This window comes from Brevundimonas sp. KM4, assembly GCF_000964075.1.
Lineage (GTDB): Bacteria > Pseudomonadota > Alphaproteobacteria > Caulobacterales > Caulobacteraceae > Brevundimonas > Brevundimonas huaxiensis.
The window spans coordinates 114,421-226,164 of record NZ_JZRG01000018.1 but is presented as its reverse complement, the minus strand read 5'-3'; the positions used below and the strand labels follow the sequence as shown (position 1 = coordinate 226,164).

Here is a 111,744-nt window from a genome sequence, read left to right as displayed (position 1 = left end):
TTGTCGCCACGCATCATCGGGCGCTGCGCACTGGACGAAGCCCTGATCGCTTATCCGCTGGCGGCGCGTCTGGGACCGCGAGCGGTGATCCAGGCCGATGCCGCGATCCCGCCAGGGCGCGGACGAATAGAAGAGGGTTGAGCCGTGGCTTCCTGTCCCATCTGCCGCAAGGCCGACGCCGATCCCAAGTACAAGCCCTTCTGCTCACGCCGCTGTTCCGACGTCGATCTGCAGCGCTGGTTCACAGGCGGCTACGCCATTCCGGTCGCCTTGGACGAGGGCGCGGAAGATGATGACGAAAAGGACGGATTGGGCGCTGGACAGGCGGAAAAGCCTCCCCTATAGACCCGCCTCTCGCGACGCCGCGTCGGCGCCTGGATAGCTCAGCTGGTAGAGCAGCGGATTGAAAATCCGCGTGTCGGTGGTTCGAACCCGCCTCCAGGCACCATCTTTTCCCACACCGTGAAAATCGATTGTTTTGAGCGCATGATCCTGCGCTGCGGCCTTCGCGCCGCCCTCGGGATTCAGCTGGCTTGCAGCGATCAGCCCTACAACTCGCCATATCGGGAAATGATCGCGCTCAGGATGGCCGTTTTGAACAAACTTGCTCCATCTGACGTCGGATCATCATCAAAATGTCGCGCGGCTGCACTCTAATGCACCGGTTGGTGGAACTTTTCTCCATGTCTCTCGACGGGTTAAAAGCCCCTCTTGTCCCTTGACGCTCCGGTAAGGGTTCGTCAAAGGGTTGAGGCGCCTTCGCAAGAAGACGTTAATGCGGATCGCCGGAGACGTGTCTCCGAAGGTTCGACCAGCGGAGACGAGGCGGGCGACCGGTTCGATCTCCACCGAAGATTTCAGCGGGCTCTGATCCTCGAAAGGACGGGCGCGTTGAAGGAAACATTTCAGGTTGGGGGGCGGTCGCTGACTATGGCCGCACCTTTGGTTCCACGAGTCAGACCAAGCAGGAACTGGCGAATTATGCTGAACAGCAAAAAGACGAATATCCTTCTCGCCATGGCCGGCGCCGCCGCGCTGATGGCGAGCTCGCCGGTCCTGGCCCAGGCCCCGGCCGAGCCCACCCCGGCCGCCTCGACTGCGGCTCCCGCAGCCGCCGCTCCGGCTGCCGGCGAAGCTGACCCCGCAACGGTGAACGACGCCGTCGGCGGCGGTCACGGCGACATCACCCCGATCTCCATGTTCATGGAAGCCACGGTCGTCGTTAAGGTCGTCATGGCCGGCCTGCTGCTGGCCTCGATCCTGTCGTGGACCCTGCTGCTCATCAAGCTGTTCGAGTTCGGCGCTCTGAACCGCAAGACCGACAACTTCCTTGAGAACTTCCGCGGCGCCCGCACCATCGCTGACATGCGCGCCATCTCGACTCAGGAAGAGTTCGACGGCAACCCGCTGGCCGACATGGCCGCCGCCGCCACCGAGGAAATCGAACTGTCGCGTCAATCGGGTCTGTCGGTCACCGGCGATCACCTCGACTCGGCCATGGCCCGCGCTCAGTCGGCTGTCGCCGCCGTGCAATCCGGTCTGGCCCTGCGCCTGTCGGGCGGCCAGCAGTTCCTGGCGTCGGTCGGCTCGATCGGTCCGTTCGTCGGTCTGTTCGGCACCGTTTACGGCATCATGAACTCCTTCATCGGCATCGCCCAGTCGAACACGACCAACCTGGCCGTCGTGGCTCCGGGTATCGCTGAGGCTCTGCTGGCCACCGGCATCGGTCTGTTCGCCGCTATCCCGGCCGTTGTGTTCTACAACTACTTCAACACTCGCATCGCTGCTTACGGCACGCGCGCCGACGGCTTCGCCGCTGAGCTGCTGAACGGCATCTCGCGTCAGCTCGACAAGGGGGCGTAAGACGGATGGCCGCCAAGATTAAATCGGGCGGCGCTGGCAACCTGCCTCAGGCCAACAGTGATATCAACGTTACGCCTTTCGTTGATATCATGCTGGTCCTGCTCATCATCTTCATGGTGGCGGCTCCGCTAGCCTCCGTGTCGGTGCCTGTTGAGTTGCCAATCGCCGTCGCCAAGGCGGCCCCGAACCCGCCCAAGCCGGTCTATATTTCGATCCAGAATGACGGCGACGTCTATGTGGGCGATTTCCGGACCGACGTCGGAGCCCTGGGTGAAGATCTGAAAAAACAGATCGGATCCCGGAACCCGGCCGATGAGCGGATCTTCATTCGGGGCGACCAGAACACCCGTTACGGCGACTTCATGCAGGTGATGAATGCGCTGCAGGATAACGGCTTCTATAGCGTTGCGCTGGTCGGCGAAGACCAGGCGACGAGTTAGGATGCGGAGATAGTATGACAGACGTCGAATATCATCGCAGTCGCTACGACGTACCCAAGAAGAAGGGCTTCATGGGGGTGTCCTACCCCGTGCTGATCGTCTGCCTGATGGTGGTCAGCATCTTGTTTGCGTTGCTGATTTTCTTTGTTCAGCAGTCCAAGTTCAAGCTGAAGGAGTTCAACTACGTCGACGAGTCCGTCGAGGTCGAGTTGGTCGAGCCGGTTCCGCCGCCTCCGCCGCCTCCGCCCCCGCCGCCTCCGCCGACGGATACGCCTCCGCCGCCGAAGCTTCAGGTGCGCGTGCCGGCTCCGGTCCCGAACATCGTTCCCCCTCCGCCGGTCAACATCACGCCGACGAAGAAGGAAGATCGGGTTGAATACACGGGTCCGCCCGTCAATATTCCTGGACCGCCGCCTCCGCCCGCACCGCCGGCTCCGCCGCGTCCGTCGACGATCACGAACGTTCAGTGGTCGCGCCAACCGCGTCCGACGGCTGATGACTTCCCGGCGCGTGCGCTGGAGCGTGAAATCAGCGGTTCGGCTACGGTCGAGTGCACGGCGCGCTCCAACGGATCTCCGGCGAACTGCCGCGTGGTGTCCGAAGAGCCTGCCGGAATGGGCTTCGGCCGCGCCGCCATTCGGGTGGTTCAGCGTGGACAACTGTCTCCGCGGACCGTCGACGGCGCCGCTCAAGACGCGACCTTCCGCGTCCGGGTGCCCTTCACCCTCGGGTGATCGTCACGGCAACAGACAAGACGCCTCGGAGAGCAATCTCCGGGGCGTTTTTGTTTGGGCGGTCACCCGCGAAATCTCCTGACGAAATATGAGGAAGGCGCTTGATCGCCTGCCGCAGGCCCGGTAGAGAACGCGCCTCGCGATGCGCGGGCCGCCTTAGCTCAGTTGGTTAGAGCGCCGGTTTGTGGAACCGGAGGTCCTCAGTTCAAGCCTGAGAGGCGGTACCATCGCAAAGCACGGCCGGGCTTGCAGCCCGCCGTCGCCGCGACCATCTCCTGATCGTCGGCCGTCCTATCTGTTTTTAGGCCGATCCCCACATCGACAGGAGAAGGCCCCATGAAGACGCGTAAGCTGGGTGCGAACGGCCCCGAGGTTTCGGCCATTGGCCTGGGCTGCATGGGGATGAGCGCCTTCTACGGCGGCGCCGACGAGGCCCAGTCCATTTCCGTCATTCATCGCGCGCTCGATCTGGGCATCACCCTGTTCGACACCGCAGAGATGTACGGCCCCCACACCAACGAGGTGCTGGTCGGCAAGGCGCTGAAGGACCGGCGCGATCAGGCCTTCATCGCCACCAAATTCGGCATCAACTACAATGCCGACCGCACAAAACTGATGACCGACGGCAGCCCGGCCAATGTGCGGCGCGCCATCGAGGGCAGCCTGAAACGCTTGGGCGTCGATCACGTCGATCTCTACTATCTGCACCGCGTCGATCCGGACACGCCGATCGAGGACACGGTCGGGGCGATGGCGGAACTGGTGAAGGAGGGCAAGGTCCGCTTCCTGGGCCTGTCCGAGGCCGCGCCCGACACCCTGCGCAAGGCGCATGCGACCCATCCGATCACGGCGCTGCAGACGGAATACTCGCTGTGGAGCCGCGAACCGGAGGACGAACTGTTCTCGGTCGTGCGCGAACTGGGAATTGGTTTCGTGCCTTACAGCCCGCTGGGCCGCGGCTTCCTGTCGGGCGACATCACCTCGATCGATGACCTGGACGCAGACGACTTCCGCCGCACCAATCCGCGCTTCATGGGCGAGAACTTCCAGAAGAACCTGGATCTGGTCGAGGCCGTGAAAGCCATTGCGTCGGATAAGGGCATAACCGCCGCGCAACTGGCGCTGGCCTGGGTGCTGGCGCAAGGCGAGGATCTGATCCCGATCCCCGGCACGCGCCGCATCGCGACCCTGGAGCAGAATGCGGCGGCCGTGGACGTCGTTCTGACGTCTGAGGATCTCGCCCGGATCGAGGACGTCTTCCCCAAGGGCGCGGCGACGGGGCATCGCTACGCCGAGGCGGCGCGGGCGGCGCTGAACCGTTAAACTAGGGCAGACATGAGAAAGGCCCGGTCGGATCACTCCGGCCGGGCCTTTCGTATGTGGGGGGTCCTGATCCTACTGGATGCGGGTCCAGGTCTGGGTCTTGCAGAGCGGAGCCACGATGCAGCCGCGCAGACGCAGGCTGTTGTCGTTTGTCATGGTAATGGTGCCGCGATAGGTGCCGCCGTCGGCCGGGTTATAGACCGAGCCGTTGCGCCATTCCGTCGGACCGCCGGTGAAGCCGGTCAGCATGGGCAGATTGCGCAGGGTGCGGTTCCGCAGCGAGGCGTCGCGATTGTTCGCGTCGCGCGCATTCGCGTCGCGGCGAATGTGGTCCGAGGTCACCAGCGTGCCGCACAGCGCCTGTCCGCAGCGCGCGATCCGCACCTGACCGCCATTGGTCGGCGTCTGCCACAGGCCCGTCGGGTCGCCCGCCAGGGCCGGAGAGGCGAGGGCGCCCGCCAGGGTCGCTGCGGCCAGCATGATCTTGTTCTTCATAGTCGTTCCCTTTCGTCGGGTCGGTCGCGCCGCCCGTTGAAGCGGACGTTGATCGCGGTTTCGGTTGAAAACAAGGCCAAAACCCCAGCGATCACCAACGAAAACCGACCCTTAGGTCAACTTCAGCCGCCGATCAGGGCCAGCCATTCGTCCTCGGTCAGCACCTGGACGCCATGTTTTTCGGCGTCCTTGAGCTTGGAGCCGGCGCCGGGGCCGGCGACAAGGTAGTCGGTCTTTTTCGACACCGAACCCGACACCTTGGCGCCCAGGCTTTCGGCGCGGGCCTTGGCCTCGTCGCGGGTGAAGCGCTCCAGGGCGCCGGTGAAGACGACGGTCTTGCCGGCGACCGGGGTGTCGGACTTGGGGCGTTCGGCGTCGAGGATCTGGGTCAGTTCGGCTTCCAGAGCCTCCACGACCCTTAGATTGTGCGGCTCGTGGAAGAAGTGGGCCAGGGCTTCAGCGGCGACGGGGCCGACGCCGGTGACGCCGGCGATCTGGTTCAGGATTTCGGACGGGCCGTCCTCGCGCGCGACTCGGGCCAGTTCGACCAGGCCGGACCAGTCGTGAACCATCGTCGCCAACGACCGGCGGGCGGGGGCGGCCATACCCGGAAAGGCCTGGCTGATCTTCATGTCCATCGTGGCCTCGGGCCAGGGATCAACGGCGGGCTGCTTCGCCTCGGCCATCAGGGTCAGGACGCGGGGCGATATGGCGTGGGCGGCGGCCAGAGCGGTCCAGGCGTCGGACGGCACACCCGAAGCGGCCTGGAGGCAGGCGGCCTTCAGCGCGGACCAGCTCTCGAAGGCGCGGGCCAGGACGATGGAGGTCTGTTCGCCGATGTCGCGGATGCCCAGGCCGAACAGGAACCGGTCCAGCGAAATGATGCGACGAGCGTCGATGCCGGCGACCAGGTTGCGGATGCTGGTCTCGCCATAACCATCGTCTCGCTCCAGTTCCTTCAGCCGCGTCTCGTCGCGCGCCAGTCGGAAGATGTCGGCCGGCTCCTTGATCCAGCCGCGCGCATGGAAGGCGACCAGCTGCTTTTCGCCCAATCCTTCGATGTCAAAGGCGCGGCGGCCCACGAAATGTTTCAGCCGTTCGACGATCTGGGCGTCGCAGATGAGGCCGCCGGTGCAGCGGCGCTTGACTTCGCCGCCTTCGCGCACGGCTTCCGAGCCGCAGACGGGGCAGTGTTCAGGGAAGACATAGGGCAAGGCGTCGGCGGGACGTAGCTCGGCGACCACGCCCAGGATCTGCGGGATGACGTCGCCGGCGCGTTGCAGGCGGACGGTGTCGCCGATGCGGACATCCAGACGTTCGATCTCGTCTTCATTGTGCAGGGTGGCGTTGCGCACCACGACACCGCCGACGGTGACCGGATGCAACCGGGCGACGGGGGTCAGGGAGCCGGTGCGGCCGACCTGGATGTCGATGCCCTCCAGCACAGTGGTGGCCTGCTGGGCCGGAAATTTGTGAGCGATGGCCCACCGGGGGCTGCGGGCGACGAAGCCCAGCCGGCGTTGCCAGTCGATGCGATCCACCTTGTAGACCACGCCGTCGATGTCATAGCCCAGGGTCGCGCGGTCACGTTCCAGTTCGCGATAGGCGGCGATCAGGCCTTCGGCGCCCTCGACCCGGCGCGAGCGGGCGTTCACGGGGAACCCCCAGGCCTTGAGCTTTTGCAGGGCGTCCCACTGGGTCTCGGCGAAGTCGCTGGAGTGTTCGCCCCAGGCGTAGGCGAAGAAGTTGAGCGGACGTTTGGCGGTGATCCGGGCGTCCTTCTGGCGCAGGGAGCCGGCGGCGAAGTTGCGAGGGTTGGCGTAGGTCCGGCGCCCTTCGGCCTCGGCGGCTGCGTTGAAGGCAGCGAAGGCGTCGTTGGGCGCATAGACTTCGCCACGCACCTCGATCCGGTCGGGCCAGTCGTCGCCGGCCAAAGTCTGTTGCACATCGGCGATCGTGTTCAGATTGGCGGTGACGTCCTCGCCTGCGCGGCCATCGCCCCGCGTGGCGCCGATCGTCAGTCTTCCATCGACATAGAGCAGATTGGCGGACAGGCCGTCGATCTTGGGCTCGGCGACAAAGGCGATCGGTTCGTCGGCGGGCAGTTTCAGGAAGCGGGCGATCCGGGCGACGAAGTCGCGCACCTCGCCCTCGTCGAAGGCGTTGTCCAGCGACAGCATGGGCACGCCGTGGCGCACCTCGGCGAACTGGGTTGAGGCGGCGGCTCCAACCTTGCTCGACGGCGAGTCGGGGCGGACCAGATCGGGAAAGGCGGTCTCGATCGCCAGGTTGCGCGCACGCAGGGCGTCGTAGTCGGCGTCGGAAATCTCGGGCGTCGCCTCGTTGTACAGCGCGTCGTGACGGGCCATTTCGGCGGCCAGCCAGGCCAGGGACTCGGCGGCTGTCTCGGCGGTGAGGTCTTCGACGGGGACTTCGAGAGGAATCGCGTTGGCCATGGCCGTCGTCATATCATCTGACGCGCCGCCCGTGCATCGCGCAAAGCCGATGATGACAGAACCGTAGGCTGACGCGCCGTCCGCTCTTCGCTAGGTTCGCGCGTCCCTATCGGAGCCTGTATGACTCGTTCGACCCTCTGCCTTTTCGTAGCTGGTGCCGCCCTGATCGTCAGCGGTTGCACCGCCGTTCCTCCGGCAGCGCCGATTGCGCCGAGCGCCGTCGCGACCGGTACGAGCCAACTGCTGGAGGACGTGCGCATCCTGTCGGCCGACGACATGCAGGGCCGCGACACGGGCTCGGAAGGCGGCGAGCGGGCGCGCGCCTATATCGTGTCGCGGCTGGAGGCTATGGGCGTCCAGGCGGCGCCGTTCGGGCGTTTGCAGCGGTTCGAGGCGCCGGGCCGCACGCGCGAGGGCGTGAAGACCTTCAGCGGCGTCAACATCGTCGGCCTGATTCCCGGAACGCGCGTCGCCGACCGCTATATCGTGGTGACTGCCCACTACGACCATGTCGGCGTCAATGACGGCCAGGTCTTCCACGGGGCCGACGACAACGCCTCGGGCGTGGCGACGATGCTGGAGTTGGCGGCGCGACTGAAGGCCCAACCGCCGGAACACAGCGTGCTGATCGTTGCGCTGGATGGCGAGGAGCGGGGGCTGTTGGGGGCTCGCGAGTTCGTCAAGGCGCCGCCGGTGCCCCTGTCGTCACTCAGCCTGAACCTGAACTTCGACATGACGGCGCGGGCGGAAACGGATGGCCATCTGTGGGTCACCGGGACCTATCAGCACCCCAATCTGCGCCCCGTGCTTGAGGCCGTGGTGCCGAACGGGGCCGTGTCCTTCGCCTTTGGCAAGGACACCCCGCAGGATACGGGCGAGAACAACTGGGTCGACGCCTCCGATCATGGCGCCTTCAACGAGGCGGGCGTGCCCTTCCTGTACATGGGCGTCGATTATCATCCCGATTACCATCGACCGAGCGACACCTTCGACCGGATCACGCCGTCGGTCTTCACTAGCGCGACCGAGATCGCCATCGCCGGGTTCCGCGCCTTGGATCAGGCGCTTGATCGATGAGATCTTCATGGGTGATCGTCGCGGTCATGGCCGTGCTGAGCTTGGCGGCATGCGAGCGGCGCGACGCCGCGACACCGACGTCGATGCCGGAAGCGACGTTCCAGCATCGTCTGAGCGGTGATATTTCGGGCGACTATCGCCCGACAGGTGAGGGGGAGATGCCGCTCGTGGCTTCCCTGTTTGTCGGTCAGGATGAGGCCTTCGCCGCCTGGGACGGCGGGGCCCGCGCTTCGCCGCCGCTGATCCTGTCGCTGACCGGCCCGCAAGGCGAGGCCAGGGTTCTGCCGGACGCCTATGTCGTCACCGACGATCGGATCCAGATGCGCGGCTCCGTACCCGGCATGGGCCCGTTGGAGTTGTCGGCGCGGATTGATCATGGCGCATTGGCGACAGCGCGGCGCAATCTCGGAGATCAGACGCCTGTCGTCACCGGGACGATTTCGGCCAACGGTCGTCGCACGCCGTTCACGCTAAGCTGGTGGGGCGGCGACTGATCTAAGCGATCTGTGCTGAAGACGCGCCAAGATTGCCAATCTCGCAATCCCAGGTCATGGTGACGCTTGGGGGCGCTGAATGTCGACATCGGAATTGGCCGGCTGCGATGTGACGTCGACACGCGGCGTCGTTGCGTCTCGACGCCGCATTCGTCTTGACCCGACCCGCGCCATGGATGTCCTCTTCGCCCTGACAGGTCTGCTTCTGACCTGGCCGCTCTTCCTTGTCATCGCTCTGGGCGTCAGGGCGCAGGACGGAGGGTCCGCGATCTTTCGCCAGCAGCGGATCGGGTGCGACGGCCGAATGTTCGACTGCCTCAAGTTTCGCTCGATGCATATAGGCGCGGAGCAAGCGCTGCCCTCAGCCTCTGATCCGGAATGGCAGGCGATGCGAAAGCTGACACACGATCCGCGCGTTACGTCGTTGGGCCGCCTGTTGCGACGGTTCAGCCTGGATGAACTGCCTCAGCTGATCAATGTGTTGAGGGGCGAGATGTCGCTGGTCGGCCCCCGACCGATCGTGATCGATGAGGCTGCACGATATGGCCGGCGACTGGCCGACTACTGCGCGGTCCGGCCGGGGCTGACGGGGCTGTGGCAGGTCTCGGGCCGAAACGCCGTGCCCTATCCGCGCCGTGTCGCGATGGATGTCTGGCTGGTCAGAAACCGCACCGTCGGCGTCTATCTGGCGATCCTGGCGCGCACGATCCCGGCGGTGCTGAGCCGACGGGGCGTGTCCTAGGGAAGACGCTCCTCAAAGCCGTCGTCCGTGCCGATGATGGCGAGGTCGGCGAGATCCAGGAACAGGCCGTGCTCCACCACGCCGGTGATCAGTTTCAGATCGTCGGCCAGACGGACCGGATCGTGGATCGCCTTGCAGACCGCGTCATAGATCAGATTGCCGCCGTCCGTGCGGACCAGGCCGCGATCCGCCTGACGCACGCGCGCCGGCTGGTTGATGTCGTGGTCGATCAGCACATCGGCGATGCGGTTGGCTGTCGTCTTGTGACCGAAGGCGACGACCTCGATCGGCAGGGGGAAGGTTCCCAGCACTGGCACCACCTTTGCCGCGTCGGCGATGACGATGCAGCGTGCCGAGGCCTCCCACACCAGCTTCTCGCGCAACAGGGCCGCTCCGCCCCCCTTGATCAGCGCCAGGCCCGGCCCGATCTCGTCGGCGCCGTCCACGGTCAGATCGATACGGGGCGTGTCCTCCAGCGTCGAGAGCGTCAGCCCGAGTTCGCGCGCGAGATCTGCGGTCTTCTCCGATGTCGGCACGCAGCGCAGGTCGGGCAGGTTGCGCGCCGCCAGCGCCTTGACGAACCAGGCGGCCGTCGAGCCGGTGCCCAACCCGACGATCATGCCCGCCTCGACGTGGGCGGCGGCGGCCTCGCCGGCGTTCTTCTTCTGGAGGTCGCTCATTTGGATTTCGCAGCCTTCCTGACCTTGGCTTCGGCACGGAAGGCCGCAGCCGCTTCGGGTTTGACAGTCTGGCGCGCGCGGCCGAAGGCCATGGCGTCGGCGGGCACGTCCTCGGTGATGACGGAGCCGGAGGCGATCAGGGCGCCGTCGCCGATGACCACCGGGGCCACCAGGCTGGAATTCGATCCGATGAAGGCGCCGGCGCCGACCTGGGTCTGAGCCTTGTTGAAGCCGTCATAGTTGCAGAAGATGGTCCCTGCGCCGACGTTGGCGCCGGCGCCGACCGATCCGTCGCCCAGATAGGCCAGATGATTGGCCTTGGCGCCTTCGGCCATCTTCACGTTCTTGACCTCGACGAAGTTGCCGACCTTGACCCCCTTCGCCAGGTCCGCGCCGGGACGCAGGCGCGCGTAAGGACCGACCTCGGCGCCGGCCGAGACCCGCGCGCCCTCGATATGGCTGAAGCTGCGAATGCGCGCGCCGGCATTGATCACCGCGCCGGGACCGAAGACCACGAAAGGTTCAATGACGGTTCCGGCGCCGATCTGGGTGTCCCAGGCGAAATGGACGGTTTCGGGCGCCGCCATCGTCACGCCGGCCGCCAGGAAGGTGTCGCGTTGCACGGTCTGAAACAGGGCCTCGGCCTGAGCCAGTTCGGCCTGGGAGTTGACGCCCATCACCGCGTCCTCTGCGGCGAAGACGGCGCGGGTCGGGTGGCCGCCCTTCCGCGCCAGAGCGACGACATCCGTCAGATAGTATTCGCCCTTGGCGTTTTCGTTCTTCACCTCGGCCAGCAGCGAGAAGAGCAGGGCCGCAGGCGCGGCCATGACGCCGGAGTTGCAGGCGGTGATGGCGAGAACGTCTGACGACGCCTCCTTGGCCTCGGTGATGGCGGTCAGGGTGTCGCCTTCGACGATCAGACGGCCATAGGCGCCCGGATCGCGAGCCTCGAACCCGATGACGGTCACGCCGTCCGCATTGAACACGGGCTCGATGTCGGCGGCTTTCAGCAAAGGGACGTCGCCATAGGTGACGACCACCTCGCCGTCGAAACCGGCCAGCGCCTGTTCGGCGGCGCGCACCGCGTGGCCGGTGCCGAGCGGCGGGTCCTGGACCGCAATGGCGGCCTCGCCCAGCCGTTTCACCACATGGGCCCGGACCTCGGGCGAGTGATTGCCGACCACGACGACGATGCGTTCGCACCCCAGGCCTTCCGCCGCATCGATGGCGTGGTCCAGCATGGCGCGGTGGGCGACGGGGTGCAGCACCTTGGGCAGCGGCGACTTCATCCGCGTGCCCTGGCCGGCGGCGAGAATGATGGCGGCGCGGGCGCGCGTCTGGCTGGTCATGAATCGTCTCGCAGTCTAGTCGTCCTGCGATCTAGCCCATCATGCGGGCCAGCGGGAGATGTGGATGAGCGATCGCGACCTGGAAGGCTGGACCATCGCCTTCGACCTTGACGGCACGCTGGTCGATTCCGCCCCGGACCTGATCGGCACGCTGAACCGGATGCTGGTCGAGGAGGGGCTGCCGCCCGTGCCGATGGAGTCCGCCTCGAGCCTGATCGGATCGGGCGCGCGGGCGCTGCTGGTGCACGGCTTCGAAGCCGCCGGCGCGCCGGTCGAGCGGGCCAAGTCCGACGAACTGTTCGAGCGGTTCCTGGTCGATTACGCCGCCCATATCGCCGACGGCTCGCAGCCTTTCGAGGGCGTAGTCGAGACGCTGGAGCGGCTCAGCGAGCGGGGCGCTATCCTGGTCGTGGCTACCAACAAGCGTTCGGACCTGTCGGAGTTGTTGTTGGGCAAACTGGACTTGACCCGACATTTCGCCGCCATCGTCGGCCCGGATCGGGTCAGCGCGCGCAAGCCCTCAGGCGCCCATTTGAAGGAGGCCGTCGTGATCGCAGGCGGCGATCCCGAACGAGCCATTATGGTGGGAGACGCTTCGCCGGACGCGGACGCCGCCAAAGACGCCAGCATGCCCTGCATTCTGACGACCTTCGGCTTTACGCCGACGCCTGTTGAAGACCTGGGCGGGGACGTGCTGATCGATGCCTTCGAAGACGTCGAAGAGGCGATCGACGGCATTCTCTCCGACTTCTACGTGCGGCGGGCGCTGAAATTCTGAAGCCAGCCGACAGGAAATCTGTTGGCTGAATGATCGCTGCTGCGGTTGCGGATCGCCATGGCGATGGACAGATTGGCGCACCCCAGTTGAAAGTGCCGTCATGCTCGCTCGCTTTTTCAAGATTCCGCTGTGGCAGCGGACCGCCGCCGGCTTCATCCTCGGCATCATCGCCGGGCTGATCCTGCGCGAGCGGGCCGAGACCTGGCTTCAGCCGATCGGCGACGTCTATCTGAACCTGATCCGCATGGTGGTGGCGCCGCTGGTGCTGTTCACCATCGCCAGTTCCATCGCCAAGCTGGGGGAAGGGGCGGGGGCTGTGCGGCTGGGGGTGCGAACCATCCTCTGGTTCGCCATCACGTCGCTGCTGGCGGTGCTGGTCGGTTTCGCCTTCGGTCACATCATCAATCCGGGCGTCGGCCTGTCCAACCTGCCGCTGGGCGAGGTTAAAGAGCGCGTAATCCCGACCCCGCTGGAAGTCTTGATCGGCGTCGTGCCGACCAATCCGTTCGCCGCCCTGGCCGAAGGCAAGGTGTTGCAGATCATCTTCTTCTCGGCCCTTGTCGGCATGGCCTTGGTGGCGCTGGGCGACCGGGCGCAGGGCGTTCGGCGTCTGGTGGATGAGGGGGCAGCCATCATTTTCCGCATCACCCGCTGGGTGATCCAGCTGACGCCCATCGGCGTGTTCGGCCTGATCGGATCGGTCGTCGGCGGCTACGGCTGGGAGGCGCTGCTGCCCCTGGTGAAGTTCATCCTGGCCATCTACGCCGCCTGCCTGTTCCACATCCTGATCGTCTATTCGGGCCTGCTGAAGGTCCATGGGCTGAAGGTGACCAGCTTCTTCCGCGGCGCCTTCGCGGCCCAACAGACTGCGTTCGCTACCTCTTCCTCGCTGGGGACTTTGCCGATCACCCTTCGCCAGACGGTCGAGCGTTTGGGCGTGCCGCAGGCCTACGCCGCCTTCGCCGTGCCCCTGGGGGCCAATGTGAAGATGGACGGGTGCGGGGCCATCTATCCGGCCATCGCCTCGATCTTCATCGCCCAGTATTTCAAGATCGATCTGACGCTGACCCAATACGTCCTCATCGGCCTGACGGCGGTGCTCGGATCACTGGGGACGGCCGGCGTGCCGGGCACCAGCATCGTCATGCTGACCCTGACCCTGTCGACCGCCGGCCTGCCGCTGGAAGGCATCGGCTATATCGTCGCCATCGACCGGATCATCGACATGATGCGCACCGCGACCAACGTCACCGGACAGATGCTGGTGCCGGTGCTGGTCGCCAAGGAAGAGGGCATCCTCAACCAAGACATCTACAACGGTCACGTCGCCTGGCTGCCGGGCGACCCGGAAGCCGATACGCCCGAAGGCGTTCGCGCCGCCGGAATCTGAAACAGGCGCTTGCGCGGGGCCGGCGACCGGGCTATGTCGCCGCCTCCGCAAGGCAAGGACGCGTAGCTCAGCGGGAGAGCACCTCGTTCACACCGAGGGGGTCACAGGTTCAATCCCTGTCGCGTCCACCATCTCCACTTCGATCTAATCCCGGCCTTGCGTGCGCCAGTCCTTGGGCCACGCGCCCGTGATGGAACGGTAGGCGAGGGCCAATGCGCCGATCAGGCCGGCGGACACGCCCGCGCTCGGCGCCGCGATGTAGGTCTGCATGTCCAGACCTTTCAGGCTGGCGTCATAGCCGCCGAGCTGTCTCACCAACGCCTGTCTGACCAGATCGTACATGTGCGGCTGCATCACGCCGCCGCCGATGATGATTCGCTCGGGCCGCAGCGTGTAGGTCAGGTTGGCGCACAGACCGGCGATATACTCCGCTGCCATCGGCCAGGCCGGATGATCGTGGGAAAACGTTTCGGCGGCCGCGCTCCAGCGCGCCTTCAGCGCCGGCCCGCTCGCCAGGCCTTCCAGGCAGTCGCCGTGGAAGGGACAAACGCCCGAGAACGTCTCGTCGCCCTTGGCGCGGGGCAGCCGGATATGACCGGCTTCGGGATGGTTCGCCCCGCCATGCGGTGCGCCGTCGATCATCACCCCGATACCCACGCCCGTGCCGACCGTGACGTAGCAGAAGCTCTCCAGTCCTTGCCCGCTGCCGAACAGGCGTTCGCCCACGGCCGCGCCGTTCACATCGGTGTCCAGCGTCATGGGAACATCGAGGCGCCGGCGCAGACGGGCCAACAGGTTGATGTCGCTCCAGCCGGGCTTGGGCGTGCTGGTGATGGCGCCGAAATCCGGCGCGTCGGGCTTCAACGACAGAGGGCCGAAACTGACGATCGCCAAAGCCGAAAGCCGGTCGTGTTTCGACTGTGCGTCGACGAAGAAGGCCGCGACCGCATCCAGCGTCTCGTCGGGCGACGTCGTCGGGATGCGGATCTGGTCGATGATCACGCCGTCGGCGGCGGCGACGCCGCAGATGAACTTGGTGCCGCCGGCTTCGACACCGCCGAGGAGGATGGATTGGGTCGACATGGGCGCCTGCCTTTCGGGTGCGACGAAGGTTCGCGGGACTGAACATCGAACAGGGCCAAGCGTTCAGAGCCCATGACCCTTCTAGCCCGTCTGTTCATCGCCTTCGACGCCGCCGCCAAGATTTTGACGCGCAAGGAAAGACTGCTGTGAGCCGATTTTGCAGAGTGCTGGATTTGGCGATTGCGTCCGGCTCCCTGCATCGCCACCTTTACCGCCAGGACACGAGATAAGACGAGGACGCCGATGGCTCGCAAACCCAACTACAGCTTCGAGCGTCAGGAACGCGAGCGCGCCGCGGCGCTGAAGGCGGCCGAGAAGGCGGCGGCCAAGGCTGAACGCAAGGCCGAAGCTGCGGCGGAAAAGTCGCCTTCTTCGGAAGACTGACATTTCGCGGCAAAATCCGCCTGTCTTTTCGTTGTTTGAATAGGCGTGAAGTCCTATTCTTGCGCGATGACACGCTGGACCCCCGAAAGCTGGAGAACAAAGACCGCCCTGCACATGCCGGCGGACTATCCGGATCCTGCCGCCCTCGCGCGGGTGGAAGACGAGTTGCGCGCCTTGCCGCCGCTGGTCTTCGCCGGCGAAGCGCGGCGCCTGACGTCGAAGCTGGCGCAGGTCGAGCGGGGCGACGCCTTCCTGCTCCAGGGCGGCGACTGCGCCGAAAGCTTCAAGGAGTTCTCGACCGACAATATCCGCGACACCTTCCGCCTGATCCTTCAAATGGCGGTCGTCCTGACCTTCGCCGGACGCAAGCCGGTGGTGAAGGTGGGACGGATCGCGGGCCAGTTCGCCAAGCCTCGCTCGTCGCCGCTGGAAGAGATCGACGGCGTCGAACTGCCCAGCTATCGCGGCGACATCATCAACGGCATGGGCTTCACGCCGGAAGAGCGCGCGCCTGATCCGCAGCGTCTGATCCGCGCCTACAACCAGTCGGCCTCGACGCTGAACCTGCTGCGCGCCTTTGCCGGCGGCGGCTATGCGGATCTGTACAACATCCATCGCTGGACCCTGGGCTTCGCGGGCGACAACGCCGCCGGCGCCCAGTACCGCGAGCTGGCCGACAAGATCACCGAGGCCCTAGCCTTCATGGAGGCGGTCGGCGTTACGCCCGAGACCCATCCGGACCTCAGCCGGGTCGAGGTCTTCACCAGCCACGAGGCCCTGCTGCTGAACGTCGAAAGCGCCCTGACGCGTCTGGACGGCGGTTCCGGCGAATGGTTCGACACCTCAGCCCATATGCTGTGGATCGGCGAGCGCACCCGTCAGCTGGACGGCGCCCACGTCGAGTTCATGAAGGGGATCAAGAATCCCATCGGCGTAAAGTGCGGGCCGACCATGACGGCCGACGATCTGCTGCCCCTGATCGACGCCCTGAACCCGGACAATGTCTCGGGTCGTCTGACGCTGATCGGACGCTTCGGTCACGACAAGGTCGGCGAGCGCCTGCCCAGGCTGATGCGCGAAGTGAAGGCCTCGGGCCGCAAGGTCATCTGGTCCATCGACCCGATGCACGGCAATACGCTGAAGGCCGGCAACGGCTACAAGACCCGGCCGTTCGACCGCATCCTTGGCGAAGTTCGGACCTTCATCGACGTGGCCGAGGCGGAAGGCGTCCACCCCGGCGGCGTCCATCTGGAAATGACCGGCCAGAACGTCACCGAATGCATCGGCGGCGCCCAGGCGGTTACAGAGGACGATCTGTCCAATCGCTACCACACCCACTGCGATCCGCGCCTAAACGCCGACCAGGCGCTGGAGCTGGCCTTCCTGGTCGCGGAGCGGCTGAAGGCCGGACGGGTGGCGCAGTCGGCGGCGGCCTAGCCGTCGTCAGCGCCCCAAATGCGGGCCGATCCGGTCATGGTGACGCCACCGAGGCAGCGCCAGATCGATCTGAGACCGAGGGAGTGATCGATGCAAGTAACGGCTCCAACTGAGGAAAAGCCCGGCCGGGTCGCCTATCAGGGCGCGCCCGGATCGTTCAGCCATGAGGCTTGTCTGGCCCTGCGTCCGTGGGACGAGGCTGTGGCGTTCGAAACCTTCGACCAGGCCCTGGATGCGCTGCGCGCCGGCGACTGCGGTTGCGCCCTGATCCCGGTCGAGAACTCCACCATCGGCGTGGTCGAGCCGGCGGCGACGCTGGTCGGTGCGCTTGGCGTGGAGCCGGTCGCTCAGGTCTGGCGGCCGATCCGTCATGCGCTGATGGCGATCGACGGCGCGCGTCTGTCCGATATCCGAACCGTCGAGAGCCATCCCATCGCCCTGGCCCAGTGCAAGGACACGCTGGCCGGTTTGAATGTCGAGGTGGTCGAGCATTTCGATACCGCAGGCGCGGCGCGCGATGTCGCCGAAGCGGGCGACCCGACACGGGCGGCCATCGCCCCAGTCGGCGCCGCCGAGGTGTACGGCCTGTCGATCCTGCGCAACGACTTGCAGGATTCCGGCGATAATCAGACGCGTTTTGTCCTGTTGAGCTTTCCAGAGGGTTGACGGCGCACGGTCTTTGCGTCCTTAAGACATCCACGGATCGCAACACGATCCGCATAAACCGGAACCGGACCATGTCCCGCCTGCGCGCTCTCTCTGTTTCTTTCGACCGTTCGCGCGCGGTTTCCGGCCTCTATTTCGGCTACGGCTTTTACGGCTTTCGATACGCCGGCTGAGGCGTCGGGCGCACTCCGTCCCTGACTGCTTCACCGGCGACCGCTCTGGATCAGAGCGGCTGTTCGCTCCTGCACATATCGAATCCCAGAATGCCGAAAGCCCTTTTCCATGCCCCATTCCAATCTTCAGCAAGTCTGGCCTGACGTGGCCGACCTGACCCCCGAACAGCAGGCGCTGGCCGCCCTTCGCGCCGAGATCGACGGCATCGACGACCAGATCCTGGCGCTCTTCGAGCAGCGCCTGGCCATCGCCGCCACCGTCGGCCGAGCCAAGGACGCGCCCACCGGCCCGCACACCAAGCTGCGTCCCGATCGCGAGCAGACCGTCCTCTCGCGCATGCTGAAGCAGGCCAAGCCTGAGAACGCCGAGGCGGTCGAACATCTGTGGCGCGAGATTGTCGGCTGGGGCTTGGCGCGCCAGGGCCGGCTTCAGGTCCAGGTCTGGGCTCCCATCGAACCGACCCGCGCCTATGACGGCGCGCGCCTTCGTTTCGGGGCCGCCGCCGACATCAAGATGGTGCGCGATCCGCAAAAGGCCCTGGCCTTCGCCGCCGAATGCCACGGGATCGCCGTGCTGGCGATCAATACAGAAGACGCCTGGTGGATGGGCCTGCGTCGCGAATGGTCGATGCTGAGCGTGTTCGACGGTTACGGCGGCGAGACGCCGACGTCCCTGGCGGTGGGCAAGATCGATCCGCCGGCTCTGCCCAAGGGCCGACGCGTGGTGGTCACCGCCGGTGGGGACGCGGGCGATGGCGGCGGCGCAAGGCGCTGGGGCCTGAACACGCATCACGGCTGGACCATCGCCCTGACCGACGCCGATCTGGCGCCTGGCGACGCAGAGGGTTGTGTGGGCGCGATCGGTTAGCTCCGTCCGCGTTTGAGGCAAAACCCGAGGTCTTGACTGGCGGCTGCTATGCAATCGCCGCCAGCCATGCATTTCGTCTGAGCGAAATCGCATCTTTTCAACGGCTTGACGGACGGTATCGGCTTTTTCCTGAGCCCGACGTCAAACGCGGTTATGATGCCGGCTCGGTCTTAGACAGCGCCATCCCTCGACGACACTCCGGCTCGTTCGACTGTAGTCCAGCTTTTAGGCCCGAACTGCACTTCGTTGCACTGTGCAATTCGGGCTCTGTTGTTTTCCTCAACGAAAACAACGATGCGCCGCGTCAGATTGCACGCCATTGCACCACTTGTCACACGTGCAATTCGCCGGCCTATGTCCAGAAACGGATGCGGCCCTTCTTTTCAGACCGCCATATTGTCGATCAGTCGCGTCTTGCCCAGCCAGGCGGCGGCCAGGATGCGGGCGGGGGCGTCGACGATGTCGTTGCGGAACGGCGTCAGGTCCTCGGCGTGGCGAATGGCGACGTAATCGACCCGATCAAACCCGGCTTTCAGCAGGGCGGCATAGGCTTCACGCTCGACACCGGGCAGGGGGCGGCCGCTCGAGGCATGGACGCCGGCCTCCGCCAGAATGCCGTTCAACCGGCGGGCGGTCTCAAGCTCAGCCTCCGACAGATAGGCGTTGCGTGACGACAGGGCCAGGCCCCAACCGTCCCGCTCCGTCGGCGCCCCGACGATCTCGACCGGCAGGTCCAGATCGCGCACGAACCGCCGTACGACCATCAGCTGCTGATAGTCCTTCTCGCCAAAGACCGCGACATCAGGCTGCACCTGGTTGAACAGCTTGGTGACGACCAGGGCGACTCCGCCGAACATCTGCGGCCGGAAGTCGCCTTCCAGACCCAGCGCCGGCCCGGCGACGGCGACGGTTGTCGCAAAGCCTTCCGGGTACATGGCGTCGGCTGAGGGCGCGAACATCAGATGGCAGCCGGCGCCGGACAGCAGACGGGCGTCTTCTTCCAGCTGGCGAGGGTATTTGCCCAGATCCTCGTGCGCCGCGAACTGGGTCGGATTGACGAAGTTGGAGGCGACGACGCGGTCGGCGCGGCGCGCGGCCTCGCGAACCAGGGTCAGGTGGCCTTCATGCAGGGCCCCCATGGTCGGAACCATGCCGACGCTCAGGCCTTGACGTTTCCAGTCCCGGACGACCGCGCGCAGATCGGCGACGGTGCGGACGACGTCCAAAGGGGTAAACGGGGGTGCGGCGTCTATCATGATGAAGCGATTAACCTTTCCGCTTAAGCCTGTTGATGCACCAGACCGCAAATTCTGGGCTCTAGGGTCGTGCTTATGACGCCCGCAGCAGCGACCCGTCCAGCTTTGATCGCCCTGGCCTTCGCCAGCAGCCTCGCCGTCGCCGGCTGCGGCGCAGTGGACAGCGATCCCCATCGATTCAGCACGATGGCCGAGAACGTCGCGGCGATCGACATTCCGCTCTCGGCGCGCGATCGCGAGACCCGGGATGCCGTTGCTGAAAAGGCCGGACTGCGGCCCGTGCGCTTCACGCCGGTCAAGGTGGCGGTCATGGATCCGCACGCCATGTGGGACGCCCGAGACGTCCAGGCAGGCCTTCGCCCCGTCGGTGAAGATGCAGGCCTGCGGGACGCGGTTGTCCGGGCTGCCTCGCCCGCGGTTGTCAAAGCCGTGGCGGATGAGGCGATCTCGCGGGTGCAGGCCCCCGTCTTGCGTCCCGCCAGTCTCACGGCGGCGCCGGAAACCGGGCGAACGATCCAACTGGGCGCCTATTCCAGTGCTGCCGGCGCGCGTCAGGCCTGGGATCGGATGAAGGCCACGTCAGACCTGTCGGGATTATCGCCGATCTATCAGGAGGTCGAGGTGGGCGGCCGTCGGCTGACGCGGCTGAAGGTCGGGCCGGTCTCCACCGAAACCTCCGCTGCGGTCTGCCGCTCCGCCGCTGTCGGCGACGCCTGGTGCGCGCGTAACAGCTGACCGACCCCGGTTCGCCGTCCACAGGTCTGCATTAAGGTTCCGTTGACGTTTGGCGCTTTGAGGCCGAGTCTCTGTGGACCTAGGACCGCGCAGCCTGAGTCGCGCGGTCGGCACAGAGGATTCCCTCGAATGACGCAGCCGCATGTGATCGTCCTCGGCAACGAAAAGGGCGGGGCGGGCAAGTCCACCCTGGCCATCCACATCGTGACCGGCCTGCTGCACGCGGGGCGCTCGGTGGCGATCATCGATCTGGACCTGCGCCAGCGCTCGATGCAGCGCTTCTTCCAGAACCGCGCCGCCTGGCTGGCCGCGAACGGTCACGAGCTTCCCCAACCCTTCGTGCCCGATATGGGCGACGGCAAGGCCCTGGCCAAGGCGGACGTGGCCGAACAGATCGCCACCTTCGAGCGCGCCTTCGATGAGGCGGCGGCGCGGGGCGTCGATTGCATCCTGATCGACACGCCCGGGGGGGACACGGCCGTTTCGAGCGCCGCCCACGCCCGCGCCGATCAGATCGTGACGCCGATGAACGACAGCTTCGTCGATTTCGACCTGCTGGGCGACGTCGATCCGGTCACCCTGGAGCTACTGAAGCCCTCCATCTATTCCGAGAGCGTCTGGGAGGCGCGCAAGCAGCGCGCCATCGCCCAGGGGCGTCACGCGACGATCGACTGGCTGGTGGTCACCAATCGCCTCGCCGTCGCGGAGGCGCGCAACCGCAAACGTCTGGAAGAACGGATGACCAAGCTGGCCAAACGCGTCGGCTTCCGCGTCGGCCCGGGCCTGCGCGACCGGGTCATCTATCGCGAGCTGTTCCCGTTCGGCCTGACGGTGGCGGACCTGTCGAACGACATCCGGCCGGTCGCGGTGTCACTGGCCCACGTCGCTGCGCGCCAGGAGATGCGCAATCTGATGATGGCCATGGGTCTGGAGCAGGTCCTCAGCCCTTTGGACGTGGCGGCCTGATCGCCTGATGGGTTTGATCTGGCTGGCCCTGGCGGCGATCGCCGTCTGGGCGCTGGTGCGGCTGGGCCGACAGACCGAGCGACGTGGGCGCGCTCACTGGCGCGTGACGGCGACCCTGCTGGGTGCGGTTCTGTTGGCCGGCGGTGCGCTGGCGGCGTTTCGGGGATCATGGCTGACGGCGGCGGCTCTGGCCGGGTCAGGGCTCTATCTGGCCTGGTCGTCCCGGCAGCGACCGATCATCCGATCCGAACCCATCAGCGAAGCGGACGCCCGCGCCGTGCTGGGTGTCGGGCCAGCCGCGACCCAGGCCGAAATCCGCGCAGCCTGGAAACGCGCCATGGCCCGCGCCCACCCCGATCAGGGCGGCACGGAGGGGCTGGCGACGCGCGTCAACGCCGCGCGCGATCGACTGCTGGGGAAATCCGGGCGCCGCTAGGCGCTCTCATCGCAGCATGCCTGCGGTCGTGGAGTTGGTCCGACGCACAGCACCCACCACCTCCGCTTGCCCTCGGGTAAGTCTGGGCTTACGGGTCGGCGCTCTTGATCAATGATTCAGGGAGCGGTCGATGACCCTCGCACTTCTGTTTCCGGGACAGGGCAGCCAGGCCGTCGGCATGGGCGCGCAACTGGCCGACGCCTTCCAATCCGCCCGCGACGTCTTCGCCGAGGTGGACGAGGCGCTGGGCCAGAAACTGTCGGTGCTGATGCGCGATGGCCCCGAGGACCAGCTGACCCTGACCGAGAACGCCCAGCCCGCGCTCATGGCGGTTTCCGTGGCGGCGATCCGGGCGTTGAAGGCCGAGTTCGGCTTTGATGTGGCGAGCGCGGCCTATGTGGCCGGTCACTCGCTGGGCGAATATTCGGCGCTGGCGGCGGCGGGCGCGATCTCGCTGTCGGATACGGCGCGGCTGCTGAAGCTGCGCGGCCAAGCCATGCAGCGCGCCGTGCCGGTGGGGCAGGGGGCGATGGCCTCGCTGATCGGACCCAAGACGGATCTCGCGCTGGCGGAAGCGGCTGCAGCGGCCGGTTCGGAAGTCGGCGTCTGCGTGGTCGCCAATGACAACAACAACGGCAACATCGTCATCTCGGGCGAGAAGGCCGCTGTGGACCGGGCCATCGAGAAGGCCAAGGAACTGGGCGCGCGAGCGATTCCGCTGAACGTCTCGGCGCCCTTCCACTGTCCGCTGATGCAGCCGGCCGCCGACGAGATGGCCGCCGCCCTGGCCGAGGCGAAGATCGTCGCGCCGGTCGTGCCGGTGGTGGCGAACGTCCTAGCGCGGCCGGAGAGCGATCCAGAGGTCATCCGCCGCCTGCTGGTCGAGCAACTCACCGGCCGGGTGCGCTGGCGTGAGAGCATGGAGTGGATGTCGACCGAAGGCGGCGTGACCCGCTTCGTCGAGATCGGCTCAGGCAAGGTGCTGACCGGCATGGCCAAGCGGATCGCGCCGGACGCCGAGGCCCTGCCGCTAAATACGCCGGAAGAGCTCGAAGCCTTCGCCAGGGGGTGACGCGGGGCGCGTGGCGACGGCTTCGTCACGCGACTTTGCTTTTCCTCGTCACTCGACACTCATCACTCGCCACTTCGGAGAGACACAAATGTTCAATCTTGCAGGCAAGACCGCGCTGGTGACCGGCGCGACGGGCGGGATCGGCGGGGCGGTGGCGCGGGCGCTGCATGCTCAGGGCGCGACCGTGGTGTTGTCAGGCACGCGCGAGGCGGTGCTGGCGGATCTGGCCAAGGAACTGGGAGAGCGGGCGCATTTCGCCACGGCGAACCTGTCGGATCCCGAGTCGGTCGACAATCTGGTCGCTGCCGCCGAGACGGCGGCGGGCGCGCCGTTGGACATCCTGGTCGCCAACGCCGGTATCACCAAGGACGGCCTGCTGATGCGGATGAAGGACGAGGACTTTCAGTCCGTCCTGACCGTCAATCTGGAAAGCTATTTCCGCCTGACCCGCGCGGCGGTGAAAGGCATGATGAAGCGCCGTTCGGGCCGAATCATCGGCGTCACCTCGGTCGTCGGCGTGACCGGCAATCCGGGCCAGACCAACTATTCGGCGTCCAAGGCCGGGATGATCGGCTTTTCCAAGTCGCTGGCCCAGGAGGTCGGCTCGCGCGGCATCACCGTCAACTGCATCGCGCCGGGCTTCATCGCCTCGCCCATGACCGACGTGCTGAACGATCAGCAGCGCGAGACCATTCTGACGAAGATTCCGGCGGGCCGGCTGGGCACGGGCGACGAGATCGCCGCCGCCGCCGTCTATCTGTCGTCCGACGAAGCCGCCTATGTGACGGGCCAGACCCTGCACGTGAACGGCGGCATGGCGATGATCTGATCGTCATCACGTCACGCAACAGACTATTTCCTGCCCGAAAGGCTGTGCTAAAGGGCAGGGATGCATTGTCGATCACAGCCTTCGGGCTTGCGTCGCCAACGCTGCCGTGAGACGGCGATTTCTGAGCTACCCCCGCCTCTACGGCGATTTCAAACAGGCAGAGAGACACTCATGTCCGACACCCTCGAGCGCGTTCGCAAGATCGTCATCGACCATCTGGACGCCGATCCGGACAAGGTCACCGAAAAGGCCAGCTTCATCGACGACCTAGGCGCCGACTCGCTCGACAACGTCGAGCTGGTGATGGCCTTCGAAGAAGAATTCGACATCGAGATCCCGGATGACGCCGCCGAGCACATCCAGACGGTCGGCGATGCGGTCAAGTTCATCGACGAAAAGTCGGCCGGCTGATCTCAGTCGCCGATATCGGCCGAACAGGCTGACGGTTCACAGGGCCGCCCGGCGCTCCTAGCGGAGACGCCCGGCGGCCTTTACTGTTTCTGACCCGCGCGAATCCGCGATGATTCCGAAGGGTCGGGCTGGAGATAAGGGAGCACGCACCATGCGCCGCGTCGTCGTTACGGGCATCGGTCTGCTGACCCCCCTGGGTTGGGGCGTCGAGAAGAGCTGGAAAGGCATTGTCGAGGGACGGTCGGGCATCGGTCCGATCACGGCCTTCGACACCGAGGGCTATGGCTGCACCATCGCCGGCGAAGTGCCGAGCGTGGATGGACGCGGCGGCGGCGGCGAGGGCGACTTCGACCCCGACAAGATCATGTCCGCCAAGGACAGGAAGCGTGTCGACGACTTCATCCTGTACGCCATCGCGGCGGCGGACGAGGCTCTTGCGGATGCGAACTGGAAGCCCGAAACGGACGAGGACAAGGAGCGCACCGGCGTGATGGTCGGCTCCGGCATCGGCGGCCTGGGCCCCATCGCTGACACGGCTATCGTGCTGAAGGAACAGGGCGTGCGTCGCGTCAGCCCCTTCTTCATCCCCAGCGCCCTGATCAATCTGGCCGGCGGGCAGATTTCGATCCGCCATGGCCTGAAGGGGCCGAACCATGCGGCGGTGACCGCCTGCGCCACCGGCGCCCACGCCATCGGCGATGCGGCGCGGATGATCGCGCTGGATGACGCGGACGTTATGGTGGCGGGCGGGGCCGAAAGCTCGATCGTGCCGATCGGTATCGCGGGCTTCCTGGCCTGCAAGGCCCTGTGCACCGCCTATAACGACACGCCTGAAAAGGCGTCGCGGCCCTATGACCGGGGCCATGCGGGCTTCGTCATGGGCGAGGGCGCCGGCATCCTGGTGCTGGAAGAATACGAGCACGCCAAGGCGCGCGGGGCCAAGATGTATGCCGAGGTCGTGGGCTACGGCATGAGCGGCGACGCCTATCACATCACCGCCCCGTCAGAGGACGGCGAGGGCGGGGTGCGGGCTATGAAGGCGGCGCTGAAGCGGGCCGGTCTGCAGCCGTCGGACCTGGACTATGTCAACGCCCACGGCACCTCGACCATGGCCGACTGGATCGAGTTGAAGGGGATCGAGGGGCTGGTCGGAGATCATGCGCAGAACCTGACGGTCAGCTCGACCAAGTCGATGACGGGCCACCTGCTGGGCGCCGCAGGCGCCATCGAGGCGGCCTTCTGCGTGCTGGCGATCCGCGATCAGATCGCGCCGCCGACGATCAATCTGGACGACCCCGAGATGGAAACGCCCATCGACCTGGTCCCCAACACCGCCAAGCCGATGAAGATCGATGTGGCCATGTCCAACAGCTTCGGCTTCGGGGGCACCAACGCCTCGGTGATCTTCAAGAAGGTCGACTGAGATGTTCGGGCGCGGGCGGGTCGAGAAATCCAGCGGGCGGTCGGGCTTTACGGTCTCGTTGCTGACCGCGTCTGCGACCTTCGGCCTGTTCTTGCTGGTGGCGCTGATCGCCGTCTGGGCGGTCTATTATGCGCCGGGACCGTCCGCGCGGCAGGGTCGGACGACGGTCGTCACCCTGCCCACCGGATCGGGCGTCTCGGCCATCGCCGCGCGGATGAAGGCGGCGGGGGTGATCCGTTCGACGGACCTGTTCCGTGCGGCGGCGACCTTGACGGGCGCGGATCGGCGGCTGAGGGCCGGCGAATATGAGGTGCCGTCCGGCACGTCGCTGGCCGGGGTGCTAAACCTGCTGGTCGAGGGGCGGGTGGTGCGCCATTTCGTGACCCTGCCTGAGGGCTGGTCGTCATTGCAGGCGGTGGACATCCTGAACAAGGAGGCCGTTCTAACCGGGACGGTCGCCGAAACGCCTGAGGAAGGCAGCCTGTGGCCTGATACCTATGAGGTTTCGCGCGGGGACACCCGCCAGTCGGTGATAGACCGGATGCAGCGCGCGGCGACCGAGAACCTACGTCTGCTGTGGAGCCAGAGGTCGCCCGCGACCGTGGCGCGCACGCCGGAAGAGGCGGTGATCCTGGCCTCTATCGTGGAGAAGGAGACCGCGCTGGCGGCGGAACGGCCCCGAGTCGCTGCGGTGTTCTCGAACCGTCTGCGGGCGGGGATGCGGTTGGAGAGTGATCCGACCATCGTCTACGGCGTGACCAAGGGTCGGCCGTTGGGACGGGGCATCCGGCGCTCGGAGCTGCTGGCCCCGACGCCGTGGAACACCTACCAGATCAACGGGCTCCCGCCGACGCCCATCGCCAATCCGGGCAAGGAGGCCGTCAAGGCGGTGTTGAACCCGCCGGCCGATCCGGCCCTGTTCTTCGTGGCCGATGGGTCCGGCGGACACGCCTTCGCCCTGACCTATGACGAGCATCTGCAAAACGTCGCGCGGTGGCGTCAGATCGAGCGCCAGAAGGCGGGCCTGCCGCCGGAAGCGACGCCGCCCGCCACGCCGGGAACCAGTGCGGCGCCGATGACGAGCGAGCCGGCCGCCACGTCGGTCGAGAACGGTCAGGCGACGATCACCCTTCCGGCCGGCGCGACGCAGGGGCCCCAATGAGCACCCTATCTGGCATGACCGGCTTTGGCCGGGCAGATGGGGCCGGCGAAGGCTGGGCCTGGTCGGTCGAGGCGCGTTCGGTCAACGGGCGCAATCTGGAGATCCGATTTCGCGGGCCGAACGGTTTCGACGGGCTGGAGCGCGCGGCCAAGGCCGCCGGCCAGGCGCGGTTCGCGCGGGGCCAGGTCACCATCGGCGTTCAGGCCAAGCGAGCCGAAGCCGGCGAGGCGGCGGTCACGATCAACGCCGCCGTGTTGGCGCGCTATCTGACGCTCGCGAACGAACTGGCCGAGGACGGCGCAACGCCGCCGTCCGCCGACGGCCTGCTGGCCCTGCGCGGCGTGATCGAGGCCCCCGAAGAGACGGACGATCCCGAGGCGCGGGCGGCGGTCGAGGGGGCCATGATCCGCACAGTCGAAGAGGCGCTGGATGCGCTGAAGGCGTCACGCCAGAATGAGGGCGCGCAGCTGACGCCGGTGCTGGACGAATTCATCGCTCGGATCGAGGCGCTGGTCGTCCAGGCGGAAGGCGAGGCGGCTGCGCAGGTCGAGGCCATCCGTGATCGCTTCACCCGCCGAATCTCCGAACTGGCGCCCGATGCGCCGGGGCTTGAGGATCGAATTTTCCTGGAAGCCGCCGCTCTGGCGACAAAGGCCGACGTGCGCGAGGAGCTGGATCGGCTGACCGCTCATGTCGCCTCGGCGCGTCAGCTTGTGGCCTCGGCGCCCGCCGGGCGGAAACTCGACTTTCGGATGCAAGAATTCATGCGTGAGGCCAACACGCTGTGCTCGAAATCCGCTACGACCGCGCTCACCGGAATCGGCCTGGAGCTCAAGGCCGTCATCGAACAGTTGCGTGAGCAGGTCCAGAATGTCGAATGAACGCAGCCCCCGCCGGGGCGTCCTCCTGATCGTCGCCAGTCCTTCGGGTGCCGGCAAGACCTCGCTTTGCCGCCGGTTGATGGCCGATCATGGCGGGCTGGAGCTGTCCGTCTCCATGACCACGCGCGGCATCCGGCCGGGCGAGGTGCATGGGCGCGACTACAACTTCGTCGGCCATGACGAGTTTCAGCGCCTGATCGACGAGGACGCCTTCCTGGAATGGGCGGACGTCCACGGCAATCGCTATGGCAGCCCGCGCGGCCCGGTGGACAAGGCGCTGGCCGAGGGACGCGACGTGCTGTTCGACATCGACTGGCAGGGCGCACGCGATGTCGCCGAGAAATGCCCGGAGGACGCCGTGCGCGTCTTCATCCTGCCGCCCAGCCTGGAAGAACTGCGTCGTCGTCTCGTCACCCGCTCACAGGATGCCGACGACGTGATCGAGCGCCGCGTGGCCAACGCCAAGGGCGAGATCGAACACTGCGACGCGTTCGACTATGTGCTGGTCAACGAGGATTTCGACCGATCCTACGCCGAACTGGCCCACATCTATCACGCCGAGCGTTCGCGCCGGTTCAGGAACCTGTGGGTCGGCGACTACAAGGCCGCCCTGCTGAACGAAGCCGTCTGAAAAAAACAGCGCCACAGGCCGTGGGGACCTGCGGCGCTGTGGGGTACTCAACGCTACGCAACTGACGCTGTTTTGCCGCCCAGAAGATTTCGGACGGTAAACGCGGCCATAGGGAATGTTCCGTAGCGGCGCGGTATCGCAGGTTTACGACCTGTTCGCCCTCTTGACCTAACGTCAGGCGGTGAACGGGGGTATCATGGGCTTTCTTCATTCGATCGCGCCTCTTCTGGCCAGCAGCGCCAAGGAGAGGGTCAAGCAGGTCCCGGTCAGGCTGCTGCTTGCCGCCCTGGTCGGTTGGGCGATGACCGAAGCCGGGATGCTGCGATGGGTCCCGCTGTGGCTGGCGGCTGCGGTTCTGGTTCAGGCGTTCGAACTGTGGGCGATGGCGCCGTTCAGACGCGCCGAGCCGCCAAAAAGCCCGCTGTCCGTGTTCGTCGCCCTGGCGTCCACCACCTTGATGGCGACGACCTATGCCGTCATGGCCTTGGTGATTTGGTCCACCAATCACCCAGCGCTTGTGACGCTTGCCGCCCTGACGATGGCGGGCGGTCTGTTGACCAACGTCGCATCCGGCATCGCTTCACGAACGATTTTCTTCATCGGCGGCAGTCCCTATCTGGCGGCGCTGGCCCTGATGCCGGCGATCAAGGTGATCCAGGGCGATACCCGCGGGGTCGTGGTCATGACCCTGTCCGCCATCCTGTTCGTCGGCATGGTGTTGAACATCTACTGGCGGGTGCACGGATCGCGCGAAGCCGAGGTAAAATCGCGGGCGGAGGCGGAAACACGCTTGGAACAGGCGCAGGCGGCCATGGCCGACCGCGCGGCGATGGCGGCGATCGTCAGTCACGAACTACGCACGCCCGTCAGCGCCATCCTGGCCGGCGCCCATGTCATCCGAGATGGAAAGTCGCGGGAACATCGCGAGGAAACCGCCGATCTGATCATCGATGCCGGACGATTGATGACCGGCATGCTGAACGACCTGCTGGATCATTCGAAGATGGAAGCGGGCGCGATGACGATGGAAAGCCGCGACTTCGAGATGGGCGATCTGATGCGCGACACGGTGCGGTTCTGGACCGCGCCAGCGGCGGACAAGGGACTGACGCTGGACATGTCGGGCGTGGACAGCGAGGCGGTGTGGCTGCGCGGAGACCCCTATCGTCTGCGCCAGATCATCAACAACCTTGTATCCAACGCGATCAAGTTCACGCCGACGGGCGCGATCCGGCTCGAAGCCTCGGCGCCGCGTAGCGTTGGAAAACATTGTCTTACCCTCACCGTCACTGACCAGGGCGCGGGCATCGCGCCGGAGGCCATGAGTCGGCTGTTCACACCTTTCGCCCAAGGGTCCGCCGAGGTGGCGCGCACCTATGGCGGGACAGGCCTGGGCCTGACCGTCAGTCGGGAACTGGCGCGGTTGATGGGTGGCGATCTGACAGTCGAGAGCACGCCGGGGCAGGGCGCCGCCTTCACCCTGTGCGTCGATCTGCCGTCGGGTCAGCCGACACAGGCTTTGGACGGGCAGGAAACGGCGGCGCCCGTTCTGGCCCGACGGCTTCGCGTCCTGGCCGTGGACGATCATGAGATCAATCGCCGCACGATCTCGCTTGTGCTTCAGCCGCTGGATGTCGATCTGACCACGGCCTCGGACGGCCATCTGGCGCTGGCGCTGTTGTCGGAGAAGGCGTTCGACGTGGTGCTGATGGATGTGAATATGCCCGGAATCGACGGCAATGAGACGACACGCCGCTTGCGCGCATCGGACGGGCCCAGTGCGGACGCCCCGGTGATCGGGTTCAGCGCGGGCACGGAGGCCGAACAGGTGCAGGCCTCCTATGCGGCCGGCATGACGGACTGGCTGGCCAAGCCGCTGGAGCCGAAGAAACTCTACGACGCCTTGCACCGGGCGACATCGGCTGCGGCGCGGGCCAAGGCGGCTTAGGCCAGGGCTGCGAACCAGGGCCGCAGGCGGCTCAAGGCGTCTTCGATCTCGGGGGTAGAGACGGCGAAGCTGAAGCGGATGAAGCGGCGGCCTTCGACGGGGTCGAAGTCTACGCCGGGCGCGGTGGCGACGCCGGTGTCGCGCAGCAGCTGTTCGCAGAAGGCCACGCTGTCGTTCGTCAGATGGCCGATGTCCGCCCAGATGTAGAAGGCGCCGTCGGGGGGCGCGATCTTGCGCAGACCCAGCGCGGGCAACGCCTCCAGCATCAGCTGGCGGTTGCGGGCGTAGGTCTGGATATGCCCTTCCAGCTCATCGATCGCGTCCATGGCGACCAGACCGGCATGCTGGCTGAGGCTGGGCGGGGTCAGGAACATGTTGCCGATATAGGCGCGGGCGGCGTCGATCCGGTCCTCCGGGACCAGCAGCCAGCCGAGGCGCCAGCCCGCCATGCTCCAGTATTTGGAGAAGCTGTTGATGACCACGGCGTCGGGCGCAAACTGCAGCATCGATGGCGTCGGGCCGACGTAGCTTAGGCCGTGGTAAATCTCGTCCGAGACGATGGCGATGTTGCGCGCGCGGCAGACCTCGGCGATGGCGGCCAGCTCGGCGTCCGGGATGATTGTGCCGGTCGGATTGGCGGGGCTGGCGATGATGACGCCGGCAGGGGCGGGATCCAGCGCCTGGAGTTGTGCGGCGGTGAGCTGGAACCGGGTGTCGGGACCGCAGGCGATCTCCACCGGCTCAAGATGCAGGGCGCGCAGAGTGTTGCGATAGGCGACATAGCCCGGCCGGGCAAGGGCGATCCGGTCGCCCGGCTTGAACAGGGTGCTGAGCGCCAGAACCAGGGCAGGAGAGGCTCCGCAGGTCAGCAGGATGCGATTGGGATCGACGGCGACGCCGTACCGCTCGTCGTACAGGCGCGCGATACGGCCGCGTAGGTCGGGACTTTCCCAATAGCCCATCGCGTCGGCGTCCAGCACCTGATGCGCTCGCGCAATCGCGGCGGCGGGCGCGCCGGTCGAGGGCTGGCCGAACTCCATATGGATGATCGACCGGCCTTCGCTCTTGAGCTGATGCGCCAGGCGGCTGACGGAGATGGCGCGGAACGGTTCGACGGTCATTGAAGGGCATCCGCCAGTCGCAGAAAGCCCGCGACATCGATGGTTTCGGCGCGGGCGTCGGGCTCAATGCCGGCGGCCTCGCACAGGGCGGCGCCGCCCAGCTGTTTCAGACTGGACCGCAGCATCTTGCGGCGCTGGCCGAAGGCAGCGGCGGTGACGCGTTCCAGCTTCTTCAGGCGTTCCGGCGACGGCCGCTCATCCAGCGGGACCAGATGGACGACGGCCGAGGCCACCTTGGGCGGCGGGGTGAAGGCGGCGGCAGGCAGATGCATGACGATGCGGGCGGTGCAGACGGCCTGGGCGATGACCGCCAGACGGCCGTAGGCGTCCTCGCCCGGCCCTGCGGCGACGCGCTCGGCGACCTCCTTCTGGAACATCAGGGTCAGGCTGTGCGGCAGCCACGGGCCGGTCAGCCATTTGATCAGCAGGGCGGTGCCGACGTTATAGGGCAGGTTGGATACCAGATGGGTCGGACCGGAGACCAGATCGGCCTCCTTCACCTTCAGCGCATCGGCTTGGACGATCGTCAGGCGGCCGGAGCCGTCGTCCAGTTCGGTCAGCAAGGGAATGAAGCGCGGATCCTTTTCCACCAGGACCACGGCGCCGGCGTCGGATTCCAGCAGGGCGCGCGTCAGGCCGCCGGGGCCGGGGCCGACCTCGATCACCGCGCGACCGTCGAACGGACCGGCCAGACGCACGATCTTGCGGGTGACGTTCAGGTCCAGCAGGAAATGCTGGCCGAAGCTCTTCTTGGCCGAAAGGCCGTGGGCGTCGAGGGTTTCGCGGAGAGAGGGAAGGTCGGTCACACGCCCTGTTAGCGCGCGGCGCGGGCCGCCGCCATCTCCGATGCCAGGCGAATGGCGGCGATCAGGCTGTCGGGACGCGCGACGCCCTTGCCGGCGATGTCGAAGCCGGTGCCGTGATCGGGCGAGGTGCGGATGATGGGCAGGCCCAGGGAGACGTTGACCCCGCCCCAGAAGTCCAGCGTCTTGACCGGGATCAGGGCCTGGTCGTGATACATGCAGATGGCGGCGTCATAGGTCGCGCGGGCTTCGTCATGGAACAGGGTGTCGGCCGGTCGGGGGTCGGTGATGTCGATCCCCTCGGCGCGAAGCTGTTCGGCGACGGGAATCAGGATGTCGCGTTCCTGCAGACCCAGGGCGCCGCCTTCACCCGCGTGGGGATTGAGGGCCGCCATGGCCAGATGAGGTCGGGCGATGGCGAAGTCGCGTTTCAGGCTTTCGTGGACGACGCGGGCGGTGCGGGCGACGCGCTCGGCCGTGACCAGTTCCGGCACCTGGTCCAGGGCGACGTGAATGGTGACGAGGCAGGCGCGCAGGTCTTGGGCCGTCAGCATCATCACCGGCCCGCGCGTGCCGGCATAGGGCGCATCGGCGGTCAGTTCGGCGATGAACTCGGTATGGCCGGGAAAGCGAAAACCAGAGGCGTACATCGGCGCCTTGGCGATCGGGGCGGTGACGACGCCGGATGCCTCGCCGGACAGGGCAAAGCTCACGGCCTCCTCGATCCCGTCCGCGACGGCCGAGGCATTGGTCGGATCGGGCGATCCGACCAGGACCGGCGCGAGCAGGGGGCGATGAAGGACGGGAAGGGCGGAGCCGAACAGATCGCGAGCGTCACCGGGAGTGCCGACCTCGGCCACGGGGACGCCTTGTCCGCGCAGCAACGCGGCGTCGCCGATAACGGCGAAGGCCCTCTGGTCGGCGCGCAACGCTTTCCAGGCGGCGGCCACGATCTCCGGCCCGACGCCGGCGGGTTCGCCCAGCGTCAGAACCAAAGGCGCGACCGCTGGGGTCATTTGAACTCGATCAGGGCGTCGCTGCGCAGATCGCGCAGATACCGGCGCTCCAGCACGGCCAGGTTCTGGGCGCGCAGGCGGTTTTCGACCTGCTGACGGTTCGGCGCTTCCGGCCCGCCGACGCGACGACCGCAGACGGCGACCAGGTGCAGACCCAGCGGGGTGCGGATCGGCGTCGAGACCGAACCGATTTCGCCGGTGCGCGCGAACTGCTGGAACTGGGGCGCCAGGTTGGCGACGTCGGATTCGCCGAGATCTGCGCCCAGGACGCCCTGAGTCGCGCGCGCCTGAGAGATGATGTTGTCGCACGTCAGGCCGTTACGCAGACCTTCCAGCTTGGCGGTCGCAGCGGCCACGTCAGCTTCCGACGCCGTCTCAGGCAGTTCGACCATGACCTGCTTCAGCGATACCAGGCTGGTGGAGGCGCCGTCACGCTTGTCGCGCAGGTAGAGGATGTAGACGCCGCCATCGACGACGATGGGATTCGACAGCTGTCCCGGTTGGAGCTGTTCCAGGACCGATTGCACCGCCGGCTGAAGCGAATCCTTGACGACCCAGCCTGCATCGCCCGGCACGCGGGCGCTGGCCGAGGGGGCGGCGGAGAACTGCTGGGCGACGGCCTGGAACGGCGCGCCCTGGATGATCTGCTGCACCAACTGACGGGCGCCGTTCAGGGCCGCCTGCGCGCCGCCAACGCGCGCGGCGTCGATGTAGATTTCACCGAGCAGGAACTGGGGCTTGGAGGCCGCCTCGTTCAGACGACGGACTTCCTGATCAACCTGAAGAGTGCTGGCGCGGGCGCGGCTGTTGAAGCGGCCCGGGATCAGCTGGCTCCAGCCGATCTGGGTGCGCAGGTTGTCGCGGAAGGCGGCGGGCTGGATGCCGCCCTGCTGCAGGAACTGCATATAGGCCTGCGGCGTCGTGCCGGCGGCGCGGGCCATTTCGGCGATCTCGCCGTCGACTTCCTCGTCCGTGACCTTCAGGCTCTCGAACTTGGCCATCTCCTGATCCTTGAGGCGATCCTCGATCAGGGCGTTCAGGGCGGCCTGCTGGATGGCGGGCAGGTTCTGCTCGGTCGGCTGAACCTGGGATGAGGCGATCAGCATCAGCATGCGCTGACGCAGATCAAAGCCGGTGATGATCTTGTCATTGACCGTGGCGACGATGCCGTCGGCCATTTCGAACTGAGGCTCGGTGCGCGCCGTAGTCGGCGCCTCTTCAGCCGCAGGATTCGGGGCGCCGGCCGCAGGGCCCTGCGCGGGCGTGGGGGTCTGTGCCGGAGCGGGCGCCGTCTGGGCATAGGCCGAACCGGCGAGGAGGACTGCCGCGAGCGCAGCCCCCGTCGAATAACGCATCAAACCCATTGGTCGTCCTGATTCCTCACAGCGGTCCGCCAGCCAGGCCGGCAGGCGGTCGCGCCCCGTAAAGCGTCATGCTCAACGCATATCGCCCTGTCCATAACCTGAACCTCCGAAAGTGGCGAGGTTTAGGCGCACATAGATGCCTTCCGACGGGCCGCCGGGCCGGGCGCGGGTGTTGTCGCGCCTATAACCCAGTTCGAACCGCAGGCAGTCGTCGTCGAACAGCACGCCGACTTCGGATCGCGTGATCTCGTTCTGGTCCAGATCAGCAATGCCGGCGACGGTGAAGCCCCAGTTCTGGAAGACAAACTGCTGGCCCGCCAGCTGGACGAACTCGTAGTTGCGGTTCAGCGGCCCGTCGACGGGGTTCGACTGATCCAGAATGTAGCTGACGGTCGCCAGGTTGCGGCGACCCCAGCGACCGTCCAGCGCCGCCTCGGCGCGGCGCACCTCGCCCGAACCGTCAACGGTGGCATGGAACCAACTGCGGATGCGATCCGACGGCGAGAAGTCGCCCTGCACGACCCAGTCGGAGGTTTCCGAGGCCAGACCCGTCGGATCATACAAACGCGCGGGATCATCGGGAATCGACGTTTTGAAGTCGTCCTGCTGGTCGAAACGATAGCTGCGTCCCACAAACAGGCTGGCCTTGCGCCCTTCAGCCCAGCGGATCGTGGCGCGACCGCCCGCCGTCACGCGCGCGCCGCCTTCCAGCAGATCGTAGCCGGAGAAGCGATCCATGCGGAACAGCGACGACTCGTCCAGTTCCAGAACCTGGGAGTCCTCGATGGGAATGCGGCGGTCCAGGCTGACCTTGTTGGAAACCGAGACCTGACCCACCGGCTCCAGGATGATGTCGGCGTTTGCGATGCGCTTGATCAACGGATAGGTGACGTCCACGCCCGCGCTGAATCTGGACCGACTGACCGTCTCGTCGCTGTCGATGCCCATCATCGGCGGCAGGTCGGACATGGAATAGAGATCGACCCGCGTGTCGACGAACGGCTCCACGCGCATGCCGACCGGCAGGATGATCGCCCGTCGCCATTCCACCTGACCCGTGATGCGGCGGCTGTCGACGCCGGCCAGACCGGTCGTGACGGGCGGAACGATCTCAGGGTTCAGGATCGGCGCGCCGACGAAAGCGTCGCGATAAAGAGACACGGCCGAGCCTTTCAGGCGCAGCCGGCCGCCGAAGACCAATTCTCGCGACTCCCAGCGGGCGTCGACCAGCGGAGCGACCAAGGGCAGGGTGTCGTCGTCCTCGAACACCTTGAAGCCGTTGGCGTCGCGGAAGTCCGTCGCGGCGAAGGCCGGGTTCAGGCGCAGGCTCTGGATCGAGAAGGCCGCGATCGAAACATAGGACCGATCGGTCTGATGTTCGGCGTAGATCTGGCTGATCAGACGACGGCGGTCGCCGTAATAGAGGCCGTTGTCCTGATACGGAGAGCGCACGTCATAGCGGTCGAACAGCGTCTTGTCCGAGGTGCGCTCGGCCGTGAAGCCGAACCGCCAGGGGCCATCCGGATCGAACTCGCCGTGCGACAACAGATAGCTGCGGTGTTCGCGATCGCCGAACTTGACGTTGCTTTCAAAGTCGCCGTCGCCGTCCCGATCGAAGTCGCCGAACTCGCGCTCGTAGGTATAGCCGCCGCGCGCCACGATCATGCCGTTGGCGAACCGTCGACGCCATTGTAGATTCAGCAGCGGCGCGACCCTGGTGTTGATCTGCGGGCTGATCAGCCAGTCCTCGGACGGCGATACGACTTGCAGATAGGGAATCTCGACGGAGACGCCGCGACCCTCGTCATAGTTGACGATGGGCACCAGGAAGCCCGACGCGCGCTCGACCGAGGGATCGGGGTGGGCGAAGAAGGGCGTGTAGAAGACGGGCACCGGCCCGACGTAGAAGACGGCGTTGCGATAAAGGATCGCGCGCAACTGCTCGTCCTGCGTCACCTTTTCCGCCTGGATCGAGATGGTCGGCGTCTTCGGACCGCCGTCGTCGCAGATGGGGCAGGGGGTGAAGCGGGCGTAGTTCAGTTCGCTGACGTTCTCGCTGCGGCGCACAGCCGTTGCGGCCATCAGACTGGCGCCGTTGGCCAGACGCGTGGCGAAATCCACGGCGACGCCGGTCTCCAGGTTTTTATCCAGCTCGAGACGGCTGGCGTAGACGACGGTGCCGTCGGGCGCGATGGCCTCGACGCGGCCTTCGGCCGTCGCCGAACCGGCGTTCAGATCATAGGACAGGTTCTCGCCGCGCAGCACATGGCCGCGCGTGCGGACATAGGCGCGGTTCTCGGGCGTGCCGCTGACGATGATGTTGTCGCCTTCGCGACGCGCATTGTCGGCATCGACATAGACCGCTTCGGGCGGCAGGCCGTCGGAAGGCGCGGCTGCGGCTGGCGGGGCCGTTTGCGCCCATGCAGGCGTCGCCAAGGGCGCGCAGGCGACCAGGGCCGCACCGGCGAGAAGCCTTGCTTTGAAAGCGTCGAAGCGCCGATCACCCTGCATAGGCCATCCGTAGTCTGAGAAGCGAGCGCCCGATTAGCCGTCTTCGGTATAGAACAGCAAGGTCAAGGCTGCGAGCGCCGTAAGAACAGGCGGCAGCCAGGCGGCGACGAAGGGCGCCACGACCTCGGCCGATCCCATCGCCGACGAAAACTGGTTCAGGAAGAAGAAGGCGAAGCCCAGCACCACGGCCGCCACGCTCATGCGCGCCAGGTCGCCCAATCGCATTAGCCGCAGCGAGAAGGCGGCGGCTAGGATGGACATGGCGGCGAACACCAGCGGCGTGGCCAGAAGTTGCTGGAAGCGCAGGCGATAGGCGGTCGATGTGAAGCCGGCGTTCTCGATTCGGCTGATCTGGTTCGGCAGCGACCAGAAGGGCGTGGCCTGCGGCCGGGCGAAACGATCGAAGGCCTCGTCGTCGGCCAGGCTGGAGACCAGGGTCAGGCTGGAATAGGTGACGGCGCGCTGGCCGATCTGGGCGCCGACGGCGTCGGTCAGGCGCCAGCTGCCGGCGTTCAGCGACGCCGACTTGGCGTCGATCCGCTCGGAGAAGGTGCGACCGCCGCCGGGCGCGGTCGTATAGATGAAGAAGCTAACGTTCAGCAGGCGCGCGTTGGCGCGGTCCTGCTGGCCGGCGCGGATGATCATCTGGCGCTGATCGTCGCCCTCGCGCAGCCAGATCGCCTCCTTGGGGTCGCCGCCGGGCGCCGTACCGGAAATCCGTGCGCGCTCGCGTTGCCACAGACCGTCGCCGGCCGAGGCCATCGGACCCAAGACCGTGACGGTGAGCACGCCCAGCACGAAGGCCATGCCAGCCGCCGGCAGGACGAAACGCCAGGCGGAGACGCCCGCCGCGCGCATGGCGATCAGTTCGCTGCGGCGGTTCAGGCTGATGAAGGCCGACAGGGTGCCGAACAGGAAAACGAACGGCATCAACTGCACGATGACCGAGGGCGACTTCAGCAGCACCAGGCCGAAGATGCGGACGGCCGACAAATCCTGAGCCGAGCCGACGCCGCGCGAGACCTCGACGAAGTCGATCAGCATGACGAGGGCCGAGATCACGGCCAGGGCCACGCCTAGCGACTTCAACTGCTGGACCAGCACATAGCGTTCGATGCCGCCGAGACGGGGGATATGTGGCGAGCGACGGGCGGAGGCGGCGGTCATGCGAACTTGGCCTTCAGATCGCGCAGGGCGGCGGTGGTCCGGCTGCGACGCGGCTTCAGTGCGCGGAACAGAACCCGAAGGGCGACGACGATGGCCACGATCGGCACGACGTACTGGAGCACGTTCATCCAGCCGTTCCAGGCGCTGGCGGCGACAAGGCCGTAGCCGATGACGCGCAGGACCAGGAACAGGCCCGCCGCTTTGGCGATGCGCAAGGTATAGCCGGTGCGGCTGAAGGCGCCGCCCAGGATGGCCGAAAGCGCCAGCGCCATGGCGACCATGGCGTAGAGGGGCGAGGCCAGCCGCGAATGCGCCTCGGCTAATAGCTCGCCGCGCGAGCCGGCGACCTCAAGCACCTTGGCCGTCGGGTTCATCAGCTGGCGCAGATAGAGGTCGGTCGGCTTGTAGCGAATGGTGTCGGTCACCCCGACGAAGGGCGCGAGAGAGAAATCGTATCGCCCAAACGACAGCGTCTCGAGCACGCCGCCCGACGAATAGCGCTGGGCCGAGCCGTCGATCATGGTCAGGATCGGAATGCCGCCGGCGTCGCGGCTGAAGCGCGCCTCGGAAGCGTTCCAGGTCGTGACCTTGTCCTTGTCGTCCAGATAGACGAACAGGTTCTTCAACAGACCGTTCTGTTCGATCTGCTGCACATAGACGGTCAGGCCGTCAGGCCCCTGAACGAACTGGCCTTCCTCGACCAGAAGGGCGGCGAGGTCGGTGCGGATGTCAAATGCCTGACGCCGCGCCTCCTGCTGCGCCCAGGGCAGAATGAAGACATTGACCAGCAGAGTGACCAGGGCGACCAGCACGGCGATACGGGCGGCCGGCGATATGACCTGCCACCGGGTCATGCCGCCCGCGAAGGCCGCCGTGAGCTCCTGCTCGCGTTGCAGACGGGTCAGGGCGATCAGGGCGCCGACGAAAAGGCCGATCGGCAGAATCACCGAAAGCAGTTGCGGCAGGGCGAGCAGGGTCAGCTTGACCATGATCCACACGCTCTGGCCCCGCTCCACGATGACCTGGAGTTGGTCGAGGCTCTGGCTCAGAATCCCGATTCCCGCCAGCGCTGCGCACGCGGCGATCACAGGGAACAGGATCTGGCGAAAAAGGTATCTTTGAATCAGGGTCATGGGCGGATGGACTTCGCCCGGTTGCAGGCGGCGACATTGAGGCGCATCTAGTAGCACATCAGGGCGCGTCCGCGACAAGCAGACGCGCCGTTGTCATTTTGCTGTTTGCAGACGCCGGGTGGGGCCTGGCTGGAGTTGATTGAATGAAGATCGAATTCGTCGCCGCCGTGGACGCCGCCGAAATCCTGGCCGTTCCGGTTTTTGAAGATCGCACCTTCACCGCCGCCGGGACCGCGCTGGACGGCAAGGCCAACGGCGCCCTGACCAAGGCGGCGGGCAAGGGGCGTTTCACGGGCAAGGCCGGCCAGAGCCTGAGCATCGCCGCGCCAGCGGGCGTTGAGGCGGACGCCGTGTTGCTGGTCGGCGCGGGCGCCAAGGACAAGCTGGACGATCTGGCGGTCGAGGCCTTCGGCGGCAACGCCTATGCGGCGGTCAAGCTGTCGGGCGCCGAGGTGCTGACGATCGACGCTTCGGACCTGTCGCCTGAGCAGGCCGCCCGCGTCGGTTTCGCTGCGCGTCTGGCCGCCTATCGCTTCGACAAGTATCGCACGACGCAAAAGGCCGACAAGATTCCGTCGATCACCACCATCCGCGTGGTCACGACCGACCTGCGGGGCGCCGAAGCCGCGCTGGAACCGCTGTCGGCGGTGGCCGACGGCGTGATTTTCGCGCGCGATCTGGTGTCCGAGCCCGCCAACGTCCTGTATCCGGCCGAGTTCGCCAAGCGGGTGAAGGCGCTGGAGAGCCTGGGCCTTGAAGTCGAAATCCTCGGCGAGGCCGAGATGGAGAAGTTGGGCATGCGCACCCTGTTGGGCGTGGGCCAGGGCAGCCGTCGCGAGAGCCAGCTGGCGATCATGAAGTGGAACGGCGGCGAAGCCGGCGCTCAGCCCCTGGCCTTCGTCGGCAAAGGCGTCTGCTTCGACACCGGCGGCATCTCGATCAAGCCGGCCGAAGGCATGGAAGACATGAAGTGGGACATGGGCGGCGCGGCCGCCGTGACCGGCGCCATGATCGCCCTGGCCAGCCGCAAGGCCAAGGTCAACGTCGTCGGCGTGCTGGGCCTGGTCGAAAACATGCCGGACGGCAACGCCCAGCGTCCGGGCGACGTGGTCGTGTCCATGTCGGGTCAGACGGTGGAGGTCATCAACACCGACGCCGAAGGTCGCCTCGTTCTGGCCGACGCCCTCTGGTACACTCAGGAGCGTTTCAAGCCGAAGTTCATGATCGACCTGGCCACCCTGACGGGCGCCATGATCGTGGCCCTTGGCTTGGATTACGCGGGCGTCTTCTCGAACTCCGACGATGTCGCCGATCCGATCCTGGCAGCGGCCAAGAAGGTCGGCGAGAACTTCTGGCGCATGCCGATCCCGGCCATCTACGAGCAGCACATCGATTCCAAGATCGCCGATGTGAAGAACACCGGCAACGGCCGCGCCGGCGGTTCGATCACCGCCGCCCTGTTCCTGCAACGCTTCACCAACGGCGTGCCGTGGGCGCACCTGGACATCGCCCCGACGGCCTGGGCCAACAAGAGCCCCAGCCCCACCGTGCCGGAAGGCGGCGTCGGCTTCGCTGTGCGGACGCTGGACCGGATGGTCGCGGATTCCTACGAAGGCTGATCGGTCGGGAGGTAGAGCCGGGTGAGCGAGAAGCCCGAAATCTGGTTCTATCACCTGGAGCGTTCATCGCTGGATCAGGTGCTGCCAACCCTGCTCGAAAAGACGATCGAGCGGGGTTGGCGGGCCATGATCAAATCGTCGCATTCGCATCGACTGGACGAGGTCGACGAGACGCTGTGGACGTTTCGCGATGACAGCTTCCTGCCGCACGGCCGGGCCGACCAGCCCCACGCCGAGCGCCAGCCTGTGCTGTTGAGCGAGACGGGCGAGAACCTGAACGGCGCTCAGGCGCTGTTCATAGTCGACGACGCAGAACTGGGCGGGACGGAAGGGTTCGAACGATGCTTCATTATTTTCGACGGTCGCGACGAGCCGGCTTTGCAACACGCGCGGGGACGTTGGAAGGCGCTGAAGGGGCAGGGCGCGAACCTGGCCTATTGGCGTCAAACGGACGAAGGGCGCTGGGAAAAGGCGGCCTGATCGGATTGGTTCTGCTGGCCGGCTGTTCGACGCCGGTCTCCGAGGCGCCCGCGCCGCGTGCGGTCGAGCAGGCTCAACTCAACCCGCCCGTCGGCAGCCGGATGCCGACCGCCCAGACCGAGGACGTCTGCAAGGCCGGCGAGATGCAGTATCTGGTCGGCAAGTCCCGGACGGAAATCCCGGTGCCGGTGGACGTCGTCAATCGGCGCGTGACCTGCACCACCTGCCCGGTGACGCAGGACTTCTCCGCCTATCGTCTGAACATCTTCTACAACGAACAAACCGGCATCATCGAACAGGTCCGCTGCGGCTGAGCCCGACGCAAGGAGACGACCATGAAGATCATCGTGAGCACCCTGTTGGCCGCCAGCGCATTGGCCGTGTCGGCCTGTGCGCCGGTCCAGACCGTCGAGCCTTCGCCCGGATCGGACACCGCCTTCAAGGCGTGCAAGGTTTCGGACTATCAGAGCTATGTCGGCCGCAACCGTTCGGCCATCCCGACCGCGCCTGCCGGCCAGACCTTCCGTGTGCTTTGCACCACCTGCGCCGCGACCATGGACTATCGCGAGAACCGGGTGAACTTCGTCTATGACGAGGCGACCGACATCGTGCGCGAAGTGAAGTGCGGCTGAAGGTTAGCGCCCCACCGTATCGCCCGGCCACAGCGGTCCGCTGAACTTCGCCGCCAGATAGTCCATGAAAGCCGTAACCCTGGCCGGGCGCGGTCCGCCGCTGGGCGCCACCAGATGCAGGGCGATGGGCGGCAGCCGCCAGTCGGTCATCACCGTTTCGAGATGGCCGTCGGCGACGTCCTTCCAGTAGATGAAGTCCGGCTGGGGAAAGAGCCCCAGACCCGCGCACAACGACGCCGTCAGGGCGTCGGAGTTGTTGGCCCGCAGCGGCCCGCGTGGATGCACGACCACTTCTTCGCCCGCCGCATTGCTGAACCGCCAGGTGTCCGGGCTGGGCATGTAGGCGTAGCCGAGGCAGGCGTGACGGGCCAGATCGTCGGGATGGTTGGGGCGACCCCGCTGATCCAGATAGGACGGCGAGGCCACCAGGGCGCGGGCCACAGGCCGCAGCTTGCGCGCCGTCAGCGAGGAATCGGCCAGGGCGGCGATCCTCAGCGCGCAATCGAAGCCGCCGCCGACCAGATCGATGACCTCATCCGACAGGTGCAAATCGACCGACACATCCGGGTGCGTGGCGAGGAACTCGGGCAGGGCCGGGGCCACATAGGCCATGCCGAACGACATGGGCGCCGCCAGTCGCACCAGGCCGCGCGGCGTAACGGACATATCCAACGCCTCCGACACCGCGCCCTCGGCCTCGGCCAGCATGTGGGCGGCGCGGGCGGCCAGGGTTCGGCCTGCATCGGTAAGGGCGAAGCGCCGCGACGTGCGGTGGAGCAGTGTGGTCTTCAGCTGTTGTTCCAGACGCGTGACCGCCTTGGACACGGTCGCTTTGGACAGGCCCAGCGTCTCGGCCGCGCCGGAGAAGGACTGGCTGTCGGCGACCTTGGCGAAGATGGCCAGGGCTTCCAGATCGGGCAGGCGGGACATGGGCGGCGTTGCGTCCTGAAACGATGAGTTTCGGTTGTTTCTATTTCTGATCGGTCGCCGATCTCTATCTTGCCGTCAAGCAAAGGCGTCGGACGGTTCCGACGCGAAAGGACGAGTGCGATGATCGAGCGCAGACCATTTGAATCCCTCGGCGGCGCCAACCACGGCTGGCTGAACGCCAAACACCATTTCTCCTTCGCCAACTACTATGATCCCAAGCGGATGAGCTGGGGCAATCTGCGGGTCTGGAACGACGACGAGATCGCCGCCGGCACCGGTTTCCCGCCGCATCCGCACGCCGACATGGAGATCATCACCTATGTCCGCGACGGGGCCATCACCCATGAGGACAGTCTGGGCAACAAGGGCCGCACCGTCGCGGGCGATGTCCAGGTGATGAGCGCCGGAACCGGCATCCGGCACGCCGAATACAACGCCGAGCCGGACCTGACGCGGATCTTCCAGATCTGGATCGAGCCGACCCGTCGCGGCGACGCGCCGAGTTGGGGCACCAAGCCCTTCCCCAAGGGCGAGCGGTCAGGTCAGTTCGTGGTCCTGGCGTCGGGCTTTGAGGGCGATACGCTTGAAAGCGGTGGGGACGCCCTGCCGATTCGCACCGATGCGCGGATCGTGGCGGCGACGCTGAAGGCAGGCGACAGCGCCGACTATCCGTTAGGCGGCGCGCGGCGGGCCTATCTGGTCCCGGCGAAGGGCGAGGTCGAGGTCAATGGCGTCCGACTGAACGCCCGTGACGGCGCGGCCATTGCTCAGGAGGATGTCGTGACGGTCAAGGCGCTGTCGGACGCCGAGGTCGTGCTGGTGGACGCCGCCTGATTTTCGGAACAAGCTTCACGGTCGGACCCGATCCGACCGTGAACAACCGCATCAAAAAGGCGAGGAAAGAGAATGTTCAATCAAGCGAATGGCTGGTCTTCCCGCGCCCTGGCGGCGCTCAGGATCGTCGCCGGTCTGTTGTTCCTGGCGCATGGCGTCATCAAGGTCTTCGGCTTTCCGGCCGGGGCCGAACCCGGTCAGCAGGAGTTGCTGTCGCTGTTCGGCATCGGCGGGGTGATCGAGCTGATCACGGGCTTGTTGCTGATTCTTGGCCTGTTCACGCGTCCGGCCGCCTTCATCGCCTCGGGCCAGATGGCGGTCGCCTACTGGATGTTCCACTCCCCCAGCAGCCCGTATCCGGCGGTGAACGGCGGCGACGCGGCCATCCTGTACTGCTTCATCTTCCTGTACATCTTCACCGCCGGTCCGGGCGCGTGGAGCATGGACAATCGAACCGCAAAGCGGTTCTGATCTGTGGAAATGGAAAGGCCGCCGCGCTGTCCTGCGCGGCGGTTTTTTCATGCCCGAAGGCTTGCGGCCCAGTCGGCGGCGCGGACCAGGCTATCGACGATGCCGGGTTCCGACGAGGCGTGGCCGGCGTCGCCGACGATGTCCAGATGGGCCTCGGGCCAGGCGCGGTGCAACGCCCAGGCGCCTGAAATCGGCGTCACCACATCGAACCGGCCCTGCGCGATCCAGCAAGGGATATGCCGCATCCGGTCAACATTCTTCAGCAGCCAGCCGTCCTCCTCGAAAAAGCCGGCGTTGGTGAAGAACCAGTTTTCGATCCGGGCGAAGGCGACGGCGAAGTCGGGCTCGGCGAACTTGTCCGGCCGGGCGTTGGGGCCCTCGACGCTGACGGTTTCGCCCTCCCAGCTGGACCAAGCGACGGCGCAGAGCTCGCGCTCGGCGACATCATCGCCGATCAGCCGCTTGTAATAGGCGGCCATCAGGTCGCCGCGCTCGGCCTCGGGGATGGGGGCCACGAACCGCTCCCAGGCGTCGGGGAAGATCATCGAGGCGCCGTCCTGATAGAACCAGTGCAACTCCTTCTTCGTCAGCAGGAAGATGCCGCGCAGCAGCAGGGCCAGAACCCGATCCGGATGGGTGATGGCGTAGGCCATCGACAGGGTCGAACCCCAGGACCCGCCGAACACCACCCATTTGTCGACGCCGCACAGGACGCGCAGACGCTCGATATCGTCGATCAGGGTCCAGGTCGTGTTGTTTTCCAGCGAGGCGTGGGGCCGCGACTGACCACAGCCGCGCTGGTCGAACATGATGATGCGATAGACGGCCGGGTCGAAGAAGCGGCGCATGCCCGGATTGACCGCGCCGCCTGGTCCCCCGTGTAGAACCAGGACCGGCAGGCCGTGCGGATTGCCGGATTCCTCGTAATAGATTTCATGCACGCCTTCGGTCGGCATCCAACCCGAGGCGTAGGCCTCGATCTCGGGGTGGAGCACACGACGCGGCTCGGCGGGCGTGGGGAAGGCCATGGATGCTGGGTCTTTCTACGAGGAAATCAGGGGCGAGAGCGCAAGGCCGCAAAGGCCAGGCAGAGCCAGCCGGCGATCATCAGTAGGCCGCCGATCGGGGCCACGGCGCCGAACGCCGGCACGCCGAGAAACGCGATCGCCGCCAGGGCGAGGCAGAAGATCAGGCCGCCGATCGATCCGAGCCAGCCCGCAAGGCGCGCTAGCCCGCCGCCCCCTGTCCATCGGGCGCAGGCGAAGGCGAAGACGGCGTGGACGATCTGATACTGGGCGCCGGTGGTCAGCAGGGTCTTGATCTGCGGCCCGGCGCCATGCGCGGCGAAGGCGCCCAGCGCCACGGCCAGGGCGCCATTCAGGGCGGCGAATACGATCAGGTTGCGACTCACTGTCATTTCAAAACCCTAGACCGCCAGTTCGACGATGTCTGCGACCCAGGAAGGTTAACCGACACGCGGCAGCGGCGTCAGGTGGCTGGCCATTGCCGAGGCGGCGGCCTTGACGCCCTTTCGCACGGCCGCCTCATTGGCTGGGGCGGGCGCGCGCAGCAGGCCGATCGACGGCGTCAGAGGGCCGTCCGGCAAATCCGAGAGCACGCGGTAGAGAATATAGGAGCCGGCGTCTTCCTCGATGTCGGACGAGGCGTCGGCCTGCAGCCCGGCGGCGGTCAGGGCGCGAACCATGTCGGCGACGGGCGCCGTGGTGCGGGCCACGCCCGGCCCGGTGCTGGACAGGCGGTGCTTGTAGTCGAGAGTGCGGTTCTCGGCGCGCATCTGGACCCGGAAGCCAGCGCCCTTTTGCGTGCGTCCGACCAGGAGGACAGCCCGGCACTCTCCGCTCCCGAGACGGGCGGCCAGGGTGGAGGCGAGTTCGTCGGGATCGGCGGCGGCGATGGGCACGGCGCGGGCCCCGCTGGGACTCCAGATTTCGCCCGACAGATCCTCGACCAGATCCCACCCGTCATCGTCGCCGTCATAGGCGCATATGATGATGCCAGGGCGGCGATCGCCGCTCGTCCGACTGTCGATTTCGTTCATCGTGCCAGTCATAGCCCCATCCATGACAGTTCGGTGACGTGCAAGTGGCTGTAACTTCCCGACGCCGTCAAGTCTGCAAAAGTCTTAGCCCAGGTCGCCGACCGCCGCATCCAGCAACATGAAGGCGCGACCGCTGTCGGACGCCAGGCTGGACTGCACCGCCGCGCTGTCTCCGGCGCGAGCCGAAGCGTTCAGCATGACCGCGAAGTTGCGGACATAGCGTTCGGCGTCAGCCCGCAGTTCAGCGTCGCTGAGGACACGGCGAGACACGCTGCGGACGGCGGCCGGGGCGACGCGACGCACGATCTGACGCGCGGCGTCGGGGTCGCCGTTGCTGAAGGCGCGGGCGGCTTCTTCGACTCGCGAGCGGGGCAGGAGGGCGTTGGGATCGACCCCCATGCGCCGGATGGCGGCGGCGACCCGGTCGGACAGGGCTTCGGCCTCGGCAGGCGAAGGGGAGGGCGTGTCCAGCTCCAGCGGGGCCTCGTTGTCGTCGTCGCCGTCGATCAGATCGCTCCAGTCCAGGCCCTTGTCCGTGGACGGCGGCGGCGTCTCTGCGGGCTCGAGGCGCAGGCGGCTGCGCAGACCGAACCGGCGCTCTTCGGCAGGCGGCGAGGCGGGGGGCGTGGGGCGATCGATCCAGCGCTCGGGACGAGGTTCGGGCCGGGCTTCGATCTCTGCGGCCGGCTCGCGACGCCGCACCGGGGTCGTATCGCCCGACACCACGCCCATCAGACGCACGGCCTCGGTCAGCATGTCGTAGTTCCGGCGCACGCGATCCTGGAAGCCGACATCCAACGCCTCGGTGTCCTCGGCCGCCTTGCGCGACGCGGCCGAAAGGGAGGCCAGGCCTTCCTCGACCGTGGCGCGCACGGCGTCGGCGCGGGCGCGGGCTTCCTGAGGCAGGCGCGCGGCGCGTTCGTCGATGTCGGCGACGGCGGTGTCGATTTCCGACAAGGCGCTGTTGAGACGAGCGACCAGGGTTTCCAGCCGGCTGACCATCCGCTCGCCGGTCTCTTCGACCAGGCCGGATGTTTCGGTGACGATGCGGCGGGCGTCGGCGATGCGAGCGTCGGCGGCCGTGTCGGCCTTTTGGGCGGCTTCGAACAGGGATTCACCCAGTCGGTCGGTGCGGAGACGGGCCTGTTCTGCGGCGTCGGCTGCGGCGGCGCGGGAATCTTCGGCTGTGGCGCGCATCTGTTCCAGGGCGCGGCGCGTCTCTTCCATCAGAGCGTCGCGCGCCTCGGCGGCCAGCGCTTCGAAGCGATCCAGGGCGAGCTTGGTGGCGGAATCGAAGCCGTCGGCCTCGCGTTGCGACATGTCGACGAGAGCGCGGAACTGGTCGGTGGCGGCCTCGACCAGATCGCGCATGGACTCGACCGAGGTCTGGGTGGTGCGATCCAGATCGCCCGCGGCGCTGCGCGTGGCGGACAGGTGTTCGATCAGCTGGGCGCGCTGGCTTTCGACCTGGGCGGAGAAGTCCTCCTGATCCGTGCGCAGGGCGTAGGCGGCGGTGACCAAGGCGGCGCGCTGCTGACTGAGGCCTTCCTCGACGGACTGGATCTGCTCGGCGACGCCCGAACCGGCGTTCTCCAGTCGAATGGTCTGGCGCGCCAGATCGTCGGAGGCCACGCGGGCGGCGTCTTGGGCTTCGCCTGCGGCGGCGGCGAGGTCGGCGGAGCGCGCAGCAAGGGCGGCCTCGGCTTCACGGAGTTGCGCCTGAGCCAGATCGGAGGCGTCCGCGACCATGCGCGACTGACGCTCGACCGCGTCGATGACGCCCGACGCCTGGGTATCCAGGTGGATGCCCAGGGTCTGCATCTGGTCACGCTCGCGGCCCAGATTTTCGGTGAGACGTCGTGCGGTGCGGCCGGCGTTCTCGGCCGCCTCGTTCAGGCGCGCTGTCTCCTGGGCCAACGCCTCTCGGAGCAGGGCCATGTCGTTGCGTGCGCGTTCCGCCGCCAGGGTGGCGTGATCGATGTCGGAACGCAGCGTCTGAAGCACCTCGCCGGTTTGCTGGGCGGCCAGGGCGGTCGGGGCCACCAGGGCCTCGGCCAGTTGCCGGGCGCGACGCGTCTCCGCGGCCAGACCGGCGCCCTGTCGGACGGCATGGGCCAACATGATGGCCAAACCCGCAGGGGCCAGGGCGATCAGGGCGTAGATGGCGATCCGGAGCGGGTCCAGTTCGGCCCCGCCGGCGCCGAACTCGTAAGCGGCCCAGGAGGCGACACCGCCGATCCACAGGGCGGAGGCGACGCCTGCGATCACATAGGCGTGTCGGCCGGACGGCTCGCCCTGGGCCTTGGCTTGAACAGTTTTCACAGCCGGCGGTTTGGACAGCTCGAACGGCGCGGGCGGCTGACCGGCGGTGACCGCCATATCGACAGGCGTCTTTGTCGTCGCTTCCGCATTGACAGGGGCGGCGCCCCTTTCGGCGGCAAGGGCGCGTTCTTCGGCCTGCCGCTGCTCTTCCAGCAGGCGACGGCGGCGGCGCTCCGACATCGGCGGCTCGAACGTCGGCTGCACGATCTCGAAGTCAGGCTCGGGAATCGGATCGAGCGACGGTGTCGCCTCCTGGACCGACATTTCATCGGAGGCCGAAAGATCGACCGGCGCGGCGGCCTCGTCGTCGGTCAGCTTCAGCGGCGGCCGTTTGGGAGACTTCATAAGCTCAAAAACTCGATCTCTACGCGGGCGTCCGACAGCGCCGAGGAAACCCTAGAGCATGATCGATGCGGACGAAACCGACTCAAGTCCGCAACCTGTCGATGAACCGCGTCATGCAGCGCGCAAAGCGCCGCAGCGTTCAGCAGTCGCGCTTGGATTCGGACAGCAGCGTGGCGTTGGAGCCGGTGTCACGGCACTCCACCACACGGCGCACTTCGCGGTCGCCGTGGTTGGGGTTGTGGGTGTCGACGCCGAACTGCGTCAGGACGGCGGCGGCCAGCAGGGCGATGAAGCCAGCGATCAGTTCGACAAGCGCCTGCATTCTACCCTCCCTCGCAGCCTGTATGGCTACGCTCCTTATGCGCCAAATCGGCGAACGTCACAATCCCGCCCTGAAAGATTGACCGAAGGACACGCGCGTGGAACGGAGGATGCAGGCGCTTCGACACCATGTCACGCGAATCAGACAGATAGGTCGCATGACTTTAGCCGGCGACAGTTACGAAGGCAGTCTGCTGGAGCAGGGGCCAGCCCTGTGGACGTCCGCCGTCGCGCACCGCTTTTCGGTGTTGATGGAAAACGAGGCCTATTTCGACGCCCTGTCGTCCGCGATTCACAAGGCCCAACGCTCCATCGTGCTGCTGGGATGGCAGTTCGATCCACGCACCCATCTGGATCCGGAAACGCGGCCCGGCGACAAGTCGGCGGAAATCGGTCGCCAGCTGCGGATGCTGGTCAAGAAAAAGCCGGACCTGGATGTGCGACTGCTCATCTGGAAATCGCCGCTGCTGATCGCCGCGTCGCAGGGCTTCTATCCGCACAAGGCGCAGCGCTGGTTCCGTAAGCGGATGGTGGAGTTCCGGCTCGATTCCCCCGGTCCTATCGGCGCCTGTCATCACCAGAAGGTGGTGGTCATCGACGACAAGGTGGCCTTCTGCGGCGGTGGCGACATCTCGACCGATCGCTGGGATTCCGACGAACATCTGGACGGCGACCCGCGCCGCGCCCTGCCTAGCGGCCTGATCTGCAAGGCGCGTCACGAGGTGATGAGCGTGATGGACGGCCCTGCGGCGCGAGCCCTGGGCGATCTGGCGCGCGAACGCTGGTTCAAGGCGACGTGGGAGCGCACTATCCCGGATGAGGTCGAGGACGATCCCTGGCCCGACGGCGTGCCGGTGCAGATGACCGACGTGCCCGTCGGCATCGCCCGCACAGAGCCGAAATGGTCGGGGCGTCACGAGGTGCGCGAGAGCGAGGCCTTGCACCTGGAATCCATCCGGCGCGCCAAGCGGCTGATCTATATCGAAAACCAGTATTTCACCTCGCCGGTCATCGCCGCCGCGCTGGCCGAACGACTAGCCGAGGTGGAGGGGCCGCAGGTCATCGTCATCTCGACCGCCAAGAGCCCGAGCTGGTTCGACAGCATGACCATGGACACGGCCCGGGCCGAGGTGCTTCATCGGCTGGAGCAGGCGGACAAATACAACCGCTTCTTCGCCTTCGCCCCGCTGACCGCCGACGGCGACCGGATCATCGTCCACGCCAAGGTGACCATCATTGATGATCGGTTGCTCAGGATCGGGTCCACGAATCTGAACAACCGGTCGATGGGCTTGGATACCGAATGCGACATCGCCGCCGAGCCTGTCGATGCGGCGGGTCGGGCCTTCATTACGGCGTACCGTCACCGGACGATCGCCCATTGGCTGGGCGTCGCGACGGAGGACTATGCCGCGGTCGAGGGCGTCTTCGGCTCAATGGGACAGGCGATCTGCAACTTCGAAACCGATCGACTGAAGCCGTTGGGTTCAGAGCCCCCGACGCGTATCCAGCGGATGTTTGCGGAATGGCAGTTGGGCGACCCCACGTCGTCCAGCGACGCCTGGCGCCCGTGGAAGCGTCTGAACCGTTCGCAGCGCACCCGCCCCGCGTCCGAGGGCGGTCACGCGCCGGGTTGAACGACCTCGAAATCGACGATCAGCGGCAGGTGGTCCGAGGCCACGCGCGCCAGGGGCGAGAAGGCGGATTGCACTGCGCGGATGCGGATATGCGGGCTGACGAAACAGTGGTCGATGCGGATAGCGGGGAAGGCGGACGGGAAGGTCTTCACGCTGGGCTTCTGGCCCAACTGACGCTGGCAGTCCTGTAGGCTGCGGCACAGGGTCTGATAGGGGCGAGTGATGGAGGTGGCGTTGAAATCGCCGGCCAACAGGATCGGTCCCTCGCATGCGCCGACCCAGCCGGACCCGGCCAGAGCGGCGGCCTGAAGCCGCTGCTCGCGTGGGACTAGGCCCAGGTGGGTATTCATGACGTTGACGGCCGTGCCGTCGATCTCGATTTCCGACCAGATCGCCCCGCGCGGTTCCAGGCCCGGAATGCCGCTCACGGTCGGCAGGGCGCCGGCGCGGATCAGCCGTTCGGGATGCGGGGTCAGGATAGCGTCGCCGTACTGTTCGGCCTCGACCCGCATCGCCGGGTGAAAGCGTGAGGTCATGGCCAGACCGTCGGCGATCGCCTCGGCCTGATCGACTCCGCCCGTGCGCGCGCGGCCGACATCCAGTTCCTGCAGGCAGACGATATCCGGCTCGAACTCGGCGATGACGGCGACGATCCGGCCGACATCCAGGCGCCGATCCGTGCCGACGCAGCGGTGGACGTTGTAGGTGAGAAGGCGAGGCATGAACTGGCGATTGGTTGAACGTTGACCTTGGGCTAGGCCTTCTGGCGCGCGAATGCGACCCCGATGCGACGATCAGAGCAGGATCAGATGATCGGGCAACTCGTTGCGATTGTCCGCGCGCGGCGGAAAGTGGCGGGCCAGAACCTCGCCGCACAGACCGATGGCGGCGGTAAAGCCATCGACGGGGCGGTCGGCGCGCAGCTCGCGGGTCACGACGGCGACGGCCTGAGCCCAGGCGTCCTCATCGACCTTTTCGTAGATGCCCTCATCGGCGATCAGTTCGACCTGATGTTCGTCCAGGGCGGCGAAGATCAGGACGCCCGTGCGTTCCCGCGTGACATGGACGCCTTGGGCCAGGAACTGCTGCAAGGCCGCCTCCCTGACGCGGCCGCGCCTGACGCCGGCGGGCGTCACGAGACGGCGCACGGCCGGGATACGGGTCATCAGAAAAACGCCGACGAAGACGACGGCCTGCGACAGGGCGTAAAGGCCCAAAGCCTGCGCCGTCGTGGCGTCCTGCGCGGCCTGGTGGGCCGCCTCCCAGCCGTCGCTGGGCCAGCGAAGATCCAGCACGAACGGAACGAAGGCGATCGGAGCCAAAAGCGCCATCGCCGCCGCCCAGGCCAGGCTGACGTCCACATAGGTCGAGACCCGACGCGCCACGACGCAGAAGATTTCACCCGACGTCTGAGCCTCGGCCGCCTCTATGGCCTCGGCGATGCGGGCGCGGTCGTTGTCCGTGATCTGCATCACCATCCCCCCGAGGCGCCGCCGCCGCCGAAACTGCCGCCTCCGCCGCCGAACCCGCCACCGCCGAAGCCGCCGCCGCCGCCCCAACCGCCGCCGCCTCTGCCGGAGTTCCGCAGCGCCTCTGACGCCGCCCACAGAAGGACCGAGCTGACATTGCTGCGTCGTCCGCGTCCAGACCGCATGGCGATCAAGAAGATGATGAGGAAAAGTCCGGCGATGATGACCAGCGGAATGATCGAGTCGCCCTTGGTGTCGGCTTGCTCGGCCGCGGCGGCCTGGGCGCGCGCTTGCGCCTCCGCCGGGTCGAGCGACAACTGGGCGATCAGGGCGTTCACGCCCATTATTACGCCCGCCTGGTAATCGCCGTCGCGAAAGGACGGCAGGATGTCGTCGCGAATGACCTGGGACGAGAAGGCGTCGGTCAGGATAGGCTCCAGCCCATAGCCGACCTCGATACGCACCTTGCGTTCATTCGGCGCGACGATCAGCAGGGCGCCGTTGTCGTTCTCCTTCTGGCCGATGCCCCAGGCGCGACCCAGCTGATAGCTGTAGTCCTCGATCTCCTGATCCTGAAGACTGTTGACCGTCACGACGACCAACTGGTCGGTCGAACTGGCTTCAAGCGCCGCGAGCTTCTCCGTCAGGGCCTGTTCCGTCGCCGGATCGAGCAGATTGGCCTGATCGACCACGCGGCCGGTCAGGGGCGGGAAGTCGATCTTGCTCTGCGCCGCCGCCGGCAGGACCAGCAGCAAGGCGATGACAAGGCTGAAAAGGAGGGCGGCGACGCCCGGCGAACGCCGCGCCGCCGCTTGAAGGTTTGTCACTGGGCGGGCGGGGTCGCGCCCGGCGCCACGGCCGGAGCGCCGCCGCCGGGCGCCGAGGCGTTGGCGGGCGGGGCGTTCAGATTGAAGTTGACCTGGGGCGCCGACTGGGCGGCGGCGGTGGCGGTGAACAACTGCATCGGCTGCGACCCGCCATGCAGGGTCTTGGCCCAGATCACCTGCGGGAAGGTGCGAAGCGTCGTGTTGTAGTCGCGAACGGCCTCATTGTAGTCGCGGCGCGCGATCTGGATGCGATTTTCGGTGCCTTCCAGTTGGGACTGCAGGGTCAGGAAGTTCTGGTTGGCCTGAAGCTGCGGATAGGCCTCGACCGTGACCAGCAGGCGCGACAGGGCGCCGGACAGCTGGCCCTGGGCTTCCTGATACTGCTGGAAGGCCTGCGGATTATCGAGGTCGTCGGCCGAGACGTTGACCGAGGTGGCGCGGGCGCGGGCGTTGATGACGTCCGTCAGGGTCGTGCGTTCCTGGATCGCGGCGCCTTGAACGGTCGCGACCAGATTGGGAATAAGGTCGGCGCGGCGCTGATACTGGCTCTGCACATCGGCCCAGGCCGCCTCGGCGCGTTCCTGCTTGGTTGGAATGGTGTTGTAGCCGCAGCCCGCCACGGCGGGGACGATCATCAGAGCGCCGGTCATAGCGACGGCGCGAGCGTTGAAGCGGACCATGACATCTCCCGTTCGGCGATAGCGCCGTTCAGCGGGACTATTCACCGCCCCAATGAATGCATCAAGCGTCCAATGGCTCCGGTTGGAGATTGTTGAGGCGGCAGGCGGCCGAATAGGTGTTGGCCAGCAGACAGGCGATGGTCATCGGCCCGACGCCCCCCGGCACCGGGGTGATGCGACCTGCGACCTCGACCGCCTCCTTGAAAGCGACATCGCCGACGACGCGGGTCTTGCCCTCTGCGGCCTTGACGGCATCGGCCGAGGGCACGCGGTTGATGCCCACGTCAATGACGGTCGCGCCCGGCTTGATCCAGTCGCCCTTGATCATCTCGGGCCGACCGACGGCGGCGACCAGAATGTCGGCCCGGCGGCAGACCTCGGGCAGGTCCCGCGTGCGCGAATGGGCGATGGTGACCGTGCAGCTTTCGCCCAGCAGCAGTTGCGCCATCGGTTTGCCGACGATGTTGGAGCGGCCGATGATGACGGCGTTCAGGCCCGACAGATCGCCGAGCTGATCCTTCAAAAGCATCAGACAGCCCAAGGGGGTGCAGGGGACCAGGCCCGGCAGGCCGACGGCCAGACGACCGGCGTTCACGACGTGAAAGCCGTCCACATCCTTGTCCGGCGAAATAGCGTCCAGAACCACCGTCGCATCGATGTGGGCGGGCAGGGGCAGTTGCACCAGGATGCCGTGGATGTCGGCATCCGCATTCAACTGGGCGATCAGGGCCAGCAGTTCATCCTGGCGCGTCGATTCGGCCAGACGGTGGGTGTCGGAGCGCATGCCGGCGCGCAGCGTCGTCTCGCCCTTGTTGCGCACATAAATCTGACTGGCGGGATCCTCGCCGACGATGACGACGGCCAGGCCGGGTTTGACGCCGTGTGCCGCCTCCAGCCGGGCGACGGCCGCCCCGACGCGCTCCACCAGGGCGACCGAAAAGGCCTTGCCGTCGATCAGGGTCGCAGGCGTGGATTGGGCCGACATGGCAGCTCCGTCTGGCGGGAAATCAGGATGGCGGCGATTTACAGCCGTCACGGTTCGGCGTCTATGATCCGCAGCCTATGCTGGAGGAATTTATGAACCGTCCGTCGCTCGCCGCCGCTGTCAGCACCCTGGCCCTCTTGTGGGCGGTCGCGCCGGCCGTGGCCCAGGACGCGCAGCCGCTGCGCATCGGGGCCAATGCGAACGGCGCCCTGACGGACGGCGACGCCAAGGCGGCGGATGACGAATATCGCTATCACGACTTTCGGTTCGAGGCGCGGGCGGGGCAGCGGCTGGAAGCCACGCTGAGCTCGGATGCTTTCGACGCCTATCTGGAAGTCTATGCCGACGGCGCGGCAGGCGAGCCGCTGGCGTTCGACGACGACGGACTGGGGGATGGCACGAATGCGCGGCTGCGTTTCACGCCGGAGCAGGCGGGGACCTATGTTCTGAGAGCCCGGACGCTGAGCGGACTGGACGGCGGCGACTATCGTCTGTCGTTGCAGGAACGCCCGGCGCCGCCGCGTGCGCCACGACCCGGCGGCATTCGTGTCGGGGCGACCCAGAGCGGCGAACTGACGGCCCGCGATCCCGAGCAGGAAGACGGCGGCCGCTATGACGCCTATGCCTTCCGCGCCAATGCCGGCGATCGGTTTGTCGTGACGCTGGATTCCGAGGCCTTCGATCCCCTGGTGCGGGTGGGACGAATGAACGGTCCCGATTTCGTCGAGATCAATTCCAACGACGATGCCCCCGGCGGCGGGCTGAATTCGCGGCTGACCTTCACGGCGCCGACGGCCGGCGAATATGTGATTCGGGCCACGTCGCTGGAAGACGGGCTGGGTCGCTACGACCTGGGCCTGGCCGAGGCGCCGCCCGCGCCGCCGTCGAAACCCATCGCGATCGGTGACGAGATCAAGGGTGAACTGGGCTCGGACAGCGCCATGAACGACGGCGGCCAGCGCGCGGAGACCTATCGCTTCACCGGAACGAACGGCCAGCGCGTCGCCATCGAGATGAAGTCGAGCGACTTCGACGCCTATCTGACGCTTCGCCGCGCTTCGGACGATACCGTTCTGGCGGAGGACGACGACGGCGCCGGCTCGGGCACCGACGCCCGCATTGCGCGCACCTTGGACGCCGACGGCGACTACATCATCGAGGCGCGCGGGTTCAGCGACGAGGCCGAGGGCGACTATACGCTGAAGCTGACCGAAACCGCACCGCCGCCGCCGCCGACCACGGCGACCCTGGGTCAAACCGTGCAAGGCGAGATCACCGACGAGGATCCCCAGGGCGACGACGCCAAACGCTACGACGCCTATGCCTTTGCCGGAACGGAAGGTCAGCGTGTCCAGGCGATCCTGCGGTCCGGCGACTTCGACGCCTATCTGGAGATCGGCAAGGCCGACGGTGAGTTCGAGGCCCTGGCCAGCGATGACGACGGCCTGGCCGAGGGCACGGACTCAAGGCTGAACTTCACCCTGCCGTCGGCCGGCAACTATGTGGTCCGCGCCATGCCGCTGGATGCGGAGGGCAAGGGCCTCTATTCGCTGGAGCTGCTGGATCGGGGGCCAGAGCCCAAGCCCGGCAGCCTGCTGATCGGGTCGACCGTGCGTGGTACCCTGTCGAACAGCGCCGCGCTCAGCGACGAAGGCGCCTTTTTCGACGCTTACCGCTTCCAGGCCAAGAAGGACGAGAAGCTGCGTCTGACGATGGTGTCGAACGCCTTCGACTCCTTCATCGACCTGGGCAAGGAAGACGAGGACGGCGATTTCACCAGCCTGGCCACAGATGACGACAGCCTGTCTGACGCGCACGCCAAGCTGGATTGGACCGCGCCGGACGACGGCTGGTACGTCGTGCGCGCCCGCGCCTATGGACCCAATCAGATGGGCGCCTACGCCCTGACGGTCGAGCGCCAACCGGCCGGCGCATCGACCTCGGCCCGCGATGATGCGCCCGTCGTCATGGCGCCCAAGTCGGGCGGCTGATCGACCTGTGAGGTTGCCAAGCGCGGGAGGCGGCGTGTAGAGAGCCGCCTCCTGTTGGGGAGTAGCTTCCGGCGTTCGTCGTCGGGATCGCGTCAACATACTCGCGCTTTGGCGCGTGGCGCGATCAGCGGAACCACCGCCTAGCGAGACCAGCGTGTCCTGACGCCGCGACCGGCCGGTGCAGGACCGCTGTCACGCGTCCGGTCGAGTGCTGTTTCATGACCCCAGGCGCCATCGCCATTCTCTCGCTCAGCATGTCCACGGACGCCTTTGCGGCCGCCGTCGGACGCGGGGCGTCGCATCGACCCGCCGTCAAGGACGCCGTCAGGGCCGGCCTGGTCTTCGGCATCATCGAGGCGATCACGCCCCTGATCGGCTGGGGATTGGGCATCATCGCCGCCGGCCTGGTCGAAAAGGTGGATCACTGGATCGCCTTCACCCTGCTGCTGATCGTCGGCGGCAAGATGATCTGGGAAGGCGTCCAGCCGCGGGGCGCGGACGAGGATGAGGCGCCGCGCCGGTCCGGCCCCTGGGCGCTTGTGGCGACGGCGGTCGGCACCAGCATCGACGCTGCGGCCGTCGGCGTGGGGCTGGCCTTCATCGGGGCCAATATCTGGGTGATCGCCGCCTCGATCGGCTTCACCACCTTTATCCTGACTACGATCGGCATGCTGATCGGCAAGGCCGTGGGCACGCGCTTCGGCAAGACGGCCGAGATCATCGGCGGCATCGCCCTGATCGGTCTGGGCACGGCCATCCTGCTGGAACACCTGGGCGTTCTTGGCGGCTGAGCCGGATCAGGCCGAGGGCAGCAGGTCCGCCGCGAAGGTTCGGTAGCGGCCGGCGCGCACGGCGTCGGTCGCGCGAGCGATGTCCGGGGCGAAATAGTGGTCGTTGGCGTAGGGGGCGGCGGCCTCGCGGACGATGGCGAAGACCCGTTCCAGCGCCGGCGAGCTGGTGAGCGGCCGATGGAATTCCAATCCCTGCGCCGCCGCCAGAAGCTCGATGCCGACCACCGTCGCCGTATTCTCGGCCATATCCAGCAGGCGGCGCGCGCCGTGGGTGGCCATGCTGACGTGATCTTCCTGATTGGCGCTGGTCGGCACGGTGTCGACGCTGCACGGATGAGCGACCATGCGGTTCTCGGCGATCAGGGCGGCCGCCGTCACCTGGGCGATCATAAAGCCGGAGTTCAGCCCGCTTTCCTTGACTAGGAAGGCCGGCAGTTCGCTCATCTTGGGATCCACCAGGATCGAGGTGCGGCGTTCCGAAATATTGCCGATCTCGCACAGAGCCATGGCAATCTGATCGGCAGCAAAAGCAACGGGTTCGGCGTGGAAGTTGCCGCCCGAAATGACGTCGCCATCCTCGATGAAGACCAGCGGATTATCGGTCACGGCGTTGGCCTCGCGCGCCAGCGCAGCGGCGGCGTTGGTCAGCACATCGAGGATCGCACCCATGACCTGGGGCTGGCAGCGCAGGGAGTAGGGATCCTGGACCTTGGAGCAGTCGTCGCGGTGACTGTCGCGGATGGCGGAGCCCGCCATCAGTTCGCGCAGGCGCGCGGCGACGGCGATCTGGCCGGGCTGACCGCGCAGGGCGTGGATGCGATGATCGAACGGCGCGTCGGACCCCTTCAAGGCATCGACCGACAGAGCCCCGGCGGCGATGCCGGCGGCGAACGCCGCCTCTGCCGCGAACAGACCTGCCAAGGCCAGCGCCGTCGAACACTGGGTGCCGTTCAGCAGAGCCAGACCTTCCTTCGGGCCCAGCGTGAGCGGCGTCAGGCCGACCTTCGCCAAAGCCGCTTCGGCCTCTAAGGTCTCGCCGTTCAGCCGCGCCTCGCCCACGCCGATAAGGACGCAGGACATATGGGCCAGCGGCGCCAGGTCGCCCGAGGCGCCGACCGATCCCTTGGATGGAATGCAGGGCAGGACGTCCGCGTTGACCAGGGCAATCAGGGCCTCCAGCGTCTCGCGCCGAATGCCCGAGGCGCCGCGCGACAGACTGGCGATCTTCAGCACCATCAAAAGACGCGTCACCGAATCCGGCAGCAGCGGCCCGACGCCACAGGCGTGGCTGAGAACCAGATTACGCTGCAGCGTCTCCAGGTCTTCAGGCGCGATGGACGTGTTGGCCAGCAGGCCGAAGCCGGTGTTGACGCCATAGACGGTGCGCCCCTCGGCGACGATGGCGGCGATGGTCGCTGCGCCCTTGTCCACATCGGCCCAGGCGGCCGGCGTTAGTGAAACGGTAGCGGGGCCCTCCAGCACCGCACGAAGCTCCGCCAGGGTGAGAGGCGATTGGCCGAGGGTGATCGCGGTCATGGTTCAGGCCTTCAGGCTCGGAAGGTTCAGTTCGTGCTCGCGCGCGGCCGCACGGGCGATGTCGTAGCCAGCGTCGGCGTGACGCATGACGCCCGTGGCGGGGTCGTTCCACAGCACCCGCTCAAGCCGTTGGGCGGCCTCCGGGGTCCCGTCCGCGACGATGACGACGCCCGAGTGCTGGGAATAGCCCATGCCGACGCCGCCGCCGTGGTGCAGCGACACCCAGCTGGCGCCCGAGGCCGTGTTCAGAAGGGCGTTCAGCAGAGGCCAGTCGGAAACGGCGTCCGATCCGTCCATCATGGCCTCGGTCTCGCGGTTCGGGCTGGCGACCGAACCGCTGTCCAGGTGATCGCGGCCGATGACGATGGGGCCGGACAGTTCGCCCGACGCCACCATGTTGTTGAACATCAGGCCGGCGCGGTGGCGGTCACCCAATCCGATCCAGCAGATACGGGCGGGAAGGCCTTGAAAGGCAATGCGCTCGCCCGCCATGTCGAGCCAGCGATGCAAACCCGCGTTGTCGGGGAACAGGCGCTTCATCGCCGCGTCTGTCTTTCTGATATCTTCCGGATCGCCGGTCAGCGCCGCCCAGCGGAACGGACCGATCCCCCGACAGAACAGCGGGCGGATGTAGGCGGGCACGAAGCCGGGGAAGTCGAAAGCATTCGTCACGCCCGCGTCGAAGGCGACCTGACGGATGTTGTTGCCGTAGTCGGTGGTCGGCACGCCCATCGCCTGGAAGTCCAGCATGGCCTTCACATGCGCGACGATGGAGGTGCGCGCGGCGGCGGCGACGCTGTTTGGATCGCTGACGCGCTTGTCTTCCCACTCCGCGACGGTCCAGCCCGAGGGGAGATAGCCGTTGATCAGATCGTGCGCGCTGGTCTGGTCGGTGACCAGATCGGGCCGGATGCCGCGCCGGACCATTTCAGGCAACAGATCGGCTGCATTGCCCAACAGGCCGATCGACAAGGGTTTCTTGTCGCGGAACGATTGCTCCAGCAGCGCCAGGGCCTCGTCCAGGCTTTCGGCCATGACGTCGACGTAGCGCGTGCGCAGACGGAACTCGATGCGGCTGCGTTGGCATTCGATCGTGATGCAGGATGCGCCCGCCATGGTCGCGGCCAGGGGCTGGGCCCCGCCCATGCCGCCAAGACCTGCGGTCAGGATCCATTTGCCGGACCAGTCGCCGCCGTAGCGTTGGCGGCCGGCCTCCATGAAGGTCTCGTAGGTGCCTTGGACGATGCCCTGGGTGCCGATGTAGATCCACGAGCCGGCGGTCATCTGGCCATACATGGCCAGGCCCTTGCGATCGAGCTCGTTGAAATGCTCCCAGGTCGCCCATTTCGGCACCAGATTGGAGTTGGCGATCAGCACGCGCGGGGCGTCGGCATGGGTGCGGAAGACGCCGACCGGCTTACCGGATTGAACCAGCAGGGTCTCGTCGACCTCCAGCGCCTGCAGGGTCTCGACGATTCTGTCGAAGGCCGCCCAATCCCGCGCCGCCTTGCCAATGCCGCCATAGACGACGAGGTCCTGGGGCCGCTCGGCCACCTCGGGATCCAAGTTGTTCATCAGCATGCGCATGGCCGCCTCGGCGGCCCAGGTCTTGGCGGTCTTTTCTGGGCCGCGCGGGCTGCGGACGATCCGGGCGTTGGGCGTGTTCATAGTCAGCTCTCGGCGAAGGCGATGCAGGCGGTCAGGACGCGGCGCAGATGGCCGCGCATCGGCGCGGCGCGGTCGGGCTCATAGGGGCTAGGCCAGTTGTCGGGCGACACCGGGCCGGCGGGATCGAGGATGTAGCCCCGGTCCGCCAGTTCCATTTGAATGGCGTGGACGCCGATTTCCGGACGGCCATAATGGCGCGTGGTCCAGCCACCCTTGAAGCGGCCGTTGACGACGACGCTGTTGCCGCTGACGGCACAGGCTTCTTCGACAGCCTGCGTCAGCTCGCTGGCGCAGGTGGCGCCGTCGTTGTCGCCGATGTTGAACTTCGGCAGTTCGCCCTCGAACAGGCGCGGCACGACAGACCGGATCGAATGGGCGTCGTAGAGGACGACCGGACCTCGGCTGCGCAGTCGCTCCAACTGGCCCTGCAGGGCGGCGTGGTAGGGATCGAACCAAGTCGCACGTCGCTCCTCCGTTTCGGCCGCGTCGGGCTCCTGACCTGCCTGATACAGCGGTTCTCCGTCGAAGGTTTCTGTCGGGCACAGGCCGGTCGTGGTCATGCCGGGATAGAGGGAGACGCCCGACGGATCGCGATTCACATCGATGACGCTGCGAGACACGCCCGTTCGCACCAGGGTGGCCCCCATATCGATCGCGAAGTCGTACAGCCGATCCACCCACCAGTCCGCATCCTTGCGGGCCAGCCAGGGCGAGGCCATCCGCGCCTCGATGGCAGCCGGAATATCCGTTCCGGTGTGCGGCAGGCCGATCACCAGCGGCGCCGAACCTTCGTGGACGGTCAGCCAGTCCTGCATCCGTTCGGCCTCCCTCGCCAAATCGATCCATCGTGGTATGTCTAGACATATTGATCGCAACGACACGGACCTGTCCAGTGACCCTTCAGCCGCAGCCTGTGGATCGCACCCTCTGGTTCGAGGCGGCTCTCTTGCCGAACGGCTGGGCGCGCGATGTCCGCATCGGTGTGGCGGGCGGGCGGATCGCCAGTCTGGAAACCGGCGTGGCGCGCAGCCCTGCGGACGAGGGGGGCGGTGTCGCCCTGCCGGGCGTTGCCAATGTCCACAGCCACGCCTTTCAGCGCGCCATGGCGGGCCTGACCGAAGCGCGCGGGCCTTCGGACGACGACTTCTGGACGTGGCGCGAGTTGATGTACCGCTTCCTGGATGGGGGCGGGCCGGAAGAGATCGAGGCCATCACCGCCCTGGCCTTCGTGGAAATGCTGGAAGGCGGATTCACCCGCGTCGCCGAGTTCCATTATCTGCACAACGACCCGTCGGGCGCGGCCTATTCGGACCGGGCCGAGGTCGCCGCGCGGATCGTGGCGGCGGCGCAGGCGACGGGCATTGCCCTGACCTTGCTGCCGGTCTTCTACGCCCATGCCGGGTTCGGCGGACAGCCGCCGGCGCATGGACAGCGGCGCTTCATCAACGATCTGGACGGTTTCGCCGATCTGGTCGCGCGATGCCGGACCCTGACCGCCGATCTGCCCGACGCCGTGGTCGGGGTGGCGCCGCACAGCCTGCGCGCCGTTAGCCCGGATGAGGTGACGGCTATGCCCGCGCTGGCGGGCGACGGTCCGATCCATATCCATGTCGCCGAACAGACCAAGGAGGTTGCGGACTGCATGGCCTGGTCTGGCGCGCGGCCGGTCGAATGGCTGCTTGCCAACACGCCGGTCGATTCGGGCTGGTGCCTGATCCACTCCACCCATGTGACTGAGACCGAATGGCGCGGCGTCGTCGCGCGCGGCGCCGTCGTCGGCCTGTGCCCGATTACGGAGGCCAATCTGGGCGACGGCGTCTTCCCGGCGGTCGATTTCACGCGTGCCGGCGGGCGGTTTGGCATCGGGACGGATTCCAACGTGCAGATCGGCGTCGCAGAGGAACTCCGGATGCTGGAGTACAGCCAGCGGCTGGCGCGGCGCAGTCGCGCCGTCATGGCTGACCCTGAACGGTCGACGGGCCGCGCCTTGTTCGATCGCGCGCTGGCGGGCGGCGTCCAGGCGACAGGCACGGCATCGGGGCTGAGCGTCGGGGCGTCGGCGGACATCATATCGCTGGACACGAGCGGCGCCGCCTTTGCGGGACGGTCGGGCGATGCGGTGCTCGACAGCTGGATCTTTGGCGCGCCGACGGGCTCGATCCGTTCGGTGTGGCGCGCGGGGCGGGAGGTCGTGAAAGACGGCCGCCACATCGCGCGGGACGGCATCGAGGCGCGTTATCGCAAGGCCTTGTCGGCGGTGTTGGGGTGAGCCTTCATCGCCGCATCTACGCCGATCTGGAGGGGCTCATCCTGTCCGGCGAGCTATCGCCCGGCGACCGCATTCCGTTCGAGCATGAGTTGACTGAACGCTACAACTGTTCGCGCATGACGGTGTCCAAGGCCATCTCGGAACTGGCGGGGCGGGGGCTGGTGACGCGCCGACGCAGAGCCGGTACCTTCGTCGCCCAGCCCAAGGCCCACGCTGCCGTCCTGGCTATTCCCGACCTGCGGGCCGAGGTGATCGAGCGCGGGCAGGCTTACGGCTACGTCCTGATGGAGCGGATCGAACGCGAGCCAAATGGTGAGGACGAAATCGAACTGGCGTCGGGTGGTCTTCTGCTGGATCTGACCTGTCTGCACAGCGCCGACGGCGCGCCCCTGGCTTTGGAACACAGGCTCATCGCGCTCGGCGCGGCGCCTAAAGCCATAGATGTCGATTTTCATACGGTTCCGCCGGGAAGCTGGCTGCTGGACTCGGCGCCCTGGACTGAGGCTGAGAACCGCATCTCAGCGATCGCGGCGGACGCCCGCGCTGTCCGCCTGCTGGAACTCAAGCCCGGCGCCGCCTGTCTATGCGTCGAGCGGCGGACATGGCGGGACGGGCAGGGGGTGACGCGGGTGTGGCAGACCTTCCCCGGCGACCGCTACGATCTGGTGGCGCGCTTCTCGTCAGCCCGTTCACCCGTTTTGGCCAAGGAACCTCGCCGATGAAGGCCGACCGTCTGCTGATCGATTGCCACGTCGCCACCATGGTCGAGGGACGGGTTCCTTACGGCGCGATACAGGACGCCGCCGTGGTCGTCGCCGATGGCCGCATTGCCTGGGTGGGACCGCGCGCTGACCTGCCGGCCGTAGAGGCAGCTGAAACCCAGCGGCTGGACGGCCGCTGGATCACGCCTGGCCTGATCGACTGCCACACCCACCTGGTGTTCGGCGGCGACCGTTCGGCCGAGTTCGAACAGCGGCTGGGTGGCGCGCCCTATGAGGAGATCGCGCGGGCCGGCGGCGGCATCGTCTCGTCCGTGAAGGCCACGCGCGCCGAGTCGGAGGATGACCTGTTCGCCTCGGCCATGACACGTCTGGCGGGTTTGAAGGCCACAGGGGTCACCACCGTCGAGATCAAATCCGGCTATGGTCTGGACCTTGAGACGGAGCTGAAGATGCTGCGTGTTGCGCGTCGGATCGGGCGCGAGGGCGGAGTGCGTGTCCGCACCAGCTATCTGGGCCTGCATGCCGTGCCGCCTGAATATCGCGACGACCGGGCCGCCTATGTCGATCTGGCCATCGATCACATCCTGCCTGCTGCCCATGCCGAAGGTCTGGTCGATGCGGTCGACGCCTATTGCGAGCCCATCGCCTTCTCGACCGCGGAAGTGTCGCGCCTGTTCGACAAGGCGCGTGCGCTGGGCCTGCCGGTCAAGCTGCACGCCGATCAGTTGTCGAACGGCGGCGGTGCGGCGCTGGCGGCGCGTTACGAAGCCCTGTCCGCCGATCACATCGAACATGCGACCGAGGAAGGCGTCGCCGCCATGGCCGCAGCCGGCGTGGTCGCCGTCCTGTTGCCCGGCGCCTATTTGATGCTGCGCGAGACCCAGCCGCCGCCCATCGATCTCCTGCGCCGCCACGGCGTGCGGATGGCCGTCGCCACCGACTGCAACCCCGGCACCTCGCCCGTCGCTTCGATGACCACCGCGCTCAACCTCGCCTGCGTTCAGTTCCGCATGACACCCGAAGAGGCCTTAGCCGGCGCGACCCGAGAGGCGGCGCGGGCGCTGGGTCTGTCGGGTGAGATCGGCACCATCGAAAATGGCAAAGCCGCTGATTTGGCGATTTGGGACATCTCGCGGCCTGCTGAACTCTCCTATTGGTTAGGCAAGCCAACCCTTCTTGGCCAAATGTAATCACCGGTTGTGGCCGCTTAAAACACACGCGAAAGACGCATTCTTGTTCTGGGGTGCGACTTATGGATGTGGACGACTTCATCAAGATTTGGACGAACGCTTCGGCTTCAGAGCGGCAGACAGCACAGTCCATTGTTATTCAACTCTGCAGGGTTCTTGGTGTCGCCGCTCCTAATGACGAAAAGGTCGGCGACCCCGATTACGGGTTCGAACGGATCGTAAGGTTCCGTCACGACGACCTCAGCTCCCATTGGGGCTACATCGACTGCTATCGTCGCGAATGTTTCGTGCTTGAAGCGAAGCAGACAGCCAAGCGGTTGGCCAACAGTCCTGACAAGCAGCAGATGAAGTTGGTCGGGCCCGACGTTGTCGAACGAAAAATGGAGAAGGCTCGGGCCCAGGCAAAGGGCTATGCGCGAGCGCTGGACGAATGGCCGCCGTTTCTCATCATGGTCGACGTGGGGCGGAGCATTGAACTCTGGTCCGACTTCAGCCGCATGGGAAAGACCTACCTCCAGTATCCCGACCGCGAAAACTACCGGATTGCGCTTTCGGATCTACGCGATCCCAAGATCAGGGAGCGCCTGGCGGCCGTGTGGAGCGATCCCATGTCGCTGGACCCTGCAAGGCGTGTGGAGGAGACAACGACGGAAGTTGCTGTGCTTCTGGGACGCCTCGTTCAGTCCTTCCGAAAACGCTTCTCGTGCGAAGCAGCGGCAGCGAACGATCCGGTTCATCGGGCAGCATGGGAACGGCGCGTGGCCGTCTTTGTGATGCAGTGCGTTTTCGCCATGTTTGCCGATAGCGTTCAACTGATCCCGGATCGAGCCTTTGGCGAGTTCCTGAAAAGCTATCAGGGAGCTGCGCAGAACTTCAGCAAAGCGATCAGTCAGGTATTCCGCACGATGGATACGGGGGGTTACTGCCCGGTCCTTCGATGCGACATGCTCTGGTACAATGGCGGTCTGTACGCCGAAGACGCGGCGATCGCGGTTTCGGAAATTGAGCTGGATATTCTTTGTCAGGCTGCGGCCTGCGACTGGGCGAAGGTCGAGCCTGCGATCTTTGGCGCGCTGATGGAAAATGCCTTGTTCGCCGAGGAGAGGGGCGAGCTTGGAGCGCATTACACGCCAAAGGCCATGGTCGAGACGTTGGTTCAAGCGACCATCATGGATGTGCTGCAGGACGAGTGGGAAGCAACGAGCGTACAAATCGATAAGCTTGAACGGGAGGGATATCTTCGCAAGGCCTGTGAGCTGGCGAAGTCTTTTCACAACGCCTTGTGCCACATCACAGTGCTTGATCCTGCCTGCGGGACGGGCAACTTCCTTTCCATCGCCATGGACAGGATGAAGGGCCTTGAGGGCGAGGTTGTTGAGCGACTGGCGTCGCTGGGTGTTTCGCAGCGCGTGCTTGAGACAGATGGATTGTCGGTCGGCCCACGTCAGTTCATGGGCATCGAGAAGAACCCCCAAGCCGTCTGGATAGCCACCGTCGTCATGTGGATCGGCCATCTACAATGGCATTACCGGCACTCGGGCCAAGTGCTTACGTCCAATCCAGTTTTGAAGAATTACTGCGTCATCGAGCAGGGCGATGCGATCTTGCGGACAACTCAGATCCCCTGTTCATCATCGAGAGACGGCGTACGACACATTGAACCATTCGCGCCAACATGGCCAAAAGCCCACTTCATCATCGGAAATCCCCCCTTTATCGCGGGGAAGAATCTTCGCGACGAACTGGGCTCTGACTACGCCGAGGCGCTTTGGGCGTCTCGTGGAGAGCGGTTTCGGTCTGCCGATATCGTCACGGTTTGGTGGGACCGAGCGGCGGAAATTCTCATCGATGATGCCGCGAACCGAGGTCCGTTCAATGACCTCTCTGGTTCGCTTAGAACCCAGTCCATGCTTGCGCCGGCATTGCAGCGTTTCGGTTTTGTGACGACGAACTCAATCACTCAAACATTCTCACGCCGCGTAATTGAGGAGAGGCTTCATGGCGACGTGCCGATCCGATTGACGTTCGCCATTGCTGATCATCCTTGGATTAAAGGTAGGGGCGCCGCAGCCGTCAGGGTGGCGATGATGGTCGCAGAAGCTGGGCCTCCTAATGGGCGGGGGAGGCTGCTGTCTATTGCGCAGGAGAGCGCGGAAGGCGTGACCTATTCAGAAGCCAAAGGCGATATCGGCAGCGATCTCACGCTTGGGCGCGGGGTCGAACGAACCGTGCGCCTGAAGGCCAACGCAATGCTGGCTTACCGCGGCGTGCAGTTGATGGGAGACGGCTTCCTGATTGCTTCGGAGAAAGCTGCGGTATTGGCCAATCAGTCGTTTGATCGACAGACCATACCTCTCAGGTCCTACCGCAACGGCAAGGATTTGACGGACCGCTCGCGGGACCTTCAAGCCATCGATCTGTACCGATGGTCACAGGAAGAGGCCATTCGACAGCATCCCGGCTTCATGCAGCATTTGATGGAAACGGTGAAACCGGATCGGGACGCCAACAACAGAGCATCTTATCGTGAAAACTGGTGGATTTTCGGCGAGCCGAGACGAGAACTTCGTCGGGCTTTGGAAGGATCGCCGCGCTTTATTGTGACGGTAGAGACGTCAAAACATCGCTGGTTCCGGTTTCTCGACGCCTCGATATTGCCAGATAATCGGTTGGTCTGCATTGCGTCTGACGACCCGTTCGTGCTGGGCGTGCTGTCGTCCAAGGTGCATCGGGCGTGGGCGCTTGCCGTCGGTGGAAAACTTGAAGATCGCCCTGTCTATTCTAAGGGAATGTGTTTCGACCGCTTTCCATTCCCCAACGCAAGTCCATTGCTGCGTGAGGAAATCGCCACCGTTGCGGAGGGTCTGGACGATCTGAGATCCCGCGTGCTGGGTCAAAATGCGGACCTGTCGATGACGGGCCTGTACAACGTGATGCAAAAGATCCTGGGCGGCGTAGCGCTTACCGAAAATGATCGAACCATCCGGCAGGCAGGTTGCGTGGACCTGCTTTTGCATATGAGCCAGCGTTTGGATGCGTTGGTTTTGCAAGCTTATGGATGGCCCTCAGATATCGGTGACGAGGCCATGATTTCACATCTGGTGGCGCTCAATCAAAGCCGAGCAGGGGAGGAAGACGCAGGGCAGATCCGTTATCTTCGACCTGGCTACCAGACAGGCAAGTCTCCTAAATCCCGCAAATCACACCCATCGATGCAGAACGAGGCGCCCACTTCTCGCCCGGTCTTACCGTCTGACGAAATCGCGCGAATTATGACTGTGTTGGAGGTGATGCGCGGAGTAGGGCGGCCGTTGGAAATCGAACATCTCGAAACCTGTCTCGAGATTCCAAAACGGGCGAAGGCCGTCACCGAAAGCCTTCGACACACTCTGGATATTCTAACAGCGGCCGGGAGCATTTACAGAACGGACGAAGGCTGGTTCGCGCCACGGCGGATGCCGAGTTAGGGTCAGGCCTCGGCGACGCCCATGGCCTTCATAAGAGCGTCGCGGATGGCGGCTTCGGTGAAAGGCTTCTGGATCGTGGGTTGGCCGCGCCATTCGTCGGGCAAACCGCCTTCGCCGTAGCCGGTTGAAAAGACGAACGGCACGCCGCGTTCCTTCAGCGCCTCCGCCACGGGAAAGACCTGACGACCGGCGACGTTCACGTCCAACAGGGCGGCGTCGAGATTGTCCGTCTCTCGAGCCAGTTTTTGGCCGTCGTCCACATTGGAGGCGGGACCGATCGGTACGCATTCCATGTCTTCCAGAATGGTTTCCAGAAGCATGGCCACGAGGGATTCGTCCTCGACCACGAGGACACGGCGACCGGTCAGAGGTTGAGTCATTGTGCGGCCGTCCTGTCCAGTGGAACCGTCAGTTCCGCGATCAATCCATCGGCGGCGTAGACCAGATCGATCTCGCCCGCCAGATCATGTCGAATGTTTCGTTCAATCAAGCGGCTACCGAAGCCTCTTCTTTCCGGAGCCGTAACCGTCGGGCCGCCGATTTCGCGCCAGCTCAGCTTCAGTTTCCGGTCGCGCTGATCCGCCAGGCCCCAGTCGATGAGGACGCGACCGTCCGGGGTATGAAGCGCGCCATATTTGGCGGCATTCGTCGCCAGTTCATGGAAGATCATGCCCAAAGACAGGACCACGGCCGGCTCCAGCGACACCGGCGGTCCATTCAGGCTGATGCGGGTCGGCCCGTAAGCTTCAGTTTCATGTTCCAGGATGGCGCGCAGGTCGGCGCCCTCCCAATGGCTTTGCGTCAGCAGATTGTGGGTGTGCGACAGCGCCATGATCCGCGACTGGAAGGTCTCGGCGAAGCTTGCAGGGTCGGTGTTGGAGCGGGCCGTCTGGATGGCGATGGACTGCACCGTGGCCAGGGTGTTCTTCACGCGGTGGTTCAGTTCGTCGATCATCAACTTCTGACGCTGGGCGGCCAGAACGTTTTCGGTGATGTCGTGGCCCTGAACGAAGATGCCCACGACCGCGCCCGCGTCGTCGCGGATCGGTTGATAGATGAAGTTGAGATAGACGGTTTCGAGCAGCCCGTCGGGTTTGCGCTGCAGCTGGGCCGCGCTCTCGCGGCCTTCATAGGGTTCGCCTGTGGTGAAGACGCTATCGAGAAACTCGTAGTAGCCCTGGCCTTCCAGTTCCGGCAGGGCCTGCCTGACGGGTTTTCCGGCGATATCCCTGTGGCCGATAAGCTGGCTGTAGGCGTCGTTGTGCATCTGGAACCGGTGATCCGGCCCGGACAGGATGGCGACGAAGCCGGGCGCCTGCATGAACATTTCAACGAGACGATTGCGCTCGGTCTCGAGGCGACGATTGTCCTCCTGCACCGACTGAGCGCGACGCAGGACCGAGCCGCCGACGATGGCGTCCAGCGCGGTGGTCGGCTCATCTGAGCGGATGACGGGCGCGAGGTCCGTCACATCCGTGGTGTGCTGAAGCAGCATGACCACTTCGCCGTCGGCGTTCAGGATGGGCGTATGGGTGGCGCTCCAGAGACGCTCTTCGAAAACCTCGCTGCCGTCCGGCTGGGCTCGAGGCATCGAAAAGCGCACGACCGCCAGATGATCGCGTTGGCGGGTGTCGCGCGCCTTTTCCAGTGAGGCACGGACTTGTCGGACGTTCTCCGGGGCGTCCGAGCCAGGGCCCGAGTCGAAGGTCGAGAATAGGGGCTGACCGACCATGTCGCCACGCTTGGCGCCTGTCACATCTATGTAAGCTTGGTTGACCTCGGCGATGCGCAGGTCAGGCGTGAGCAGCACATATGGATTGGGTGAAGCCTCAAAGGCCGCGCCCAGATCGACGGTCAGGTCGCTTGATTTCACTCTTTCGTTCAACGCCTACCCCGCACAGTTTGGTGATAACGCGCCACATCGAAATCGGTTCTCTCGTCACGTGTCGTGAACTGTGATCGCAAGTTTATTGGCGGGCCGCCGTAATTTGCTAATCAGCGCGCATGACAATCGCCGGCGTTTTCGCCACCCTCTCGCTCATGATGGCGCCCGCAGCCGACCAGCCGACCGTCCGCATTTCGCAGGGCGTCCTGAACGGACGCGCGGATGCCGATGTGGCGGCGTTCAAGAACATTCCCTATGCCGCGCCGCCAACGGCCGAGCGACGTTGGCGACCGCCCGGTCCCGCGCCGACCTGGCAGGGCCAGCGCGACGCCTCGGCCTACGGTCCGCTGTGCATTCAGGCGCCCCCGAACGGCGACCCGGGGGTGGGGCCTTTGCCGATGAGCGAGGATTGCCTGAACCTGAACGTCTGGCGGCCCATCAGCGCGGCTCAGCCCGCCCCGGTCATGGTCTGGATTCACGGGGGCGGGCTGGTGAACGGGTCGGGAACCGCGCCGCTGTATGACGGAACGAACCTGGCCAAGCGCGGCATGGTCGTGGTGACGCTGAACTATCGACTGGGGCGGCTGGGCTTCTTCGACCATCCGGCGCTGGCGGCCGAGCGGCCGGCGGGGGAGGCGGCGGGCAACTACGGTCTGATGGACGTGACGGCCGCGCTGAAATGGGTGCGGGCCAATATCGCGGCCTTTGGCGGCGACCCCAAGAACGTGACCATCTTCGGTGAATCGGCGGGCGGGGCGATCGTCACGCGGCTGATGATCTCGCCCCCGGCGCGCGGTCTGTTCGACCGGGCGATCGTTCAATCCGGCCTGGGCCGGGAGTTGCAGACGCCACTGGACCGCAAAGGCGCCTATGGCGCGCCTTCAGCGCGGGAGCGCGGCGAGGTCTGGGCCTATGGCGCGGGATTGCGAACGGCGGCGGATTTGCGTGCGGCGCCGGCCGATCTGTTCCTGACGCCGCCGCCGGTCTTCGCCAACGGCGACCTGACGCTGATCGACGGGCGGGTCGTGCCGTCCACGGTTGAGGCGGCGTTCAAGGCGGGGCGGCAGGCCCCGGTGCCCTTCATCATCGGCAGCAACAGCGCCGAGTTCTGGTGGATGCGGCCGACGGATCGCAACGGCTATGGTCAGATCGACGACGACATGACCTGGCTCGAGCGCGCCGACGCCGTTCAGGCCTATGGCGGGCTGGAGGCGTTCGACAAGCTGGCGATCACGGATCTGGTGTTTTCAGAGCCGGCCCGGATGCTGGCGCGGCTGCATACGAAGGCGGGCCATCCGGCCTGGCTCTATCGCTTCGATATCTCGTCGCCGCAGAACCCGGAGCCGCATGGCGGCGCGACTCACGCGATCGAACGGCCCTATGTGTTCGGCACGCTGAACACCCTGCCGTATCCGGTCGAGGACCGGGACCGGAAGGCGTCGGAGGCCATGATGGGCTACTGGACCGCCTTCGCGCGCTCGGGCGATCCCAACGGCGTCGGGCGGCCCCGCTGGCCCACGACGACGCTGAGTGACACCCGGCTGATGAACTTCGTCAATTCGGGGCCGACCGTGACGCCCGTGCCATTCAGCGCCCGGCTGGACCTGCTCGAGCGGTTCCGTGAGCGGCCGAGGCCCTGAGCGCAAGCGTCAGCCGGCGGAGGTCGCGCCCGACTGCTTCTCCTTCAGCGTGACCAGCTCCTCGGCCATGGTCGGGTGGACGGCGCATGTGGCGTCCCACTGCGCCTTGGTCAGGCCGGCCTTCACGGCGATGGCGGCCAGCTGGATCATCTCGGGGCTGTCGGGGCCGACGATATGGACGCCGACCACGCGCTGGCTGTCGGCGTCGACCACCAGTTTCATCAGCACCCGCTCATCCGAGCCGGTGAAGGCGTATTTCATCGGCCGGAACCGGGTGACGTAGACATCGACGCCGTTCGAGCAGGAGCGGCGGGCTTCCGCCTCGCTGAGACCCACGACCCCGACGGGCGGCTGGCTGAAGACTGCGGTGGCCACGGCCTCGTAGTCGAAGTGCTGGGGATTGTCGCGATAGACGGTCTGATGGAAGGCGACGGCTTCGCGGATGGCGACGGGGGTCAGGTTCATCCGGTCGGTGACGTCGCCGATGGCCCAGATGTTGTCCGCCGTCGTCCTGGAATAGGGATCGACCTTGACGGCGCCCGCTTCATTCAGCTCCACGCCTGCGCTCTCCAGCCCCAGATCCTTGACGTAAGGGATGCGGCCGGTGGCGAACATGACCACGTCCGTCTCCAGCTTCATGCCGTTTTCGAGGTGGTTGATGAGGCCGGTATCAGTCTTTTCGATCTTCTCGTGCTGGCAGCCCAGAATGACCTTGATGCCGCGCTTTTCGATCTCTCCGGCCAGGTGCGCGCGCACATCGTCGTCGAAGCCGCGCAGGATGTTGGGGCCGCGATAGATCAGGGTTGTCTCGACGCCCAGGCCCGCGAAGATGCCGGCGAACTCCACCGCGATATAGCCGCCGCCCGCGATCAGGATGCGCTTGGGCAGTTCCGGAAGGTGGAAGGCTTCTTCGGACGTGATGGCGTGCTCGATCCCCGGCAGTTCGTCCGGCTTCCAGGGGCGGCCGCCCGTGGCGATCAGGATCTTCTCGGCGGTAATGGTGCGATCCTTGCCGACAATCTCGACCGTGTGGGCGTCTTTCAGGACCGCCCGCCCGTGGACCAGTTCGACCCCGGCCTTGCCCAGGTTGGCGGCGTAGATGCCGGACAGGCGCGCGATCTCGACATCCTTGGCTTCGAGGAAGGTGGGCCAGTCGAACTTGGCGTTGTCGAACGACCAGCCGTAGCCCTCGGCGATCTCGAGCGCGTGGCTGACCTCGGAGGCCATGACCATGAACTTCTTGGGCACGCAGCCACGGATGACGCAGGTGCCGCCGACCCGATATTCCTCGGCGACCGCGACCTTCTTGCCATCCAGCGCCGTCAGGCGCGCCGCCCGCACCCCGCCCGAACCGGCGCCGATGACGAAAAGGTCGTAGTCGTAGTCGGCCATAGGTCGGAGTCCGTTCAGCGGTAGGCATCGGCATTTAAGCCGCGCCGCGCGAAATCCAAGAGCTCAACGGTCTGTCCAGACCTAATCAGGTCGGTCGCATCGAGTGGTTTAGTTGATCGGCGGCGCCTTGCAGTTAGCGGCGATGAAGGCCTCGTGCGTCGGCATCCGCGCCACGCCCTGCTGGATCATCGCCTTCATCTTCTGCAACCATTGCTGGACCTGCTCCAGAGGAATGGTCTCCGTGATCGGATCATGCCGCTCGGGGATGACGCCCTGGCCAAGCAGCACGGCGATCCAGCTCGTCTCCTGAAACAGCTCGTCCTCGTAGCGGAAGATGCGGCCCCGGCTGCGGAACTGGTCCATCTTCTGCTTCAGCGTCTCGGGAATCGGCATAGCCCGCACGTGGCGCCACAGGGGCGAGTCGTCGCGCGCCGTGGCGTGATAGTGCAGAATGATGAAGTCGCGGATGCGCTCGGTCTCCAGCCGCATCATGCGGTTGTAGTTGTCGATATCGGCCTGGGCGAAGCCGGTGTCAGGGAAGTGCAGCAGCAACTTGGATATGCCCGACTGCACCAGATGGATGCTGGTCGACTCCAGCGGCTCCAGGAAGCCCGACGCCAGGCCTAGGGCCAGACAGTTCTTGTTCCAGGTCTTCTTTCGGCGACCGGTGGTGAACCGCAGGAAGTTGGGTTCCGCCATCGCCTCGCCGTCCAGGGAGGCGCGCAGCTTGGCCTGGGCCTCGTCGTCCGAGATGAAGGGGCTGCAATAGACATAGCCGTTTCCGGTGCGGTGCTGCAGCGGAATGCGCCAGCGCCACCCCGCTTCAAGGGCCGTCGACTGGGTATAGGGCGTCGGATCGCCGACCCGGGTGCAGGGCATGGCCACAGCACGGTCGGCCGGCAGCCAGTGGGTCCAATCCTCGTAGCCCGTCTTCAGCGCGCCTTCGATCAGCAGGCCGCGGAAGCCCGAACAGTCGATGAAGAAGTCCGCCTCCAGCTCGCGTCCGTCATCCAGCCGCACCGACTGGATGAAGCCGTCGCCGTCGCGCAGGCGTACGTCGGCGATCTTGCCCTCATGCCGTACGACGCCGTTCGCTTCGGCGCGTTTACGGAGGAACCTGGCGTACAGGCCGGCGTCGAAATGGAAGGCGTAGGTCATCTGCGAGGCGGCGCCGCGCGGATCGGTGTCAGGCCGGCTGAACCGGCCCATGCGCGCCGCCATCGTCGTGACGGAATAGGCGTCCAGATCGTCGTCCAGCCCCGCCTTGTTCAGCCGTAGCCAGTATTGGTGGAAGGAGGCGGCGTCGATGCGCGTGCCATAGGTTCCGAACGGATGGAAGTAACTCTGGCCCTTCTGAAACCAGTCATGGAACTGGATGCCGAGCTTGTAGGTCGCCTGGGTGGCGCGAATGAATTCGTTCTCGTCGATGCCCAGCAGTTGGTTGAATAGCAGGATCGGCGGGATGGTGGCCTCGCCGACGCCGACCGTTCCGATGACCTCGGATTCGATTAGTTCGACCTTGATGGTGCCGCGCGTAACGTGCGCCAAGGCGGCGGCCGCCATCCAGCCGGCCGTGCCGCCCCCGACGATCAGAATACGTTTGAGCGGAGCAGGGGTCATCTGGCGTAACTGGTGAAGAGGCGAAGTGATCGGGCCAGGGCGGCGCCTTGTGCGATCAGTCGCGCGAACTGGCCGAGTTGTCGATCCTCGTTTTATGAGGCCTCGAAACCCATGCTCGGGACTGCAAACTAGCCCGCCGAAATGCGTGACGGTCGAGTGCCTGTTTTTTTGAGAAGCGACGATGGTGGGTGATCACAGGTTCGAACTGTGGACCCGCTGATTAAGAGTCAGCTGCTCTACCGACTGAGCTAATCACCCACACCGATCGTCGTGTCTTCGGCCGGGCCAACGCCATCGCCGAAGGGCGCTCCTACTACCCAGCGGTTCGGGGGTTGGCAAGCGCTTTCGCAAACTTTCTGCGACGGGGTATGGTCCCTTGGAATCAGCCGCGGCAAGCGGCGGGGGAGCAAACAGCATGGCCTTCTGGAACCGGCGTCGATCGATCGACGCGATGATGGCGCCGCACGACGGACCGCGGCTGAAGCCGACGTTGAGCTGGCCGCACCTGCTGGCCCTGGGCGTTGGGGCCATCGTCGGCACCGGCATCCTGACGCTGATCGGGGTGGGGGCGGGGTTGGCTGGCCCGGCGGTGTTGATCAGCTTTGGCCTTGCGGGACTGGTCTGCGCCTGCGCGGCTTTGGCCTATGCCGAGCTGTCGACCATGATGCCGACGGCGGGCAGCGCCTACACCTATTCCTATGCCGTGCTGGGCGAGCTGATCGCCTGGATCGTGGGTTGGAGCCTGATCCTGGAATATTCGCTGGTCGTCAGCGCCGTGGCGGTGGGCTGGTCCGGCTATGCGGTCGGTTTCCTGAGCGGGCTGGGGATCGATCTGCCGACGGCGCTGATCGCCGGGCCGCATGTCGGGGGGATCATCAACCTGCCGGCCGTGGCCATCATCGGGGTGATCACGGGCTTGCTTCTGCTGGGGACCAAGGAAAGCGCGACGCTGAACGCGGTGCTGGTCCTGATCAAGATCGCGGCGCTGGTGGTGTTCGTCGCCATCGCCCTGCCGGCGTTCAAGCCCGAGCATTTCACGCCCTTCATGCCCAACGGATTCGGCGCGCCCTTCGTCCAGACCGGGGTTATGGCGGCGGCGGCGATCATCTTCTTCGCCTTTTACGGGTTCGACGCCATTTCGACGGCGGCGGAGGAGACCAAGAAGCCCGAGCGTGACCTGGCCATCGGCATCGTCGGCTCCATGCTGGTCTGCACGGCATTGTATCTGGTGGTCGCGGCCGCAGCCATCGGCGCGCGGCCGGTCGCCACCTTCGCCAGCAGCCCCGAGCCTCTGGCCCTGATTCTGCGTCAGATGGGGCAGGGGACGGCGGCCCAGTGGATCGCCGCTGCGGCGGTGATCGCGCTTCCGACCGTCCTGCTGGCCTTCCTGTTCGGCCAGAGCCGCATCTTCCTGGGCATGGCGCGCGATGGCCTGTTGCCGCGCCGCCTCGCCAAGGTGTCGAGCCGAGGCGTGCCGGCGGTGGTGACGGTGTTCACCGCCATTGTGGTGGCGATTCTGGCGGGGCTGTTGCCGCTGGACGAACTGGCGTCGCTGGCCAACGCCGGGACGCTGGCGGCCTTCTGCTCGGTCGGTGTTTGCCTGATCGTGCTGCGCATCCGCGAGCCGGGTCGCAAGCGGGTGTTCAAGGCGCCGCTGTGGCCGGTGGTCGGAGCCATCAGCGTGATCGGCTGCCTGGTCTTCTTCTTGAGCCTGAAGCCGGTCACGCAGATCGGCTTCGTCGTCTGGAACGTGGTCGGCGTGGCGATCTATCTGCTGTGGTCGTCGCGGAACTCGCGCCTGGCCAAGGGCGAGGAGACGGCGGCCTGATGGCGCTGCGCGATCTGACGGGCGCGGTCGATTTCGCTGTGCTGAACGGCATGACGGGCGGGGACGACGCCATCAACGAGGAGGTGTTGGGCCTGTTCGTCAACCAGGCCGGCCTGTGGTCCGTCATGCTGGATCCCAAGGTCGAGGGCTGGCGCGACGGGGTCCACACGATCCGAGGCGCGGCGGCGGGCATCGGCGCGCGCGACCTGGCGGCGATCTGCGCCGAGGCGGAAGCGGTGGATCAGAAGCTGGCTGCGCCGGCTGTGGAGCGGGTGCGCGATGCGCTGGAGGCTGCGCTGGCCGATGTCGCGGCCTATCGGCACGAACTGATGCTGCGCGGTCTCAAGGGCTGAGGCGAAGCGGATGAAATTGCACTGCACTCCGAAAACGCGTGCAAAGTACAAGAAAGTGCAATTTCGGCAGGCGAGGCGCGTCGCGATGTCAAAGACCGGACGCCCATTATACGGCGCCCGGAAAGAGCGGCGGGTGATTGACGCTGCTGCGACCTAATCGGTTGAAACTAGGCCGAACTTTTTTCGCGGATAGGATGACAGGCGTGCGCCGTCCTAGCTGCGAGTCCGGTCGTAGGTGGCGAACTCGTGGGCGATGCAGCGGTCGATCAGCAGGCGCCAGACGGGTTCGGCGATGTCGGGCGACAGGTTGTGGGCCTCGGCCGAGACCAGCACCTTGGCGACCACGTCGTCGATGCGGGCCTGGTCGAAGACGGCGTCGCGGTCGGGCTTGATGCGGGCGGCGGCGTCCATGTAGCGCTGGCGCTCGGCCAGCAGGGCGACCAAGGCGCGGTCCAGGGCGTCAACGCCTTGGCGGACCTCGGCCATGGACTGGCATTCGGCGGGATCGATGCGCGCATCGACGGCGACAAGAGCAGGCTTTGACATGGGCGTGGGGTTAGCGGGTCAGGCCGCCCAAGCCAAGTCGTCAGCCGACGAAGGCCCGCTCCAGCACATAGTCCGCCGGTTCGGCGTTGGAGCCTTCCTTCAGGCCATAGGTCTCCAGCAGTTCGCCGGCTTCCTTGATCATGGCCATGGAGCCGCACAGCATGGCGCGGTCGCGGGCGGGGTCGAACCCTTCGGGCAGGCCCAGGTCGCGGAAGAAGTCGCCGGACCTGATGCGGTCGGTAATGCGGCCGGGCGTCTCGAAGTCCTCACGGGTGACGGTGGGGTAGTAGGTCAGTTGCGCCTGCGCCTCTTCCCCAATCAGAGGGTCGTCGTGGATCTCGCGGGTGAAGAAGTCGCGGTAGGCGAGGTCGGCGACGCTGCGGACCGTGTGGATCACATAGACATGGCCGAAGCGGGAATAGGTCTCTGGGTCGCGCGCGACGCTGAGCCAGGGCGCCAGACCCGTGCCGGTGCCGATCAGGAACAGGCGCTCGCCGCCGGTCAGGGCGTCCAGCACCAGGGTGCCGGTCGGCTTCTTGCCCATCAGGACGGTGTCGCCGGGCTGTATCTTCTGCAGGCGCGAGGTCAGGGGGCCGTCGGCGACCTTGATGGAAAAGAACTCCAGCTCCTCGGCCCAGCAGGGGCTGGCGATGGAATAGGCGCGCAGGACAGGCTTTCCCGGTACACCGTCTTTGGCTTCGCCGGGCAGGCCGATCATCACGAACTCGCCCGAGCGGAAGCGAAAATCCTCGGGTCGTTTGACGCCGAAGCTGAACAGGCTGTCGGTCCAGTGGCGCACCCACAGAACCTCCAGCTCGTTAAACGGACTGGCTTTCACGGGGGCGGGGGAGAGGGCGGCGTCTGTCATCGTGCCGTCTCTCTAATCTGAGAACCCCTCGCAGGGAAGGACAAGCCTTTCACCGGGCGACGACATTTCCTCGTGACGGCTTGCAGAAGCACCGCTAGCGTCCCGACCCATGCGCACCCTTCTTCTCGCCTCGACCATCCTCCTGTCCGCCAGCTCGGCGCTTGCGCAGGAGACGCCCTCCAACATTCTGACGCCCGAGCGGGTGTTTTCCAGCCCCAGCCTGAACGGGCCGGTGGCCAAGGGGGTCAGCCTGTCGCCTGACGGCCAGTTGGTCGCCTTCCTGCGCTCGCGTGAGGACAATGTGGATGTGCAGGACCTGTGGGCCGCGCCGACGGGTGAGGGTGAACCCTACAAGCTGATCGACGCACGGGCGCTGGTGCCCGACGCCGGCGAACTGTCGGAGGCCGAAAAGGCCCGGCGCGAACGGATGCGGATCAGCGCGCGCGGCGTGGTCGAATATTCGTGGGACCAGCAGGGCCGCTACATCCTGGCGCCGCTGGAAGGCGACATCTTCCTGGCGAACCGGGCGGACGGCAAGGTGCGCCGCCTGACCGAGACGCCGGCTGACGAGATCGACGCCAAGGTGTCGCCGAAGGGCAGCTACGTCTCCTATGTCCGCGATCAGAATCTGGTCGTCTATGATTTGGCGAGCGGCAAGGAGACGCCGATCACCGACGACGGCGCGGGCTTGATCACCTGGGCCACGGCCGAGTTCATCGCCCAGGAGGAGATGGATCGCGACACCGGATACTGGTGGAGCCCCGACGAGCGCTACATCGCCATGACGCGGGTGGACGAGAGCCCGGTCGATATCGTGCCGCGCTTCGAGATCACCGGCGGCGGCGCGACGATGGTGGAGCAACGCTATCCGCGCGCGGGCCGGCCCAATGCGGTGGTCGAACTGTATGTGCGCGACCTGCAGGGCGGGGGACGGGTCAAGGTGGACCTGGGATCCAATACCGACATCTATCTGGCGCGGGTGAACTGGTCCGGCGACGGCAAGACCCTGTATGTCCAGCGCCAGTCGCGCGACCAGAAGACTTTAGACCTGCTGAGCGTCGATCCGACGACCGGCGCATCACGTGTGATCCTGAGCCAGAAGGCGCAGGCCTGGGTCGATCTGAACGACGATTTCCGCGTCCTGTCGGACGGCCGGTTCATCTGGTCCAATGAGGATTCGGGCTGGCGACACCTGTACCTGTATGACCGCAACGGGCGACGGCTGCGGGCCATCACGCGCGGCGACTATCCGGTCAAACATCTGGACGGCGTCAACGAACAGACCGGCGATGTCTACTTCACCGCCTCGATGCGCGACGGCAAGGAGCTGCCGATCGAGCAGCAGATGTTCCGCGCCAATCTGAACCGCACGGTCGATCCGGTTGCGGTGACGCCGGGCGGCGGCTGGTGGACGGTGTCGGTGAACGGGCCGGCGACGGCCTATGTCGGCAACTATTCCGACCCGGCGACGCCGACGCAGTCGGCGCTGTACCGCATCGACGGCACGCGCGTGCGCTGGATCGAAGAGAACAAGCTCGACGCCAGCCATCCGTTCGCCCCTTACGTCTCGCGCCTGCGCACGCCCGAGTTCGGCACGATGCAGAGCCACGGCCAGACCCTGGTGTGGCGCATGACCACGCCGCCCGACTTCGATCCGTCCAAGAAATATCCAGTGGTGATGCAGGTCTATGGCGGCCCCGGCACCGGGGCGGGCGTGCAGAAGAGCTGGCAGCCCCTGACCAACCAGCTGCTGACCGAGGCGGGCTACATCGTCTTCCGCGTCGACAATCGCGGCGAGGGCGACCGGTCGCAGGCGTTCGAGACCAGCATCTATCGCCGTCTGGGCATTCCGGCGGTCGAGGATCAGGCCCAGGCCGCGCAATGGCTGAAGAGCCTGCCTTACGTCGATGCCGACCATATCGCGGTGATGGGCTGGAGCTTCGGCGGCTTCCTCAGCCTGCTGACACTGACGGACAAGGACGCCGGCCTGGCCTCGGCCCTGGCGGGCGCGGCGCCGACGGAGTGGAGCCTGTACGACACACACTATACCGAACGGTATATGTCCACGCCCCAGGCCAATCCGGAAGGCTATGCCGCCACCGACGTCCTGCCGCGGCTGGACGACATGACAGGGCGGCTGCTGCTGCTGCACGGCATGGCCGACGACAACGTCATCTTCGGCAATGCGACGCGCGTCATCGACGCCTTGCAGGCCAAGAGCGTGCCGTTCGAGATGATGCTCTATCCCGGCCAGCGGCACGGCGTCCGCGGCGATCCGAGGCAACTGCAACAATGGCGCACCTATCTGGACTTCCTGGACCGCACGATCGGCAAGCGGGCCGAACCCAAGGCCGACTGAGTCTGGCGGCTGCGGTCGCGCTGGCCCTTGCGGGCTGCGCGACCGGGCAGGGCGCTTATCCGCCTGCGTCCGCCGTGGTCGCGGCGGGGCGGGCGAACGACAGCGCCCATTCGGTGCTGGTCTGGAGCGCGACATCACCCAGCCGGGGCGTGTCGGCGATTTCCGGCATGCCGATCCTGCTGAAGGACAATATCGAGACGGCGGACATGCCGACCACAGCCGGGTCGTTGGCGCTGGCGAACAATGCGCCGGGACGGGACGCGCCGCTGGTCGGGCGACTGCGCGCCGCCGGGGCCGTGATCGTCGGCAAGACCAACCTGTCGGAATGGGCCAATATCCGGTCGTCGGACTCGATCAGCGGCTGGAGCGCCGTCGGCGGCCAGACGCTGAATCCCTATGATCCCGCGCGTACGCCGTGCGGATCATCCTCCGGCAGCGGGGCGGCGGTGGCGCTGGGGCTGACGCCTGTCGCCATCGGAACGGAGACGGACGGGTCGATCACCTGCCCTGCGTCGGTCAACGGCGTGGTCGGGTTCAAGCCGACCGTGGGCCTGGTCTCGCGCACCCACATCGTGCCGATCAGCCATTCGCAGGACACGGCCGGGCCGATGGCGACGACCGTCAGGGATGCGGCCAGGGTGCTGACGGTCATCGCCGGGTCCGATCCGGCCGATCCGGCGACGGTCGAGGCCGATGCGCACAAGGTCGATTACGCCGCCGGGCTGGACGCCAATGCGTTGCGCGGTACGCGGATCGGGGTGATGCGGTTCCTGACAAGCTACTCGCCCGAAACCCAGGCGGTGTTCGAGCAGAACCTGAAGGCCCTGCGCGATGCCGGCGCCGTTCTGGTCGACCTGCCCGAGGGCCCGGATGGCCGGGTCATAGGCGCGGCTGAGTTCAAGGTGCTTCTCTATGAGCTGAAGCACGATCTGAACGCCTATCTGGCCTCGACTGATCCGCAGCAGGTCCGCACCCGCACCCTGGCCGACGTCATCGCCTTCAACGCCGCCGAACCGCGCGAGACGGTGCTGTTCGGTCAGGACATCTTCGAGCGCGCCCAGGCAATGGGCGATCTGACCAGCCCGGATTATCTGGAGGCGCGGGCGACGTCGCTTCGGCTGGCGGGTCCGGAAGGAATAGACCGATTGATGCGTGAAAACGCCGTCATCGCCCTGATCGCGCCCACCACGTCGCGCGCCTGGACCAACGATCCCAAGGACGACGACGACATGCAGGGATCGGCCAGCCAGCTGGCCGCCGTCGCCGGCTACCCGCACCTGACCGTGCCGATGGGCTTTGATCGGGGAATGCCCGTGGGAATCAGCTTTCTCGGCGGGAAGTGGGACGATGCGCGCATCCTTTCGCTGGGTTACGCCTTCGAACAGGTGACCCAGGCCAGACGGCCGCCGCCTGGCGTTCGACGCTGACATTCATTGGGGCGGCCGCCGAGAGTGCGGCATGTGCAGATTTAGCCTCAACGTCATGTCGACGATCGCGGCATGAGCGACCTGATCGCCAATATCGTCGGCTCAGCGGCTGCGATCTGCTCGATCACCAGCTTCGCGCCCCAGGCGGTCAAGATCTGGAAGGAGCGCGACGCGTCGTCGGTCAGCTTGAAGACCTACTCCCTGACGGTGACCTGTTTCGTGCTGTGGGTCGTCTATGGCGTCATGACGCAGGCCTGGCCCGTTACGGTCGCCAACGCCTGCGCCCTGGTGATGGCGTCGGGCGTGCTGGTGATGAAATGGCGGTTCCGAGACGGCGATCCGGAGAAGTGATCAGACCTTTCCCCGACGTGATCTTGGCGCCCCCGCCGATGCGGGCTAACCCGTAGTCCACAACGTCCAACAGGGAGACGCCACCAATGCCCGATCTCGCACAAGTCACCGAACACATCCGCGGCGCCGTCGGCGACAACTCCGGCCTCGGCAAGACCGTCAAGCTCGACCTCGGCGACGAGGGCAAGATCTTCATCGACGGCGCCTCGACGCCGAACACGGTGACGAACGAGGACAAGCCCGCCGACGCCACCGTCTCGATGAAGTGGGATGACTTTATGGCCCTGTCGGAAGGCAAGCTGGACCCGATGATGGCCTTCATGCAGGGCAAGCTGAAGATCGCCGGCGACATGATGATCGCCCAGAAGCTGGCTCCGCTGCTGAAGCGCTGATGCCGGTCTGAACGACCAGTTATGGCGGCGCGGCTCCCGAACAGGGGCCGCGCCGTTTTCGTATCGAGCGCTCGATAGAAGCGCGAACGGGAAAGAGGAAACGACATGGACTTCAAACATTCCGACCGCGCCCTGGATTGGCACGCCCGCGTCCGTCGCTTCCTGGACGAGCAGGTCATCCCGCGCGAAGCCGAATATTTCGCCCAGGTGCGCGAGGATTCGAACCGTCAGCCGCCGGTCATGGAGACGATGAAGGCGGCCGCGAAGGAAGCCGGACTGTGGAACATGTTCCTGCCGGGCGACCATGAAGGTGAGAATGGGGGGGCGGGTCTGACGAACCTGGAATACGCGCCGCTGGCCGAGATGATGGGGCGGCATCTGTGGTCGGCCGAGGTGTTCAACTGCAACGCCCCCGACACCGGCAATATGGAGGTGCTCCATATGTACGGGAACGCCGAGCAGCAGGCGCGCTGGCTGAAGCCCCTGATGGCGGGTGAAATCCGTTCGGCCTTCCTGATGACCGAGCCTGAGGTCGCCTCGTCCGACGCCACCAACATCCAGACCCGGATCGAGCGGGACGGCGATTACTATGTCATCAATGGCCGCAAATGGTGGTCGACCAATATGGGCCATCCGAATCTGGCCGTGACCATCGTCATGGGCAAGACAGACCCCGACGCCGCATCCCACGCCCAGCAGTCGCAGATCATCGTGCCGGCCGACACGCCGGGATTCCGCGTCGAGCGGATGCTGTCGGTGTTCGGGTACGACGAAAAGCCGATCGGCCATGCCGAGGTCGTGCTGGAGAACGTCCGCGTGCCGGTCGAGAACCTGATCGCGGGCGAGGGCAGGGGCTTTGAGATCGCCCAAGGGCGGCTTGGCCCGGGCCGTATTCACCACTGCATGCGCACCATCGGTGCGGCCGAGCGGGCGCTGGAGCTGATGGTGACGCGGCTGCTGAACCGAACGGCGTTCAAGAAACAGTTGGCGGAGCATTCGGTTTGGGAACAGCGCGTCGCCGAAGCCCGCACCAACATCGAGATGTGCCGCCTGCTGGTGCTGAAGGCCGCCTGGATGATGGATCAGGCGGGGGCCAAGAACGCCCGCTCCGAGATCGCCCAGATCAAGGTCGCTGCGCCGAGGATGGCCTTGCAGATCATCGACGACGCCATTCAGGCGTTCGGCGGCGCCGGTGTGTCAGGCGACACGCCCCTGGCCGAGCTTTACGCGAGTGTCCGCACCTTGCGCATCGCCGACGGCCCGGACGAGGTCCACAATCGCACCATCGCGCGGTTGGAATACGCCAAACATGGCGGCCGCCCCATGCGCTGATGTGCGGTTTCGGACACCAAGTCTCTGGGAACCTTGGCCTTGTTGGTGCGTTTCCAATCCACTGACAAGGCGCTGGGGCTGGTGTCGGACGGGACAGCTGACATGAATGCGCGCTCCGAGCCCGACCCGCGGCTTACGTCTGACGTGGCGCGGTTCAAGGCCGTGCGTTCACGCATGATCGATCTGGCTGAAGGTTTGTCTGCCGAGGATCTGTCCGCCCAGTCGATGGCGGATTGCAGCCCCGGCAAATGGCATCTGGCGCACACCAGCTGGTTTTTCGAGGCGATGATCCTGTCGTCCGATCCTGAATACCAGCCTGTCGATCCGCGATTTCAGCAGCTGTTCAACTCCTACTGTGAGGCCTTGGGCGAGCGGGTCAGGCGGGACCAGCGTGGGCTGATGACCCGGCCGTCCGTCGACGAGGTCCTCGCTTATCGACGCGAGATCGACCGCCGCATGATCGCGTGGCTGGCGCAGGGCGAGACCAGCGGCCATCAACGCTATCTTTTCGAGCTGGGCCTGCACCACGACCAGCAGCATCAGGAGCTTTTCCTGATGGATGTGCTGAACCTGATGTCGCGCTCTCCGCTCGACCCTGCCGCCTATGAGGTCGAGCCCAGAGCCGAGACGCTCCAGATCAGACGCGGTGGAACGGTGGCGTTCGACGGCGGTCTGGTGACGATCGGCCATGACCAATCGGGCTTCGCCTTCGACAATGAGGGGCCTGCGCACCGTGTCTGGCTGGAGCCGTTTGCTCTGGCTGCGGATCTGGTGACGAACGGCGAGTGGATCGCCTTTATCCAGGATGGCGGCTATTCGCGTTCCGACCTGTGGCTGTCGGACGGCTGGGCGACGGTCAAGGCTGAGGGCTGGACCGCGCCGCTCTACTGGCGTCTGGAAGATGGCGACTGGACCGTGATGGGTTTGACGGGGCGTACACCTGTCGATCCTGTCGCGCCGGTTCGCCACATCAGCTTTTACGAGGCTGACGCCTATGCCCGGTGGGCCGGCAAGCGTCTGCCGTCCGAGGCGGAATGGGAACATGCCGCCGCCTCCTCGCCTGATGCATTCTCGAACCTGGCTGGCGAAGTGTGGCAGTGGACGTCCAGCGCCTATGCGCCCTATCCCGGCTTCCAGCCAACGCCGGGCACCGCCGCCGAATACAACGGCAAGTTCATGACCAATCAGATGGTGCTGCGGGGCGGATCGTTCGCCACGCCGCCGGGCCATGACCGCATCACCTATCGCAACTTCTTCTATCCCCAACAGAGGTGGGCTTTCATGGGTTTGAGACTGGCTGAAGATCGGACCGTGGCGCGAGACGCCGCCGCGGACGACGCCCAAACCGCCGCCTTTCGAAAGGATATGATCGAAGGGCTGTCGCGCGCGCAAAAGGCTGTGCCGCCGAAGTGGTTCTATGACGCGGATGGATCGCGCCTGTTCGAAGACATCACCGAGCTGCCCGAATACTATCCGACCCGGCAGGAAATGGCGCTTTTGCGCGATCGCGCGGCGGAGTTGACGGCCGACTTCGGCCCCGACGCCGTATTGGTCGAATTCGGATCCGGCGCCAGCGAGAAGACGCGGATCTTGTTGGACGCCGCTGTCGATCTCGGCGCCTACGTCCCCCTCGACATCAGCGAGAGCGCCTTGATGGACGCCGCCATTCGCGTCCGCGCTGATTATCCAAAGCTGCGCGTGCAGCCGGTTCTGGGGGACTTCGAGCATTTGGCGCCGCTGCCCGATGACCTGCCGTCGGGGCGACGGATCGGCTTCTTCCCCGGCTCGACAATCGGCAACCTGCAACCGGACGAGGCCGTAGCATTCCTGGCCGCGGCGCGTCGTATGCTGGGCGAGGGGGCATTGTTCATTCTGGGCGTTGATCTGGTCAAGGATCCGGCGATCCTGGTCGCCGCCTATGACGACAGACAGGGCGTGACGGCGGCCTTCAATCGCAATGTTCTGATCCGCGCCAACACCGAGCTGGATGCTGATTTCGACGTGGACGCCTTTGTTCACCGCGCCGTGTGGAACCCGGACGCCTCGCGCATGGAAATGCATCTGCAAGCGATTGCGCCGACGACCGCACGTATCGGAGATCGGACATTCCGCTTCATGACCGGCGAGACGATCCACACCGAAAGCTCGCGCAAGTTCACCCCTGAATCGATCCAGACCATGGCCGCCGCCGCCGGCTGGACGGTCGTCCGCATCGACACCTCTCCTGCGCCGAGCGTGGCCTTGGCGGTCCTGCGCGCCTGAGCCGAATGCGCGGCTGATCGCGGACAAGAAAAAGGGCGGCGCATCGTTCGATGGGCCGCCCTGTTTATATCGAGTTTCGCCGACTATTGCCCGTCGGCTGCGTGAGCATCTTTCTTGGTTCCGTGCGACGCCTCGCCGCCCTTGCGGCCGGCCTGTGCGGCGAGGCTGCGGTCTTGGGAGAAGCTGCGTTTTTCGCTGGGGACGCTGGCGCCCCCTTTGCGCGCGATTTCGCGCTGACGTTCGGGATCCATGGAGGCGAAACCTCGCTTGGAAACGCCGGAGGGGCGTGTGGGTTGGCTTTCCATCGTGTTCCTTTCAGTGCTGCCGTTGCGCTTGCTGAAGTGAACCCAGTGACTCGGTGACGGTTCCGTCGGGAACTCCGTTTTACTGTCGCGATCCTCAAGCGCGCGTGAGTTTGACTTCAGCCGGCGCCGTAAGGCCGCGAATCACCTTCGCCGCCACCATCCGGTTCCATCGGCGGAACTTCGTCGGGGGTATCTGAAGGCTGTATTTCCGGCTGCTGCGCCGGCTCAGGTTGGATTTCGGGTTGCGGCGTGGTCGGAGTGGGTTCGATATAGGTCATGAGCGGCTCCTTTGCGATCAACCAACGCACCCTGGACGCCCGCGTTCAAAAAGGAACCATGGGTCGCAACGCCGGTTTGTTCAGCGAAGCACGGAGATCGACATGACCAACACCCCGATAAGCGCGACATCACCCGACGACATCGTCCTGGAGGACGATGACCTGACCCAACGTCTGGACCGACAGGCCGACGCAATTCTCGCCCAAGGCGAGGGCCGTAGCTTTGGCAAGACCACGTCGGTCCGTCAGGCCGTTAGAGAAGACGCGGGCCTGGTGCGTGAGAAGATTTCCGGACGCGTCCATCGCGTGCAGGAAGACATTCAGGACAATCCGATGAAGGCCACGCTCTACGCATTGGGCATCGGCGTCATCATCGGCATGATCCTGCGGCGCTAAGCCACACGATCAGCAGGCTCAGGCAGGCCCCGACGGCTCACGCTGGATCGGGGCCTGTCGCATTGCGGCGTCAGACACGAACGGATTCGTCCGTCGCTCTTCACCAAAGGTGGAGATCGGCCCGTGGCCCGGCACAAAGGTGACGTCGTCGCCCAGCGGCCAGAGCTTTTCGATCACCGAGCGGATTAGGGCCGGCGGATCGCTCATCGGGAAGTCGGTGCGACCGACCGAACCCTTGAACAGAACATCCCCGACCTGAGCGAATCGCGCCGCGCGATTGAAGAAGATGACGTGCCCGGGCGTATGGCCGGGGCAGTGACGCACGTCCCAGGTCGTTTCGCCCAGCGTGACGGTGTCGCCATCTTCGAGCCAGCGGTCGGGCGTGAAGGGGCGGGCGTCGGGCAGCCCGTACATCCGGCCGCTCTCCACGATTCGGTCGATCCAGAACTGGTCGGCCTTCTGAGGGCCGGTGATCTGGGCGCCGGTCTTCTCCTGCATTTCGGCTGCGCCGCCCGCGTGATCCAGATGGCCGTGGGTGATCCAGATCTGATCCAGCGTCAGGCCGCGCCGCGTGACCTCACCCAGGACTGCATCGACCGAACCGCCAGGATCGATCACGGCGGCATTGTTGGTGGCGGTGCACCAGACGGTCGTGCAGTTCTGTTGAAGCGGGGTGACGGGCGTGACGAAGACGCCGATGGGGGAGGCGGGTTGGCTCATTTGGTCAACATAGCCACGCAAAGGCCGCGAAACCACCGGCTCTGACCACGCCCGCGTTGACCTTTCGGGCCCTTCTCGACATAAGGGCGGGCTTCGAGGCGCCGCTCCACACGGGGCGGCCTTCTTGCTTTATCCATTCCGCGCCGGCCGTCTCGATGGCTCATGCGCCCCAGAGCGTCAGAATCCCGACCATGCAAGTCGTCGAAAAGTCGAACGAAGGCCTCAGCCGCGTGATCGCGGTCACCATTCCCGTCGCGGAGCTGAACGAAAAGCTCGAAGCCCGCGTCAAGGAAGTCGCCCCGCAGGTGAAGCTGAAGGGCTTCCGTCCGGGCAAGGTGCCGGTCGCCCACGTCAAGAAGACCTTCGGCCGTGAGTTCATGGGCGAGATCATCAACGCCGAGCTGAACGAAACCAGCCAAAAGGCCCTCGACGAAGCCAAGATCCGCCCGGCCGCGCCGGCCGAGATGAAGCTGACGTCGGACATGGACAAGGTCATCGCCGGTCAGGAAGACCTGGCCTATGAAATGTCGCTTGAAATCATGCCGGACTTCGAGCCGGTCGATCCCAAGACTCTGAAGCTGGAGCGCCCGACCTATGAAGCGTCGGACGCCGATCTGGACGAGGCCCTGACGGAACTGGCTGGTCAGGCCAAGACCTACGAAGACAAGAAGGGCAAGACCGTCAAGGCCGCTGAGGGCGACCAGCTGACGATCGACTTCCTGGGCAAGCTGGACGGCGAGCCCTTCGAAGGCGGCGCCGCCGAGGACGCGGACCTGGTGATCGGCTCGGGCCGCTTCATTCCCGGCTTCGAAGAGCAGCTGACGGGCGCCAAGGTCGGTGAAGAGAAGACCATCGAGGTCACCTTCCCCGAGAACTATCAAGCCGCCCATCTGGCCGGCAAGAAGGCCACCTTCGACATCAAGGTGAAGGCCATTAAGGCGGAAGCCGAATCCAAGATCGACGACGATTTCGCCACCCGCATCGGTCTGGAGTCGCTGGACAAGCTGAAGGAACTGCTGAAGTCCAATCTGGACCAGCAATACGCCGGCGCCGCCCGTTTCAAGCTGAAGCGCGCTCTGCTGGACCAACTGGATGAGGCCCACGACTTCCCGCTGCCGCCGAAGATGGTGGACGCCGAGTTCGACGGCATCTGGCAGCAGGTCGAGGCCGACAAGGCCGCCGGCCGCCTGCCGGAGGACGACGCCAAGAAGTCCGACGACGAGCTGAAGACCGAATACCGCAAGATCGCCGAGCGCCGCGTGCGCCTGGGTCTGGTGCTGGCCGAAATCGGCCGCGCCCACAACGTCCAGGTCACGGACCAGGAGTTGAACGCCGCCATCCTGCAGGAAGCCCGCAACTATCCGGGCCAGGAACAGGCCGTCCTGAACTTCTACCGCCAGAACCCGAACGCCGCCGCCCAGATGCGCGCGCCGATCTATGAAGAGAAGGTCGTCGACCTGATCGTGGGCGTCGCCGACGTGACCGACAAGCCGATCACGAAGGAAGAGCTGCTGAAGGAAGACGAGGACGAGGGCTAATTTTCCGCTCGATTACACGATCGTAACTGGCGGTTGTGGTGTCTGGATTGTAAGTGGAATGGGTCCGCAGTGCGGGCCCATTTTGCTTTTCAGGTATGTCTTCTATGTCTTTTTCCGCTGTCGCTCTGGCCGCCCTCATCACCGCAGGCGCGCAGGCGCAGGATCCGAGACAGCCGCCTCCGACAGATCTGGAGGAGATCACGGTCGAGGGGCAGTCGCCGCGGCAGGCCGCGCGCCAGTTTGTTCAGCGCGTCGCGACCGCGCCCGCCGGTGCTCGGCTTGGACGATGGAATACGCCGCTGTGCGTCAGCGTCGCCGGATTGAAGGCGCCCTACGGTCAGATGCTTGCCGATCGCATCGGCCAGATCGCGCATGACCTTGAAATTCGGGTGGGCGAGCCTGGTTGCTCGGCCAATGTGCTCATCATCGCCACAGAGGATGGTCCCAGCGTCGCATCGGCGCTGGTGGAAGGTTGGCGTCTTCGCTTCCGTCCTCCGATCGACAACACCAACATGGGTTTGGCGGCGCTGGAACGGTTCAAAACCAGTAATGCGCCGGTGCGATGGTGGCACATTTCCCTGCCAGTCTCAGCAGACACGGGTCAACTGGCGGCCCGTGTCTCCGGTGGAGAGCCCCCTTGGATTGCATCGCGCAACGTCAGCCGCATGAGGTCGCCACTGCGGTACGACCTGAACTCTGCGACCGTCGTCATCGATATGACCAAGGCCAATGGCGTGCTTTTGCCGGCTTTGATGGACTACGTCGCGATGGTCGTCCTGGCCCAGGTCGATCCCCGCGCCGACTACTCCGATCAGCCCACGGTGCTGAATCTATTTGGTGATTCCCAGAACGTGACCGGCCTCACGGACTGGGATCGCGCCTATCTGCAAGCTCTTTATGAAGCGGAGCCTGATCGCGCATCCGCCGCTGCACAGGAGGCCGCCGTGGCGGAACGGCTGCAAAAAGGCCGTCGTGCAGCGGCGAACGAGCAAGACGCGCAGTCCGAATGAGCCGGGCGTCTTGCGCAGGGTGTCATCGAACGCGATATGCACCATAACCGGCTGACGACGCTGAATCGTCGCCACTGCATCCGAGAAGGCTAAATGCGCGATCCGATCGAACTGATGAACATGAACCTGGTGCCGATGGTGGTGGAGCAATCCAGCCGCGGCGAGCGCTCCTTCGACATCTTCTCGCGTCTGCTGCGCGAGCGGATCATCTTCCTGACGGGACCGTTCGAGGACGGTATGGCGTCGCTGATCTGCGCCCAGTTGCTGTTTCTTGAATCGGAGAATCCGAAGAAGGAAATCAGCATGTATATCAACAGCCCCGGCGGTCAGGTGACCTCGGCGCTCGCGATCTACGACACCATGCAATACATCAAGAGCCCGGTTTCGACCGTGGTGATGGGCATGGCGGCCTCGGCCGGATCGCTGATTCTGACGGCCGGTGAGGCAGGCCAGCGCATCGCCCTGCCGAATGCGCGGATCATGGTGCACCAGCCGTCGGGTGGTTTCCGCGGCCAGGCGTCGGACATCGAACTGCACGCCGCCGACATCCGCTACACCAAGCGTCGTCTGAACGAGATCTACGTCCACCACACCGGCCGCACGTATGAGGAGGTCGAAAAGACGCTGGACCGCGACCACTTCATGTCGGCCGAGGAAGCCAAGGCCTGGGGCATCGTGGATCACGTGTACGATCGCCGCGAACAGGCCGACGCCGACGGCGTGAAGACGCCCGGCAACTAAGACGGCTGTCGAAAGACGAGAAGGCGCGCCCACTGCGGCGCGCCCTTTTCATTTTGTGCTATCGGAGCTGTCATGCAGTTCACACGAGATCAAAGCGGCACGGTCGATGTCGATGGCGAAAGCTACGTCTGGGAGCTTCGTCGCCAACCTCAGCCCAAGGGGGGGAATGTCTGGGAGGGCATGGCCGTTTCCCTTCGCCACGCGGACTTCAAGCGCGAAGCCATCGTCCAGTTTCCGCCACCGCTTCGGCCCAACGGCCGGCCGGACGTGGAAAAGCAGCGCGTCAATGTCGACGCCGTCCGCACAGCGGTCGCCTCGGCGATCGAGGCGGGTTGGGACCCCACGTCACGCGGCAAGGCGATGGTGTTCGACGTGGACGCCGACGGCAACTGAGCCTCAGGGCTTCTGACGGAAGACCCGAAAACCTGGCTGCTGGGCCATCGCCAGCATTTCGGTATCGCCCGAGGTGTCGCCATAGGCGGCCGTCAGGGTCATGTCTTCGCCATAGGCCGCCTTCAGCCGCCGCACCTTTTCCTGACCCCGACAATTCGGACCGGCGAAGTCGCCGGTTATCCGGTCATCGGCGTCGAAGACGAACTCGGTGCCCAGCAGGGCCTCGGCCCCCAGCTTTCGGGCGAATGGCGCGACGGTCGTCGTGGGCGACGCGGTCACGATGACGCGATGCGCGCCGCGTCGGCCCCAGTCGTTCCAAACCTCAAGCGCATCGGGGCGCATGAAGCGGGGCCAGATCGCTTCGGCGAAGGCTGCGGCTTCCGCTTCCAGCGTCTGGCGGCTCACGCCAAGCAGGAACTCCCTGACGGAGGCCGCCTTGATCCGGCCCCGGTCGCGATCCTTGGCGTAGGCGGCCAGCGCCGGAGCCAGCTTGACCAACCCCAGCGCCCAGGCGCCCGGACCAGCGCGCCAGCGCAGGAACTCGGTGAAGCTGTCGCGAATCGTCAGCGTGCCGTCGAAATCGAAGGCGACGATGACACGTCCATTTGCCGTGGACTGGCGTAAATCCTGCACAATACCCATGTCAGACATTCGCCTTGATCCCCGTCGACACTGATCCATCCACGCACTGCAACAATCCCCTGCCGCCTTCGGGGTTGTTCCGGAACGTGTGATGGGTGATTGTCATTTTTTGAAGACCTTCGCATCCAGAGTGCTGGAATCAATGTGAGGGAAGCGCGTTTCGGGCCATTTCGGTCCGCCCCGCGGGAGTGAGATAAGGGTCTATGACCAAAGCAGCCGGCACCGACGCCAAAAGCACCCTCTACTGCTCGTTCTGCGGAAAGAGCCAGCACGAGGTCCGCAAGCTCATCGCGGGCCCGACCGTCTTCATCTGCGATGAATGCGTCGAACTGTGCATGGACATCATCCGCGAAGAGCACAAGATCGGCTTCAAGAAGACGACCGACGGCGTGCCTACGCCAAAGGAAATCCGCGACGTGCTGGACGACTATGTCATCGGCCAGGCGCACGCCAAGAAGGTGCTCTCGGTCGCCGTCCACAATCACTACAAGCGCCTGAATCACGCGACGAAGAACAACGACGTCGAACTGGCCAAGTCGAACATCATGCTGATCGGGCCGACGGGCTCGGGCAAGACGCTGCTGGCTCAGACTCTGGCCCGCATCATCGACGTGCCCTTCACCATGGCCGACGCCACGACCCTGACCGAGGCCGGTTATGTGGGCGAGGATGTCGAGAACATCATCCTGAAGCTGCTTCAGGCGTCCGACTACAACGTCGAGCGGGCCCAGCGCGGCATCGTCTACATCGACGAGATCGACAAGATTTCGCGCAAGTCGGACAACCCGTCGATCACCCGCGACGTGTCGGGCGAAGGCGTGCAGCAGGCCCTGCTGAAGATCATGGAAGGCACCGTCGCTTCCGTGCCGCCGCAGGGCGGCCGCAAGCATCCGCAGCAGGAGTTCCTGCAGGTGGACACCGCCAACATTCTGTTCATCGTCGGCGGCGCCTTCGCCGGCCTGGAAAAGGTGATTTCGGCGCGTGGATCCGGCGCGTCGATCGGCTTCGGCGCCAAGGTCAAGGAGATCGACGAACGCCGCACGGGCGATATCCTGAAGGGTGTCGAGCCTGACGACCTGATGCGGTTCGGCCTGATCCCTGAGTTCATCGGCCGCCTGCCTGTTCTGGCGACGCTGGAAGACCTGGACGAGACGGCGCTCGTCACCATTCTGACCGAGCCGAAGAACGCCCTGGTCAAACAGTACAAGCGTCTGTTCGAGATGGAGAATGTCGAACTGACCTTCACCGACGACGCGCTGATCGCCGTCGCCAAGAAGGCCATCACCCGCAAGACCGGCGCGCGCGGCCTGCGCTCGATCCTGGAAGGCATCCTGCTGGAGACCATGTTCGAACTGCCGACCTTCGAAGGCGTCGAAGAGGTTGTGGTCAACGCCGAGGTCATCGACGGCAAGGCCCAGCCTCTGCTGATCTATTCGGAAGCCTCCAAGAAGAAGGCCGACGGCGCCGCCTGAACCGGCGACAGACGCTGAAATGACGAAGGCCGGAGCGATCTCGCTCCGGCCTTTTTCTTGATCTGGGGCGATCAGGCAGGTTCGGCCAGCATCAGGACATGGCCCGGATGGGCGTCGGCCTCTGCCTTGGCGCATCGGACGGCGCTTCTGGCGTCGGTGAAGACGCCTTCGAACAGGCCGTCGCTTGAGGTGATGCGCCAGCGATCGCCGACAGGCTGGATCGTCAGGACTTCGAAGGCGGGTGGCGAGGCAAGGGTCGTAATCATTGGGTTTGGCGATGTTGGTCGCGGTTCAGGCGGTCGGCCTCGGCCTGAAGTCGGGCGGCGAGACGTTCGGCCGAGATGCGATCGGGCAGGGGGCGGGTGCAGGCGTTGTTGATCGCTACGGCCCAACCGCTGGCGCGAGGCACGACACGATAGCGTCGGGGAGGGGCTGCGCGTATCACGCCGCCCTCGACATGGCCCTGCATCATCGCGCACGGCCCTTGCGGATCGGGGCGCCGAACAGGGCGCCGATGAAGATCATCGCCATCTGTAAGGTTGTCTGTGCCGGAGCGGGACGTTTCAGGGTCTCGGCCAGCAGGTGGGAACGGCTCATGGTCATCTCCTTGGAGCGGCAGAAGACGCCCGATCCCCGTAAAGCGGCCATGTCGAAAGCGCCGCCGGGCGTAATGCGGACCTAAGGCGACGCGATCGGAAGGGCTTGTGGCCACGCAGATGTGGGCCGTTCCGCGGTCACGCTTGAACCGCGGGTCTTTCAAACCACATACTCATCCGAACGCCGTCGGAATCGACGGGCCGTCATGCGCCGGTCGGGCCTCTTGCCCGGCGGACCCTGGCGGCGGGCCGGAGATGATCAATGGCCCAGGAGTACGCATCATGACTGAACCAAAAATCCTGCCCGTCCTGCCGCTGAGAGACATCGTCGTCTTCCCGCACATGGTCGTGCCGCTCTTCGTCGGACGCGAGAAGTCGGTGAAGGCGCTGGACGAGATCATGAAGGGCGAAAAGCAGATCCTGCTGGCGACCCAGAAGAACAGCGTCGACGACGATCCGTCGCCGGACGCCATCTATCCCGTCGGCGTGCTGGCCTCGGTGCTGCAACTGCTGAAACTGCCCGACGGCACGGTCAAGGTGCTGGTCGAGGGTAAGGGTCGTGCACGCCTGACCCGCTTCACCGACCGTGAGGAGTATTTCGAGGCCGAGGCCGTCGAGATCGAGGACGAAGCCGGCGATGCCTCGCAAGCCGAGGCCATGCTGCGCGCCGTGGTCGAGCAGTTCGAAAACTATGTGAAGCTGAACAAGAAGGTCCCGCCCGAGGCCCTTAGCTCCATCCCCCAAATCACCGACGCCTCCAAGCTGGCGGACTCGGTCGCCGCTCATCTGTCGGTCAAGATCGCCGACAAGCAGGGCCTGCTGGAAACCTTCGATGTGCCCAAGCGGCTGGAGAAGGTCTATGGGCTGATGGAAGGCGAGATTTCGGTCCTTCAGGTCGAGAAGAAGATCCGCTCGCGCGTGAAGCGCCAGATGGAGAAGACCCAGCGCGAGTATTATCTGAACGAGCAGATGAAGGCGATCCAGCGCGAGCTGGGCGAGACCGACGACGCGCGCGACGAGATCATGGACCTGGAGAAGCGCATTCGTAAGACGCGCCTGTCCAAGGAAGCGCGGACCAAGGCCGAGGCCGAGGTCAAAAAGCTGCGCAACATGAGCCCCATGTCGGCGGAATCGACCGTCGTGCGCAACTATCTCGACTGGCTGCTGTCCGTGCCGTGGGGCAAGGCCAAGCAGAAGCCGATCGACCTGGTCAAGGCCGAGGACATCCTGGAAGAGGATCACTTCGGTCTGGAGAAGGTCAAGGAGCGGATCATCGAGTATCTGGCGGTCCAGGCCCGCACCGGCAGCCTGAAAGGCCCGATCCTGTGCCTGGTCGGCCCTCCTGGCGTCGGCAAGACCTCGCTGGCCAAATCCATCGCCAAGGCGACGGGGCGTGAATACGTCCGCATGTCGCTGGGCGGCGTGCGCGACGAGAGCGAGATCCGCGGCCACCGCCGGACCTATATCGGCTCCATGCCCGGCAAGATCATTCAGTCGATGAAGAAGGCCAAGACGACCAACGCCTTCGTCCTGCTGGACGAGATCGACAAGCTGGGATCGGACTGGCGCGGCGATCCGTCGTCGGCCCTGCTGGAGGTGCTGGATCCGGCCCAGAACTCGACCTTTGGCGACCACTATCTGGAGGTGGACTACGACCTGTCCCAGGTGATGTTCGTGACGACCGCGAACAGCCTGAACATGCCGCAGCCGCTGATGGACCGGATGGAGATCATCCGGGTCTCGGGCTATACCGAGGATGAGAAGGTCGAGATCGCCAAGCGCCACGTCCTGCCCAAGCAGTTGGCGGACCACGGCCTGAAGGACGGCGAACTGATCGTGCCGGAAGACACGATCCGCGACCTGATCCGCTATTACACCCGCGAGGCTGGCGTGCGCTCACTGGAGCGGGCGTTGGGCGGTCTGGCGCGCAAGGCCGTGCGCGAGATGGCCAAGACGGGCGCCAAGTCGATCACGGTCGATGAGGCTAAGCTGTCCGACTATGCGGGGGTGAAGAAGTTCCGCTACGGCGAGACGGATGAGGAGGATCAGGTCGGCATCGTCACCGGTCTGGCCTGGACCGAGTTCGGCGGCGACATCCTGACCATCGAGGCGATCAAGATGCCGGGTCGCGGGCGCATGACCGTGACCGGCAATCTGAAGGACGTGATGAAGGAGTCGATCTCGGCTGCGGCGTCCTATGTGCGGTCGCGCGCCCTGGCCTTCGGCGTCAAGCCCCCGGTGTTCGAGAAGACCGACATCCACGTCCACGTGCCGGACGGCGCGACGCCCAAGGATGGCCCGTCCGCCGGCGTGGCCATGACCGTGGCGATGGTCTCGGTTCTCACCGGCATTCCGATCCGCAAGGATATCGCCATGACCGGCGAGATCACCCTGCGCGGCCGGGTCACTGCTATCGGCGGTCTGAAGGAGAAGCTGCTCGCGGCCCTGCGCTCCGGCGTCAAGACGGTGCTGATCCCGCAGGAGAACGAGAAGGATCTCGCCGACGTGCCGGACAATGTGAAGTCGGCGCTGGAGATCGTGCCGATCTCCACGGCGGACGAGGCGCTGAAGTGGGCGCTTGTCGGCACCCTGACGCCGGTGGAGTGGGACGAGGCGGCCGAACCGCTGCCGGCCCCGGTCGCGGCTCCGGAAGGACCGGCGGCGGCAGTCAGCCACTAACGCCGAGTTGAACAGCGAGCGCCGCCGGTGATCCCACCGGCGGCGTTTTCGTTTTTGACGCAACCGCCGATCTGTCCTTTAGTGATTCGTTCTGGAGGGGACGAATGACCAAGGCGGAACTGATCGGCCGGATGGCCAGCGCGGCGAACATCAGCCGCGACCAGGCGAAGACGGCGCTGGAGGCGTTTACGGACGGCGTGACCGAGTCGCTGACGCGGGGCGCGGATGTGAAGCTGATCGGTTTCGGCAGTTTCGTCGCCGTGGATCGCAAGGCCGGCGTCGCGCGCAATCCGCAGACCGGTGCGGCGGTCGCGCGCCCGGCCTCGCGCACCGCGCGCTTTCGCCCGGGCGAAGGTTTGAAAAGCGCCTTGAACGGTTGAGGCGCGACGGGCATAAGCCCGTCTCTGCCCTTGGGGGCGGCTAGCTCAGCTGGTCAGAGCATCTCGTTTACACCGAGAGGGTCGGCGGTTCGAACCCGTCGCCGCCTACCAAACAAAAAGGCCGCCGGATCGCTCCGGCGGCCTTTCGTTTGTCTGGATCGGGCTGCGATCAGAAGCGGAAGCTGGCCCGCAGCAGCAGCGAGTAGCGGACGTAGTCTTCCAGCAGCTCGGCGTCGCCGGTCAGCGACAGCATGCCCAGTTCGTTGCCGAAGTTCAGGCGGAAGCCCAGGATCGGCCCGCCGCCTTCGATGGCGTCCGGCGACAGGATGAAGTCCGGGCCGCCGCTGGCGAAGCGGGCGATGGTTTCGCCGGCGTCGACCGAGATGTTCTGACGATAGCCGACGCGCAGTTCCGGACGGATCCAGCCGTTGCGGCCGAAGCCGTAGCCGACGTTCATCGCCGCCACCGCCGAGAAGATGTGGCTGTCGCGCGAATCGATGTCGAGATCGAAGCCGTCGCCGCCGCCCTTCTCGCTGCGCGAGCCTTCCGACAGGCTGAAATACTCGCCGTAGATTTCGGGGCGGATGTTCAGACGGCCGAAGTTGCGCTCATACGAGGCGCCGCCGGCGACCGCCGCCGTCCAGCCATGCCAGTCGGACTTGTTGTTCAGATAGACGCCGGTGGCGACCAGCGAGCGATCGGCGCTGAAGGAGGCGTAGCCCCCCGCCGCACGGGCCCAGGTCGTCCAGTACTGACCCTGAGCGCGCCAGTAGAGGCCCAGTTCCAGCAGGTTCGCGGACAGGACCTCTTCGGCCTCGGCCTCGGGATCCTTGATGTCGGACGAGGTGAAGGCGGCCGAGATGCCGACGGCGCCTAGGCTGGTGCCCTTTTCGACGCCACCGGCGACGCCGAAGCCTTCCGAGCGGAAACCGTAGGAGTCGGTCTTATCCTTGTCGGCGTAGAAGTTGATCTCCTGGACCCAGGCGCTGGTTTCACCCGGCGCAGCGGCGGCGTTGCGGCCGGTCAGCGCGCGGGTGACCGCATCGACGCCGGCCGACAGCGACATCAGCGGCCCGCCGGAGTGGTCGGGCAGCATCTGCTCGTAGGCGTCGATGAAGCCGTCGCGCGACGTCTGCGACAGGAACAGGTTGCGCAGGGCTTCATTGGATCCCAGCGCGCCATAGACGGCGTCGTAGGCGGACGCCTCGACCGGGATCAGACCGGCCTCGGAAGCCGTGCGGCGACGCGCGTCGACGTAGACGGTGTTGCCGGCCACGCCGCCTTGCACGACGTACAGATACGGCGAGTTGTCCGACAGCAGGGTCTGATTGATTTGGCCGACATTCAGCGTGCCGGCCGTGATGACGTTGAACCGTTCGGGCTGATCGATCAGCGACGAGAAGCGGACGCCCAGGGTGGAGCCTGTCGCCAGGGTCGCATTGCCGCTGACGTTGAAGCCGCCGGCGCGGTCGTTGGCGGGGTCAAGATTGACCAGCAATGTCCCCTCGGCGCCGATGTTCAGGTTGGAGATCGCCGTGGCGCCGGTCTGGGTCGCGGCCAGGGTGCCCTTAGATACATTGATGTCCAGCAAACCGTCACTGTTGGCGATGGCGCCGGTCACAACCCCGCCGCCGCTGATGTTCAGCCGGTCGGCGCCGGCGCCGAAATCGATGTCGCCGTTGACGACGCCGTTTTCGATATTGAGCGTGTCGGCGCCCGAGCCCAGCTTGATCGCGCCGACGATAGCCGGTTCGTTCGCGTCCGGCACACCGTCCTTGTCCGTATCCGTCGCCGTGCTGTCGGCAGCGGCGGGAATGCCGTACTGCCGCAGGGTGACGCCGGTCGTGTTGGCCGAGACGTCGATGGCGGTCACCTTGCCGGTGACAGGATTTGTATCGTCGGTGTTAGGGGTGAGCGAGCCGATGATCGAACCGGCGTTGTTCAGCTGGGTCAGGCTGCCGGACTGGTCACGAATAACGGTGGCCGAACCCTGATTGCCGCCGAAAGAGGCGACGAGATTGCCCGTGTTGGTCAGGGAGCTGACGTTGGCGCCTGCACCAATCAGAATGCCGGTCGCGCTCTGGGTCTGCTTGCCCGAAGCGACGGCCTGAATGGCGCCCGAGTTGTTGATCGTCGGAGCGGTCACGCCCGAGCCGATCCAGAGACCTGTGGCGTTGGCGTCGACGGCGGTCGATGAGATGCCGCCCTCGTTGCGCACGCCGCCGACAACGTTGACGGCCTGGCCGCCGGTCACGCCGAGTTGCACGGCGCGCGACTCCACGCCGGAATAGAGGCCGGAGCCGACAATGGTGCCGCGGTTGATCAGACCATAGGCCGCATCGCCTGTTCCGACAGCGCCGAGGGTCACGGTGTTCGTCGTCGAGCCGATCAGCAGCGCAGGCGCGCCGCCCAGCGACGTGATGGAGGCGGCTGTCTCGCTGGCGTCGGGAATGCCGTCGCCGTCGCGATCAGAGTCATCACGGTTCTTGACGCCGTCGCCGTCATCGTCCTCGTCGCCGTTCTTGACGCCGTCCTTATCGTCGTCGCCCTCGATCCCGGCCTCGGAATAGGCGAGCGCCTTGTCCAGCAGCACGCCGCCGGCGACATTGGCGCCGACGCGCACGGCCGGTCCACCTTGCAGCAGATCGTCTGCATCGAGTTCGTCGAGGAACAGAGTCGTCGCGTTGTCGAAGGTGCCGGTCGTCGGACGCGCGGGCGGCGGGGTGGTGTAGCGATAGCCGGTGGCCACCACGGAGGAATGGATCTTGAGCGCCCCGCCGACATCGCCTTCGATGGAAACGCCCGTTGCATTGGCGCCCAGCGCCGAGATGGAGCCGGCGAGATCGACATTGCCGGAAATCGGTCCTGTGGTGCGGATGGCGGCGCTGTCGTTGCCGGTCACACGGACCGTGCCCAGGCTCTGGAGCTTGCCGTTCAGGGCGGATTCGACGGACAGACCGTAGGAATTGTTGCCCTCGACCGCGATCGCGCCCGTGCCCTCGACCAGGATGTTGCCGGTGAAGGGCGAGGCGCCGGTGACCCGCACGCCGTAGCGGCCGGTTCCGGTGGCGAACGGGCCGTCAAGATCGCCGTCGCCGTCGGTGTCCTTGATGTCGGCAGCTTCCAGCGTGTCGTTGACGGTGATGGAACCGCCGACGATCACCGAACCGCTGTTGCCGCCATTGACCAGAAGACCCGTCGAGCCGTCGGCCGACTTGTCCATCGTGATGGAGCCGCCGCTGTCCAGATCGACCGTGTTGTTGCTGTTCAGGGTCACCGCCGCGCCCGAGGCGACGGCGACGCTGCCGCCGCTGGCGATGCGGATGCTGTCGGCGGCCGTGCCCGTCGCATTGGACGTCTGGATCGGCGTGGTCCGGGCGTTCGAGATGACGATCTCTGCCTGGGATCCGGTGGCGACCATCAAGGGAGCGATCGCCACGGCGGTCGCGAGCAAAATACGCATTCGGTAGAAACCCCTGGTGGTCACGCGTCACGTTACGGGAGACCCCTTAGCAGGGTCCGCGCCAGCGTTCCAAGTTTATCGAATTTGAGGCGAATGCAAGGCCGTGGTGGTCCTGAGGCGATCCTGTAAGTCGACCCGCGTTCGCTCGTGGATGCCTCAGAGACCGAATGCGGAGGAAATCGCGACGGCGCGCACTTGAGCTTTGCCGCGCCCGGGTCTACGGGCGTCGAACGGTCCTAAAGGCCGCGTCCCGTGGACGCATCCATCGAACCCCTCCGGCGTTCGACAGCCCAGACCAGGCGAGAACACTCCATGAGCATGACAGACCTCGACGTCCAGGAAAGCGAACTCCGACTGATTCCGGGGCTGGACGTGGAAGTCGCCGATACGCTGCGGGCCTTAAAGGCGGCGGCGATGGACGAGCGGCCCCGGCTGGTGGACACCACGATGCTTTATGCGCCGCGCTCGGGCGGGGTGAAGCGCTATATCCTGTCCAAGAAGGCGTGGATCGAGGCCAATCGGCCGGGGATCAGTCACTCGCTGATCGTGCCCGGCGCGCGTCACAAGGCGAGAGCCGACGGCATCGTGCAGCTGCGGGCGACCAAGCTGCCGTTCGGCGACGGCTATCGCTGGCCCAGTTCGGTGAAGCGCTGGAGCGCCTGGGTGGCGGCCATGAAGCCGTCGATCATCGAGGCCGGAGATCCTTACACACCGGGGCAGGGGGCTTTGGAGGCCGGTCAGCGGGTCGGATGCCCGGTCGTCGGTTTCTGCCACTCTGATCCGGCCGGGCTGGCGGCGCTGCATTTCGGCGAGTGGGCCAAAAAGCCGGTGGAGAAGCGCTGGGCGAAGCTGTTTTCACAGTTCGACCGGGTTGTGTCGCCCAGTCGCTTTATCGCGCGGCGCCTGGAAGAGGCCGGTGTGAACAACATCGTCATCCGGCCTCTCGGCGTGGAGATCGACACCTTCCGTCCGGACCGTCGTGACCGGCAGTGGCTGCTGAAACAGCTGGGTCTGGGCGAGGACGCGCGCCTGCTGTGCTTCGCCGGTCGTCCGGCCAAGGAGAAGAACGTCGACGTGCTGATCGAGGCGGTCCAGAAGCTGGGTGCGCCCTATCATCTGGTTCTGGTCGGCGCAGGGGCGGGGATGCCCGAGGAAGATCGCGTCATCTCCATGCCTTATGAAAGCGATCCCAAGGCGGTAGCAAAGATCATCGCCAGCTGCGACGCCTTCGTACACGCCAATGACAAGGAGCCGTTCGGGCTGATCGTGCTGGAGGCCATGGCCTGCGGACGGCCCGTGGTCGGGGTCAATGCGGGCGGCGTCGCCGAGACGGTCGACGAGAGCGTGGGGCAACTGGCCGCCAGCGCGGACGCCGACGATTACGCCCAGGCGGTTGAGGCCCTGTTCGCGCGCGATATCGAAGCGATCGGTCGAGCGGCGCGCGAAAAGGCGGTCAACCAATTCGCCTGGAATCGCGTCTTCGAAGACCTTTGCATGGTCTATGGCGAGCTGACGGGCGAAGCGGCGTTCGTGAACCCGGATATGGCACTGCCGCTGCACTGAGGCGGCCAGGGCTTTGATCCGTTCGAATGGCGCGTCTTGCGAAAACGGGAGCGCGCCACTTCTTTTATCGATGTCTTGAAAAGAAGTGGCGCGAGTGACGGGGCTCGAACCCGCGACCTCCGGCGTGACAGGCCGGCACTCTAACCAACTGAGCTACACCCGCGTATCAGGTCGAAACTTTTGAGCTGTTTCGAAAGCTTTTTGGGAAGGCGGTGTGCGCCACTCTTCTATTTCTAGAAAGAGTGGCGCGAGTGACGGGGCTCGAACCCGCGACCTCCGGCGTGACAGGCCGGCACTCTAACCAACTGAGCTACACCCGCGTTCCCGGCCGAAGCGGCTGTGCGCCCCGGCGAGGGGCGTCGTTTAGGCGGGCTGACACATCGCGTCAAGCGACCTTTTCGGAGAAACGCGCCCCTCAACGCGACGGGGCTGTGGACGGTGTGACGATCGCCGCCTGGGGCGGGCTGTGCGGGCCCGCTACGCCGCCGTCCGCAGGCTCATGGGCCGCCACGGCGGGAGGCGGCGGCTCGTAATGGACGCCGACGCCCGGCCCCAGCGGCAGGTCGAAGGCGACCCAGGCCGCGACCATGGCCAGACCGGCGACCAGGAAGGCCCCGGCATAGGGGAGCATCGTCGCCATCAGGGATCCGAGGCCGAATCGCGGATCCCAGCGCTGGGCGAAGGTCAGGATCAGCGGGAAGTAGCTCATCAACGGCGTGGCGATGTTGGTGACGGAATCCCCCATGCGATAGGCGGCGGTCGTCATCTCTGGTGAAATGCCCAGCAGCATGAACATCGGCACCACGATGGGCGCCAGGGCCGACCACTTGGCCGAGGCCGAGCCGATGAACAGGTCGAAGAAGCACGAGACGAAGACCACGCAGATCAATAGCAGAGGGGCGGGTAGGGCCAGGGTCTTGAGACCCGCCGCCGCATTGACCGCCAGGATCGGCCCCAGCCCCGACCAGTTGAACATGGCCACGAAGTGCGCGGCGAAAAAGGCCAGCACGATATAGGGCGCCAACTGGGCGATGCCGTCGCGCATCATCGTGACCATGTCGCGGTGCGACTGGATCGTGCCGGCTCCGGCGCCGTATGCCCCGCCGGTGACGAAGAAGGTGATGGCGAAGAAGGCGACCAGGGACTTGTAGAGCGGATTGAACTTCTGCTCCGGGTCCACTTCGGGATCGACGAACGGCGAGCCCGGTATGAAGGTCAGCAGGGCCCAGAGCGCGATCATGCCCAGAAGCGCCAGGCCGGCGAACTTCAGGCCGCGCTTCTCGGAGGCGGTCAGGGGCTGTTTTTCCGAAGCGTTCGGGGCGGCGACCCCCTCTGACGGCTTCCAGACGCCGAGGCGCGGCTCGATCACCCGGTCGGTCAGAAACCAGACGATGGGGGTGAAGACGAAGACGACGCCGACGATAAAGAACCAGTTGCCCGCGATGTTCACGGAATAGGACGGATCGATCAGGCGGGCGGCCGGCTCGGTGATGCCCAGGATCAGGGCGTCGCTGGCGCCGGGAAACAGGTTGCCGGCGTATCCGCCCGACACGGCGGCGAAGCCCGCGGCCAGACCCGCCAGCGGATGGCGGCCCGCAGCGGCGAAGATGACGGCCGCCAGCGGGATGACCACGACATAGGAGGCGTCCGACGCGTGGTGGGACACCATGCCGGTGATCACGACGACGGGTGTCAGTATGGAACGCGGGGCGTTCAGCAGGGCGCCGCGAATGGCGGTCGCGAACATCCCGGTGCGTTCGGCGACCGAAGCGCCATATATGATGGTGATGACGATGCCGAGAGGCGGGAAGTCCGCCAGGGTGCGCGGCATGCCGATGATCAACTGTTCCAGATTCTCGGCCGACAGCAGGCTCTTGGCGACCAGTTGATCGCCGGTGACCGGATTGACGGCCGACCAGCCCAGGCCGGCGCCGACCATGCTGAGCACGATCAGACCGCCGATCAGCCACAGGAACAGGAAGACGGGATCGGGCAGTCGATTGCCGATCCGCTCGACAGCGTTCAGGGCGCGGCTGGCTAGGCTCATTCGGATGACTTTCGGTTACGCGATCGGCCCGCCAATAGGCCTTTGCAGCCCTGCGACGCGCAAGCGTCGGCCCTGCGACATATGGCGCGCAAAGTTGCGAGCCATTCTCAATGAAAATCCAATGGTCGCAGGGGTTTGAACGGCGGCGGTCTTGGGTCTAAGAAGCGCCGAATCCCGCCTCTCCCCGGCGGACGAGGTTCTTCGAATGAACGCATTCCTTCTAGAATATCTTCCGGTCCTGGTCTTCGCCGGCGTAGCCGCCTTCATCGGCTTTCTTTTCATCGTCCTGCCGCTGCTGCTGGCGCCGAAGAGCCCCGATAGCGAGAAGCTGTCGGCCTATGAGTGCGGCTTCAACGCCTTCGACGATGCCCGGATGAAGTTCGACATCCGCTTCTATCTGGTGTCGATCCTGTTCATCATCTTCGACCTGGAAGTCGCCTTCCTGTTCCCGTGGGCGGTGTCGATGTTCGATCTGTCGCACGCCGGCATGGTCTTCGCCTTCTGGTCGATGATGGTCTTCCTGGGCGTGCTGACCATCGGCTTCATCTACGAATGGAAGAAGGGAGCCCTGGAATGGGAGTAGTCGCCGCTTCCAAGCCCGCGGGCCTGGTGTCCGCATCGGGCGCGCCGCTGGTGCCGGCCGGCGCCGGCGCGCGTTCGACCGTCGAGGGTTATGACCCCAAGGTCCACGACAAGTTCTTCGAGGCCGTGAACATGGAGCTCGGCGAGCGCGGCTATCTGGTCGCCGCTGCCGACGACGTCATCAACTGGGCCCGCACGGGCTCGCTAATGTGGATGACGTTCGGCCTGGCCTGCTGCGCGGTCGAGATGATCCAGATGTCGATGCCGCGCTTCGACGTCGAACGCTTCGGCATGGCGCCGCGCGCCAGCCCGCGCCAGTCGGACCTGATGATCGTCGCCGGCACCCTGACCAACAAGATGGCCCCGGCCATCCGCAAGGTCTACGACCAAATGCCCGATCCGCGCTATGTCGTGTCGATGGGCAGCTGCGCCAACGGCGGCGGCTACTACCACTATAGTTACAGCGTCGTTCGCGGTTGCGACCGCGTTGTGCCGGTGGACGTCTATGTGCCCGGCTGCCCGCCGACGGCCGAGGCGCTGCTTTACGGCCTGCTGCAACTGCAGAAGAAGATCCGTCGCACGGGGACCATCGACCGATGACCTCTCTGGCTGTTCAAGCGCAACACGAAGCGGCCCTGACGCCGCTGGGCGCCGAGATGGTCGGCGCGCTGAGCGTCGAGGCCCAGGTCGCGTTCGGCGAACTGACGCTGGTCGCGCCGCGCGAGCGGATCGTCGAGGTGCTGACGACCCTGCGCGATCAATTCGGCTTCCAGCAGCTGCTCGACCTGTGCGGCGTGGACTATCCGGATCGCAAGGAGCGGTTCGAGGTGGTCTATCACCTGCTGTCGATGACGCGGAACGCGCGCCTGCGGGTCAAGGTCTCGACCGACGAGACCCAGCCGGTGCCTTCGGTCATCTCGGCCTATCCGGCCGCCAACTGGTTCGAGCGTGAAGCCTACGACATGTACGGCATGCTGTTCTCGGGGCACCCGGACATGCGTCGCCTGCTGACGGACTATGGTTTCGAAGGCCATCCGCTGCGCAAGGACTTCCCGATGACGGGCTATGTCGAGGTCCGCTATGACGAGGAACAGCGCCGCGTGGTCTATGAGCCGGTCAAGCTGACCCAAGAGTTCCGCACCTTCGATTTCCTGTCGCCCTGGGAGGGCGCCGAATACCCCGCGCCGGTCCTGCCCGGCGACGAGAAGGCGGGAGGCCAGGCGTAATGGCTGACGGAAACCCCACTCTGCCGCCGCTGGGCGTCGATGTGTTCGAGGACGATCTCGACACGCGCACCGCCCATGCGCGCGAGATGGAAGACCGCAAGTTCACCATCAACTTCGGCCCGCAACACCCGGCCGCACACGGCGTGCTGCGCCTGGTGCTGGAGCTGGACGGCGAGATCGTCGAGCGCGTCGATCCGCACATCGGCCTGCTGCACCGCGGCACCGAAAAGCTGATGGAGGCCCGCACCTACCTTCAGAACGTGCCGTATCTGGACCGGTTGGACTACGTCTCGCCGATGAACCAGGAGCACGCCTTCTGCCTGGCCATCGAGAAGCTGCTGGGCATCGAGGTTCCGTACCGGGCGCAGCTGATCCGCGTCCTGTACTCGGAGATCGGCCGCATCCTGTCGCACATGCTGAACGTGACGACCCAGGCCATGGACGTCGGCGCCCTGACGCCGCCGCTCTGGGGCTTTGAGGAACGCGAAAAGCTGATGGTGTTCTACGAGCGCGCTTGCGGCGCCCGTCTGCACGCCAACTATTTCCGTCCCGGCGGCGTCCACCAAGACCTGCCGATGGACTTGATCGACGACATCGGCCGCTGGTGCCACGAGTTCCCGCCGGCGCTGAAAGACATCGAAAGCCTGGTCACCGAGAACCGCATCTTCAAACAGCGCAACGTCGACATCGGCGTGGTGTCCAAGCAGGAAGCCCTGGAATGGGGCTTCAGCGGCGTGATGCTGCGCGGCTCGAACATCGCCTGGGACCTGCGCAAGTCGCAGCCCTATGAGTGCTATGCCGAGCTCGACTTCGACGTGGTCGTCGGCAAGAACGGCGACTGCTGGGACCGCTATCTGGTGCGCATCGAGGAGATGAAGCAGTCGGTGCGGATCATGGAGCAGTGCATCCACAAGCTGCGCAACTGCCCCGGCGAGCCGGTGATGGTCGAGGACAACAAGATCGTCCCGCCGCGCCGTGGCGAGATGAAGCGCTCGATGGAGTCGCTGATCCACCACTTCAAGCTCTACACCGAAGGCTTCAAGACGCCTGAGGGCGAGGTCTATGCCGCGGTCGAGGCGCCCAAGGGCGAGTTCGGCATCTATCTGGTGTCGGACGGTACCAACAAACCCTATCGCGTGAAGATCTCGGCGCCGGGCTTCCGCTCGCTGCAGGCGATGGACTGGATGAACCGCGGCCACCAGCTGGCCGACGTGTCCGCCATCCTGGGCTCGCTCGACATCGTTTTCGGAGAAGTGGACCGATGAGCGTTCGTCGTCTCGCCAAGGAACAGCCGGCCTCGTTCGCCTTCTCGGCCGATACGACGGCCAAGGCCGAATGGTGGATTAAGAAGTATCCGGAAGGGCGTCGTCAGTCGGCGGTTCTCCCGATCCTGTGGCTGGTGCAAAAGCAGGAAGGCTGGGTGTCCGAACCCGCCATCCGCGCGATCGCCGAACTGCTGGATATGGCCTACATCCGGGTGCTGGAGGTCGCGACCTTCTACACCATGTTCATGCTTGAGCCGGTCGGCAAGACGGCGCTGATCCAGGTGTGCGGCACCACGCCGTGCATGCTGCGCGGCGCCAATGAGCTGATGCGCGTCTGCAAAGAGAAGATCGGCCCCAAGGATCATCTGTCCGCAGACGGCCGCTTCACCTGGCAGGAGGTCGAGTGCCTGGGCGCCTGCTCCAACGCGCCGATGGCCCAGATCAACGACTATTATTTCGAGGACCTGACGCCCGAGACGATCGGCCAGATCATCGACGACTTCGCCGCCGGCAAGACGCCCGAGCCGGGTTCCTACATCGGTCGCACCAATGCAGCGCCGGAAGGCGGGCCGAAGACTCTGCTCGATGCGACGCTGTATGACGGCTCGGCCGCCAAGCCGATCAAGAAGCTGCCGAACAGCGACCCCGCGCCGGTCGAGAAGGCGCCGGCCTGATGTCGCCGCCGGATCTGAACACCGAAGAGGGCCGCGCAGCCTACCGCAAGGAACTGCGCAACGTCGGGCGTCCGCTGCGCGCGGGCGGCCTGGCCATGGTCGTCGGCGCGGCCGTTCTGATCCTGATCTCGCGTCAGGGTGCAGTTGGGCCGTGGGCGGTCAATCTCTCCTACTTCATGCTGGCGGCGGGCTGGGTGATGGTCATCGCGGCCATCTGGATGCGCACGCGCCACCACAAGCGCCGTCTGGCGGAAGGACTCTGAGGGCCATGGTCGGCATTCTCGAAGACAAGGATCGCATCTTCACCAACCTGTACGGCTTCCACGACTGGACGCTGGACGGGGCAAAGAACCGCGGCGCCTGGAACGCCACCAAGGACATGCTGGACCTTGGCCGCGACTGGATCATCAACAACGTCAAGGCCTCAGGTCTGCGCGGCCGGGGCGGCGCGGGCTTCTCGACCGGCCTGAAATGGTCGTTCATGCCCAAGGAAGTGAAGGATCGTCCTCACTACCTGGTCATCAACGCCGACGAATCCGAGCCCGCGACCTGCAAGGACCGCGAGATCATGCGCCATGATCCGCACCTGCTGATCGAAGGCGCGCTGATCGCCAGCTTCGCGATGCAGGCCCATGCCTGTTACATCTATCTGCGCGGCGAATACGTGCTGGAGCGCGAGCGGATGGAAGCCGCCGTCAAGCAGGCCTATGAGGCCAAGCTGATCGGCGACGGCAACGTCCACGGCTGGGACTTCAACGTCTATATTCACCACGGCGCCGGCGCCTACATCTGCGGCGAAGAGACGGCCCTGCTGGAATCGCTGGAAGGCAAGAAGGGTCAGCCCCGCCTGAAGCCGCCGTTCCCGGCCGGTGCGGGCCTTTACGGCTGCCCGACCACGGTGAACAACGTCGAGTCGATCGCCGTGGTCGGCACGATCCTGCGTCGCGGCGCCGACTGGTTCGCCAGCTTCGGCCGTCCGAACAACACCGGCACCAAGCTGATGTCGCTGTCCGGCCACGTGAACACGCCCTGCGTGGTCGAAGAGGCCATGTCGATCCCGCTGCGTCAGCTTATCGAGGATCACGGCGGCGGCGTGCGTGGCGGCTGGAGCAATCTGAAGGCCATCATCCCGGGCGGCGCGTCCTGCCCGGTGATCACGCGCGAACAGGCCGAGACGGTCCTGATGGACTTCGATTCCATGCGCGAGGTTCGCTCGTCGCTGGGCACCGCCGGCGTGACGGTGATGGACGAATCCACCGACATCGTGAAGGCGATCGCCCGCATCAGCTACTTCTTCAAGCACGAGAGCTGCGGCCAGTGCACGCCGTGCCGCGAAGGCACCGGCTGGATGTGGCGCGTGCTGGAGCGGATGGCCGTGGGCGAGGCCGATCCGTCGGAAATCGACCTGCTGCTGGACGTCGCCGGACAGGTCGAGGGGCACACCATCTGCGCCCTGGGCGACGCCGCCGCCTGGCCGGTTCAGGGCCTGATCCGTCACTTCCGTCACGAGATCGAAGAGCGGATCGCCAACTATCGCAGCCGCCGCGCGAACTTCGCCGGCCACACGATCGCGGCGGAGTAGAGATGCGCCTCGCCGTCGCCCTGTTGCTGACGCTTCCGATCCTCGCCGCTTGCGGCGAGGGGGGAAGGGTCGCGCCCGAAGCCCCGTCAGCGCCCGAGGCGGCGTCGGCCGAGGCTGCGCCGGTCGCGGCTCAAGCGGCTTCGGCGGCTCCGGCGAACCTCGAAGCGGCGTGCCGCGACGTGGTGAACCGCATGTATGGCCAGGAAGGCGACGCCGTCGCCTTCACCGCCACCGGCGAACGCACGGCCCAGGTGTCGTGGCGCGCGCCGGTCGATGGCGGCAGGCTGGAATTCGAATGCCGGGCGCAAGCCGACGGTGCGGGCCTGTTCCGCGACGGTCAGCCGATGTCCGTGGATGTACAAATGGCGGTTCCCGCCGCCGAGCAAGAGGCCCGCTGATGCCTATCGCCAAGGTCAACGGCGTCGAAACCGAGTTCGAGCCCGGCATGACCGTGCTCCAGGTCGCCGAACGCGCCGGACAAGAGATTCCGCGCTTCTGCTATCACGAGCGCCTGTCCATCGCCGGCAACTGCCGCATGTGCCTGGTCGAGGTGAAGCCTGGACCGCCGAAGCCGCAGGCTTCGTGCGCGCTTCCGGCCGCCGACGGCCAGGAAATCTTCACCGACACGCCGATGGTCAAAAAGGCCCGCGAAGGGGTGATGGAGTTCCTGCTCATCAACCACCCGCTGGATTGCCCGATCTGCGACCAGGGCGGCGAGTGCGACCTGCAGGACCAGTCGGTCGGCTACGGCCGCGACGGTTCGCGCTATTCGGAGAACAAGCGCGCGGTCGAAGAAAAGGCGATGGGTCCGACCATCAAGACCTTCATGACGCGCTGCATCCAATGCACGCGCTGCGTCCGCTTCATCACCGAAGTCGCCGGCGTGCCGGACATCGGCATGATCTCGCGCGGCGAGGACGCCGAGATCACGACCTATCTGGAGAAGTCGGTCGCCTCGGAACTGTCGGGCAATGTCAACGACCTGTGCCCGGTCGGCGCCCTGACGCACCGCCCGTGGCAGTACCACTATCGTCCGTGGGAACTGAAGAAGACCGAGACCATCGACGTCATGGACGCCCTGGGCTCTAACATCCGCGCCGACTATCGCGGGTCCGAGGTCATGCGCGTGCTGCCGCGCGTCAATGAGGGCATCAACGAGGAGTGGCTGTCGGACAAGAGCCGCTACGTCGTCGACGGCCTGACCGCGCGTCGTCTGGACCGTCCGTGGATCCGCGAGAACGGCAAGCTGCGCGCCGCCTCGTGGAATGAGGCGCTGGACGCCGTCGCCGCCAAGCTGAAGGCCGCACCGGCCGACCGTATCGGCGTCATCGCCGGCGATCTGCAGGACGCCGAGTCGATGAAGGCGACGCTGGACCTGTTCCGCGCCCTGGGGTC

The 111,744-nt window shown here is 65.8% G+C and carries 108 protein-coding genes, 7 tRNA genes and 1 riboswitch (2 of these 116 cut by a window edge); of the genes, 70 read left to right on the top strand and 45 right to left on the bottom strand.

The window, feature by feature from the left end; translation table 11 throughout:
* The 8 genes from VH88_RS11150 to VH88_RS11115 form a co-directional block, all read left to right on the top strand.
* Window positions 1-141 carry the final stretch of a ribonuclease E/G gene (locus tag VH88_RS11150; RefSeq protein ID WP_045811301.1) on the top strand. Its footprint begins 894 nt before the window's first position, so the window shows 141 of its 1,035 coding nt (coding positions 895-1,035); its start codon lies off the left edge, out of view; its stop codon occupies window positions 139-141.
* Between the two features lie 3 nt (window positions 142-144).
* Complete coding sequence (locus VH88_RS11145; RefSeq protein ID WP_045811300.1) at window positions 145-345, top strand: DNA gyrase inhibitor YacG; 201 nt, start codon at window positions 145-147, stop codon at window positions 343-345.
* 27 nt (window positions 346-372) lie between these two features.
* Window positions 373-448, top strand: a tRNA-Phe gene (locus VH88_RS11140).
* Window positions 449-981: 533 nt separating this feature from the next.
* The gene (locus VH88_RS11135) at window positions 982-1,863 is read left to right on the top strand and encodes a MotA/TolQ/ExbB proton channel family protein (protein WP_039247314.1); all 882 of its coding nucleotides are present in this window, start codon (window positions 982-984) and stop codon (window positions 1,861-1,863) included.
* A 5-nt stretch (window positions 1,864-1,868) separates the two neighbouring features.
* The gene (locus tag VH88_RS11130) at window positions 1,869-2,303 is read left to right on the top strand and encodes a biopolymer transporter ExbD (protein ID WP_017505196.1); all 435 of its coding nucleotides are present in this window, start codon (window positions 1,869-1,871) and stop codon (window positions 2,301-2,303) included.
* Window positions 2,304-2,317: 14 nt separating this feature from the next.
* Window positions 2,318-3,037, top strand: coding sequence for an energy transducer TonB (locus tag VH88_RS16655; RefSeq protein WP_017505195.1), 720 nt, complete (start codon window positions 2,318-2,320; stop codon window positions 3,035-3,037).
* 150 nt (window positions 3,038-3,187) lie between these two features.
* Window positions 3,188-3,264, top strand: a tRNA-His gene (locus VH88_RS11120).
* A gap of 109 nt (window positions 3,265-3,373) precedes the next feature.
* Window positions 3,374-4,360, top strand: coding sequence for an aldo/keto reductase (locus tag VH88_RS11115; RefSeq protein ID WP_045811299.1), 987 nt, complete (start codon window positions 3,374-3,376; stop codon window positions 4,358-4,360).
* Between the two features lie 72 nt (window positions 4,361-4,432).
* Here VH88_RS11115 and VH88_RS11110 read toward each other — a convergent pair whose 3' ends face one another.
* A complete protein-coding gene (locus tag VH88_RS11110) occupies window positions 4,433-4,855 on the bottom strand; it encodes a DUF2147 domain-containing protein (RefSeq protein ID WP_045811298.1) in 423 nt (140 codons plus the stop codon).
* 122 nt (window positions 4,856-4,977) lie between these two features.
* Complete coding sequence (gene ligA, locus VH88_RS11105) at window positions 4,978-7,311, bottom strand: NAD-dependent DNA ligase LigA (protein ID WP_045811343.1); 2,334 nt, start codon at window positions 7,309-7,311, stop codon at window positions 4,978-4,980.
* 120 nt (window positions 7,312-7,431) lie between these two features.
* Between ligA and VH88_RS11100 the strand changes: the two genes are divergently transcribed.
* From VH88_RS11100 to VH88_RS11090, 3 genes are all read left to right on the top strand, one after another.
* On the top strand, window positions 7,432-8,388 hold the full coding sequence (locus VH88_RS11100; RefSeq protein WP_045811297.1) for a M28 family peptidase: 957 nt from the start codon (window positions 7,432-7,434) through the stop codon (window positions 8,386-8,388).
* The gene (locus VH88_RS11095; protein ID WP_045811296.1) at window positions 8,385-8,882 is read left to right on the top strand and encodes a hypothetical protein; all 498 of its coding nucleotides are present in this window, start codon (window positions 8,385-8,387) and stop codon (window positions 8,880-8,882) included. Before VH88_RS11100 ends, VH88_RS11095 begins: the two co-directional genes overlap by 4 nt.
* Before the next feature lie 79 nt (window positions 8,883-8,961).
* The gene (locus VH88_RS11090) at window positions 8,962-9,624 is read left to right on the top strand and encodes a sugar transferase (protein ID WP_317134083.1); all 663 of its coding nucleotides are present in this window, start codon (window positions 8,962-8,964) and stop codon (window positions 9,622-9,624) included.
* On the opposite strand, the gene rpiA is transcribed toward VH88_RS11090, so the two are convergent.
* Window positions 9,621-10,304, bottom strand: coding sequence for a ribose-5-phosphate isomerase RpiA (gene rpiA, locus VH88_RS11085; protein WP_045811294.1), 684 nt, complete (start codon window positions 10,302-10,304; stop codon window positions 9,621-9,623). The genes VH88_RS11090 and rpiA overlap by 4 nt on opposite strands.
* The gene (glmU, locus tag VH88_RS11080) at window positions 10,301-11,653 is read right to left on the bottom strand and encodes a bifunctional UDP-N-acetylglucosamine diphosphorylase/glucosamine-1-phosphate N-acetyltransferase GlmU (RefSeq protein WP_045811293.1); all 1,353 of its coding nucleotides are present in this window, start codon (window positions 11,651-11,653) and stop codon (window positions 10,301-10,303) included. The genes rpiA and glmU overlap by 4 nt, the downstream gene beginning before the upstream one ends.
* Before the next feature lie 64 nt (window positions 11,654-11,717).
* On the opposite strand from glmU, the gene VH88_RS11075 reads away from it, so the two are divergent.
* The 3 genes from VH88_RS11075 to VH88_RS11065 all read left to right on the top strand — a co-directional run bounded on the left by VH88_RS11075 (window position 11,718) and on the right by VH88_RS11065 (window position 13,952).
* Window positions 11,718-12,431, top strand: a complete 714-nt coding sequence (locus VH88_RS11075; RefSeq protein WP_045811342.1) for an HAD-IA family hydrolase — start codon at window positions 11,718-11,720, stop codon at window positions 12,429-12,431.
* A gap of 100 nt (window positions 12,432-12,531) precedes the next feature.
* Entirely contained in the window at window positions 12,532-13,821 is a 1,290-nt protein-coding gene (locus VH88_RS11070) for a dicarboxylate/amino acid:cation symporter (RefSeq protein ID WP_045811292.1), read from the top strand.
* A 56-nt stretch (window positions 13,822-13,877) separates the two neighbouring features.
* Window positions 13,878-13,952, top strand: a tRNA-Val gene (locus tag VH88_RS11065).
* 13 nt (window positions 13,953-13,965) lie between these two features.
* Here the strand turns inward: VH88_RS11065 and VH88_RS11060 are convergent.
* The gene (locus VH88_RS11060) at window positions 13,966-14,904 is read right to left on the bottom strand and encodes an ROK family protein (protein WP_045811291.1); all 939 of its coding nucleotides are present in this window, start codon (window positions 14,902-14,904) and stop codon (window positions 13,966-13,968) included.
* A gap of 243 nt (window positions 14,905-15,147) precedes the next feature.
* Here VH88_RS11060 and VH88_RS16280 point away from each other — a divergent pair, with 243 nt between their 5' ends.
* The 4 genes from VH88_RS16280 (at window position 15,148) to VH88_RS11045 (ending at window position 18,432) form a co-directional block, all read left to right on the top strand.
* Window positions 15,148-15,288 carry a hypothetical protein gene (locus VH88_RS16280; protein ID WP_165116349.1) on the top strand — a complete coding sequence of 47 codons (141 nt, stop codon included), beginning with the start codon at window positions 15,148-15,150 and terminating at the stop codon, window positions 15,286-15,288.
* A 66-nt stretch (window positions 15,289-15,354) separates the two neighbouring features.
* Complete coding sequence (locus VH88_RS11055; protein WP_045811290.1) at window positions 15,355-16,725, top strand: class II 3-deoxy-7-phosphoheptulonate synthase; 1,371 nt, start codon at window positions 15,355-15,357, stop codon at window positions 16,723-16,725.
* 90 nt (window positions 16,726-16,815) lie between these two features.
* Window positions 16,816-17,391, top strand: a complete 576-nt coding sequence (locus VH88_RS11050) for a prephenate dehydratase domain-containing protein (RefSeq protein WP_045811289.1) — start codon at window positions 16,816-16,818, stop codon at window positions 17,389-17,391.
* A 282-nt stretch (window positions 17,392-17,673) separates the two neighbouring features.
* Window positions 17,674-18,432 (top strand): chorismate mutase, encoded by a 759-nt coding sequence (locus VH88_RS11045; protein ID WP_045811288.1) that lies wholly within the window; start codon window positions 17,674-17,676, stop codon window positions 18,430-18,432.
* A 383-nt stretch (window positions 18,433-18,815) separates the two neighbouring features.
* On the opposite strand, the gene panC is transcribed toward VH88_RS11045, so the two are convergent.
* Window positions 18,816-19,688 carry a pantoate--beta-alanine ligase gene (panC, locus tag VH88_RS11040; RefSeq protein WP_045811287.1) on the bottom strand — a complete coding sequence of 291 codons (873 nt, stop codon included), beginning with the start codon at window positions 19,686-19,688 and terminating at the stop codon, window positions 18,816-18,818.
* Between the two features lie 105 nt (window positions 19,689-19,793).
* Between panC and VH88_RS11035 the strand changes: the two genes are divergently transcribed.
* From VH88_RS11035 to VH88_RS10985, 11 genes are all read left to right on the top strand, one after another.
* The gene (locus VH88_RS11035; protein WP_052689562.1) at window positions 19,794-20,423 is read left to right on the top strand and encodes an SPOR domain-containing protein; all 630 of its coding nucleotides are present in this window, start codon (window positions 19,794-19,796) and stop codon (window positions 20,421-20,423) included.
* 129 nt (window positions 20,424-20,552) lie between these two features.
* On the top strand, window positions 20,553-21,389 hold the full coding sequence (locus VH88_RS11030; RefSeq protein WP_045811285.1) for a division plane positioning ATPase MipZ: 837 nt from the start codon (window positions 20,553-20,555) through the stop codon (window positions 21,387-21,389).
* Between the two features lie 7 nt (window positions 21,390-21,396).
* The gene (locus VH88_RS11025) at window positions 21,397-21,825 is read left to right on the top strand and encodes a molecular chaperone DnaJ (RefSeq protein WP_045811284.1); all 429 of its coding nucleotides are present in this window, start codon (window positions 21,397-21,399) and stop codon (window positions 21,823-21,825) included.
* Window positions 21,826-21,955: 130 nt separating this feature from the next.
* A complete protein-coding gene (gene fabD / locus VH88_RS11020) occupies window positions 21,956-22,897 on the top strand; it encodes an ACP S-malonyltransferase (RefSeq protein ID WP_045811283.1) in 942 nt (313 codons plus the stop codon).
* A gap of 88 nt (window positions 22,898-22,985) precedes the next feature.
* The gene (gene fabG, locus VH88_RS11015) at window positions 22,986-23,726 is read left to right on the top strand and encodes a 3-oxoacyl-[acyl-carrier-protein] reductase (protein WP_045811282.1); all 741 of its coding nucleotides are present in this window, start codon (window positions 22,986-22,988) and stop codon (window positions 23,724-23,726) included.
* A gap of 171 nt (window positions 23,727-23,897) precedes the next feature.
* Entirely contained in the window at window positions 23,898-24,137 is a 240-nt protein-coding gene (locus tag VH88_RS11010) for an acyl carrier protein (RefSeq protein WP_008264317.1), read from the top strand.
* 151 nt (window positions 24,138-24,288) lie between these two features.
* Window positions 24,289-25,560 (top strand): beta-ketoacyl-ACP synthase II, encoded by a 1,272-nt coding sequence (gene fabF / locus VH88_RS11005; RefSeq protein ID WP_045811281.1) that lies wholly within the window; start codon window positions 24,289-24,291, stop codon window positions 25,558-25,560.
* 1 nt (window position 25,561) lies between these two features.
* Window positions 25,562-26,722 carry an endolytic transglycosylase MltG gene (gene mltG / locus VH88_RS11000; protein WP_045811280.1) on the top strand — a complete coding sequence of 387 codons (1,161 nt, stop codon included), beginning with the start codon at window positions 25,562-25,564 and terminating at the stop codon, window positions 26,720-26,722.
* Window positions 26,719-27,603 (top strand): YicC/YloC family endoribonuclease, encoded by an 885-nt coding sequence (locus VH88_RS10995; RefSeq protein WP_045811279.1) that lies wholly within the window; start codon window positions 26,719-26,721, stop codon window positions 27,601-27,603. The genes mltG and VH88_RS10995 overlap by 4 nt, the downstream gene beginning before the upstream one ends.
* Complete coding sequence (gene gmk, locus VH88_RS10990; RefSeq protein ID WP_039247959.1) at window positions 27,593-28,234, top strand: guanylate kinase; 642 nt, start codon at window positions 27,593-27,595, stop codon at window positions 28,232-28,234. The genes VH88_RS10995 and gmk overlap by 11 nt, the downstream gene beginning before the upstream one ends.
* Before the next feature lie 196 nt (window positions 28,235-28,430).
* Window positions 28,431-30,182, top strand: a complete 1,752-nt coding sequence (locus VH88_RS10985) for an ATP-binding protein (protein ID WP_045811278.1) — start codon at window positions 28,431-28,433, stop codon at window positions 30,180-30,182.
* Here VH88_RS10985 and VH88_RS10980 read toward each other — a convergent pair.
* From VH88_RS10980 to VH88_RS10950, 7 genes are all read right to left on the bottom strand, one after another.
* A complete protein-coding gene (locus tag VH88_RS10980) occupies window positions 30,179-31,303 on the bottom strand; it encodes a pyridoxal phosphate-dependent aminotransferase (RefSeq protein ID WP_045811277.1) in 1,125 nt (374 codons plus the stop codon). The genes VH88_RS10985 and VH88_RS10980 overlap by 4 nt on opposite strands.
* On the bottom strand, window positions 31,300-32,109 hold the full coding sequence (rsmA, locus tag VH88_RS10975; RefSeq protein ID WP_045811276.1) for a 16S rRNA (adenine(1518)-N(6)/adenine(1519)-N(6))-dimethyltransferase RsmA: 810 nt from the start codon (window positions 32,107-32,109) through the stop codon (window positions 31,300-31,302). Before rsmA ends, VH88_RS10980 begins: the two co-directional genes overlap by 4 nt.
* Before the next feature lie 8 nt (window positions 32,110-32,117).
* The gene (gene pdxA / locus VH88_RS10970) at window positions 32,118-33,122 is read right to left on the bottom strand and encodes a 4-hydroxythreonine-4-phosphate dehydrogenase PdxA (RefSeq protein WP_045811275.1); all 1,005 of its coding nucleotides are present in this window, start codon (window positions 33,120-33,122) and stop codon (window positions 32,118-32,120) included.
* A complete protein-coding gene (locus VH88_RS10965) occupies window positions 33,119-34,486 on the bottom strand; it encodes a peptidylprolyl isomerase (RefSeq protein WP_231576652.1) in 1,368 nt (455 codons plus the stop codon). Before VH88_RS10965 ends, pdxA begins: the two co-directional genes overlap by 4 nt.
* A 72-nt stretch (window positions 34,487-34,558) precedes the next feature.
* Window positions 34,559-36,997 carry an LPS-assembly protein LptD gene (locus VH88_RS10960; protein ID WP_045811274.1) on the bottom strand — a complete coding sequence of 813 codons (2,439 nt, stop codon included), beginning with the start codon at window positions 36,995-36,997 and terminating at the stop codon, window positions 34,559-34,561.
* Between the two features lie 33 nt (window positions 36,998-37,030).
* On the bottom strand, window positions 37,031-38,164 hold the full coding sequence (lptG, locus tag VH88_RS10955) for an LPS export ABC transporter permease LptG (RefSeq protein WP_045811273.1): 1,134 nt from the start codon (window positions 38,162-38,164) through the stop codon (window positions 37,031-37,033).
* Window positions 38,161-39,297, bottom strand: coding sequence for an LptF/LptG family permease (locus tag VH88_RS10950; RefSeq protein ID WP_045811272.1), 1,137 nt, complete (start codon window positions 39,295-39,297; stop codon window positions 38,161-38,163). The genes lptG and VH88_RS10950 overlap by 4 nt, the downstream gene beginning before the upstream one ends.
* A 143-nt stretch (window positions 39,298-39,440) precedes the next feature.
* On the opposite strand from VH88_RS10950, the gene VH88_RS10945 reads away from it, so the two are divergent.
* From VH88_RS10945 to VH88_RS10930, 4 genes are read left to right on the top strand one after another with little or no spacing between them, the layout of a single operon-like run.
* Window positions 39,441-40,916 carry a leucyl aminopeptidase gene (locus tag VH88_RS10945; protein ID WP_045811271.1) on the top strand — a complete coding sequence of 492 codons (1,476 nt, stop codon included), beginning with the start codon at window positions 39,441-39,443 and terminating at the stop codon, window positions 40,914-40,916.
* Between the two features lie 21 nt (window positions 40,917-40,937).
* Window positions 40,938-41,396: a DNA polymerase III subunit chi gene (locus VH88_RS10940; RefSeq protein ID WP_045811270.1), complete on the top strand. Its 459-nt coding sequence runs from the start codon at window positions 40,938-40,940 to the stop codon at window positions 41,394-41,396.
* 5 nt (window positions 41,397-41,401) lie between these two features.
* Entirely contained in the window at window positions 41,402-41,710 is a 309-nt protein-coding gene (locus tag VH88_RS10935; protein WP_231576651.1) for a DUF1996 domain-containing protein, read from the top strand.
* Between the two features lie 21 nt (window positions 41,711-41,731).
* Complete coding sequence (locus tag VH88_RS10930) at window positions 41,732-42,028, top strand: hemolysin (RefSeq protein WP_045811269.1); 297 nt, start codon at window positions 41,732-41,734, stop codon at window positions 42,026-42,028.
* Window positions 42,029-42,031: 3 nt separating this feature from the next.
* Here VH88_RS10930 and VH88_RS10925 read toward each other — a convergent pair whose 3' ends face one another.
* Window positions 42,032-42,958, bottom strand: a complete 927-nt coding sequence (locus VH88_RS10925; RefSeq protein WP_045811268.1) for a LysR family transcriptional regulator — start codon at window positions 42,956-42,958, stop codon at window positions 42,032-42,034.
* A gap of 120 nt (window positions 42,959-43,078) precedes the next feature.
* On the opposite strand from VH88_RS10925, the gene VH88_RS10920 reads away from it, so the two are divergent.
* Both VH88_RS10920 and VH88_RS10915 read left to right on the top strand, forming a co-directional pair.
* Window positions 43,079-43,792 carry a pirin family protein gene (locus VH88_RS10920; RefSeq protein WP_045811267.1) on the top strand — a complete coding sequence of 238 codons (714 nt, stop codon included), beginning with the start codon at window positions 43,079-43,081 and terminating at the stop codon, window positions 43,790-43,792.
* 72 nt (window positions 43,793-43,864) lie between these two features.
* On the top strand, window positions 43,865-44,263 hold the full coding sequence (locus VH88_RS10915; protein ID WP_045811266.1) for a DoxX family protein: 399 nt from the start codon (window positions 43,865-43,867) through the stop codon (window positions 44,261-44,263).
* 47 nt (window positions 44,264-44,310) lie between these two features.
* On the opposite strand, the gene pip is transcribed toward VH88_RS10915, so the two are convergent.
* The 5 genes from pip to VH88_RS10890 all read right to left on the bottom strand — a co-directional run bounded on the left by pip (window position 44,311) and on the right by VH88_RS10890 (window position 49,311).
* Window positions 44,311-45,291 carry a prolyl aminopeptidase gene (pip, locus tag VH88_RS10910; RefSeq protein WP_045811265.1) on the bottom strand — a complete coding sequence of 327 codons (981 nt, stop codon included), beginning with the start codon at window positions 45,289-45,291 and terminating at the stop codon, window positions 44,311-44,313.
* 26 nt (window positions 45,292-45,317) lie between these two features.
* Complete coding sequence (locus VH88_RS10905) at window positions 45,318-45,680, bottom strand: DUF423 domain-containing protein (protein WP_045811264.1); 363 nt, start codon at window positions 45,678-45,680, stop codon at window positions 45,318-45,320.
* Window positions 45,681-45,728: 48 nt separating this feature from the next.
* Entirely contained in the window at window positions 45,729-46,334 is a 606-nt protein-coding gene (locus tag VH88_RS10900; RefSeq protein WP_082064464.1) for a hypothetical protein, read from the bottom strand.
* A 72-nt stretch (window positions 46,335-46,406) separates the two neighbouring features.
* Window positions 46,407-48,989, bottom strand: coding sequence for a hypothetical protein (locus VH88_RS10895; RefSeq protein WP_045811263.1), 2,583 nt, complete (start codon window positions 48,987-48,989; stop codon window positions 46,407-46,409).
* Between the two features lie 139 nt (window positions 48,990-49,128).
* A complete protein-coding gene (locus VH88_RS10890; protein WP_039247996.1) occupies window positions 49,129-49,311 on the bottom strand; it encodes a hypothetical protein in 183 nt (60 codons plus the stop codon).
* Between the two features lie 157 nt (window positions 49,312-49,468).
* On the opposite strand from VH88_RS10890, the gene VH88_RS10885 reads away from it, so the two are divergent.
* Entirely contained in the window at window positions 49,469-50,947 is a 1,479-nt protein-coding gene (locus tag VH88_RS10885) for a phospholipase D-like domain-containing protein (protein WP_052689560.1), read from the top strand.
* Here VH88_RS10885 and VH88_RS10880 read toward each other — a convergent pair.
* From VH88_RS10880 to folD, 5 genes are all read right to left on the bottom strand, one after another.
* Window positions 50,932-51,669: an endonuclease/exonuclease/phosphatase family protein gene (locus tag VH88_RS10880; RefSeq protein ID WP_045811262.1), complete on the bottom strand. Its 738-nt coding sequence runs from the start codon at window positions 51,667-51,669 to the stop codon at window positions 50,932-50,934. The two genes, VH88_RS10885 and VH88_RS10880, sit on opposite strands and share 16 nt — an antisense overlap.
* A 72-nt stretch (window positions 51,670-51,741) precedes the next feature.
* Window positions 51,742-52,419 carry a TPM domain-containing protein gene (locus tag VH88_RS10875; protein ID WP_231576650.1) on the bottom strand — a complete coding sequence of 226 codons (678 nt, stop codon included), beginning with the start codon at window positions 52,417-52,419 and terminating at the stop codon, window positions 51,742-51,744.
* Entirely contained in the window at window positions 52,419-53,243 is an 825-nt protein-coding gene (locus VH88_RS10870) for a YgcG family protein (RefSeq protein WP_045811260.1), read from the bottom strand. The genes VH88_RS10875 and VH88_RS10870 overlap by 1 nt, the downstream gene beginning before the upstream one ends.
* Window positions 53,240-53,923: a LemA family protein gene (locus VH88_RS10865; RefSeq protein WP_045811259.1), complete on the bottom strand. Its 684-nt coding sequence runs from the start codon at window positions 53,921-53,923 to the stop codon at window positions 53,240-53,242. The genes VH88_RS10870 and VH88_RS10865 overlap by 4 nt, the downstream gene beginning before the upstream one ends.
* Window positions 53,924-53,984: 61 nt before the next feature.
* Window positions 53,985-54,908, bottom strand: coding sequence for a bifunctional methylenetetrahydrofolate dehydrogenase/methenyltetrahydrofolate cyclohydrolase FolD (gene folD, locus VH88_RS10860; protein WP_045811258.1), 924 nt, complete (start codon window positions 54,906-54,908; stop codon window positions 53,985-53,987).
* Between the two features lie 92 nt (window positions 54,909-55,000).
* Between folD and VH88_RS10855 the strand changes: the two genes are divergently transcribed.
* Together VH88_RS10855 and VH88_RS10850 are read left to right on the top strand one after the other, a co-directional pair.
* Window positions 55,001-56,899 (top strand): PPC domain-containing protein, encoded by a 1,899-nt coding sequence (locus VH88_RS10855; RefSeq protein WP_156146804.1) that lies wholly within the window; start codon window positions 55,001-55,003, stop codon window positions 56,897-56,899.
* Between the two features lie 47 nt (window positions 56,900-56,946).
* A riboswitch (yybP-ykoY riboswitch) is annotated at window positions 56,947-57,090 on the top strand.
* A 27-nt stretch (window positions 57,091-57,117) separates the two neighbouring features.
* The gene (locus VH88_RS10850) at window positions 57,118-57,690 is read left to right on the top strand and encodes a manganese efflux pump MntP family protein (RefSeq protein WP_045811257.1); all 573 of its coding nucleotides are present in this window, start codon (window positions 57,118-57,120) and stop codon (window positions 57,688-57,690) included.
* A 6-nt stretch (window positions 57,691-57,696) separates the two neighbouring features.
* On the opposite strand, the gene hutH is transcribed toward VH88_RS10850, so the two are convergent.
* Genes hutH through hutG form a run of 3 tightly spaced genes read right to left on the bottom strand, consistent with a single transcriptional unit; the run spans window position 57,697 to window position 61,709 of the window.
* Window positions 57,697-59,226 (bottom strand): histidine ammonia-lyase, encoded by a 1,530-nt coding sequence (gene hutH / locus VH88_RS10845; protein WP_045811256.1) that lies wholly within the window; start codon window positions 59,224-59,226, stop codon window positions 57,697-57,699.
* Between the two features lie 3 nt (window positions 59,227-59,229).
* Window positions 59,230-60,894: a urocanate hydratase gene (hutU, locus tag VH88_RS10840; protein ID WP_045811255.1), complete on the bottom strand. Its 1,665-nt coding sequence runs from the start codon at window positions 60,892-60,894 to the stop codon at window positions 59,230-59,232.
* 2 nt (window positions 60,895-60,896) lie between these two features.
* Window positions 60,897-61,709: an N-formylglutamate deformylase gene (gene hutG, locus VH88_RS10835; protein ID WP_045811254.1), complete on the bottom strand. Its 813-nt coding sequence runs from the start codon at window positions 61,707-61,709 to the stop codon at window positions 60,897-60,899.
* A gap of 77 nt (window positions 61,710-61,786) precedes the next feature.
* Between hutG and VH88_RS10830 the strand changes: the two genes are divergently transcribed.
* The 4 genes from VH88_RS10830 (at window position 61,787) to VH88_RS10815 (ending at window position 68,542) form a co-directional block, all read left to right on the top strand.
* Complete coding sequence (locus VH88_RS10830; RefSeq protein ID WP_231576649.1) at window positions 61,787-63,163, top strand: formimidoylglutamate deiminase; 1,377 nt, start codon at window positions 61,787-61,789, stop codon at window positions 63,161-63,163.
* Window positions 63,160-63,885, top strand: coding sequence for a histidine utilization repressor (gene hutC / locus VH88_RS10825; RefSeq protein WP_045811253.1), 726 nt, complete (start codon window positions 63,160-63,162; stop codon window positions 63,883-63,885). Before VH88_RS10830 ends, hutC begins: the two co-directional genes overlap by 4 nt.
* Window positions 63,882-65,075, top strand: coding sequence for an imidazolonepropionase (gene hutI, locus VH88_RS10820; RefSeq protein WP_045811252.1), 1,194 nt, complete (start codon window positions 63,882-63,884; stop codon window positions 65,073-65,075). The genes hutC and hutI overlap by 4 nt, the downstream gene beginning before the upstream one ends.
* Before the next feature lie 62 nt (window positions 65,076-65,137).
* Window positions 65,138-68,542 (top strand): DNA methyltransferase, encoded by a 3,405-nt coding sequence (locus VH88_RS10815; RefSeq protein ID WP_045811251.1) that lies wholly within the window; start codon window positions 65,138-65,140, stop codon window positions 68,540-68,542.
* A 2-nt stretch (window positions 68,543-68,544) separates the two neighbouring features.
* On the opposite strand, the gene VH88_RS10810 is transcribed toward VH88_RS10815, so the two are convergent.
* Window positions 68,545-68,922: a response regulator gene (locus tag VH88_RS10810; RefSeq protein WP_045811250.1), complete on the bottom strand. Its 378-nt coding sequence runs from the start codon at window positions 68,920-68,922 to the stop codon at window positions 68,545-68,547.
* Entirely contained in the window at window positions 68,919-70,415 is a 1,497-nt protein-coding gene (locus tag VH88_RS10805; protein ID WP_231576648.1) for a PAS domain-containing sensor histidine kinase, read from the bottom strand. The genes VH88_RS10810 and VH88_RS10805 overlap by 4 nt, the downstream gene beginning before the upstream one ends.
* A gap of 131 nt (window positions 70,416-70,546) precedes the next feature.
* Between VH88_RS10805 and VH88_RS10800 the strand changes: the two genes are divergently transcribed.
* On the top strand, window positions 70,547-72,067 hold the full coding sequence (locus tag VH88_RS10800; protein WP_045811249.1) for a carboxylesterase/lipase family protein: 1,521 nt from the start codon (window positions 70,547-70,549) through the stop codon (window positions 72,065-72,067).
* A 9-nt stretch (window positions 72,068-72,076) separates the two neighbouring features.
* Here the strand turns inward: VH88_RS10800 and gor are convergent, their stop codons facing one another.
* From gor to VH88_RS10785, 3 genes are all read right to left on the bottom strand, one after another.
* Window positions 72,077-73,459, bottom strand: a complete 1,383-nt coding sequence (gene gor / locus VH88_RS10795) for a glutathione-disulfide reductase (RefSeq protein WP_045811248.1) — start codon at window positions 73,457-73,459, stop codon at window positions 72,077-72,079.
* Window positions 73,460-73,567: 108 nt separating this feature from the next.
* Entirely contained in the window at window positions 73,568-75,079 is a 1,512-nt protein-coding gene (locus VH88_RS10790) for a tryptophan halogenase family protein (protein WP_045811247.1), read from the bottom strand.
* Window positions 75,080-75,261: 182 nt separating this feature from the next.
* Window positions 75,262-75,337, bottom strand: a tRNA-Lys gene (locus tag VH88_RS10785).
* Between the two features lie 157 nt (window positions 75,338-75,494).
* Between VH88_RS10785 and VH88_RS10780 the strand changes: the two genes are divergently transcribed.
* Window positions 75,495-76,907 (top strand): amino acid permease, encoded by a 1,413-nt coding sequence (locus VH88_RS10780; RefSeq protein ID WP_045811246.1) that lies wholly within the window; start codon window positions 75,495-75,497, stop codon window positions 76,905-76,907.
* Window positions 76,907-77,260 carry an Hpt domain-containing protein gene (locus tag VH88_RS10775; protein ID WP_045811245.1) on the top strand — a complete coding sequence of 118 codons (354 nt, stop codon included), beginning with the start codon at window positions 76,907-76,909 and terminating at the stop codon, window positions 77,258-77,260. The genes VH88_RS10780 and VH88_RS10775 overlap by 1 nt, the downstream gene beginning before the upstream one ends.
* Before the next feature lie 213 nt (window positions 77,261-77,473).
* Here the strand turns inward: VH88_RS10775 and VH88_RS10770 are convergent, their stop codons facing one another.
* Complete coding sequence (locus VH88_RS10770) at window positions 77,474-77,806, bottom strand: chorismate mutase (RefSeq protein WP_045811244.1); 333 nt, start codon at window positions 77,804-77,806, stop codon at window positions 77,474-77,476.
* 40 nt (window positions 77,807-77,846) lie between these two features.
* A complete protein-coding gene (locus tag VH88_RS10765) occupies window positions 77,847-78,674 on the bottom strand; it encodes a ferredoxin--NADP reductase (RefSeq protein WP_045811243.1) in 828 nt (275 codons plus the stop codon).
* A 109-nt stretch (window positions 78,675-78,783) separates the two neighbouring features.
* Here VH88_RS10765 and VH88_RS10760 point away from each other — a divergent pair, with 109 nt between their 5' ends.
* The 6 genes from VH88_RS10760 to egtB all read left to right on the top strand — a co-directional run bounded on the left by VH88_RS10760 (window position 78,784) and on the right by egtB (window position 86,797).
* Window positions 78,784-81,033 carry a S9 family peptidase gene (locus VH88_RS10760; RefSeq protein WP_045811242.1) on the top strand — a complete coding sequence of 750 codons (2,250 nt, stop codon included), beginning with the start codon at window positions 78,784-78,786 and terminating at the stop codon, window positions 81,031-81,033.
* Complete coding sequence (locus tag VH88_RS10755; RefSeq protein WP_082064463.1) at window positions 80,967-82,460, top strand: amidase; 1,494 nt, start codon at window positions 80,967-80,969, stop codon at window positions 82,458-82,460. Before VH88_RS10760 ends, VH88_RS10755 begins: the two co-directional genes overlap by 67 nt.
* Window positions 82,461-82,532: 72 nt before the next feature.
* The gene (locus tag VH88_RS10750; protein ID WP_039243605.1) at window positions 82,533-82,811 is read left to right on the top strand and encodes a SemiSWEET family sugar transporter; all 279 of its coding nucleotides are present in this window, start codon (window positions 82,533-82,535) and stop codon (window positions 82,809-82,811) included.
* 86 nt (window positions 82,812-82,897) lie between these two features.
* Window positions 82,898-83,203 (top strand): SCP2 sterol-binding domain-containing protein, encoded by a 306-nt coding sequence (locus VH88_RS10745; protein WP_039243606.1) that lies wholly within the window; start codon window positions 82,898-82,900, stop codon window positions 83,201-83,203.
* 105 nt (window positions 83,204-83,308) lie between these two features.
* On the top strand, window positions 83,309-84,535 hold the full coding sequence (locus VH88_RS10740; protein WP_045811240.1) for an acyl-CoA dehydrogenase family protein: 1,227 nt from the start codon (window positions 83,309-83,311) through the stop codon (window positions 84,533-84,535).
* 102 nt (window positions 84,536-84,637) lie between these two features.
* Window positions 84,638-86,797 carry an ergothioneine biosynthesis protein EgtB gene (gene egtB, locus VH88_RS10735; protein ID WP_045811336.1) on the top strand — a complete coding sequence of 720 codons (2,160 nt, stop codon included), beginning with the start codon at window positions 84,638-84,640 and terminating at the stop codon, window positions 86,795-86,797.
* Window positions 86,798-86,880: 83 nt separating this feature from the next.
* On the opposite strand, the gene VH88_RS10730 is transcribed toward egtB, so the two are convergent.
* Together VH88_RS10730 and VH88_RS15690 are read right to left on the bottom strand one after the other, a co-directional pair.
* Complete coding sequence (locus VH88_RS10730; RefSeq protein ID WP_045811239.1) at window positions 86,881-87,102, bottom strand: general stress protein; 222 nt, start codon at window positions 87,100-87,102, stop codon at window positions 86,881-86,883.
* 116 nt (window positions 87,103-87,218) lie between these two features.
* Window positions 87,219-87,380 (bottom strand): hypothetical protein, encoded by a 162-nt coding sequence (locus VH88_RS15690; protein ID WP_017506186.1) that lies wholly within the window; start codon window positions 87,378-87,380, stop codon window positions 87,219-87,221.
* A gap of 102 nt (window positions 87,381-87,482) precedes the next feature.
* On the opposite strand from VH88_RS15690, the gene VH88_RS10725 reads away from it, so the two are divergent.
* On the top strand, window positions 87,483-87,776 hold the full coding sequence (locus VH88_RS10725) for a hypothetical protein (RefSeq protein ID WP_052689558.1): 294 nt from the start codon (window positions 87,483-87,485) through the stop codon (window positions 87,774-87,776).
* Between the two features lie 18 nt (window positions 87,777-87,794).
* Here VH88_RS10725 and VH88_RS10720 read toward each other — a convergent pair whose 3' ends face one another.
* On the bottom strand, window positions 87,795-88,496 hold the full coding sequence (locus tag VH88_RS10720; RefSeq protein WP_045811238.1) for an MBL fold metallo-hydrolase: 702 nt from the start codon (window positions 88,494-88,496) through the stop codon (window positions 87,795-87,797).
* A 191-nt stretch (window positions 88,497-88,687) separates the two neighbouring features.
* Between VH88_RS10720 and tig the strand changes: the two genes are divergently transcribed.
* The 4 genes from tig to VH88_RS10700 all read left to right on the top strand — a co-directional run bounded on the left by tig (window position 88,688) and on the right by VH88_RS10700 (window position 92,178).
* Window positions 88,688-90,034, top strand: a complete 1,347-nt coding sequence (gene tig, locus VH88_RS10715; RefSeq protein WP_082064461.1) for a trigger factor — start codon at window positions 88,688-88,690, stop codon at window positions 90,032-90,034.
* Window positions 90,035-90,138: 104 nt separating this feature from the next.
* Entirely contained in the window at window positions 90,139-91,044 is a 906-nt protein-coding gene (locus tag VH88_RS15395; protein ID WP_052689556.1) for a hypothetical protein, read from the top strand.
* A gap of 93 nt (window positions 91,045-91,137) precedes the next feature.
* On the top strand, window positions 91,138-91,785 hold the full coding sequence (locus VH88_RS10705; protein WP_045811237.1) for an ATP-dependent Clp protease proteolytic subunit: 648 nt from the start codon (window positions 91,138-91,140) through the stop codon (window positions 91,783-91,785).
* A gap of 72 nt (window positions 91,786-91,857) precedes the next feature.
* Window positions 91,858-92,178, top strand: coding sequence for a hypothetical protein (locus tag VH88_RS10700; protein WP_045811236.1), 321 nt, complete (start codon window positions 91,858-91,860; stop codon window positions 92,176-92,178).
* Between the two features lie 3 nt (window positions 92,179-92,181).
* On the opposite strand, the gene VH88_RS10695 is transcribed toward VH88_RS10700, so the two are convergent.
* The gene (locus VH88_RS10695; protein ID WP_045811235.1) at window positions 92,182-92,829 is read right to left on the bottom strand and encodes an HAD-IB family hydrolase; all 648 of its coding nucleotides are present in this window, start codon (window positions 92,827-92,829) and stop codon (window positions 92,182-92,184) included.
* A gap of 194 nt (window positions 92,830-93,023) precedes the next feature.
* Here VH88_RS10695 and clpX point away from each other — a divergent pair, with 194 nt between their 5' ends.
* Window positions 93,024-94,292: an ATP-dependent Clp protease ATP-binding subunit ClpX gene (clpX, locus tag VH88_RS10690; RefSeq protein ID WP_039243616.1), complete on the top strand. Its 1,269-nt coding sequence runs from the start codon at window positions 93,024-93,026 to the stop codon at window positions 94,290-94,292.
* A 71-nt stretch (window positions 94,293-94,363) separates the two neighbouring features.
* Here clpX and VH88_RS10685 read toward each other — a convergent pair whose 3' ends face one another.
* From VH88_RS10685 to VH88_RS16610, 3 genes are read right to left on the bottom strand one after another with little or no spacing between them, the layout of a single operon-like run.
* A complete protein-coding gene (locus tag VH88_RS10685) occupies window positions 94,364-94,558 on the bottom strand; it encodes a hypothetical protein (RefSeq protein ID WP_045811234.1) in 195 nt (64 codons plus the stop codon).
* Window positions 94,555-94,764, bottom strand: coding sequence for a hypothetical protein (locus VH88_RS10680; RefSeq protein WP_156146803.1), 210 nt, complete (start codon window positions 94,762-94,764; stop codon window positions 94,555-94,557). Before VH88_RS10680 ends, VH88_RS10685 begins: the two co-directional genes overlap by 4 nt.
* A complete protein-coding gene (locus tag VH88_RS16610) occupies window positions 94,761-94,889 on the bottom strand; it encodes a hypothetical protein (protein ID WP_255360426.1) in 129 nt (42 codons plus the stop codon). The genes VH88_RS10680 and VH88_RS16610 overlap by 4 nt, the downstream gene beginning before the upstream one ends.
* 281 nt (window positions 94,890-95,170) lie before the next feature.
* Between VH88_RS16610 and lon the strand changes: the two genes are divergently transcribed.
* From lon to VH88_RS10665, 3 genes are all read left to right on the top strand, one after another.
* Complete coding sequence (lon, locus tag VH88_RS10675; protein WP_045811232.1) at window positions 95,171-97,567, top strand: endopeptidase La; 2,397 nt, start codon at window positions 95,171-95,173, stop codon at window positions 97,565-97,567.
* Window positions 97,568-97,671: 104 nt separating this feature from the next.
* A complete protein-coding gene (locus VH88_RS10670) occupies window positions 97,672-97,947 on the top strand; it encodes an HU family DNA-binding protein (protein WP_017504003.1) in 276 nt (91 codons plus the stop codon).
* 34 nt (window positions 97,948-97,981) lie between these two features.
* Window positions 97,982-98,058: transfer RNA gene (locus VH88_RS10665), tRNA-Val, on the top strand.
* A 58-nt stretch (window positions 98,059-98,116) separates the two neighbouring features.
* Here VH88_RS10665 and VH88_RS10660 read toward each other — a convergent pair.
* A complete protein-coding gene (locus VH88_RS10660; RefSeq protein WP_045811231.1) occupies window positions 98,117-101,410 on the bottom strand; it encodes an autotransporter outer membrane beta-barrel domain-containing protein in 3,294 nt (1,097 codons plus the stop codon).
* Between the two features lie 312 nt (window positions 101,411-101,722).
* Here VH88_RS10660 and VH88_RS10655 point away from each other — a divergent pair, with 312 nt between their 5' ends.
* Window positions 101,723-102,973: a glycosyltransferase gene (locus tag VH88_RS10655; protein WP_082064460.1), complete on the top strand. Its 1,251-nt coding sequence runs from the start codon at window positions 101,723-101,725 to the stop codon at window positions 102,971-102,973.
* Window positions 102,974-103,059: 86 nt separating this feature from the next.
* On the opposite strand, the gene VH88_RS10650 is transcribed toward VH88_RS10655, so the two are convergent.
* The 3 genes from VH88_RS10650 to VH88_RS10640 form a co-directional block, all read right to left on the bottom strand.
* A tRNA-Asp gene (locus VH88_RS10650) sits at window positions 103,060-103,136 on the bottom strand.
* Between the two features lie 80 nt (window positions 103,137-103,216).
* Window positions 103,217-103,293 (bottom strand) — tRNA-Asp (locus tag VH88_RS10645).
* 95 nt (window positions 103,294-103,388) lie between these two features.
* Complete coding sequence (locus VH88_RS10640; protein WP_045811230.1) at window positions 103,389-105,020, bottom strand: AbgT family transporter; 1,632 nt, start codon at window positions 105,018-105,020, stop codon at window positions 103,389-103,391.
* Between the two features lie 205 nt (window positions 105,021-105,225).
* Between VH88_RS10640 and VH88_RS10635 the strand changes: the two genes are divergently transcribed.
* The 9 genes from VH88_RS10635 to nuoG all read left to right on the top strand — a co-directional run.
* The gene (locus VH88_RS10635; RefSeq protein ID WP_045811229.1) at window positions 105,226-105,603 is read left to right on the top strand and encodes an NADH-quinone oxidoreductase subunit A; all 378 of its coding nucleotides are present in this window, start codon (window positions 105,226-105,228) and stop codon (window positions 105,601-105,603) included.
* Window positions 105,573-106,202 (top strand): NADH-quinone oxidoreductase subunit B family protein, encoded by a 630-nt coding sequence (locus VH88_RS10630; protein WP_087119131.1) that lies wholly within the window; start codon window positions 105,573-105,575, stop codon window positions 106,200-106,202. The genes VH88_RS10635 and VH88_RS10630 overlap by 31 nt, the downstream gene beginning before the upstream one ends.
* Window positions 106,199-106,828, top strand: a complete 630-nt coding sequence (locus tag VH88_RS10625; protein WP_045811228.1) for an NADH-quinone oxidoreductase subunit C — start codon at window positions 106,199-106,201, stop codon at window positions 106,826-106,828. The genes VH88_RS10630 and VH88_RS10625 overlap by 4 nt, the downstream gene beginning before the upstream one ends.
* Before the next feature lie 86 nt (window positions 106,829-106,914).
* Complete coding sequence (locus VH88_RS10620; RefSeq protein ID WP_156146807.1) at window positions 106,915-108,093, top strand: NADH-quinone oxidoreductase subunit D; 1,179 nt, start codon at window positions 106,915-106,917, stop codon at window positions 108,091-108,093.
* Entirely contained in the window at window positions 108,090-108,767 is a 678-nt protein-coding gene (gene nuoE / locus VH88_RS10615; protein ID WP_045811227.1) for an NADH-quinone oxidoreductase subunit NuoE, read from the top strand. Before VH88_RS10620 ends, nuoE begins: the two co-directional genes overlap by 4 nt.
* A complete protein-coding gene (locus VH88_RS10610) occupies window positions 108,767-109,030 on the top strand; it encodes a hypothetical protein (RefSeq protein ID WP_017503994.1) in 264 nt (87 codons plus the stop codon). Before nuoE ends, VH88_RS10610 begins: the two co-directional genes overlap by 1 nt.
* A 5-nt stretch (window positions 109,031-109,035) precedes the next feature.
* Complete coding sequence (nuoF, locus tag VH88_RS10605) at window positions 109,036-110,349, top strand: NADH-quinone oxidoreductase subunit NuoF (protein WP_045811226.1); 1,314 nt, start codon at window positions 109,036-109,038, stop codon at window positions 110,347-110,349.
* A 2-nt stretch (window positions 110,350-110,351) separates the two neighbouring features.
* Entirely contained in the window at window positions 110,352-110,747 is a 396-nt protein-coding gene (locus VH88_RS10600) for a hypothetical protein (protein WP_045811225.1), read from the top strand.
* Window positions 110,747-111,744, top strand: partial view of an NADH-quinone oxidoreductase subunit NuoG gene (gene nuoG / locus VH88_RS10595; protein WP_045811224.1) — the beginning only. The gene runs 1,048 nt beyond the window's last position; 998 of the gene's 2,046 nt are visible here — the first part of the coding sequence; its start codon is at window positions 110,747-110,749; its stop codon lies off the right edge, out of view. Before VH88_RS10600 ends, nuoG begins: the two co-directional genes overlap by 1 nt.

Bases quoted from the DNA above. Each gene is read 5' to 3' on its own strand.
- VH88_RS10850 (WP_045811257.1), top strand. From the start codon at position 57,118: ATGACCCCAGGCGCCATCGCCATTCTCTCGCTCAGCATGTCCACGGAC.
- VH88_RS10775 (WP_045811245.1), top strand. From the start codon at position 76,907: ATGGCGCTGCGCGATCTGACGGGCGCGGTCGATTTCGCTGTGCTGAAC.
- VH88_RS10985 (WP_045811278.1), top strand. From the start codon at position 28,431: ATGGGCTTTCTTCATTCGATCGCGCCTCTTCTGGCCAGCAGCGCCAAG.
- VH88_RS10770 (WP_045811244.1), bottom strand. From the start codon at position 77,806: ATGTCAAAGCCTGCTCTTGTCGCCGTCGATGCGCGCATCGATCCCGCC.
- rpiA (WP_045811294.1), bottom strand. From the start codon at position 10,304: ATGAGCGACCTCCAGAAGAAGAACGCCGGCGAGGCCGCCGCCGCCCAC.
- VH88_RS10725 (WP_052689558.1), top strand. From the start codon at position 87,483: ATGACCAACACCCCGATAAGCGCGACATCACCCGACGACATCGTCCTG.
- VH88_RS10890 (WP_039247996.1), bottom strand. From the start codon at position 49,311: ATGCAGGCGCTTGTCGAACTGATCGCTGGCTTCATCGCCCTGCTGGCC.
- VH88_RS16655 (WP_017505195.1), top strand. From the start codon at position 2,318: ATGACAGACGTCGAATATCATCGCAGTCGCTACGACGTACCCAAGAAG.
- VH88_RS10720 (WP_045811238.1), bottom strand. From the start codon at position 88,496: ATGAGCCAACCCGCCTCCCCCATCGGCGTCTTCGTCACGCCCGTCACC.
- VH88_RS11060 (WP_045811291.1), bottom strand. From the start codon at position 14,904: ATGTCGACCCAATCCATCCTCCTCGGCGGTGTCGAAGCCGGCGGCACC.
- VH88_RS10625 (WP_045811228.1), top strand. From the start codon at position 106,199: ATGACCTCTCTGGCTGTTCAAGCGCAACACGAAGCGGCCCTGACGCCG.
- hutI (WP_045811252.1), top strand. From the start codon at position 63,882: ATGAAGGCCGACCGTCTGCTGATCGATTGCCACGTCGCCACCATGGTC.
- VH88_RS10730 (WP_045811239.1), bottom strand. From the start codon at position 87,102: ATGGAAAGCCAACCCACACGCCCCTCCGGCGTTTCCAAGCGAGGTTTC.
- VH88_RS10600 (WP_045811225.1), top strand. From the start codon at position 110,352: ATGCGCCTCGCCGTCGCCCTGTTGCTGACGCTTCCGATCCTCGCCGCT.
- VH88_RS10760 (WP_045811242.1), top strand. From the start codon at position 78,784: ATGCGCACCCTTCTTCTCGCCTCGACCATCCTCCTGTCCGCCAGCTCG.
- VH88_RS10925 (WP_045811268.1), bottom strand. From the start codon at position 42,958: ATGTCCCGCCTGCCCGATCTGGAAGCCCTGGCCATCTTCGCCAAGGTC.
- VH88_RS10965 (WP_231576652.1), bottom strand. From the start codon at position 34,486: ATGGGTTTGATGCGTTATTCGACGGGGGCTGCGCTCGCGGCAGTCCTC.
- VH88_RS11100 (WP_045811297.1), top strand. From the start codon at position 7,432: ATGACTCGTTCGACCCTCTGCCTTTTCGTAGCTGGTGCCGCCCTGATC.
- VH88_RS10660 (WP_045811231.1), bottom strand. From the start codon at position 101,410: ATGCGTATTTTGCTCGCGACCGCCGTGGCGATCGCTCCCTTGATGGTC.
- VH88_RS10945 (WP_045811271.1), top strand. From the start codon at position 39,441: ATGAAGATCGAATTCGTCGCCGCCGTGGACGCCGCCGAAATCCTGGCC.
- VH88_RS10790 (WP_045811247.1), bottom strand. From the start codon at position 75,079: ATGACCCCTGCTCCGCTCAAACGTATTCTGATCGTCGGGGGCGGCACG.
- fabG (WP_045811282.1), top strand. From the start codon at position 22,986: ATGTTCAATCTTGCAGGCAAGACCGCGCTGGTGACCGGCGCGACGGGC.
- VH88_RS10815 (WP_045811251.1), top strand. From the start codon at position 65,138: ATGGATGTGGACGACTTCATCAAGATTTGGACGAACGCTTCGGCTTCA.
- VH88_RS11010 (WP_008264317.1), top strand. From the start codon at position 23,898: ATGTCCGACACCCTCGAGCGCGTTCGCAAGATCGTCATCGACCATCTG.
- VH88_RS10905 (WP_045811264.1), bottom strand. From the start codon at position 45,680: ATGACAGTGAGTCGCAACCTGATCGTATTCGCCGCCCTGAATGGCGCC.
- hutU (WP_045811255.1), bottom strand. From the start codon at position 60,894: ATGAACACGCCCAACGCCCGGATCGTCCGCAGCCCGCGCGGCCCAGAA.
- VH88_RS11070 (WP_045811292.1), top strand. From the start codon at position 12,532: ATGCTCGCTCGCTTTTTCAAGATTCCGCTGTGGCAGCGGACCGCCGCC.
- VH88_RS10900 (WP_082064464.1), bottom strand. From the start codon at position 46,334: ATGACTGGCACGATGAACGAAATCGACAGTCGGACGAGCGGCGATCGC.
- mltG (WP_045811280.1), top strand. From the start codon at position 25,562: ATGTTCGGGCGCGGGCGGGTCGAGAAATCCAGCGGGCGGTCGGGCTTT.
- VH88_RS11135 (WP_039247314.1), top strand. From the start codon at position 982: ATGCTGAACAGCAAAAAGACGAATATCCTTCTCGCCATGGCCGGCGCC.
- VH88_RS16280 (WP_165116349.1), top strand. From the start codon at position 15,148: ATGGCTCGCAAACCCAACTACAGCTTCGAGCGTCAGGAACGCGAGCGC.
- VH88_RS10670 (WP_017504003.1), top strand. From the start codon at position 97,672: ATGACCAAGGCGGAACTGATCGGCCGGATGGCCAGCGCGGCGAACATC.
- VH88_RS10610 (WP_017503994.1), top strand. From the start codon at position 108,767: ATGTCGCCGCCGGATCTGAACACCGAAGAGGGCCGCGCAGCCTACCGC.
- gmk (WP_039247959.1), top strand. From the start codon at position 27,593: ATGTCGAATGAACGCAGCCCCCGCCGGGGCGTCCTCCTGATCGTCGCC.
- pdxA (WP_045811275.1), bottom strand. From the start codon at position 33,122: ATGACCCCAGCGGTCGCGCCTTTGGTTCTGACGCTGGGCGAACCCGCC.
- VH88_RS11055 (WP_045811290.1), top strand. From the start codon at position 15,355: ATGACACGCTGGACCCCCGAAAGCTGGAGAACAAAGACCGCCCTGCAC.
- VH88_RS10745 (WP_039243606.1), top strand. From the start codon at position 82,898: ATGCCCGATCTCGCACAAGTCACCGAACACATCCGCGGCGCCGTCGGC.
- VH88_RS11050 (WP_045811289.1), top strand. From the start codon at position 16,816: ATGCAAGTAACGGCTCCAACTGAGGAAAAGCCCGGCCGGGTCGCCTAT.
- VH88_RS10880 (WP_045811262.1), bottom strand. From the start codon at position 51,669: ATGCCTCGCCTTCTCACCTACAACGTCCACCGCTGCGTCGGCACGGAT.
- ligA (WP_045811343.1), bottom strand. From the start codon at position 7,311: ATGGCCAACGCGATTCCTCTCGAAGTCCCCGTCGAAGACCTCACCGCC.
- glmU (WP_045811293.1), bottom strand. From the start codon at position 11,653: ATGACCAGCCAGACGCGCGCCCGCGCCGCCATCATTCTCGCCGCCGGC.
- VH88_RS10630 (WP_087119131.1), top strand. From the start codon at position 105,573: ATGGAAGAAGGGAGCCCTGGAATGGGAGTAGTCGCCGCTTCCAAGCCC.
- folD (WP_045811258.1), bottom strand. From the start codon at position 54,908: ATGTCGGCCCAATCCACGCCTGCGACCCTGATCGACGGCAAGGCCTTT.
- VH88_RS10750 (WP_039243605.1), top strand. From the start codon at position 82,533: ATGAGCGACCTGATCGCCAATATCGTCGGCTCAGCGGCTGCGATCTGC.
- VH88_RS10810 (WP_045811250.1), bottom strand. From the start codon at position 68,922: ATGACTCAACCTCTGACCGGTCGCCGTGTCCTCGTGGTCGAGGACGAA.
- VH88_RS10635 (WP_045811229.1), top strand. From the start codon at position 105,226: ATGAACGCATTCCTTCTAGAATATCTTCCGGTCCTGGTCTTCGCCGGC.
- VH88_RS10705 (WP_045811237.1), top strand. From the start codon at position 91,138: ATGCGCGATCCGATCGAACTGATGAACATGAACCTGGTGCCGATGGTG.
- VH88_RS15690 (WP_017506186.1), bottom strand. From the start codon at position 87,380: ATGACCTATATCGAACCCACTCCGACCACGCCGCAACCCGAAATCCAA.
- VH88_RS10915 (WP_045811266.1), top strand. From the start codon at position 43,865: ATGTTCAATCAAGCGAATGGCTGGTCTTCCCGCGCCCTGGCGGCGCTC.
- VH88_RS10755 (WP_082064463.1), top strand. From the start codon at position 80,967: ATGGCGCACCTATCTGGACTTCCTGGACCGCACGATCGGCAAGCGGGC.
- gor (WP_045811248.1), bottom strand. From the start codon at position 73,459: ATGGCCGACTACGACTACGACCTTTTCGTCATCGGCGCCGGTTCGGGC.
- VH88_RS11095 (WP_045811296.1), top strand. From the start codon at position 8,385: ATGAGATCTTCATGGGTGATCGTCGCGGTCATGGCCGTGCTGAGCTTG.
- VH88_RS10920 (WP_045811267.1), top strand. From the start codon at position 43,079: ATGATCGAGCGCAGACCATTTGAATCCCTCGGCGGCGCCAACCACGGC.
- VH88_RS10855 (WP_156146804.1), top strand. From the start codon at position 55,001: ATGAACCGTCCGTCGCTCGCCGCCGCTGTCAGCACCCTGGCCCTCTTG.
- egtB (WP_045811336.1), top strand. From the start codon at position 84,638: ATGAATGCGCGCTCCGAGCCCGACCCGCGGCTTACGTCTGACGTGGCG.
- lptG (WP_045811273.1), bottom strand. From the start codon at position 38,164: ATGACCGCCGCCTCCGCCCGTCGCTCGCCACATATCCCCCGTCTCGGC.
- VH88_RS16610 (WP_255360426.1), bottom strand. From the start codon at position 94,889: ATGAGCCGTTCCCACCTGCTGGCCGAGACCCTGAAACGTCCCGCTCCG.
- hutH (WP_045811256.1), bottom strand. From the start codon at position 59,226: ATGACCGCGATCACCCTCGGCCAATCGCCTCTCACCCTGGCGGAGCTT.
- VH88_RS10695 (WP_045811235.1), bottom strand. From the start codon at position 92,829: ATGTCTGACATGGGTATTGTGCAGGATTTACGCCAGTCCACGGCAAAT.
- fabF (WP_045811281.1), top strand. From the start codon at position 24,289: ATGCGCCGCGTCGTCGTTACGGGCATCGGTCTGCTGACCCCCCTGGGT.
- fabD (WP_045811283.1), top strand. From the start codon at position 21,956: ATGACCCTCGCACTTCTGTTTCCGGGACAGGGCAGCCAGGCCGTCGGC.
- VH88_RS10875 (WP_231576650.1), bottom strand. From the start codon at position 52,419: ATGCAGATCACGGACAACGACCGCGCCCGCATCGCCGAGGCCATAGAG.
- VH88_RS11130 (WP_017505196.1), top strand. From the start codon at position 1,869: ATGGCCGCCAAGATTAAATCGGGCGGCGCTGGCAACCTGCCTCAGGCC.
- VH88_RS10680 (WP_156146803.1), bottom strand. From the start codon at position 94,764: ATGATGCAGGGCCATGTCGAGGGCGGCGTGATACGCGCAGCCCCTCCC.
- pip (WP_045811265.1), bottom strand. From the start codon at position 45,291: ATGGCCTTCCCCACGCCCGCCGAGCCGCGTCGTGTGCTCCACCCCGAG.
- VH88_RS10930 (WP_045811269.1), top strand. From the start codon at position 41,732: ATGAAGATCATCGTGAGCACCCTGTTGGCCGCCAGCGCATTGGCCGTG.
- hutG (WP_045811254.1), bottom strand. From the start codon at position 61,709: ATGCAGGACTGGCTGACCGTCCACGAAGGTTCGGCGCCGCTGGTGATC.
- VH88_RS11030 (WP_045811285.1), top strand. From the start codon at position 20,553: ATGACGCAGCCGCATGTGATCGTCCTCGGCAACGAAAAGGGCGGGGCG.
- nuoF (WP_045811226.1), top strand. From the start codon at position 109,036: ATGGTCGGCATTCTCGAAGACAAGGATCGCATCTTCACCAACCTGTAC.
- lon (WP_045811232.1), top strand. From the start codon at position 95,171: ATGACTGAACCAAAAATCCTGCCCGTCCTGCCGCTGAGAGACATCGTC.
- clpX (WP_039243616.1), top strand. From the start codon at position 93,024: ATGACCAAAGCAGCCGGCACCGACGCCAAAAGCACCCTCTACTGCTCG.
- VH88_RS11110 (WP_045811298.1), bottom strand. From the start codon at position 4,855: ATGAAGAACAAGATCATGCTGGCCGCAGCGACCCTGGCGGGCGCCCTC.
- VH88_RS10885 (WP_052689560.1), top strand. From the start codon at position 49,469: ATGACTTTAGCCGGCGACAGTTACGAAGGCAGTCTGCTGGAGCAGGGG.
- VH88_RS10980 (WP_045811277.1), bottom strand. From the start codon at position 31,303: ATGACCGTCGAACCGTTCCGCGCCATCTCCGTCAGCCGCCTGGCGCAT.
- VH88_RS10685 (WP_045811234.1), bottom strand. From the start codon at position 94,558: ATGATTACGACCCTTGCCTCGCCACCCGCCTTCGAAGTCCTGACGATC.
- VH88_RS11045 (WP_045811288.1), top strand. From the start codon at position 17,674: ATGCCCCATTCCAATCTTCAGCAAGTCTGGCCTGACGTGGCCGACCTG.
- tig (WP_082064461.1), top strand. From the start codon at position 88,688: ATGCAAGTCGTCGAAAAGTCGAACGAAGGCCTCAGCCGCGTGATCGCG.
- VH88_RS15395 (WP_052689556.1), top strand. From the start codon at position 90,139: ATGTCTTTTTCCGCTGTCGCTCTGGCCGCCCTCATCACCGCAGGCGCG.
- VH88_RS10800 (WP_045811249.1), top strand. From the start codon at position 70,547: ATGACAATCGCCGGCGTTTTCGCCACCCTCTCGCTCATGATGGCGCCC.
- VH88_RS10640 (WP_045811230.1), bottom strand. From the start codon at position 105,020: ATGAGCCTAGCCAGCCGCGCCCTGAACGCTGTCGAGCGGATCGGCAAT.
- VH88_RS10700 (WP_045811236.1), top strand. From the start codon at position 91,858: ATGCAGTTCACACGAGATCAAAGCGGCACGGTCGATGTCGATGGCGAA.
- VH88_RS10740 (WP_045811240.1), top strand. From the start codon at position 83,309: ATGGACTTCAAACATTCCGACCGCGCCCTGGATTGGCACGCCCGCGTC.
- VH88_RS10655 (WP_082064460.1), top strand. From the start codon at position 101,723: ATGAGCATGACAGACCTCGACGTCCAGGAAAGCGAACTCCGACTGATT.
- VH88_RS10765 (WP_045811243.1), bottom strand. From the start codon at position 78,674: ATGACAGACGCCGCCCTCTCCCCCGCCCCCGTGAAAGCCAGTCCGTTT.
- panC (WP_045811287.1), bottom strand. From the start codon at position 19,688: ATGATAGACGCCGCACCCCCGTTTACCCCTTTGGACGTCGTCCGCACC.
- VH88_RS11025 (WP_045811284.1), top strand. From the start codon at position 21,397: ATGGGTTTGATCTGGCTGGCCCTGGCGGCGATCGCCGTCTGGGCGCTG.
- VH88_RS11090 (WP_317134083.1), top strand. From the start codon at position 8,962: ATGTCGACATCGGAATTGGCCGGCTGCGATGTGACGTCGACACGCGGC.
- VH88_RS10960 (WP_045811274.1), bottom strand. From the start codon at position 36,997: ATGCAGGGTGATCGGCGCTTCGACGCTTTCAAAGCAAGGCTTCTCGCC.
- nuoE (WP_045811227.1), top strand. From the start codon at position 108,090: ATGAGCGTTCGTCGTCTCGCCAAGGAACAGCCGGCCTCGTTCGCCTTC.
- VH88_RS11115 (WP_045811299.1), top strand. From the start codon at position 3,374: ATGAAGACGCGTAAGCTGGGTGCGAACGGCCCCGAGGTTTCGGCCATT.
- VH88_RS10995 (WP_045811279.1), top strand. From the start codon at position 26,719: ATGAGCACCCTATCTGGCATGACCGGCTTTGGCCGGGCAGATGGGGCC.
- VH88_RS10895 (WP_045811263.1), bottom strand. From the start codon at position 48,989: ATGAAGTCTCCCAAACGGCCGCCGCTGAAGCTGACCGACGACGAGGCC.
- VH88_RS10620 (WP_156146807.1), top strand. From the start codon at position 106,915: ATGGAAGACCGCAAGTTCACCATCAACTTCGGCCCGCAACACCCGGCC.
- VH88_RS10865 (WP_045811259.1), bottom strand. From the start codon at position 53,923: ATGGTCCGCTTCAACGCTCGCGCCGTCGCTATGACCGGCGCTCTGATG.
- VH88_RS10780 (WP_045811246.1), top strand. From the start codon at position 75,495: ATGGCCTTCTGGAACCGGCGTCGATCGATCGACGCGATGATGGCGCCG.
- VH88_RS10950 (WP_045811272.1), bottom strand. From the start codon at position 39,297: ATGACCCTGATTCAAAGATACCTTTTTCGCCAGATCCTGTTCCCTGTG.
- VH88_RS11075 (WP_045811342.1), top strand. From the start codon at position 11,718: ATGAGCGATCGCGACCTGGAAGGCTGGACCATCGCCTTCGACCTTGAC.